The 110,575-nt window shown below is 72.9% G+C and carries 119 protein-coding genes, 2 tRNA genes, 1 pseudogene and 2 riboswitches (2 of these 124 cut by a window edge); of the genes and pseudogenes, 79 read left to right on the top strand and 43 right to left on the bottom strand.

The annotated features are described in order from the left end of the window. Positions 1–1,039, bottom strand: the 5' portion of a protein-coding gene (locus HNR21_RS33035; RefSeq protein ID WP_182708201.1) for an activator-dependent family glycosyltransferase. It extends 245 nt beyond the left edge of the window; the window shows 1,039 of its 1,284 coding nt (coding positions 1–1,039); it begins with the start codon at positions 1,037–1,039; its stop codon lies off the left edge, out of view. Between the two features lie 164 nt (positions 1,040–1,203). Here HNR21_RS33035 and HNR21_RS33030 point away from each other — a divergent pair, with 164 nt between their 5' ends. The 7 genes and pseudogenes from HNR21_RS33030 (at position 1,204) to HNR21_RS33005 (ending at position 7,679) form a co-directional block, all read left to right on the top strand. Next, positions 1,204–2,295 carry a glucose-1-phosphate thymidylyltransferase gene (locus HNR21_RS33030; RefSeq protein ID WP_312881490.1) on the top strand — a complete coding sequence of 364 codons (1,092 nt, stop codon included), beginning with the start codon at positions 1,204–1,206 and terminating at the stop codon, positions 2,293–2,295. 75 nt (positions 2,296–2,370) lie between these two features. Continuing rightward, positions 2,371–3,699, top strand: a complete 1,329-nt coding sequence (locus HNR21_RS33025) for an RNA polymerase sigma factor (RefSeq protein WP_246442418.1) — start codon at positions 2,371–2,373, stop codon at positions 3,697–3,699. 86 nt (positions 3,700–3,785) lie between these two features. Continuing rightward, positions 3,786–4,187: pseudogene (locus HNR21_RS36705) on the top strand (maleylpyruvate isomerase N-terminal domain-containing protein); the annotation flags it as partial. Between the two features lie 2 nt (positions 4,188–4,189). Next, entirely contained in the window at positions 4,190–4,567 is a 378-nt protein-coding gene (locus HNR21_RS35735) for a hypothetical protein (RefSeq protein WP_246442416.1), read from the top strand. A gap of 148 nt (positions 4,568–4,715) precedes the next feature. Continuing rightward, on the top strand, positions 4,716–5,171 hold the full coding sequence (locus tag HNR21_RS33015; RefSeq protein WP_182708199.1) for a hypothetical protein: 456 nt from the start codon (positions 4,716–4,718) through the stop codon (positions 5,169–5,171). Positions 5,172–5,554: 383 nt separating this feature from the next. Further along, positions 5,555–6,733 (top strand): NAD(P)/FAD-dependent oxidoreductase, encoded by a 1,179-nt coding sequence (locus tag HNR21_RS33010; protein WP_182708198.1) that lies wholly within the window; start codon positions 5,555–5,557, stop codon positions 6,731–6,733. A 10-nt stretch (positions 6,734–6,743) separates the two neighbouring features. After that, positions 6,744–7,679 (top strand): sigma-70 family RNA polymerase sigma factor, encoded by a 936-nt coding sequence (locus HNR21_RS33005; protein WP_182708197.1) that lies wholly within the window; start codon positions 6,744–6,746, stop codon positions 7,677–7,679. A 235-nt stretch (positions 7,680–7,914) separates the two neighbouring features. Here HNR21_RS33005 and HNR21_RS33000 read toward each other — a convergent pair. Then, positions 7,915–7,986 (bottom strand) — tRNA-Arg (locus tag HNR21_RS33000). 156 nt (positions 7,987–8,142) lie between these two features. Here HNR21_RS33000 and HNR21_RS32995 point away from each other — a divergent pair. The 8 genes from HNR21_RS32995 to HNR21_RS32960 all read left to right on the top strand — a co-directional run bounded on the left by HNR21_RS32995 (position 8,143) and on the right by HNR21_RS32960 (position 18,306). After that, entirely contained in the window at positions 8,143–8,550 is a 408-nt protein-coding gene (locus HNR21_RS32995; protein ID WP_182708965.1) for a response regulator transcription factor, read from the top strand. 47 nt (positions 8,551–8,597) lie between these two features. Beyond that, positions 8,598–9,353 (top strand): DALR anticodon-binding domain-containing protein, encoded by a 756-nt coding sequence (locus HNR21_RS32990; RefSeq protein ID WP_182708196.1) that lies wholly within the window; start codon positions 8,598–8,600, stop codon positions 9,351–9,353. A 16-nt stretch (positions 9,354–9,369) separates the two neighbouring features. Continuing rightward, the gene (gene lysA, locus HNR21_RS32985) at positions 9,370–10,755 is read left to right on the top strand and encodes a diaminopimelate decarboxylase (RefSeq protein WP_182708195.1); all 1,386 of its coding nucleotides are present in this window, start codon (positions 9,370–9,372) and stop codon (positions 10,753–10,755) included. Positions 10,756–10,758: 3 nt separating this feature from the next. Beyond that, the gene (locus HNR21_RS32980) at positions 10,759–12,066 is read left to right on the top strand and encodes a homoserine dehydrogenase (protein WP_312881489.1); all 1,308 of its coding nucleotides are present in this window, start codon (positions 10,759–10,761) and stop codon (positions 12,064–12,066) included. A 61-nt stretch (positions 12,067–12,127) separates the two neighbouring features. Then, the gene (thrC, locus tag HNR21_RS32975; RefSeq protein ID WP_182708194.1) at positions 12,128–13,186 is read left to right on the top strand and encodes a threonine synthase; all 1,059 of its coding nucleotides are present in this window, start codon (positions 12,128–12,130) and stop codon (positions 13,184–13,186) included. Between the two features lie 11 nt (positions 13,187–13,197). Continuing rightward, positions 13,198–14,163: a homoserine kinase gene (gene thrB, locus HNR21_RS32970; protein ID WP_446697338.1), complete on the top strand. Its 966-nt coding sequence runs from the start codon at positions 13,198–13,200 to the stop codon at positions 14,161–14,163. 379 nt (positions 14,164–14,542) lie between these two features. After that, complete coding sequence (gene rho / locus HNR21_RS32965) at positions 14,543–16,486, top strand: transcription termination factor Rho (RefSeq protein WP_182708193.1); 1,944 nt, start codon at positions 14,543–14,545, stop codon at positions 16,484–16,486. Between the two features lie 491 nt (positions 16,487–16,977). Continuing rightward, complete coding sequence (locus HNR21_RS32960; protein ID WP_312881488.1) at positions 16,978–18,306, top strand: sensor histidine kinase; 1,329 nt, start codon at positions 16,978–16,980, stop codon at positions 18,304–18,306. Between the two features lie 87 nt (positions 18,307–18,393). On the opposite strand, the gene HNR21_RS32955 is transcribed toward HNR21_RS32960, so the two are convergent. Further along, positions 18,394–19,041 (bottom strand): response regulator transcription factor, encoded by a 648-nt coding sequence (locus HNR21_RS32955; RefSeq protein WP_119728843.1) that lies wholly within the window; start codon positions 19,039–19,041, stop codon positions 18,394–18,396. Positions 19,042–19,456: 415 nt separating this feature from the next. On the opposite strand from HNR21_RS32955, the gene rpmE reads away from it, so the two are divergent. The 17 genes from rpmE to HNR21_RS32870 all read left to right on the top strand — a co-directional run bounded on the left by rpmE (position 19,457) and on the right by HNR21_RS32870 (position 33,929). Then, a complete protein-coding gene (rpmE, locus tag HNR21_RS32950) occupies positions 19,457–19,675 on the top strand; it encodes a 50S ribosomal protein L31 (RefSeq protein ID WP_119728844.1) in 219 nt (72 codons plus the stop codon). A gap of 103 nt (positions 19,676–19,778) precedes the next feature. Continuing rightward, complete coding sequence (prfA, locus tag HNR21_RS32945; RefSeq protein ID WP_119728845.1) at positions 19,779–20,852, top strand: peptide chain release factor 1; 1,074 nt, start codon at positions 19,779–19,781, stop codon at positions 20,850–20,852. After that, positions 20,849–21,709 (top strand): peptide chain release factor N(5)-glutamine methyltransferase, encoded by an 861-nt coding sequence (gene prmC, locus HNR21_RS32940; RefSeq protein WP_119728846.1) that lies wholly within the window; start codon positions 20,849–20,851, stop codon positions 21,707–21,709. The genes prfA and prmC overlap by 4 nt, the downstream gene beginning before the upstream one ends. Before the next feature lie 221 nt (positions 21,710–21,930). After that, positions 21,931–22,707, top strand: coding sequence for an L-threonylcarbamoyladenylate synthase (locus HNR21_RS32935; protein ID WP_182708192.1), 777 nt, complete (start codon positions 21,931–21,933; stop codon positions 22,705–22,707). Between the two features lie 100 nt (positions 22,708–22,807). Beyond that, positions 22,808–23,875, top strand: coding sequence for a DUF2207 domain-containing protein (locus HNR21_RS32930; RefSeq protein ID WP_182708191.1), 1,068 nt, complete (start codon positions 22,808–22,810; stop codon positions 23,873–23,875). Positions 23,876–24,115: 240 nt separating this feature from the next. After that, a complete protein-coding gene (locus HNR21_RS32925) occupies positions 24,116–25,264 on the top strand; it encodes an MraY family glycosyltransferase (protein ID WP_182708190.1) in 1,149 nt (382 codons plus the stop codon). Between the two features lie 183 nt (positions 25,265–25,447). Then, positions 25,448–25,921, top strand: coding sequence for a Cg1360 family ATP-synthase-associated protein (locus HNR21_RS32920; protein ID WP_182708189.1), 474 nt, complete (start codon positions 25,448–25,450; stop codon positions 25,919–25,921). A gap of 81 nt (positions 25,922–26,002) precedes the next feature. Then, positions 26,003–26,260 (top strand): AtpZ/AtpI family protein, encoded by a 258-nt coding sequence (locus HNR21_RS32915; RefSeq protein WP_119728850.1) that lies wholly within the window; start codon positions 26,003–26,005, stop codon positions 26,258–26,260. A gap of 103 nt (positions 26,261–26,363) precedes the next feature. Next, positions 26,364–27,167 carry a F0F1 ATP synthase subunit A gene (gene atpB, locus HNR21_RS32910; RefSeq protein ID WP_119728851.1) on the top strand — a complete coding sequence of 268 codons (804 nt, stop codon included), beginning with the start codon at positions 26,364–26,366 and terminating at the stop codon, positions 27,165–27,167. A 68-nt stretch (positions 27,168–27,235) separates the two neighbouring features. Further along, positions 27,236–27,457, top strand: coding sequence for an ATP synthase F0 subunit C (atpE, locus tag HNR21_RS32905; protein ID WP_119728852.1), 222 nt, complete (start codon positions 27,236–27,238; stop codon positions 27,455–27,457). A gap of 46 nt (positions 27,458–27,503) precedes the next feature. Beyond that, the gene (locus tag HNR21_RS32900) at positions 27,504–28,049 is read left to right on the top strand and encodes a F0F1 ATP synthase subunit B (RefSeq protein ID WP_119728853.1); all 546 of its coding nucleotides are present in this window, start codon (positions 27,504–27,506) and stop codon (positions 28,047–28,049) included. Beyond that, on the top strand, positions 28,046–28,873 hold the full coding sequence (locus tag HNR21_RS32895; protein WP_182708188.1) for a F0F1 ATP synthase subunit delta: 828 nt from the start codon (positions 28,046–28,048) through the stop codon (positions 28,871–28,873). Before HNR21_RS32900 ends, HNR21_RS32895 begins: the two co-directional genes overlap by 4 nt. Before the next feature lie 95 nt (positions 28,874–28,968). Further along, the gene (gene atpA, locus HNR21_RS32890) at positions 28,969–30,609 is read left to right on the top strand and encodes a F0F1 ATP synthase subunit alpha (protein ID WP_182708187.1); all 1,641 of its coding nucleotides are present in this window, start codon (positions 28,969–28,971) and stop codon (positions 30,607–30,609) included. A gap of 6 nt (positions 30,610–30,615) precedes the next feature. Next, a complete protein-coding gene (locus tag HNR21_RS32885; protein WP_182708186.1) occupies positions 30,616–31,542 on the top strand; it encodes a F0F1 ATP synthase subunit gamma in 927 nt (308 codons plus the stop codon). Continuing rightward, the gene (gene atpD / locus HNR21_RS32880) at positions 31,543–32,973 is read left to right on the top strand and encodes a F0F1 ATP synthase subunit beta (RefSeq protein ID WP_182708185.1); all 1,431 of its coding nucleotides are present in this window, start codon (positions 31,543–31,545) and stop codon (positions 32,971–32,973) included. Positions 32,974–33,050: 77 nt separating this feature from the next. After that, positions 33,051–33,446 carry a F0F1 ATP synthase subunit epsilon gene (locus HNR21_RS32875; RefSeq protein ID WP_119728857.1) on the top strand — a complete coding sequence of 132 codons (396 nt, stop codon included), beginning with the start codon at positions 33,051–33,053 and terminating at the stop codon, positions 33,444–33,446. A 30-nt stretch (positions 33,447–33,476) separates the two neighbouring features. Then, a complete protein-coding gene (locus HNR21_RS32870) occupies positions 33,477–33,929 on the top strand; it encodes a DUF2550 domain-containing protein (protein ID WP_182708184.1) in 453 nt (150 codons plus the stop codon). 60 nt (positions 33,930–33,989) lie between these two features. Here the strand turns inward: HNR21_RS32870 and HNR21_RS32865 are convergent, their stop codons facing one another. Both HNR21_RS32865 and HNR21_RS32860 read right to left on the bottom strand, forming a co-directional pair. Beyond that, a complete protein-coding gene (locus HNR21_RS32865; protein ID WP_182708183.1) occupies positions 33,990–34,832 on the bottom strand; it encodes a DUF4097 family beta strand repeat-containing protein in 843 nt (280 codons plus the stop codon). 142 nt (positions 34,833–34,974) lie between these two features. After that, entirely contained in the window at positions 34,975–35,586 is a 612-nt protein-coding gene (locus HNR21_RS32860; RefSeq protein WP_182708182.1) for a cob(I)yrinic acid a,c-diamide adenosyltransferase, read from the bottom strand. 99 nt (positions 35,587–35,685) lie between these two features. Here HNR21_RS32860 and HNR21_RS32855 point away from each other — a divergent pair, with 99 nt between their 5' ends. Beyond that, positions 35,686–37,311, top strand: a complete 1,626-nt coding sequence (locus HNR21_RS32855) for a GMC family oxidoreductase (protein WP_220500387.1) — start codon at positions 35,686–35,688, stop codon at positions 37,309–37,311. A gap of 362 nt (positions 37,312–37,673) precedes the next feature. On the opposite strand, the gene HNR21_RS32850 is transcribed toward HNR21_RS32855, so the two are convergent. The 5 genes from HNR21_RS32850 to HNR21_RS32830 all read right to left on the bottom strand — a co-directional run bounded on the left by HNR21_RS32850 (position 37,674) and on the right by HNR21_RS32830 (position 42,764). Further along, positions 37,674–39,167 carry an aldehyde dehydrogenase family protein gene (locus HNR21_RS32850; RefSeq protein WP_182708181.1) on the bottom strand — a complete coding sequence of 498 codons (1,494 nt, stop codon included), beginning with the start codon at positions 39,165–39,167 and terminating at the stop codon, positions 37,674–37,676. Positions 39,168–39,228: 61 nt separating this feature from the next. Continuing rightward, a complete protein-coding gene (locus tag HNR21_RS32845) occupies positions 39,229–39,858 on the bottom strand; it encodes a response regulator (protein ID WP_182708180.1) in 630 nt (209 codons plus the stop codon). 16 nt (positions 39,859–39,874) lie between these two features. Then, positions 39,875–41,077 (bottom strand): sensor histidine kinase, encoded by a 1,203-nt coding sequence (locus HNR21_RS32840; RefSeq protein ID WP_182708179.1) that lies wholly within the window; start codon positions 41,075–41,077, stop codon positions 39,875–39,877. Next, positions 41,074–41,871: an ABC transporter permease gene (locus HNR21_RS32835; protein WP_182708178.1), complete on the bottom strand. Its 798-nt coding sequence runs from the start codon at positions 41,869–41,871 to the stop codon at positions 41,074–41,076. Before HNR21_RS32835 ends, HNR21_RS32840 begins: the two co-directional genes overlap by 4 nt. Then, positions 41,868–42,764, bottom strand: coding sequence for an ABC transporter ATP-binding protein (locus HNR21_RS32830; protein WP_182708177.1), 897 nt, complete (start codon positions 42,762–42,764; stop codon positions 41,868–41,870). The genes HNR21_RS32835 and HNR21_RS32830 overlap by 4 nt, the downstream gene beginning before the upstream one ends. Positions 42,765–43,003: 239 nt before the next feature. Here HNR21_RS32830 and HNR21_RS32825 point away from each other — a divergent pair, with 239 nt between their 5' ends. Further along, positions 43,004–43,627: a hypothetical protein gene (locus HNR21_RS32825; protein WP_182708176.1), complete on the top strand. Its 624-nt coding sequence runs from the start codon at positions 43,004–43,006 to the stop codon at positions 43,625–43,627. Positions 43,628–43,634: 7 nt separating this feature from the next. On the opposite strand, the gene HNR21_RS32820 is transcribed toward HNR21_RS32825, so the two are convergent. The 6 genes from HNR21_RS32820 to HNR21_RS32795 all read right to left on the bottom strand — a co-directional run bounded on the left by HNR21_RS32820 (position 43,635) and on the right by HNR21_RS32795 (position 48,831). After that, a complete protein-coding gene (locus HNR21_RS32820; protein WP_119728865.1) occupies positions 43,635–44,429 on the bottom strand; it encodes a site-2 protease family protein in 795 nt (264 codons plus the stop codon). Between the two features lie 38 nt (positions 44,430–44,467). Continuing rightward, positions 44,468–45,052, bottom strand: a complete 585-nt coding sequence (locus HNR21_RS32815; protein WP_182708175.1) for a TetR/AcrR family transcriptional regulator — start codon at positions 45,050–45,052, stop codon at positions 44,468–44,470. A gap of 108 nt (positions 45,053–45,160) precedes the next feature. Next, positions 45,161–45,559 (bottom strand): DUF3224 domain-containing protein, encoded by a 399-nt coding sequence (locus tag HNR21_RS32810; protein WP_182708174.1) that lies wholly within the window; start codon positions 45,557–45,559, stop codon positions 45,161–45,163. A 45-nt stretch (positions 45,560–45,604) separates the two neighbouring features. Next, positions 45,605–46,282 carry an endonuclease NucS gene (gene nucS / locus HNR21_RS32805; RefSeq protein WP_119728869.1) on the bottom strand — a complete coding sequence of 226 codons (678 nt, stop codon included), beginning with the start codon at positions 46,280–46,282 and terminating at the stop codon, positions 45,605–45,607. 58 nt (positions 46,283–46,340) lie between these two features. After that, entirely contained in the window at positions 46,341–47,585 is a 1,245-nt protein-coding gene (locus HNR21_RS32800) for a HEAT repeat domain-containing protein (RefSeq protein WP_182708173.1), read from the bottom strand. A gap of 40 nt (positions 47,586–47,625) precedes the next feature. Beyond that, positions 47,626–48,831 carry a HEAT repeat domain-containing protein gene (locus HNR21_RS32795; RefSeq protein ID WP_182708172.1) on the bottom strand — a complete coding sequence of 402 codons (1,206 nt, stop codon included), beginning with the start codon at positions 48,829–48,831 and terminating at the stop codon, positions 47,626–47,628. 39 nt (positions 48,832–48,870) lie between these two features. Between HNR21_RS32795 and HNR21_RS32790 the strand changes: the two genes are divergently transcribed. Both HNR21_RS32790 and HNR21_RS32785 read left to right on the top strand, forming a co-directional pair. Further along, a complete protein-coding gene (locus HNR21_RS32790; protein WP_182708171.1) occupies positions 48,871–49,359 on the top strand; it encodes a GNAT family N-acetyltransferase in 489 nt (162 codons plus the stop codon). Between the two features lie 370 nt (positions 49,360–49,729). Next, entirely contained in the window at positions 49,730–50,116 is a 387-nt protein-coding gene (locus tag HNR21_RS32785; RefSeq protein WP_119728873.1) for an SCO5389 family protein, read from the top strand. A gap of 76 nt (positions 50,117–50,192) precedes the next feature. Here the strand turns inward: HNR21_RS32785 and HNR21_RS32780 are convergent, their stop codons facing one another. Beyond that, complete coding sequence (locus tag HNR21_RS32780; protein ID WP_182708170.1) at positions 50,193–51,203, bottom strand: LLM class flavin-dependent oxidoreductase; 1,011 nt, start codon at positions 51,201–51,203, stop codon at positions 50,193–50,195. 56 nt (positions 51,204–51,259) lie between these two features. On the opposite strand from HNR21_RS32780, the gene HNR21_RS35730 reads away from it, so the two are divergent. The 5 genes from HNR21_RS35730 (at position 51,260) to HNR21_RS32755 (ending at position 55,782) form a co-directional block, all read left to right on the top strand. Then, entirely contained in the window at positions 51,260–52,936 is a 1,677-nt protein-coding gene (locus HNR21_RS35730) for a 3-hydroxyacyl-CoA dehydrogenase family protein (protein ID WP_182708169.1), read from the top strand. A 144-nt stretch (positions 52,937–53,080) separates the two neighbouring features. Continuing rightward, positions 53,081–53,401: a hypothetical protein gene (locus HNR21_RS32770; RefSeq protein WP_182708168.1), complete on the top strand. Its 321-nt coding sequence runs from the start codon at positions 53,081–53,083 to the stop codon at positions 53,399–53,401. A gap of 114 nt (positions 53,402–53,515) precedes the next feature. After that, positions 53,516–53,836, top strand: coding sequence for an Rv1322 family protein (locus HNR21_RS32765; protein WP_119728877.1), 321 nt, complete (start codon positions 53,516–53,518; stop codon positions 53,834–53,836). 175 nt (positions 53,837–54,011) lie between these two features. After that, positions 54,012–54,728, top strand: coding sequence for an alpha/beta hydrolase (locus HNR21_RS32760; protein WP_182708167.1), 717 nt, complete (start codon positions 54,012–54,014; stop codon positions 54,726–54,728). A 262-nt stretch (positions 54,729–54,990) separates the two neighbouring features. Further along, positions 54,991–55,782: an alpha/beta fold hydrolase gene (locus tag HNR21_RS32755; protein WP_182708166.1), complete on the top strand. Its 792-nt coding sequence runs from the start codon at positions 54,991–54,993 to the stop codon at positions 55,780–55,782. Between the two features lie 184 nt (positions 55,783–55,966). Here the strand turns inward: HNR21_RS32755 and HNR21_RS35725 are convergent, their stop codons facing one another. Both HNR21_RS35725 and HNR21_RS32745 read right to left on the bottom strand, forming a co-directional pair. Next, positions 55,967–57,700: an AI-2E family transporter gene (locus tag HNR21_RS35725; RefSeq protein WP_182708165.1), complete on the bottom strand. Its 1,734-nt coding sequence runs from the start codon at positions 57,698–57,700 to the stop codon at positions 55,967–55,969. Between the two features lie 130 nt (positions 57,701–57,830). Then, entirely contained in the window at positions 57,831–59,129 is a 1,299-nt protein-coding gene (locus HNR21_RS32745) for a DivIVA domain-containing protein (RefSeq protein ID WP_119728881.1), read from the bottom strand. Between the two features lie 814 nt (positions 59,130–59,943). On the opposite strand from HNR21_RS32745, the gene HNR21_RS32740 reads away from it, so the two are divergent. After that, positions 59,944–60,765: an OmpA family protein gene (locus tag HNR21_RS32740; protein ID WP_182708164.1), complete on the top strand. Its 822-nt coding sequence runs from the start codon at positions 59,944–59,946 to the stop codon at positions 60,763–60,765. Positions 60,766–60,876: 111 nt separating this feature from the next. Here the strand turns inward: HNR21_RS32740 and mce are convergent, their stop codons facing one another. Further along, the gene (gene mce, locus HNR21_RS32735) at positions 60,877–61,317 is read right to left on the bottom strand and encodes a methylmalonyl-CoA epimerase (protein ID WP_182708163.1); all 441 of its coding nucleotides are present in this window, start codon (positions 61,315–61,317) and stop codon (positions 60,877–60,879) included. A gap of 169 nt (positions 61,318–61,486) precedes the next feature. Here mce and mmgA point away from each other — a divergent pair, with 169 nt between their 5' ends. Next, positions 61,487–62,677 (top strand): acetyl-CoA C-acetyltransferase, encoded by a 1,191-nt coding sequence (mmgA, locus tag HNR21_RS32730; protein WP_182708162.1) that lies wholly within the window; start codon positions 61,487–61,489, stop codon positions 62,675–62,677. Positions 62,678–62,685: 8 nt separating this feature from the next. Next, a complete protein-coding gene (locus HNR21_RS32725; RefSeq protein WP_182708161.1) occupies positions 62,686–63,093 on the top strand; it encodes an Imm10 family immunity protein in 408 nt (135 codons plus the stop codon). A gap of 130 nt (positions 63,094–63,223) precedes the next feature. On the opposite strand, the gene HNR21_RS32720 is transcribed toward HNR21_RS32725, so the two are convergent. After that, the gene (locus HNR21_RS32720; protein WP_119728886.1) at positions 63,224–63,934 is read right to left on the bottom strand and encodes a DUF4230 domain-containing protein; all 711 of its coding nucleotides are present in this window, start codon (positions 63,932–63,934) and stop codon (positions 63,224–63,226) included. Between the two features lie 111 nt (positions 63,935–64,045). Here HNR21_RS32720 and HNR21_RS32715 point away from each other — a divergent pair, with 111 nt between their 5' ends. Next, positions 64,046–64,348, top strand: a complete 303-nt coding sequence (locus HNR21_RS32715; protein ID WP_312881484.1) for a DUF3817 domain-containing protein — start codon at positions 64,046–64,048, stop codon at positions 64,346–64,348. Positions 64,349–64,355: 7 nt separating this feature from the next. Here the strand turns inward: HNR21_RS32715 and HNR21_RS32710 are convergent, their stop codons facing one another. Together HNR21_RS32710 and HNR21_RS32705 are read right to left on the bottom strand one after the other, a co-directional pair. After that, on the bottom strand, positions 64,356–65,690 hold the full coding sequence (locus HNR21_RS32710; RefSeq protein WP_312881483.1) for a hypothetical protein: 1,335 nt from the start codon (positions 65,688–65,690) through the stop codon (positions 64,356–64,358). Further along, a complete protein-coding gene (locus tag HNR21_RS32705) occupies positions 65,674–66,408 on the bottom strand; it encodes an ATP-binding cassette domain-containing protein (RefSeq protein WP_119728889.1) in 735 nt (244 codons plus the stop codon). Before HNR21_RS32705 ends, HNR21_RS32710 begins: the two co-directional genes overlap by 17 nt. A 330-nt stretch (positions 66,409–66,738) precedes the next feature. Between HNR21_RS32705 and HNR21_RS32700 the strand changes: the two genes are divergently transcribed. The 3 genes from HNR21_RS32700 to HNR21_RS32690 all read left to right on the top strand — a co-directional run bounded on the left by HNR21_RS32700 (position 66,739) and on the right by HNR21_RS32690 (position 69,951). Beyond that, complete coding sequence (locus HNR21_RS32700) at positions 66,739–67,656, top strand: tetratricopeptide repeat protein (protein ID WP_233359116.1); 918 nt, start codon at positions 66,739–66,741, stop codon at positions 67,654–67,656. Between the two features lie 36 nt (positions 67,657–67,692). After that, positions 67,693–68,349, top strand: coding sequence for a cytidylate kinase-like family protein (locus HNR21_RS32695; protein WP_119728891.1), 657 nt, complete (start codon positions 67,693–67,695; stop codon positions 68,347–68,349). A 198-nt stretch (positions 68,350–68,547) separates the two neighbouring features. Further along, positions 68,548–69,951 (top strand): NAD-dependent malic enzyme, encoded by a 1,404-nt coding sequence (locus HNR21_RS32690; RefSeq protein WP_182708159.1) that lies wholly within the window; start codon positions 68,548–68,550, stop codon positions 69,949–69,951. A gap of 4 nt (positions 69,952–69,955) precedes the next feature. Here the strand turns inward: HNR21_RS32690 and HNR21_RS32685 are convergent, their stop codons facing one another. After that, entirely contained in the window at positions 69,956–70,360 is a 405-nt protein-coding gene (locus HNR21_RS32685; RefSeq protein ID WP_157995932.1) for a hypothetical protein, read from the bottom strand. Here HNR21_RS32685 and HNR21_RS32680 point away from each other — a divergent pair. The 5 genes from HNR21_RS32680 to HNR21_RS32660 all read left to right on the top strand — a co-directional run bounded on the left by HNR21_RS32680 (position 70,329) and on the right by HNR21_RS32660 (position 74,697). Then, on the top strand, positions 70,329–70,715 hold the full coding sequence (locus HNR21_RS32680; protein ID WP_157995933.1) for a hypothetical protein: 387 nt from the start codon (positions 70,329–70,331) through the stop codon (positions 70,713–70,715). The genes HNR21_RS32685 and HNR21_RS32680 overlap by 32 nt on opposite strands. Positions 70,716–70,829: 114 nt before the next feature. Next, positions 70,830–71,405 (top strand): YqgE/AlgH family protein, encoded by a 576-nt coding sequence (locus HNR21_RS32675; RefSeq protein WP_119728895.1) that lies wholly within the window; start codon positions 70,830–70,832, stop codon positions 71,403–71,405. Between the two features lie 10 nt (positions 71,406–71,415). Next, positions 71,416–71,667: a DUF3039 domain-containing protein gene (locus tag HNR21_RS32670; RefSeq protein WP_119731861.1), complete on the top strand. Its 252-nt coding sequence runs from the start codon at positions 71,416–71,418 to the stop codon at positions 71,665–71,667. 126 nt (positions 71,668–71,793) lie between these two features. Beyond that, positions 71,794–72,861: a zinc metalloprotease gene (locus tag HNR21_RS32665; protein WP_246442414.1), complete on the top strand. Its 1,068-nt coding sequence runs from the start codon at positions 71,794–71,796 to the stop codon at positions 72,859–72,861. A gap of 81 nt (positions 72,862–72,942) precedes the next feature. Continuing rightward, positions 72,943–74,697, top strand: coding sequence for a DEAD/DEAH box helicase (locus HNR21_RS32660; protein ID WP_182708959.1), 1,755 nt, complete (start codon positions 72,943–72,945; stop codon positions 74,695–74,697). Positions 74,698–74,801: 104 nt separating this feature from the next. Here the strand turns inward: HNR21_RS32660 and HNR21_RS32655 are convergent, their stop codons facing one another. From HNR21_RS32655 to HNR21_RS32645, 3 genes are all read right to left on the bottom strand, one after another. Next, positions 74,802–75,326: a gluconokinase gene (locus HNR21_RS32655; RefSeq protein ID WP_182708158.1), complete on the bottom strand. Its 525-nt coding sequence runs from the start codon at positions 75,324–75,326 to the stop codon at positions 74,802–74,804. Then, the gene (locus HNR21_RS32650; protein ID WP_119728898.1) at positions 75,323–75,901 is read right to left on the bottom strand and encodes a nicotinamidase; all 579 of its coding nucleotides are present in this window, start codon (positions 75,899–75,901) and stop codon (positions 75,323–75,325) included. The genes HNR21_RS32655 and HNR21_RS32650 overlap by 4 nt, the downstream gene beginning before the upstream one ends. Before the next feature lie 72 nt (positions 75,902–75,973). Next, a complete protein-coding gene (locus HNR21_RS32645) occupies positions 75,974–77,326 on the bottom strand; it encodes a nicotinate phosphoribosyltransferase (protein WP_220500386.1) in 1,353 nt (450 codons plus the stop codon). 49 nt (positions 77,327–77,375) lie between these two features. Between HNR21_RS32645 and clpS the strand changes: the two genes are divergently transcribed. The 6 genes from clpS (at position 77,376) to HNR21_RS32615 (ending at position 81,149) form a co-directional block, all read left to right on the top strand. Further along, a complete protein-coding gene (clpS, locus tag HNR21_RS32640) occupies positions 77,376–77,669 on the top strand; it encodes an ATP-dependent Clp protease adapter ClpS (RefSeq protein ID WP_119728900.1) in 294 nt (97 codons plus the stop codon). A 218-nt stretch (positions 77,670–77,887) separates the two neighbouring features. Further along, a complete protein-coding gene (locus HNR21_RS32635; protein WP_182708157.1) occupies positions 77,888–78,412 on the top strand; it encodes a DUF2017 domain-containing protein in 525 nt (174 codons plus the stop codon). A gap of 21 nt (positions 78,413–78,433) precedes the next feature. Beyond that, entirely contained in the window at positions 78,434–78,847 is a 414-nt protein-coding gene (locus HNR21_RS32630) for a M67 family metallopeptidase (RefSeq protein ID WP_182708156.1), read from the top strand. 276 nt (positions 78,848–79,123) lie between these two features. After that, complete coding sequence (locus HNR21_RS32625; RefSeq protein ID WP_119728903.1) at positions 79,124–79,402, top strand: MoaD/ThiS family protein; 279 nt, start codon at positions 79,124–79,126, stop codon at positions 79,400–79,402. Further along, positions 79,402–80,349, top strand: coding sequence for a PLP-dependent cysteine synthase family protein (locus tag HNR21_RS32620; protein ID WP_182708155.1), 948 nt, complete (start codon positions 79,402–79,404; stop codon positions 80,347–80,349). The genes HNR21_RS32625 and HNR21_RS32620 overlap by 1 nt, the downstream gene beginning before the upstream one ends. A 113-nt stretch (positions 80,350–80,462) precedes the next feature. Continuing rightward, complete coding sequence (locus tag HNR21_RS32615) at positions 80,463–81,149, top strand: nucleotidyl transferase AbiEii/AbiGii toxin family protein (protein ID WP_119728905.1); 687 nt, start codon at positions 80,463–80,465, stop codon at positions 81,147–81,149. A 3-nt stretch (positions 81,150–81,152) separates the two neighbouring features. Here HNR21_RS32615 and HNR21_RS32610 read toward each other — a convergent pair whose 3' ends face one another. Next, on the bottom strand, positions 81,153–82,250 hold the full coding sequence (locus HNR21_RS32610; protein ID WP_182708154.1) for a DUF3825 domain-containing protein: 1,098 nt from the start codon (positions 82,248–82,250) through the stop codon (positions 81,153–81,155). Positions 82,251–82,453: 203 nt separating this feature from the next. Between HNR21_RS32610 and HNR21_RS32605 the strand changes: the two genes are divergently transcribed. The 6 genes from HNR21_RS32605 (at position 82,454) to HNR21_RS32580 (ending at position 86,858) form a co-directional block, all read left to right on the top strand. Further along, on the top strand, positions 82,454–83,254 hold the full coding sequence (locus HNR21_RS32605) for a thioesterase family protein (protein WP_119728907.1): 801 nt from the start codon (positions 82,454–82,456) through the stop codon (positions 83,252–83,254). A gap of 96 nt (positions 83,255–83,350) precedes the next feature. Further along, the gene (murI, locus tag HNR21_RS32600) at positions 83,351–84,244 is read left to right on the top strand and encodes a glutamate racemase (RefSeq protein WP_119728908.1); all 894 of its coding nucleotides are present in this window, start codon (positions 83,351–83,353) and stop codon (positions 84,242–84,244) included. Between the two features lie 35 nt (positions 84,245–84,279). Further along, positions 84,280–85,029 carry an MBL fold metallo-hydrolase gene (locus tag HNR21_RS32595; RefSeq protein WP_119728909.1) on the top strand — a complete coding sequence of 250 codons (750 nt, stop codon included), beginning with the start codon at positions 84,280–84,282 and terminating at the stop codon, positions 85,027–85,029. 65 nt (positions 85,030–85,094) lie between these two features. Then, positions 85,095–85,814, top strand: coding sequence for a ribonuclease PH (gene rph / locus HNR21_RS32590; RefSeq protein WP_119728910.1), 720 nt, complete (start codon positions 85,095–85,097; stop codon positions 85,812–85,814). Then, positions 85,811–86,428, top strand: coding sequence for an RdgB/HAM1 family non-canonical purine NTP pyrophosphatase (gene rdgB, locus HNR21_RS32585; RefSeq protein WP_182708153.1), 618 nt, complete (start codon positions 85,811–85,813; stop codon positions 86,426–86,428). Before rph ends, rdgB begins: the two co-directional genes overlap by 4 nt. 10 nt (positions 86,429–86,438) lie before the next feature. Then, on the top strand, positions 86,439–86,858 hold the full coding sequence (locus HNR21_RS32580) for a 50S ribosomal protein L7/L12 (protein WP_182708152.1): 420 nt from the start codon (positions 86,439–86,441) through the stop codon (positions 86,856–86,858). 216 nt (positions 86,859–87,074) lie between these two features. Here the strand turns inward: HNR21_RS32580 and HNR21_RS32575 are convergent, their stop codons facing one another. The 5 genes from HNR21_RS32575 to bcp form a co-directional block, all read right to left on the bottom strand. Continuing rightward, positions 87,075–87,878: an STAS domain-containing protein gene (locus HNR21_RS32575; protein WP_182708151.1), complete on the bottom strand. Its 804-nt coding sequence runs from the start codon at positions 87,876–87,878 to the stop codon at positions 87,075–87,077. 118 nt (positions 87,879–87,996) lie between these two features. Further along, positions 87,997–88,917 carry an anti-sigma factor RsbA family regulatory protein gene (locus HNR21_RS32570; protein ID WP_182708150.1) on the bottom strand — a complete coding sequence of 307 codons (921 nt, stop codon included), beginning with the start codon at positions 88,915–88,917 and terminating at the stop codon, positions 87,997–87,999. After that, entirely contained in the window at positions 88,914–89,858 is a 945-nt protein-coding gene (locus HNR21_RS32565) for an MEDS and STAS domain-containing protein (RefSeq protein ID WP_182708149.1), read from the bottom strand. The genes HNR21_RS32570 and HNR21_RS32565 overlap by 4 nt, the downstream gene beginning before the upstream one ends. A gap of 257 nt (positions 89,859–90,115) precedes the next feature. Then, positions 90,116–90,190, bottom strand: a tRNA-Leu gene (locus HNR21_RS32560). A gap of 538 nt (positions 90,191–90,728) precedes the next feature. Further along, entirely contained in the window at positions 90,729–91,196 is a 468-nt protein-coding gene (gene bcp / locus HNR21_RS32550) for a thioredoxin-dependent thiol peroxidase (RefSeq protein ID WP_182708148.1), read from the bottom strand. Positions 91,197–91,478: 282 nt separating this feature from the next. Between bcp and HNR21_RS32545 the strand changes: the two genes are divergently transcribed. Further along, positions 91,479–91,793, top strand: coding sequence for a DUF3618 domain-containing protein (locus HNR21_RS32545; protein WP_119728916.1), 315 nt, complete (start codon positions 91,479–91,481; stop codon positions 91,791–91,793). Between the two features lie 194 nt (positions 91,794–91,987). Here HNR21_RS32545 and HNR21_RS36505 read toward each other — a convergent pair whose 3' ends face one another. From HNR21_RS36505 to HNR21_RS32520, 5 genes are all read right to left on the bottom strand, one after another. After that, complete coding sequence (locus tag HNR21_RS36505; RefSeq protein WP_312881482.1) at positions 91,988–93,271, bottom strand: family 4 glycosyl hydrolase; 1,284 nt, start codon at positions 93,269–93,271, stop codon at positions 91,988–91,990. Positions 93,272–93,280: 9 nt separating this feature from the next. Beyond that, on the bottom strand, positions 93,281–94,363 hold the full coding sequence (locus HNR21_RS32535; protein WP_119731866.1) for a carbohydrate kinase family protein: 1,083 nt from the start codon (positions 94,361–94,363) through the stop codon (positions 93,281–93,283). Positions 94,364–94,449: 86 nt separating this feature from the next. Further along, positions 94,450–95,124 carry an SIMPL domain-containing protein gene (locus HNR21_RS32530; RefSeq protein ID WP_182708147.1) on the bottom strand — a complete coding sequence of 225 codons (675 nt, stop codon included), beginning with the start codon at positions 95,122–95,124 and terminating at the stop codon, positions 94,450–94,452. Between the two features lie 20 nt (positions 95,125–95,144). After that, positions 95,145–96,338, bottom strand: a complete 1,194-nt coding sequence (locus tag HNR21_RS32525) for an amino acid deaminase/aldolase (RefSeq protein WP_182708146.1) — start codon at positions 96,336–96,338, stop codon at positions 95,145–95,147. A 48-nt stretch (positions 96,339–96,386) separates the two neighbouring features. After that, on the bottom strand, positions 96,387–97,328 hold the full coding sequence (locus HNR21_RS32520; RefSeq protein WP_182708145.1) for a CE1 family esterase: 942 nt from the start codon (positions 97,326–97,328) through the stop codon (positions 96,387–96,389). A gap of 161 nt (positions 97,329–97,489) precedes the next feature. Between HNR21_RS32520 and purU the strand changes: the two genes are divergently transcribed. The 11 genes from purU (at position 97,490) to HNR21_RS32465 (ending at position 103,458) form a co-directional block, all read left to right on the top strand. After that, entirely contained in the window at positions 97,490–98,338 is an 849-nt protein-coding gene (gene purU / locus HNR21_RS32515) for a formyltetrahydrofolate deformylase (RefSeq protein ID WP_182708144.1), read from the top strand. Between the two features lie 190 nt (positions 98,339–98,528). Then, complete coding sequence (locus HNR21_RS32510) at positions 98,529–98,723, top strand: hypothetical protein (protein ID WP_182708143.1); 195 nt, start codon at positions 98,529–98,531, stop codon at positions 98,721–98,723. A 163-nt stretch (positions 98,724–98,886) separates the two neighbouring features. Beyond that, positions 98,887–99,420 carry an Asp23/Gls24 family envelope stress response protein gene (locus tag HNR21_RS32505; RefSeq protein ID WP_182708142.1) on the top strand — a complete coding sequence of 178 codons (534 nt, stop codon included), beginning with the start codon at positions 98,887–98,889 and terminating at the stop codon, positions 99,418–99,420. Continuing rightward, positions 99,417–99,749: a hypothetical protein gene (locus HNR21_RS32500; RefSeq protein WP_246442411.1), complete on the top strand. Its 333-nt coding sequence runs from the start codon at positions 99,417–99,419 to the stop codon at positions 99,747–99,749. Before HNR21_RS32505 ends, HNR21_RS32500 begins: the two co-directional genes overlap by 4 nt. Further along, entirely contained in the window at positions 99,746–99,973 is a 228-nt protein-coding gene (locus tag HNR21_RS32495) for a hypothetical protein (RefSeq protein WP_182708141.1), read from the top strand. The genes HNR21_RS32500 and HNR21_RS32495 overlap by 4 nt, the downstream gene beginning before the upstream one ends. Positions 99,974–99,996: 23 nt before the next feature. Continuing rightward, a complete protein-coding gene (locus HNR21_RS32490; RefSeq protein ID WP_182708955.1) occupies positions 99,997–100,188 on the top strand; it encodes a hypothetical protein in 192 nt (63 codons plus the stop codon). Further along, positions 100,185–100,553, top strand: a complete 369-nt coding sequence (locus HNR21_RS32485; RefSeq protein WP_119728924.1) for an Asp23/Gls24 family envelope stress response protein — start codon at positions 100,185–100,187, stop codon at positions 100,551–100,553. The genes HNR21_RS32490 and HNR21_RS32485 overlap by 4 nt, the downstream gene beginning before the upstream one ends. Next, complete coding sequence (locus tag HNR21_RS32480) at positions 100,550–101,176, top strand: DUF6286 domain-containing protein (protein WP_182708140.1); 627 nt, start codon at positions 100,550–100,552, stop codon at positions 101,174–101,176. Before HNR21_RS32485 ends, HNR21_RS32480 begins: the two co-directional genes overlap by 4 nt. Continuing rightward, positions 101,173–101,748, top strand: a complete 576-nt coding sequence (gene amaP, locus HNR21_RS32475) for an alkaline shock response membrane anchor protein AmaP (protein ID WP_182708139.1) — start codon at positions 101,173–101,175, stop codon at positions 101,746–101,748. Before HNR21_RS32480 ends, amaP begins: the two co-directional genes overlap by 4 nt. 145 nt (positions 101,749–101,893) lie before the next feature. Beyond that, a complete protein-coding gene (pgeF, locus tag HNR21_RS32470; protein WP_182708138.1) occupies positions 101,894–102,607 on the top strand; it encodes a peptidoglycan editing factor PgeF in 714 nt (237 codons plus the stop codon). 41 nt (positions 102,608–102,648) lie between these two features. Beyond that, on the top strand, positions 102,649–103,458 hold the full coding sequence (locus tag HNR21_RS32465; RefSeq protein WP_182708137.1) for a maleylpyruvate isomerase family mycothiol-dependent enzyme: 810 nt from the start codon (positions 102,649–102,651) through the stop codon (positions 103,456–103,458). A 9-nt stretch (positions 103,459–103,467) separates the two neighbouring features. Here the strand turns inward: HNR21_RS32465 and HNR21_RS32460 are convergent, their stop codons facing one another. The 5 genes from HNR21_RS32460 to HNR21_RS32440 form a co-directional block, all read right to left on the bottom strand. Then, a complete protein-coding gene (locus HNR21_RS32460) occupies positions 103,468–104,841 on the bottom strand; it encodes an L-serine ammonia-lyase (RefSeq protein ID WP_182708136.1) in 1,374 nt (457 codons plus the stop codon). A gap of 79 nt (positions 104,842–104,920) precedes the next feature. Further along, positions 104,921–106,183, bottom strand: a complete 1,263-nt coding sequence (gene glyA / locus HNR21_RS32455) for a serine hydroxymethyltransferase (RefSeq protein ID WP_182708135.1) — start codon at positions 106,181–106,183, stop codon at positions 104,921–104,923. Then, on the bottom strand, positions 106,183–106,572 hold the full coding sequence (gcvH, locus tag HNR21_RS32450; protein ID WP_119728931.1) for a glycine cleavage system protein GcvH: 390 nt from the start codon (positions 106,570–106,572) through the stop codon (positions 106,183–106,185). The genes glyA and gcvH overlap by 1 nt, the downstream gene beginning before the upstream one ends. Positions 106,573–106,603: 31 nt before the next feature. Then, positions 106,604–107,704 carry a glycine cleavage system aminomethyltransferase GcvT gene (gene gcvT / locus HNR21_RS32445; protein WP_182708134.1) on the bottom strand — a complete coding sequence of 367 codons (1,101 nt, stop codon included), beginning with the start codon at positions 107,702–107,704 and terminating at the stop codon, positions 106,604–106,606. Positions 107,705–107,772: 68 nt separating this feature from the next. Beyond that, a riboswitch (glycine riboswitch) is annotated at positions 107,773–107,864 on the bottom strand. A 4-nt stretch (positions 107,865–107,868) separates the two neighbouring features. Further along, a riboswitch (glycine riboswitch) is annotated at positions 107,869–107,965 on the bottom strand. Positions 107,966–108,017: 52 nt separating this feature from the next. Then, positions 108,018–108,485, bottom strand: a complete 468-nt coding sequence (locus tag HNR21_RS32440) for a TIGR00725 family protein (protein WP_182708133.1) — start codon at positions 108,483–108,485, stop codon at positions 108,018–108,020. 117 nt (positions 108,486–108,602) lie between these two features. Here HNR21_RS32440 and HNR21_RS32435 point away from each other — a divergent pair, with 117 nt between their 5' ends. Both HNR21_RS32435 and HNR21_RS32430 read left to right on the top strand, forming a co-directional pair. Continuing rightward, positions 108,603–109,367, top strand: coding sequence for a FadR/GntR family transcriptional regulator (locus HNR21_RS32435; protein WP_119728933.1), 765 nt, complete (start codon positions 108,603–108,605; stop codon positions 109,365–109,367). A 112-nt stretch (positions 109,368–109,479) separates the two neighbouring features. Beyond that, positions 109,480–110,575, top strand: partial view of a M50 family metallopeptidase gene (locus tag HNR21_RS32430; protein ID WP_182708132.1) — the 5' portion only. 215 nt of this gene lie beyond the right edge of the window; only the first 1,096 of its 1,311 coding nucleotides appear in the window; its start codon is at positions 109,480–109,482; its stop codon lies beyond the right edge, outside the window.

Here is a 110,575-nt window from a genome sequence, read left to right as displayed (position 1 = left end):
TCTCGACCTTGGAGTCGTGCGGGACGATGATCTGCGGAACGGCGTTCTCCAACGCTGTGGCGAAGCTCCCCACCCCGCCGTCGTGGACGATCGCCGAGCACGTGGGCAGCAGCGAGGTGAAGGGGACGAAGTCGACGACGCGCACGTTGTCCGGTATCGCCGACGTCGATCCGAGCTGCTGGGCGTTGAAGGTCGCGATCACCTCGATGTCGAGGTCGGCCACCGCCTTGAAGAGGTCGCCGACCGAGGCCACCCCGCCGATGCCGGCGTCCCGGTGCGAGATGCCCTGCGTGATGCAGACGCGCTTGCGGGCGGGCGGCTCGTACACCCACCTCGGCGTCGTCGCCGGGCCGTTGAACGGCACACTGCGCATCGGGAGGTAGTGCACGCCGTCCGGCTGCCAGATCCACCGCGGCGTCGGGGCGATCGTCCACTGCCCGAGCACCGTCGTCTCGTCGAAGTCACGGCCGTACCGCTGCAGGATGGGCTGCAGCCAGTCCCGCAGCGGGTCGCCGACGGAGTCGAACCCGGCCGCCCGGCAGGCCGAGCGCACCTGCGCCACCCTGTCCACGCTGAGGATGAACCGGGCGTGCGCCGCGCCGACGACCTGCGCCGCCACCGCGCCGGGGAAGGCGCTGGAGTCCCAGATCACCAGGTCGGGGAGCCAGCTGCGGGCGAAGCCCACCAGATCATCGGTCATGGCGTCCGGAAAGAAGACCTGGTGCACGCCCAGGGTGAAGTCCCTGAGCTCGATGTGCGGATCGCCCCAGCCGTAGTCGCTCTGCACCGACTTCCCGGTGCGGTCCCCTCTCGGGTCGCAGGGGCCCTCCGGCGCCTCGAAGCCCGCCACCCGCTCCTGGAGCGGAGGCATTTCCGCGCCGATCGACACGCCGGGCAGCCCACAGTGCGCGATCGCCTCGGCCACCTCCGGAGGGCCGGCGACGCACACCTCATGCCCTGCGGCACGGAACGCCCACGCCAACGGCACCTGTGCATAGAGGTGGGCTTTGAAAGGATTGGTCACGAAGAGAACGCGCATGGCGCCAGTATGGTTCCGGCGCCTGTCACGGGCATCTCCAGGATTGCGCGCCCGGAGAATCGCCGGAAGGCGCGGTTCCCGCTCGGATTTCGGGCGCACCGGATGGACCTGGGCAACGGCGGAGAAGGGATCACCGCCCACCTGGCGCATGATTGTTCACGCCCATGTCGTGGCCGGAGGCGAAGGCGATGAAAGCATTGGTCTTGTCGGGCGGGTCGGGCACCCGATTGCGTCCGTTCAGCTATTCCATGCCGAAACAGCTCATTCCGATCGCCAACAAGCCGGTCCTGGAACACGTGCTGGACAACATCCGGGCGTTACGGGTGACCGAGATCGGCCTCGTCGTCGGCGACGGCGCCCCGGCGATCACCGAGGCCATCGGTGACGGCTCCCGATTCGGCGCGCGCATCACCTACATAAGACAGGATCGGCCGCGCGGCCTGGCGGACTGCGTGCGGATCGCGCGCGGTTTCCTCGGCGACGACGACTTCGTCATGTATCTCGGGGACAACGTGCTCCCCGAAGGCGTCGCGGAGGCGGCCGCCCGTTTCCGGGCCGGCCGCCCGGCGGCGCAGCTCGTGGTGCAGCGGGTGGCCGATCCGCGTCCGTTCGGGGTCGCCGAGCTGGGCGAGGACGGCACCGTACGGCGGCTGGTGGAAAAGCCCCGGCGCCCGCGCAGCGACCTGGCGCTGATCGGGGTCTACTTCTTCACCGCCGCGATCCACGAGGCGGTGGCCGCGATCGCCCCCAGCGCGCGCGGCGAACTGGAGATCACCGACGCCATCCAGTGGCTGCTCTCACACGGCGCCGAGGTCCGGGCCGACGAATACCGGGGTTACTGGAAGGACGCCGGGCGGGCCGAGGACATCCTGGAATGCAACCGGCGGCTGCTCGGCGGGCTGGCCACGGACGTCGCGGGACAGGTCGACGCCGCGAGCACGGTGGGCGACCAGGTCGTCATCGGGGAGGGCGCCCGGCTGGTGGGCTCCCGGGTGGAGGGACCGGCGATCATCGGTGCCGGCACCGTGATCGAGGACAGCCATGTGGGGCCGAACGTCGCGATCGGCCGGGACTGCGTGGTGCGCGCCGCCCGGCTGTCCGACTCGATCGTCCTGGACGGCGCCTCCATCTCGCGGGTGTCGGGGCTGTACGGCTCGATCGTCGGCCGCTGCGCCGTCATCGGACCGAGTGACCACGACGCCGCGTACCACCGCCTGGTCGTCGGGGACCACACCCGGATGGAGATAGCCGGATAGGCCGCCTGGACCGAACCTCCCCTTGACGGCGCGGCGTGACCGGAAGCTACGGTAATCACGACACAGCAATCACTCATGCCCCGGACGCTCATGCACAAGCCCGTCCCCGACGACGTGAACAGGGATGAAGACGGTTCGGTGATCGGCTCCCACTCGGCCGAGGTCCGGCACGCCGTGGCCGTCGCGCACCGGCGGGAGTGGGGCGCCCTCCTCGCCTCGACGGCGCGGGTGCTGCGTGATCTCGATCTGGCCGAGGAGTGCGTCCAGGAAGCCTACGTCTCCGCGCTCGACGCCTGGGAGCGGCACGGCGTCCCGGACAACCCCGGCGCCTGGCTGTCCACCGCGGCCCGCCGCAACGCGCTGGACGCGCTGCGGCGGGCCAAGACCCTGAAGTCCAAGCTGCACCTGCTCGTGGAGCCCGAGATGGAGTCCGACGCGCCGCAGACCGGGTCGACGCCAGGCCCGCTGATGTACGACGACCGGCTCCGGCTCATCTTCATGTGCTGTCACCCGGCACTGTCCCGGGAGGCGCAGATCGCGCTCACGATGCGACTGGTCTGCGGGGTGAGCACCGCCGACATCGCCAAGACGTTCCTGGTCACCATGCCCACGATGGCGGCCCGGATCACCAGGGCCAAGAAGAAGATCGTCGGCGCCCGCATCCCGTTCGGCGTCCCCGAGCCCGACGAGCTGCCGGAGCGGCTCAACTCCGTGCTCACCGTCATCCACCTGCTGTTCACCACCGGCCACACCGCACCGTCCGGCCGGACGCTGACCCGCGCCGATCCCGCCGAGCGCGCGCTGGACCTGGCCCGCATGCTGCACGAGCTGATGCCCGGTGAACGCGAGGTGAAGGGGCTGCTCGCGCTGCTGCTGATCACCCACGCCCGCCGGGCCACGCGGACCGACGCCCAGGGGCGCCTGCTGCTGCTGGAGGAGCAGGACCGGTCCGCCTGGGACCGGGCCGCCATCGAGGAGGGACGCCGGCTCCTCGCCGAGGCGTTGGACGGCGGGGCGGCCGGCAGGTTCACGCTGCAGGCGGCCATCGCGTCGGTGCACGCCACGGCACCGGCCTACGCCGACACCGACTGGGGACGGGTGCTCGTCCTGTACGACGAGCTGCTGAAGGTGTGGCCGTCGCCGGTGGTCGCGCTGAACCGGGCCGTGGCGATGGCGATGGCCGCCGGGCCGACGGCCGCGCTCTCGGAGGTGGAGAAGCTGGAGCGCACCGGTGAGCTGGCCGGCTACCACTATCTGCCGGCGGTCAAGGCCGACCTGCTGCGCCGTCTGGACCGGCGCCCGGAGGCCGCGGCGGCCTACCGGCAGGCGCTCGACCTGGCCGACAACGAGGCGGAGCGCGCGTTCCTGGCCTCCCGGCTCACCGAGACCGCCGGCCGCGGCTGAGCCGTCCGCCCGGCCCCTGACGGGCGCTCCACGATCGCTCATGGCGGAAACCCGAGAGCAATCGCGGAGAAGACACCCGGCTCCGGATGGTCCATGCTGCGGCACGAACGCACGTCGCCGCCACGACACAAGCGCCCCGCTGTGCGGAAGGGAGCCGCCCCGTGGACAGCCGGCAGTGGGAACGGGTGCCCGACCATGTCCTTTACCGCCTGGTCCGGCACAACATCCAGAAGCTGGTGGAGGACCACCCGGGTGCGGCCGACGACATCGTGCCCGCGTGCCCGGACTGGCGGGTTCGGGACCTGGTGGCGCACCTGCTCCACATCTGCGAGCAGGCGATCGAACTGCTGACCGGCCGGGCCACGGGACCCGTGCAGATGAGCGGCGCTCCGGCCGCCGGCCGCGGACTGCCCGAGCTGCTGTCGACCTGGCGCGAGCGCGGAGAGGAGCTGGACCGCCTGGTCGCCCGCGGCGACGACCCGAGGGCGGCATGCTGGTGCACGACGCGTTCACCCACGAACTCGACCTGCGCGTCGCCGTGGGGGCGCCGGTGCCCGAGGATCACCCGGGTTATACGAGCGTGCTCGACCTGCCCGTCCGGGGCTTTTTCGACCGGATGGCCGAGCTGGGCCTGCCCGACCTGCGGATCGAGACACCGGGACGAGAATGGGCATCGGGCCGATCGGCCGCGGCGGTTCTCACCGCCGATCGCCACGACCTGTACCGTTCGCTCACCGGGCGGCGGACGCACGAGCAGATCGCCGCACTGGCGTGGAGCGCCGATCCGACGCCGTGGCTGCCCGCGTTCACCCGGGGACCGTTCCGTCCGCCCACGCGCCCGGCCGAGGGGATTCTCGCCCGCTCCTGAGCCGCCCGTTCCCCGGCGCGCCCGATCGGCGAAACGCGGCGGAGATCGGACCCGGCGTCGTCGGCCGGGCCGGATCCGGCCACGTTCAGGGGAGGGCATATCCCGTCGGCGCAACTAGCGTGTGGGGCACCGACTCCGAGGGACGGACATGAGCAGACGACCACTGGGCCCGCGCCCCGGGATCGGGTACGGGCATCTGGTGTCCACCACTCCCGGTGCCTTCGTCACCAAACGCGAGTGGATCATCCATCCCATCCCGGTCGAGCGACCGGAGCAGGGGCGGCTGGACCGGAAGGTGGAATGCGCGACCTGCGGCAGAGAACTGTCCATGCGGGTGTCCTCCCTGGAGGCGGCGAGGCGACGGCGGCAGATCTGGCAGGTGCTGGCGGCATCGGGGGCCGCGGTGGCGGTGCTCTGCGGGCTGCTGGCCCTCGTCGCCGGCGACGGACCGGGCGCCGCCTTGTCGCTTCTCGGAGCGGCGGTCGGCGCCGTCTTCGCCCTCAACGTCTTCATGCGCTCGCGCCTGGAAGACGGGGTGGTCATGCGCCGACCGACCCTGACCCGCATGCACGGCCACATGCTCCGATGGCCTCCCCAAAACTGAGCGCCGGAACAGACGCGACGTATCACACGGTGTGGCAAGCGGCCGACTCCTCGTCGGGAGCACCCGCGGGCCATGGGGTTGTCCTCCCAGAGGGAAGCGGGCCAACGCGATTCAACTCCGGCTGCAGAATGCGCCATTCGACGGTGATCAGCCGTCCGTGGCTCCGGAGCAGTTCGAAGCCCTCGGACACCTGATCGACCCGAAAGCAGCCGACGAGTCGTCTTCACACCGCGGCAGGCGTCCGGCGTCTGGAAGAGACGGTTCGTGTGGTGGCCGAGCTCGCTCTTCGCCGGAAGGTGTGTGACCCGCTTCACAGTGGAGTTCTGTCATGGATCGGCCCGCTGTCTCGCTCAGGTGGCAGGCGAACAGACAGGAGCAAGACCATGAAGCACCGCATCGTCGTCCTCGGTGCCGGCTACGCCGGGGCCTACTCGGCCGGGAACCTGGCCCGCCGCCTCCACCCCGCCGACACCGAGATCACCGTCGTCAACGCCGAACCCGACTTCGTCGAGCGGCTGCGCCTCCACCAGCTCGCGGCCGGCCAGGACCTCAAGAAGCGCCCGCTGGCCGACATGTTCGCCGGCACCGGGGTGCGGCTGCGCCTGGCGCGCGTCGAGGCGGTCGACGTCGAACGCAAGACCATCGCCTTGGACGACGGCGAACTCGCCTACGACACCCTCCTCTACGCGCTCGGCAGCACCGTCGCCGACCACGGCGTCCCCGGTGTCACCGAGCACGCCTTCCACGTCACCGCCCGGCCGGCGGCGCTGCGGCTGCGCGACCGCCTGGACGGCCTGGGCGAAGGCGGGCGCGTGCTGGTCGTGGGCGAGGGCCTGACCGGCATCGAGACCGCCACCGAGATCGCCGAGTCGCGGCCCGGGCTGAAGGTGGCGCTGGCCGCCCGCGGCGAACCGGGCGCCTGGCTCTCTCCCGGCGCCCGCCGCCACCTGCGCCGTGCCTTCGACCGCCTCGGCATCACCGTCCACGAGCACACGTCCATCGAACGCGTCGAGCCGACGCGGGCGATCGGCGCCGACGGCACCGTCTTCGCGTCCGAGGCGACCGTGTGGTGCGGCGGGTTCGCCGTTCACCCCATCGCGGCCGACAGCGGTCTCGAAGTCGCCGGCACCGGCCAGATCGTCGTCGACGACACCATGCGCTCGGTCTCGCACCCCGACGTCTACGCCGCCGGCGACACCGTCTACGTCATCGGCGAGAACGGCCGGCCGCTGCCGATGTCGTGCGCCTCGGCCGGTTACACGAGCATGCAGGCGATCGACGCGATCGTCGGACGCCTGACCGGCCGCAAGATCTCGTCCACCGCGCTGAAGTACTACGGCAACCACATCAGCCTCGGGCGGCGCGACGCGATCTTCCAGATGGTCGACAACGACGTCCGGGCCAAGTCCTGGTACCTGCGGGGCCGCACCGCCGCGCGCCTCAAGAACGGCATCCTCAAGACCGCCGCCTGGGGCACGGGCCACCCGACCTTCGGCATGCCGACCCGAAGGCACCGCCTGGCCGCCGCGCCCGAACGTTCCACTGAGGCGGCCGTCGCCTAGGGTCGGCCGCATGGACGCCCTCGCCACCGAGCGGTTCGAGGCCAGCCGGAACCGGCTGGCCTCGCTCGCGTACCGCCTGCTCGGCTCGGCCGCCGACGCCGAGGACGCCGTGCAGGACGCGTTCCTGCGCTGGCAGGCGGCCGACCGCGACCGGATCGAGGTGCCGGAGGCGTGGCTGACCAAGATCGTCACCAACCTGTGCCTCGACCGGCTCCGCTCCGCGCAGGCCAGGCGCGAGCGCGCGGCCGGCGCGTGGCTGCCCGAGCCGCTCCTCGAGGGCGACCCGATGCTCGGCCCGGCCGACACCTTCGAACAGCGCGAGTCGGTGTCCCTGGCCGTGCTGATCCTCATGGAACGCCTGTCTCCCAACGAGCGCGCCGTCTACGTGCTGCGCGAGGCGTTCTCGTACAGCCACGCCGAGATCGCCGACATCCTCGACATCACCGAGTCCGCCAGCCAGCAGCACCTCCACCGGGCCCGGCGACGCGTCGCCGCCGCGCGCCGCGCCGACGTCCTCGACGCCGCCGGCACCCGCCGGATCGTCGAGGCGTTCCTCGACGCCGCCGCCTCGGGACGGACCGAGCGGCTGATCGCGCTGCTCACCGAGGACGCGACCGCGATCTCGGACGGCGCCGGACTCGCCGGGAAACTGCTGCTGCTCCCCACCCCGGAGCGGGTGGCCGCCGCCGCACGGGGCGCGCTCAAGCCGAGCGAAGGCAAGCGGCGGCGGGTCGGCGGCTCCCCGGCGCTGCACGCCTGCGTGGTCAACGGCTCTCCCGCCATGATCGCCGTGCTCGACGACCGGGTGGTGGGCCTCGTGGTGTTCGAGATGCGCGAGGGCAAGATCGCGTCCGCGTACGGCATGGCCTCCCCGAAGCGGCTCGGCCGTCTCACCGCGGTGTGGTCGAAGCAGGAGCACGACGCACCGATCCTCGAGTCCTGGTGACCGCCGCCACGTAAGACCCGCCGGAGGACGGCGCCCGGACGAGGAACGACACACTCGATGAGCGACCGCACCATGATCGGGCCGCTCCCAGCCCCCATGGACAACCGACATCACGCGCTGAGGACCACCAACCCGACGAGCAATACCGCCCGCACGGCCCATGGCCGCACACACACGAAACCCCGGTGACCGCTGTCTCAGCAGGTCGACCGGGGTTCGATCTGATCTTCGAAGGTGCCCCCTGCAGGATTCGAACCTGCGCACACGGCTCCGGAGGCCGTTGCTCTATCCCCTGAGCTAAGGGGGCGTGCTCCCGGGGTGTTCTCCGGGTGCGGGAAAGAGGCTACCAGGGTTGGAGGGGTGCCGTGCACTCGGTTTCGGTGGGCGGGGGAGGGGCGGGTGGACTAGTCTCGCCGCCGTGAGCGTGGCGGAGGGGCGTGCCGGAGGGCGGTCGCTGGGCCGCGTGCTGGTGGTGGACGACGACGAGGTCATCCGGCAGCTCATCGCGGTGAACCTCCAGTTGGAGGGGTTCGAGGTGGCCACCGCGGTGGACGGGCAGGACTGCCTGGACAAGGTGGCCGAGGTGGCGCCGGACGTGATCACGCTGGACGTGATGATGCCGCGGCTGGACGGGTGGGTGACCGCGGTGCGGCTGCGGGAGAACCCGGCGACGCGGAACATCGGAGTGGTGATGATCACCGCGCGGGCGCAGGACCACGATGTGCGGCGGGGGCACGAGATCGGGGTGGACGCCTACATCACCAAGCCGTTCGACCCCAACGACCTCATCCGGACGGTGCGGGAGCTGGCCGCTTCGAGCGGGCCGTCCCCGGAGTCCAGGCCGTCCCCGGAATCCGGGGAGTCCACATAGTGGTCAACGAGGGCCTGTCCACATAGTGGTCGGATAATCTCACCCAGGTGACTCCAACCGAGGTGAGCGGGGCCGTCGCGGCCGCGGTCCGGGACGCCGTGCGCGACGGCGATCTGGCCGCCGGCGTGCCGGACGAGGTGCCGCTGACCGCGTTCGGGCCGGGGTCGTACGGGACGCCGGTGGCGTTGCGGCTGGCGGCGGCGCAGCGCAGGCCCGCGCTGCAGGTCGCGAACGCGATCGCCGGACGGCTGGCGGGCCGGCCGCGGATAGCCGAGGCCCGGGTCAGCGGGCCCGGGTTCCTGACCGTCGTGGTGGAACGGCCGGGAACGCTGGCCGCCGGGATCCTCGCCGAGGGACGTTCGTACGGGCGCGTCGACGGCGTCACGCTGGGCGGAGGCTGGCCGGACCGGCCGAGGACGTTCGACAACCCGGGGTTCTCGGTGCGGTACGCCTACGCCCGCGCCGCGGCGGTCCAGCGCCGCGCCGAGGCGCTGGGAATCCCGCTGGGCGATCCCGGGTTGCTCCAACAGGCGGACGAAGGCGTCCTGCTGGCGGCGCTGGCGGAGCTGCCCAGCCGCGCGGCCCAGGCCGCGCGCGAGCGGGACCCCGTTCCGCTCCGGCGGCATCTGGAACGGGTGGCCGACGCGTTCCACCAGGTGTACGAGCACTGCCCGGCGCTGCCCGTCGGCGACGAGAAACCCGGGGCGATGCACGCCGCCCGCCGCACGCTGGCGGAGGCGGTGCGCATCGTCCTCGCCAACGGCCTGAACATGATCGGCGAGAGTCCTAGAGAGCGGATATGAACAACGGAGCGGGCGAATGAGCCGGGTGCATCCGGCGGGGTCGCGTTACGCGGACGTACTGCCGGAGGAGCACCCGCTGCCGCCCCCGGCGGACCTGAACCACCTCGACCCCCAGATCTGGCCACGTTCGGCCAGGCGCGAGGACGGCGTCCTGACGATCGGCGGGGTCGACGTACGGGACCTGGCGGCCGAGTACGGCACGCCGCTGTACGTGTACGACGAGGACGACGTGCGCCAGCGGGCCCGTGAGTACGCGGCGGCGTTCCACGACGGCAGCGTCCACTACGCCGGCAAGGCGTTCCTGTGCAAGGCCCTGGTCCGGTGGCTGGACGAGGAGGGCCTCGGCCTGGACGTGTGCACCGGCGGGGAGCTGGCGGTGGCGCTGGCCGCCGGGTTCCCCACCGAGAAGATCACGATGCACGGCAGCAACAAGTCCGTCGCCGAGCTGGCCAGGGGGCTGGACGCCGGCGTCGGCCGGATCGTGGTCGACAGCTTCGAGGAGATCGCCCGCCTCGGCTACCTGGCCCAGGAGAAGGGCGTCCGCCCCAAGGTGATGATCCGGGTCACCACCGGGGTCGAGGCGCACACCCACGAGTTCATCGCCACCGCGCACGACGACCAGAAGTTCGGCTTCTCCCGGACCAGCGGGGCGGCGCTGGAGGCCGTCCGCCGGGTCCTGGACCTGAAGCAGCTGGAGCTGGTGGGCCTGCACTCGCACATCGGGTCGCAGATCTTCGACACCGACGGGTTCGAGGTGGCCGCGCACCGGCTGGCCGAGCTGCTGGTGGCGATCCGCGACGAGCACGGCGTGCAGCTGCCCGAGCTGGACCTGGGCGGCGGCTACGGCATCGCGTACGTGCCCGGCGACGAGCCGCACGACCCCAAGGCGATCGCCGACAGCCTGCGCCAGATCGTGAGCCGGGAGTGCCGCGCCTACGAGCTGGCGGTGCCGCGCATCACGGTCGAGCCGGGACGGGCGATCGTCGGCCCCGGCGGGGTTACCCTGTACGAGGTCGGCACCGTCAAGGACGTCGAGGGCCTGCGCACGTACGTCTCGGTGGACGGCGGGATGAGCGACAACCTGCGCACCGCCCTGTACGGAGCGGAGTACACCGCTGTGCTGGCCAGCCGTACCTCGGCGGCGGACCCCATGCTGAGCAGGCTGGTCGGCAAGCACTGCGAGAGCGGCGACATCGTCGTGCGCGACCTGTGGCTGCCACAGGACCTGGCCCCCGGCGACGTCGTGGCGGTGGCCGCGACCGGTGCGTACTGTCGATCGATGTCCAGTAACTACAACTTCGTCCCGCGGCCGGCGGTGGTGGCGGTGCGGGACGGCCGGGCGCGGGTCCTCATCCGGCGGGAGACCGAGGACGACCTGCTCCGGCTCGATGCGGAGGTATAGAGGGTGAAACCCCTGCGGGTGGCCCTGCTGGGCTGCGGAACCGTCGGTTCCGAGGTGGTCAGGCTGCTGCACGAGCAGGCCGCCGACCTGACGGCGCGGGTCGGCGCTCCGCTGGAGCTGGCCGGCGTGGCGGTGCGGCGGATCGACAAGGCCCGTGCGCACGTGACGCCGGACCTGCTGACCACCGACGCCATGAGCCTGGTCACCCGCGAGGACGTGGACATCGTGGTCGAGGTGATCGGCGGCATCGAGCCGGCCCGCTCGCTGCTGCTGGCCGCCATGAAGGCCGGCAAGTCGGTGGTCACCGCCAACAAGGCGCTGCTGGCCGAGGACGGCGAGACGATCTTCGGTGCGGCCCGCGAGTACGGCGCCGACTTGTACTACGAGGCCTCCGTGGCGGGCGCCATCCCGCTGCTGCGCCCGCTGCGCGAGTCGCTGGTCGGCGACCACGTCAAACGGGTCATCGGCATCGTCAACGGCACCACCAACTACATCCTCGACCAGATGGACGCGCACGGCGCCTCGTTCATCGACGCGCTGGAGGAGGCGCAGAGCCTCGGGTACGCCGAGGCCGACCCGACCGCCGACGTGGAGGGCTTCGACGCGGCGGCCAAGGCGGCGATCCTGGCGCAGCTGGCGTTCCACACCCCGGTCACCGCCGCCGACGTGCACCGCGAGGGCATCACCGAGGTCACCGCCGCCGACGTGGCCGGGGCCAAGGCGATGGACAGCGTGGTCAAGCTGCTGGCGATCTGCGAGCGGGTGCCCGACCCCGACGGCGGCAACGGCGGCCGGGGCGTGTCGGTGCGGGTGTACCCGGCGATGATCCCGCGGTCGCATCCGCTGGCCAGCGTCCGCGAGGCCTACAACGCGGTGTTCGTGGAGGCCGAGTCGGCCGGGTCGCTGATGTTCTACGGCGCCGGGGCCGGGGGCGCGCCGACCGCGTCGGCCGTGCTGGGCGACCTGGTGGCGGTGGCCCGCAACCGGGTCGGCGGAACGCGCGGCCCGGTCGAGGTGACCTACGCCGAGCTGCCGGTCCTGCCGATGGGCGAGACCGTCACCCGGTACTACATCCAGCTCGACGTGGCCGACCGTTCCGGCGTGCTGGCGCAGGTCGCCGAGCTGTTCGCCCGGCACGACGTGTCCATCCAGGCCGTCCAGCAGGACGGCCGGGGCGAGGACGCCCAGCTCGTCATCGTCACGCACCGGGCTCCGGACGCGGCGCTGGCGGCGACCGTGGAGGAGCTGCGCCGCCTGGACATCGTCCGCGAGGTGGCCAGCGTGATGCGCGTCGAGGCCGACGACGCCTGACGCCCGACCGGCACTAGACTGCGGCGCGACACCGCAGGTCATCACCACCGTGGGGGATCTCATGAACAGGGCTTGGCGCGGCCTCATCAACGAGTACCGCGACCGGCTCCCGGTGACCGACGCCACGCCCGTGGTCACCCTGCTCGAGGGCGGCACCCCGCTGCTGCCCGCCAACCGGATCTCCCAGCTCACCGGCTGCGAGGTCCATCTGAAGGTGGAGGGCGCCAACCCCACCGGCTCGTTCAAGGACCGCGGCATGACGGTCGCGATCAGCAAGGCCGCCGAGGAGGGGGCCAAGGCCGTCATCTGCGCCTCCACCGGCAACACCTCGGCGTCGGCCGCCGCCTACGCGGTGCGCGCCGGGATGACCTGCGCGGTGCTGGTGCCGCAGGGCAAGATCGCGATGGGCAAGCTGGCCCAGGCCCTGGTGCACGGCGCCAGGCTGCTGCAGGTCGACGGCAACTTCGACGACTGCCTGGAGCTGGCCCGCAAGCTCGCCGTGGACTATCCGGTGGCGCTGGTCAACTCGGTGAACAAGTTCCGCCTGCAGGGCCAGAAGACCGCCGCGTTCGAGATCGTCGACGCCCTCGGCGACGCCCCCGACGTGCACTGCCTGCCCGTGGGGAACGCCGGCAACATCTCCGCCTACTGGATGGGCTACACCGAGTACGCCGCCGACGGGGTCGCCTCGAGGACCCCGCGGATGCTGGGCTTCCAGGCCAGTGGCGCCGCCCCGTTCGTCAGGGGGGAGCCGGTGCGCAAGCCGCAGACCATCGCCACCGCGATCCGGATCGGCAATCCGGCCTCCTGGGACCTGGCGATCGCCGCCCGCGACGAGTCCGGCGGCGCCATCTCCTCGGTCACCGACCGCCAGATCCTGGCCGCCTACCGGCTGCTGGCCCGCGAGGAGGGCGTCTTCGTCGAGCCCGCCTCCGCCGCCAGCGTCGCCGGCGTCCTGCAGGCCTGCGAGCAGGGCCTCATCGAGCCCGGCAGCCGCGTGGTCTGCACGGTCACCGGGAACGGTCTCAAGGACCCCGACTGGGCCATCTCCGGCGCCCCCGCCCCCATCACCGTCAAGGTCGACGCCCACGCCGCGGCCTCCTCCCTCGGCCTGGCGTGAACGAGCCGCGGGTGAACGACGTGAGCGCGCCGGAGGCGCGCGGGCAGGGCGCGTGGGGCCGGCGGGCCGTGGTCCGGGTGCCGGCGACCAGCGCGAACCTGGGGCCGGGGTTCGACTCGCTGGGGCTGGCGCTGACGCTGTACGACGAGGTGACCGTGGAGGTCACCGAGGGCGGGCTGGTCATCGAGGTGGACGGCGAGGGCGCCGACGACCTGGCCGGGCGGGGCGAGCGGCATCTGGTCGTGCGGGTGCTGCGGCGGACCTTCGAGGTGATCGACGAACTGGCCGGATCCGGTCTCGGCCAGCCTCCGGGGCTGCGGCTGTCGTGCGTCAACCGGATCCCGCACAGCCGCGGGCTGGGCTCGTCCTCGGCGGCCATCATCGCCGGGATCGTCGCGGGCCGGGCGCTGCACCCGCACGGCGGCCTGCTGGACGACGCGGCGGCGCTGGCGCTGGCCACGGAGATCGAGGGGCATCCCGACAACGTCGCGCCGTGCCTGTACGGCGGCCTCACCATCGCCTGGAGCGGTCCCGGCGGGCCGCGGGCGGTGCGGCTGGACCTGGACCGCGAGGTCGTCGCGTTCGTGCCCGGCCACACCCTGGCCACCGAACGGGCCCGCGGGCTGCTGCCGCAGGTCGTGCCCCATGCGGACGCGGCGGCCAACGCGGGCCGGGCGGCGCTGCTGATCGCGGCGCTGACCGGCGGTGCGGACGACGCCGAGGTGCTGCTGGCCGCCACCGAGGACCGGCTGCACCAGGGCTACCGCGCCCCGGCCATGCCGGAGTCGGCGGCGCTGGTGGACCGGCTGCGCGCGGCGGGGATCCCGGCCGTGATCTCCGGCGCCGGACCCACTGTCCTTGCGTTCACAACCACCTCACGCGTTGATTCGATCCGCTCGGAAGTGGGTAATGGGTGGCTCAAACGCCCGCTGAACGTCGACCCCCATGGCGCATGCGTTCAGCCGCCTGCGTCGTGACACGTCAAGGACTTCGAACGCTGGGGAATAGCAGTGCGCTCGGGTGATGTTAGGCTGAATACCGCACCAGATGCCCCGCTCGGGGCCGGGTGCTCGTCAGCCACGCATCGTCAGGTCGGCCCTCGTGCCACGCCTGCTCCGCGCACGTGGCTCCCCGACACCGTGAGTTCCCGTTGTCCGGCGTCTCGGCAGAGCCTCGGACGAGGCAGGATCGGGGATGGCGCGAGAACCGTCCCGACCATCATCTGGCTGTGTCCAGACATCGCCGATGGCGACCCCATCGTGATCGGCAGAGCTCGATCTGGCGCCCCCGCCGGATCGCATCATCGGGTTGCCTGGCCGACGAGGGCCAACACCCGCTCCCTGGGAAGGACCCTTAGTGAGCGAATCCAGCGAACTCCTTACGGACGCTGCTAGCCCCGCAGCGCAGACCCCGGCGGGCCGTCCGGAGCAGACGGCCGCCCCGCGGCGCCGGCGTTCCGGCACCGGTCTGTCGGCGTTGGTGCTGCCCGAGCTGAGGGCGCTGGCGTCCCAGCTCGGCATCACCGGCATCGCCGGCATGCGCAAGAGCCAGCTCATCGCGGCCATCGAGGCCAAGCAGGGCGGCCCCGTCACCGCCGACAAGCCCGTCGCCAAGCCCGCCGACAACGGCGCCCCGGCCGAGCAGCCGAAGGCCGAGCAGCCCGCCGCGCAGGCCGAGGAGACGGCGACCCGCTCCGAGGAGCCCAAGGCCGACACCGAGTCCCGCCCGGCGCGGACCCGCCGTACCCGTTCCGCCAGGCGCGAGGAGGGCGGCGAGGAGCAGCAGCCGGCCGCCGAGGACAAGCCGGACAAGTCCGACAGGCAGTCCGCCGACAGGGGCGGCGAGCGCGCCGAGACCGCCGACCGGCAGGCCGAACGGGGCGAGCGCGCCCGGGCCGCGAGCGAGGACGGCGAGGGCGGCGGCCGGGAGGGCCGCAACCGCAACCGCAACCGGGACCGCGGTGAGCGCGGCGAGCGCGGTGACCGTGGCGAGCGCAATGAGCGCGGCGAGCAGGGCGGCCAGCGCAACCGCGGCCAGCAGGGCGGCGGCGCCGCCGAGGAGGACGGCGAGGGCGGCCGCGGCCGCCGGGGCCGCCGGTTCCGCGAGCGCAACCGCGGCCGGGGCGGCCGCGGCGACCGCTACGAGGAGCCGGTGATCAACGAGGACGACGTGCTGATCCCGGTCGCCGGGATCCTGGACATCCTCGACAACTACGCGTTCGTGCGCACCACCGGCTACCTGCCCGGCCCCAACGACGTGTACGTCTCGCTGGCCCAGGTCCGCAAGAACGGCCTGCGCAAGGGCGACGTGATCACCGGCGCGGTGCGCCAGCCGCGCGAGGGCGAGCGCCGCGAGAAGTTCAACGCGCTGGTCCGCCTCGACACCGTCAACGGGATGGAGCCCGAGCAGGCCCGCAACCGCGTCGAGTTCTCCAAGCTCACCCCGCTGTACCCGCAGGAGCGGCTGCGCCTGGAGACCGACCCGGGCGTGCTGACCACGCGGATCATCGACCTGGTCTCCCCGATCGGCAAGGGCCAGCGCGGACTGATCGTCTCCCCGCCCAAGGCCGGCAAGACCATGGTGCTCCAGGCGATCGCCAACGCGATCACCAAGAACAACCCCGAGTGCCACCTGATGGTCGTGCTGGTCGACGAGCGGCCCGAAGAGGTCACCGACATGCAGCGGTCGGTCAAGGGCGAGGTCATCCACTCGACCTTCGACCGTCCCGCCGAGGACCACACCACGGTCGCCGAGCTGGCCATCGAGCGCGCCAAGCGGCTGGTGGAGCTGGGCCACGACGTGGTCGTGCTGCTGGACTCCATCACCCGTCTGGGCCGCGCCTACAACCTGGCCGCCCCGGCGTCCGGCCGGATCCTGTCCGGTGGTGTGGACTCCACCGCGCTGTACCCGCCCAAGCGGTTCTTCGGCGCGGCCCGCAACATCGAGAACGGCGGCTCGCTGACCATCCTCGCCACCGCCCTGGTGGAGACCGGATCCCGCATGGACGAGGTCATCTTCGAGGAGTTCAAGGGCACCGGCAACATGGAGCTGAAGCTCAACCGCCAGCTCGCCGACAAGCGGATCTTCCCCGCCGTGGACGTGGACGCCTCCGGCACCCGCAAGGAGGAGATCCTCATGGCCCCCGAGGAGCTGCGCATCGTCTGGCAGCTCCGCCGGGTGCTGCACGCCCTGGACACCCAGCAGGCCCTGGAGCTCCTCATCGAGAAGATGAAGGAGACCAAGTCCAACGCCGAGTTCCTCCTCCAGGTCCAGAAGACCACCGTCGCCGACCGCGACTAGCTCATTGCCGCGGCTCCGCCGCGGCGGCTCGCGGGCCTGGGAACGCACGGCCGTTCGTCGTCGCGGGTCAAGATCGCTCGTTCCTCGCGATCTTGACCCGCTCCTCCTCACGACCGCGCGGGCCCGCTCGCGGTGGTCTTGAGGAACGAGGGGTGCAGGCTCTCGAAGACCCGCGTGGTTCCGACCACGCGGGTCTTCTGCTGTCCGGTGAAGTAGTGCCTTGGGCCCTGCACCCGAGGGTCTTGAAGGCCACCGCGAGCGGGCCCGCGTGGCCGTGAGGGAGGAGGCTTTCAAGATCGCGAGGAACGAGCGATCTTGAAAACGACGACCGCACGGCCACGCGCCCCAAGGCCCGCTCGCCGCGCGAGCGGAGCGAGCGCCATAAGCAGGTGGGGCTAGCCCTACCGGGGGGAGGGCGGTCGGCCGTATGGTCGGGGGCTCGGTCGTCCAGCAGGCTTGAGGGGTACGCGAGGACGGCTGGGAGGGCTGGCGTGAGCGAGACGGCGGTGGCGGCGGTGCCTGGGATCAGGCGCCTGGTGATGGGGCCGTGGAACCCGTGGGCGATGGTGCGGTCGTCGCTGACGTGGCGGGCCGCGGTGTATCTGGTGACCAGCCTGGCGTTCGGGCTGGCCTGGTTCGTCGGGCTGACGGTCGGGCTGACGCTGTCGGTGGCCCTGACGGTCATCTGGGTCGGGATTCCGCTGCTGGCGCTGGTGATGCTGCTGTGGCGGGGCGGGGCGATGCTCGAACGGCGGCTGCTGAAGGCGGCGTTCGGCGTGACGGTGCCCGATCCGTACCGGCCGATGCCGCCGTCGGCGGGGCTGCTGGGCAAGTGGCGGGCGATGGCGGTCGACCCGGCGACCTGGAAGGACCTGCTGTACCTGGGGCTGCGGTTCCCGGTGGCGCTGGTGGAGTTCACGGTGTCGGTGACCGTGTGGTCGGCGGCGGGCGTGTTCCTGGCCGCCCCGGTGATCGTGGTCGTCGAGGACACCGTGGTGGTCAACTTCGGGGACCTGCTGTTCTACTCGGCCGGCGATCCGGTGACCGCGCTGCCGCTGACCGCCGTGGGCGTGGTGCTGCTGCTGGCGGCGCTGTACGTGACGCGCGCGATGGCGGTCCTGCACGCCGGATACGGCGTTCTGCTGCTCGGCCCCAGCCGCGCCCAGGCCGAACAAACCAGGCTGCAGGCCCGCGCCGACCGGCTGCAGGCCAGCCGGGCCCGCGGGGTGGACGCCGCCGAGGCCGAACGCCGCCGGATCGAACGCGACCTGCACGACGGCGCCCAGCAGCGGCTGCTGGCCGTCGCCATGGACATCGGCCGGGCCCGCGCCAAGCTGGAGGAGGACCCCGAGGCCGCCCGCGCCCTCATCGAGCAGGCCCACGCCGGCACCAAGGAGGCCATCGCCGAACTCCGCGACCTGGCCCGCGGCATCTACCCGGCGATCCTCACCGACCGGGGCCTGGACCCGGCCATCTCCGGCCTGGCCGCCCGCGCCGCGGTGCCCGTCGAGGTCGAGGTGGACCTGCCGGAACGGCCCCCGGCCGCGGTGGAGAGCATCGCCTACTTCATCGTCGCCGAGTCCCTGGCCAACATCGCCAAGTACGCCCGGGCCACCCGAGCCTCGGTCCGCGTGACCCGCGAGTCCCACTGGGTCGTCGTCGAGGTCACCGACAACGGGGTGGGCGGCGCCCGCGCGGTCCCGGAGGGCGGCCTGGCCGGCCTGGCCGACCGCGCCGCCACCATCGACGGCATCCTCACCATCGACAGCCCGCCGGGCGGCCCCACCGTCATCCGGGCGGACCTGCCCTGCACCTGGTGAGGGGGCGGGCGACCTTGGCTCCGCAGAGCCCCGCCGCGGTCGCCCGGCCCCTTCCGGGGAGTCCGAGGGCCGCCCCGGGCGGACGGGTCAGCCCGCTCCCAGGTACGCCAGGACGGCCATCACGCGGCGATGGTCGTCCTGGGTGGGCGGCAGGTCCAGCTTGAGGAAGATGTTGGAGATGTGCTTCTCCACCGCCCCCTCGGTGACCACCAGATCCCGCGCGATCGCCGCGTTCGAACGCCCCTGGGCCATCAGCCCCAGCACCTCGCGTTCCCGGGGGGTCAGCGCCTCCAGCCGGTCCCCGCGCCGCCGCCGTCCCAGCAACTGCCCGATCACCTCCGGGTCGATCACCGTGCCCCCGGCGGCGATCCGCCGCACCGCGTCGATGAACTCCCCGACGTCCGACACCCGCTCCTTGAGCAGGTAGCCGACCCCCTGGGCGCCGCCCCCGATCAGATCGGTGGCGTACCGCTCCTCCACGTACTGCGACAGCACCAGGATCGGCTGCTCGGGCCGCGCCCGCCGCACCTCCAGCGCCGCCCGCAGCCCCTCGTCGGTGAACGAGGGCGGCATCCGCACGTCCACGATCGCCAGATCCGGCCCGTGCTCCTCCACCACCCGCGCCAGCCCGGGCCCGTCCCCGACCACCCCCACCGTCTCGATGCCGGCATCGGCCAGCAGCCGGACCAGTCCCTCCCGCAACAACACCGAGTCTTCCGCAATCACAACCCTCACCCGACGATTCTCCCGACCCGCACAACCTCCCGAAGGAGGACCGGGACCCCGCGCCCCCACGGACACGGGGAACTGGAAGGCGTGATCTCCTCCGTGGGAGAACCGAGACCCTGCACCCGAGGGTCCTGAAGGCCACCGCGAGCGCGCCCGCGTGGCCGTGAGGGAGGAGGCTTCAAGATCGCGAGGAACGAGCGATCTTGAAGGTGACGACCGAACGGCCGCGCGTCCAAAGGCGCGCTCGCTGCGCGAGCGGAGCGAGCGCGGAATAGGTCATGGCCGGGGCGTGTTCTTCGATCTGGCACACTTGATGTGCGAACGCCGCGGTACCGGTTCACGCCGCCCCGCAGGGAGCGTCCCGTCGAGGGCGCGGGGGTGCGAGGCGACCCGGCGACCGCCCCGATGCGAGGAGATATCCGTGAAGCCTGGTATTCACCCCGACTACGTCGTCACGACCGTGACGTGCACCTGCGGGAACACCTTCGAGACCCGCAGCACCGCCGCCAACGGCGTGATCCACGCGGACGTGTGCTCCAACTGCCACCCGTTCTACACGGGCAAGCAGAAGATCCTGGACACCGGCGGCCGGGTGGCGCGCTTCGAGCAGCGCTTCGGCAAGCGCGGCGGCAAGAAGTAGGACGAACCTCTCCAGGCAGACGGCACGAGCGGCCCGGGGACCGCGTGTCCCCGGGCCGCTCGGGGTCCGCGTTCGGCGCGGGCCCTGACCGGGGACCCACACCGTGAACCTCGACGAGCTGATCGGCGAATACGCCGACATCGAAGGCAGGCTGGCCGACCCGGCCGTGCACGCCGACCAGAACACGGCGCGCCGGCTGGGCAAGCGCTATGCGCAGCTGCGCCCGATCGTCGAGACCGCCCGGCAGGTGCGCTCGGTGGAGGAGGACCTGGCCGCCGCGCGCGAGCTGGCGGCCGAGGACGCCGCGTTCGCCGTCGAGGCGGACGAGCTGGCCGAGCGCAAGGCCGAACTCGAGGACCGGCTGCGCAAGCTGCTGATCCCGCGCGATCCCAACGACGACAAGGACGTCATCCTGGAGATCAAGGCGGGCGAGGGCGGCGAGGAGTCGGCGTTGTTCGCCGGCGACCTGCTGCGCATGTACCTGCGGTACGCCGAGCGTCTCGGCTGGAAGACCGAGATCATCGCCTCCCAGCCCTCGGACCTGGGCGGCTACAAGGACGTCACCGTGGCGGTGAAGGCCCGGCCCGGCGCCGACGGCGAGCCGGCCGGGGCCTGGGCGCTGCTGAAGTTCGAGGGCGGGGTGCACCGCGTGCAGCGGGTGCCCGTCACCGAGTCGCAGGGCCGCATCCACACCAGCGCGGTCGGGGTGCTGGTCACCCCGGAGGCCGAGGAGGTCGACGTCCAGATCGACCCGAACGACCTGCGCATCGACGTCTTCCGGTCCTCGGGACCGGGCGGGCAGAGCGTCAACACCACCGACTCGGCGGTGCGGATCACCCACCTGCCGACCGGCGTGGTGGTCTCCTGCCAGAACGAGAAGAGCCAGCTGCAGAACAAGGAGCAGGCGCTGCGCATCCTGCGTTCGCGGCTGCTGGCGATGGCGCAGGAGGAGGCCGAGGCGGCGGCCGCGGCCGAGCGCCGCAGCCAGGTCCGCACCGTGGACCGGTCCGAGCGGGTGCGCACCTACAACTATCCCGAGAACCGGATCTCCGACCACCGTGTCGGCTACAAGGCCTACAACCTGGACCAGGTGCTCGACGGCGACCTGCACAACGTGATCCAGGCGCTGGTCGACGCCGACACCGAACGCAGGCTGGCCGAAGCCCAGGGAACATGAACCTGCTGCTCGACGAGGTGGCGCGGGCGACGGTCCGGCTGGCGGAGGCCGGGGTCGCCTCGCCCCGCGCCGACGCCGAAGAGCTGGCCGCCGCCGTGCACGGGGTCAAGCGCTCCGAACTGCACACCGTCCCCGACTCGGCGTTCGACGCCCGCTTCTGGGAGGGCGTGGCCCGCCGGGAGGCGGGGGAGCCGCTGCAGCACATCACCGGCCGGGCCTTCTTCCGCTACCTGGAGCTGAAGGTGGGCCCCGGGGTGTTCGTCCCCCGCCCGGAGACCGAGGTGATGGTCGGCTGGGCGCTGGACACCCTGCGCGACATGGACGTGCGCGACCCGCTGGTGGTCGATCTGGGCACCGGCTCGGGCGCCATCGCGCTCAGCATCGCCCAGGAGGCCCCCAGAGCCCGCGTGCACGCGGTGGAGAAGGACCCCAAGGCCTTCGTCTACGCCACCCGCAACATCGAGGCTCTGGACGAACGAGGACGCGTCAGGCTGCATCTGGGCGACTTCGCCGACGCCCTCTCGGAGCTGGACGGCACCGTCGACCTGGTCATCAGCAACCCCCCGTACATCCCGATGACCGAGTGGGAGTACGTCCCGCCGGACGTGCGCGACCACGACCCCGCCGACGCGCTGTGGGGCGGCGGCGACGACGGCCTCGACGCGATCCGCGCCATCGAGCGCACCGCCCGCCGCCTGCTGCGCCCCGGCGGCCACGTCGCCGTCGAGCACAGCGACCGCCAGGGCAACGCCGTCTACTGGGTCTTCGCCGAGGAGCACGGCTGGCGCGACGTCCGCAACCGCCGCGACCTCACCAACCGCGACCGCTTCGTCACCGCCCGCCTGTCAACGGACTAACGACCTCCCAACCCGTTCCCCGCCCGACCCCTGCACCCGAAGGCGCCGAAGACCCTGCACCCGAGGGTCCTGAAGGCCACCGCGAGCGGGCCCGCGTGGCCGTGAGGGAGGAGGCTTCAAGATCGCGAGGAACGAGCGATCTTGAAAACGACGACCGCACGGCCGCGCGTCCCAAGGCGCGCGAGCCGCGCGAGCGAAGCGAGCGCAATAAGGTAGGCCTCGTGAGCCGACGTTACGACTGTCTGGAGCCGATGGAGCGGACTCGGGGGATCGCCGAGTCCGTGTCGGCGGTCCGCCGCGGCGAGCTGATCGTGCTGCCCACCGACACGGTGTACGGGATCGGCTGCGACGCCTTCACCCCCTCGGCCGTGCAGGCGCTGCTGGACGCCAAGGGACGCGGCCGGGACATGCCCCCGCCGGTGCTGGTCGGCTCGGTGCGGGCGGCGACCGCGCTGGTGGAGGACCTGGGGACGTACGGGCAGGACCTCATCGACGAGTTCTGGCCGGGAGCGCTGACGCTGGTGTGCCGGGCCAACCGGAACCTGTCGTGGGACCTGGGGGAGACCAAGGGCACGGTGGCGGTGCGGATGCCGCTGCACGACCTGGCCCTGGAGCTGCTCAAGGAGACCGGCCCGCTGGCGGTCAGCAGCGCCAACCTGTCGGGCCGCCCGGCCGCCCGCAGCGCCGAGGAGGCCGAGCAGCAGCTCGGCGAGAAGGTGTCGATCTACCTGGACGGCGGGCCGGCGGGGCTGGGCGAGGCCTCCACCATCGTCGACCTGACCGGGCCGGTGCCCCGGCTGCTGCGCGCCGGCGCGATCTCCGCGGAGAAGATCCGCTCGATCGTGGGCGTGCTGCTCACCCCCGAGGACGAGGCCGCGGACGAGGACAAGGGCGAGGACAAGGACGAGAACGCCGAGGCCGGCGCCGGGGTCTCCCTGGACAAGCCGGCCGCCGAGGACACCGGCGAATCCGCGGGCGGGCCCGCCAAGGACGGCTGACCGCGGGCGCGTTCCCCCGGGCGCTACGGTGGGGACCGGTCAATCCGGGTAAGCGTCTCGTGACGGACCGTCGATGCCTTCGGTGGGAACAATGCGCAGTATGCGTCGCGTGCTCTGGGCGATGGCGGTCGCGGTGGGGGTGTCGTCCGTGGTCGCCCCCTTCGGCCTGCCCGCGTCCGCGGCCGTGACGGGACGCGTGACGGGACAGGGCCAGGCCACCGCGGGCCCGGCGCCGCACGCGGGGGAGAGCATCCCCACCTACGACGTGGTGCTGCGGATCCGGTCGGACGGGGTGGTGCGCGTTCGCGAGACCATCACGTACGACTTCCAGGGCCGCAAGGAGCACGGCATCGTGCGCCGGGTGCCGTACCGGATCGACAACCGGCTGTACGGCATCCGCAACGTGCGCACCAGCAGTTCCACCGGTGCGCCCGCGCGGGCCGAGGCCTCCCGGATGCTGCACGAGGTGCGGATCAGGGTGGGCGGCCGGCACCGCATGGTCAGCGGCCGCCAGGCGTACGTGATCGAGTACGACGTCACGGGGGCGATGACGCCGCTGCCCGGGCGGGTGGAGTTCCGCTGGGACGCCATCGGGACGGGCTGGGACGTGCCGATCGGCGAGGTCTCGGTGCGGGTCGAGCTTCCGGGACCGGCCCCCCTCAAGGTGACCTGCCGGGCGGGCGCGGCCGGCCACGGCGGGTACACCCGGTGCGGCGGCAGGCGGGAGGACGGGCCCTCGGCGATCGACTTCACCCAGAGCGGGCTGCGCCCCCACGAGAGCGTCCTGATCCGCGCGGTGCTGCCGCAGGGCGCCGTGCAGGCCCCGCCCCCGAGGTACGCCCGGCCGCACTTCGACGCCTCCTGGCCGGGCCGCCTGCTGTTCGTCGCCGGCGTCGTCGCGGCCCTGGCGGTCGCCTCGGCGGGCCGGACGGTCCGCGCGTCGCGCCTGCCGGCCCGCTGGACGGGGATGTTCCTGGCCGTCACCGGCACCCTGGCGGTCGGCGTGGACATCGCCGACGACGTGCTGGCGCACGACATGTGGGCGGTCTCGATCGGCGACCCGGCGCTGGCCGGGCTGGGGGCGCTGGGCGCGGGGGCGGCCCTGCTGATCACGATTCGGCGGCGGCGCACCGCCGAACGTGAGACGGTGGAGGATCAACGGGCATAGAGTTGGTCACACCGAACCTTTTCCAGCGTCGGCGCCGTCCCGTCTCGGCCACCATGACGGTGGGCGCGTCCGTCCCTGACGGGGGCCGCCGGAGCCCGTCGCAGGAGGTTCGTTCCGCGCCCGGCGAACCGCCCGGTCACGGGCGGCATCTGTATGAAGACGGCGAAACTCCGGAGGGCGGCGCGTACGGCGCCGCCGGCCGGCCCGCCGGGGACGCGAACGGTGAGGAGGAGATCGGGCATGCGGGAGTACCTGCTCATCATCCTCGTCGCCATGGTGATCACGTACCTCACCGTTCCGCTGGTGCGGGCCTTCTCGGTGCGCTTCGGGGCGATGACCGCGGTCCGCGACCGCGACGTGCACGCCATCCCCACCCCGCGGATGGGCGGGCTGGCGATGTACTTCGGGATGCTGGGCGCGATGGTGGCGGCCAGCGGGCTGCCGGTGATGCGGCGGGTGTTCGACGACGGCGACGTCGACCGCGGGCTGCTGCTGGCCGCGACGCTGATCGTGCTGCTGGGCATGGCCGACGACCGGTTCGAGATCGACCCGCTGACCAAGTTCGCCGGGCAGGTCGCCGCGGGCGGGCTGTTCATCATGAACGGCATCCAGCTTTTCACCATCCCGCTGCCCAATGGCCAGCCGCTGGTGCTGCCGCCGGAATACAGCGTGCCGCTGACCATCTTCCTGGTGGTGGCCACCATCAACGCGGTGAACTTCGTGGACGGCCTGGACGGGCTGGCCGCCGGAGTCGTCGGGATCGCCGCGATCGCCCTTTTCGCCTACGCCTCGCTGCTGTCGTTCGAGGAGGGGCTGTCCCGGATCCAGCCCGCCACGCTGACCACCGCGGTGCTCATCGGGATGTGCGCCGGATTCCTGCCGCACAATTTCAACCCCGCCCGGATCTTCATGGGGGACACCGGCTCCATGCTGATCGGGCTGCTGCTCAGCGCGGCGATGATCCTGCTGACCGGCCAGTTCGACACCGCCGTGATCGGCTCGGTGACGCAGATCCCGTTCTTCCTGCCGATTCTTCTGGTGCCGCTGGTGGTGGCGGTTCCCTACATCGACATGCTGCTGGCGGTATGGCGCCGGACCAATCAGGGAAGGTCGCCGTTCGCGCCCGACAAACTGCACCTGCACCACCGGCTGCTGGAGCTCGGGCATTCGCATCGCCGGGCCGTTCTGGTGATGTATTTCTGGGTCGGCCTGCTGGCCTCCTGCGTGGTCGCCCTGTCGCTGGTGAAGTCCATTCCGCTGGTGCTGTCGGTGACCGGTCTGGTGGCGGTGGCCGGGGTGGTCGGCCTGATCGCCGAACCGTGGCGGCGGCGCCGGCCGAGGCCCTCGCCGGAGCCGGTGACCGCGCCCCGCGCCCGCGAGCACGTCTAGCGTCCGGAGCCGACCGCAACCGTTCGGTCACAAGGGTTGAACCATGCTGTGAACGGCTGGGACTCTTGTGGCGCATGGTGACGCAGAGCCATGACGTGATGGGTCATTGTGGGCGATCCAAGAGCTTGTGATACCTTTCACGAGCAAGCGCCGAACACTCACCGTGACCAGCCGGAGTCTTTCATGCACGCTTCCGACGCCCGGATCCTCCGTGGCGCCGCGCTCCCGACTGGCGTCGCCGGTGTCGTCGCCATCGTGGTCGGCACGCTGATCAGCGGGGTCGAGGGCGCCCTCGGGGCGGCCCTGGGCACCGTGGTGGCCATCGCGTTCTTCGGAATCAGCGTGGTCGCCGTGGGTTATGCCGCCAAGATCTCGCCGCAGCTGATGTTCACCGCCGCGATGGCCAGCTATCTGGTCAAGATCCTGGCGATGTTCGTGCTGATCGCGCTGTTCCAGGACGCCACGGCGTTCGACCCGCAGGTGTTCGGCTATTCGATTCTCGCGCTGACCGTGGTCTGGATCGCGGCGGAGATCCGCGTCACCCTCCGGGCGAAGACGACCTACGTCGACGACCCCGCCGAGTCCTCGGGCGCCCCGCGTTCGCAGGACGCCGGCGCCTCCGCCCCGATCGGGCCCTCGGCCGGCCGGAGCCCGTGATGACGCACCCGCTCGGTCGCTCCGCCCCGGCCCGCCGGCGTGCTGACTACTCCGATATGACCATGGGGGGAGTGGCCTGCTATGGTCCGTCCTGCGATGAGCGGGGAGGGGCACCAGCCCGACCAGCAGCCCGGGGACTCGGATCCGCACGCCGATCACCAGCGCTTCGCCAATGCGGCGTGGTCGATCCCGAGCTACCTGCTGTCCGGCATGGCCGTGTACGGCGGGCTCGGCTGGCTGCTGGATCGCTGGCTGGGCACCTCGGCTTTGCTCCCGATCGGGATCCTGGTCGGCCTCGGTCTCGCGCTCTACTCGGTCTACCTCCGCTTCGGCCGCTGACGGCGAACGCCCCGGCGGCGAGGCGGCGGCGGGCCGCCCTGACCATCGAGCCCCCCGGGCACGCACCTGAGCACCGCACTAGCTACGACGAAGGGACTGCCGCGTGAGCGCGCCGCACTACCTCGCCTCTCCCGGCGGTGGGGAGGAGTTCCAGGCCCCCGGGCTGGAGATCTTCGAGTTCGCCCCGCTGTGGCACGGTGCCCCGAGCTGGCTGACCAAGCCCGTGCTCATCGCCGCGCTGAGCGTGATCATCGTGTGCGCCTTCTTCTGGGCGGCGTTCAACAAGCCCAAGCTGGTGCCGCGCGGGGTGCAGAACCTCGGCGAGATCGGCTACCTGTTCGTGCGCGACCAGGTGGCCCGGCCGATGATCGGCAAGGACGGGGACAAGTGGATGCCGTTCCTGGTGTCCGTCTTCTTCTTCATCCTGATCATCAACTGGATGGGCGTCATCCCGGTGATGCAGATGCCCATCGCCTCGCACATCGCCTTCCCGATCGTGCTGGCCCTGGTGGTCTACCTGATGATGTGGTTCCTGAGCATCAAGCACCAGGGCCTCGTCGGGTGGTTCAAGAACATGATGTTCCCGCCGGGCCTGCCCAAGCCGCTGTACCTGCTGTACGCGCCGATCGAGCTGCTGTCGGTGATCATTCTCCGTCCGTTCACCCACTCGGTCCGGTTGTTCGCGAACATGTTCGCCGGGCACCTGCTGCTGGCCTTCTTCGCCACCGTGGCCTACTGGTTCCTGTTCGAGAAGCTGACCGCGCTGGGCGCCGGCCTGGGCGTGGTGGGCTTCCTGATGACCATCGTGATGACCGGCTTCGAGATGTTCGTGCAGGCGCTGCAGGCGTTCATCTTCGCCCTGCTGGCCGCCTCCTACATCGCCGGCGCCATCCACCCCGAGCACTGACCGACCACCAACCCGCCAACCCGAGCTCCGGTGGGCAGAGCCCACCGGCCGACTGAGAAGGAAAACGCATGTTCCTCGCTGAAGTGACCGGCAACCTCGGCTCCATCGCGTACGGTCTGGCCGCCATCGGCCCCGGCATCGGCGTGGGCATCATCTTCGGCCAGGGTGTGCAGGCCATCGCCCGCCAGCCGGAGCTGACCAACGTCATCCGCACCAACATGCTGCTGGGCTTCGCGCTCACCGAGGCGCTGGCGCTGATCGGTTTCGTCGTGCCGTTCGTGCACAGCTGATCGCCACGCCTTCCCACCACCCATCTGACCGGAAGGTGGACCCCTGATGTTCTTCCTGGCTCAAGAGGGCGAGGCGCACAACCCGCTGCTGCCCGCTCCCGCTGAGCTCGTCGTCGGCACGATCTCGTTCGCGATCGTGCTGCTGCTGGTGGGCTGGAAGCTCGTCCCGCAGATCCAGAAGACCCTCGCCGAGCGCACCGACGCCATCGAGGGCGGGCTGAAGCGGGCCGAGGAGGCCCAGCGCAAGGCCCAGGAGACGCTGGAGCAGTACCAGGCCCAGCTCGCCGAGGCGCGTACCGAGGCGGCGCGGCTGCGCGAGAAGGCCCGCGAGGAGGGCGCGCAGATCGTCGCCGAGATGCGCGAGCAGGCGCAGGCCGAGGCCCGCCGGATCGTGGAGTCCGCGCAGGCCACCATCGAGGCCGAGCGGCAGCAGGCGCTGCAGCAGCTGCGCGCCGAGGTGGGCGCCCTGTCGGTCGAGCTGGCGGGCCGGATCGTCGGTGAGGCGCTGACCGACCAGGCGACCCAGAGCCGGGTGGTCGACCGGTTCCTGGCCGAGCTGGAGGACCGCACCCGCACCCAGGAGCCCGCATGACCTCTGCCGTGATCGGAGCGGTCGCCCGCGCCTCGCTGGCCGAGGCGCGGGAGCGGCTGGAGTCCGTGCTGGCCACCGCCGACAAGGCGGTGCTGGGCGGGGAGCTGTTCGCGGTGCTGCACCTGGTGGACCGCGAGCACGGGCTGCGCCGGGCCATCTCCGACCCGGCGGCCAACCCCCAGGCCAAGGCCGACCTGGTGGCGGGACTGCTGCAGGGCAAGGTCTCGGCCGCCGCGGTGTCGGTGGTGCAGGACCTGGTCCGGCTGCGCTGGACCCGTCCCTCCGAGCTGGCCGACGCCCTGGAGACCCTGGCGGTGACCGCCGAGGCGGCCCGCGCGGAGTCCGAGGGCGTGCTGGACGACCTGGAGGACGAGCTGTTCCGGTTCTCCCGGATCCTGGAGTCCGAGCCGCAGCTGCGGTCGGCGCTGACCAACCCGGCGCTGCCCGACGAGCGCAAGGTCCAGGTGCTCAGGGCCCTCCTGGAGGGCAAGGCCACCGCGTCGACCCTGCTGCTGGTCACCGAGCTCGTCGTGCATCCGCGGGGACGTAGCCTGGAGAGCGGGTTGGCGCACACCGGCCGCCTCGTCGCCCAGCGGCGGGAACGCCTGGTGGCGCTGGTGCGCTCCGCGGTGGATCTCACCGAGCAGCAGCGGACCAGGCTGGCGGCCGTGCTCTCGGCGGCCTACGGCCACGACGTACACCTGAACATCGAGCTCGACCCGAGCGTGCTGGGCGGCCTGTCCATCCAGATCGGGGACGAGGTCATCGACGGCACGATCGCCGGCCGGCTGGACGAGGTCCGGCGCCGGCTGGGCGGCTCGTGACGAGCTGACGAGCTGACGAGCGCGTGGCCGAGACGAGTCGGCGCGGGCTGATCAATGCAGACTGAGCTGACCCTTAAGGGAGCAAGAGAGGAATCATGGCGGAGCTGACGATCCGTCCGGACGAGATCCGGAACGCGCTGGAGCGCTTCGTCCAGTCGTACGAGCCGGAGGCGGCCGCGCGCGAAGAGGTCGGCACCGTTGTCGATTCCGGCGACGGTATCGCCCACATCGAGGGACTGCCCTCGGCCATGGCGAACGAGCTCCTCGAGTTCGAGGACGGGACCCGTGGCCTGGCTCTGAACCTGGACGTCCGTGAGATCGGCGCCGTTGTGCTGGGCGACTTCAGCGGCATCGAGGAGGGCCAGAAGGTCCGCCGCACCGGTGAGGTCCTGTCGGTGCCGGTGGGCGACGCCTACCTGGGCCGTGTGGTGGACGCCCTGGGCAACCCGCTGGACGGCAAGGGCGCCCTGGAGCTGACCGAGCGCCGCGCGCTGGAACTGCAGGCGCCGACCGTCGTGCAGCGCCAGTCGGTGAACGAGCCGCTGCAGACCGGCATCAAGGCGATCGACGCGATGACGCCGATCGGCCGCGGCCAGCGGCAGCTGATCATCGGTGACCGGCAGACCGGCAAGACCACGGTCTGCATCGACACCATCATCAACCAGAAGGAGAACTGGCTCTCCGGGGACGAGAAGAAGCAGGTCCGCTGCATCTACGTCGCCATCGGCCAGAAGGGCTCCACGATCGCCAACGTGCGCCGCACCCTCGAGGAGGCCGGCGCCATGGAGTACACCACGATCGTGGCCGCCCCCGCCTCCGACCCGGCCGGCTACAAGTACATCGCCCCCTACACCGGCTCGGCGATCGGCCAGCACTGGATGTACCAGGGCAAGCACGTCCTGATCGTCTTCGACGACCTGTCCAAGCAGGCCGAGGCCTACCGCGCGATCTCGCTGCTGCTGCGCCGCCCGCCGGGCCGTGAGGCCTACCCGGGCGACGTGTTCTACCTGCACTCCCGGCTGCTGGAGCGGTGCGCCAAGCTGAGCGACGAGATGGGCGGCGGCTCGCTGACCGGTCTGCCGATCATCGAGACCAAGGGCAACGACGTCTCGGCGTTCATCCCCACCAACGTCATCTCGATCACCGACGGCCAGTGCTTCCTGGAGACCGACCTGTTCAACCAGGGCGTCCGGCCGGCCATCAACGTCGGCATCTCGGTCTCCCGGGTCGGCGGCTCGGCGCAGATCAAGGCCATGCGCAAGGTCGCCGGCACGCTCCGGCTGGCCCTGTCGAAGTACCGCGACCTGGAGGCCTTCGCCGCCTTCGCCTCCGACCTGGACGCCGCCTCCCGCGCCCAGCTCGACCGCGGCGCCCGGCTGGTGGAGCTGCTCAAGCAGCCGCAGTACAGCCCGATCCCGGCGGAGAAGCAGGTCGTGTCGGTGTGGTCCGGCACCTCCGGCGAGCTCGACGACGTCCCGGTGGAGGACATCCGCCGGTTCGAGGCCGAGTTCCTGGACTACGTCGAGCGCAACCACGGCGGCGTGCTGGTCGAGATCCGCGACACCGGCCAGCTCTCCGATGACGCCCTGACCACGCTCAAGGCGGCCATCGACGAGTTCAAGAAGGAATTCCAGACCAGCGCGGGCACGCTGCTGGTCGTCGAGGAACCCGCTGAGCCGATCAAGGACGAGGCCATCGGCCAGGAGAAGGTCCAGCGCGTCGTCAAGAAGGACTGATCCGCCATGGGTGCACAGCTTCGGCAACTGCGGCGGCAGATCCGCTCCGTCAAGTCGACCGCGAAGATCACTCGTGCCCAGGAGATGATCGCCACCTCGCGGATCGTCAAGGCGCAGCAGGCGGTGGAGAGCTCCAAGCCGTACGCCGACCAGATCACCCGGGCGCTGACCGCGCTGGTCAGCCACAACGTGGGGATCGACCATCCGCTGCTGCGCGAGCAGCCGGAGGACAGGCGGTCGGCGGTGCTGGTGATCACCAGCGACCGCGGGTTCTGCGGCGCCTACAACGCCAACGTGATCCGTGAGGCCGAGGCCCTGATGGCCCGGCTGCGCGAGCGGGGCCGCGAGCCGGTCCCGTACGTGATCGGCAACAAGGGCATCACCTGGTACCGGTTCCGCGACCGGGAGCTGGCGGCCGAGTGGAGCGGCATCTCCGACCGGCCGGACTTCGCCAGCGCCGAGCAGATCGGTCGGCGGCTGACGGCGGACTTCATCAAGACCGAGGCAGGTTCGGGCGGTGGAGACAAGCACGCGGGCGGCGTGGGCGAGATCCACGTGGTCTACACCGAGTTCGTCTCGATGCTGACCCAGCAGGTGCAGGTGCGCCGGCTGCTGCCGCTGGAGATCGAGGAGACGACCTCCGGGCAGGTGCTGCCGGCCTACGAGTTCGAGCCGAGCGCGCAGGCGGCGCTGGACCTGCTGCTGCCGAACTACGTGGAGAGCCGCGTCTTCCACATGCTGCTCCAGTCGGCGGCGTCGTTCCACGCGGCGGTGCGCCGGGCGATGAAGTCGGCGACGGACAACGCGAACGAACTGATCGGGGTCTACACGCGCATGGCCAACCAGGCGCGGCAGGCCGAGATCACCCAGGAAATCAGCGAGATCGTCGGTGGCGCTGATGCGCTCGCCGAGTCGAGCGCGGGGAGTGAATAAGTGACCGCACAGGTAGAGACGGCGACCGCGACCGGGCGCGTCGCCCGAGTCATCGGCCCGGTCGTCGACGTGGAGTTCCCCGCCGACGCCATGCCGGACATTTACAACGCGCTGCACGTCGAGGTGACCCTCGGCACCGAGACCCGGACGCTGACCCTCGAGGTCGCCCAGCACCTGGGCGACAACGTGGTCCGGGCGATCTCGATGCAGCCGACCGACGGCCTGGTGCGCGGCGCGACCGTGACCGACACCGGCAACCCGATCTCGGTGCCGGTCGGCGACGTGACCAAGGGGCACGTGTGGAACGCCCTGGGCGAGACCCTGGACGTGCCCACCTCCTCGCTGGAGATCAACGAGCGGTGGAGCATCCACCGCAAGGCCCCGGCCTTCGACCAGCTGGAGTCCAAGACCGAGATGCTGGTCACCGGCATCAAGGTCATCGACCTGCTCACCCCGTACGTCAAGGGCGGCAAGATCGGCCTGTTCGGCGGCGCGGGCGTGGGCAAGACCGTGCTGATCCAGGAGATGATCCGCCGGGTCGCCAAGAACTTCGGCGGCACCTCCTGCTTCGCCGGCGTGGGCGAGCGCACCCGTGAGGGCAACGACCTGTGGGTGGAGATGGCCGAGGCGGACGTCCTCAAGGACACCGCCCTGGTCTTCGGCCAGATGGACGAGCCGCCGGGCACCCGACTGCGGGTGGCGCTGTCGGCGCTGACCATGGCCGAGTACTTCCGGGACGTCCAGAAGCAGGACGTGCTGCTGTTCATCGACAACATCTTCCGGTTCACCCAGGCGGGTTCGGAGGTGTCCACCCTGCTCGGCCGCATGCCGTCGGCGGTGGGCTACCAGCCGACCCTGGCCGACGAGATGGGCGTGCTGCAGGAGCGGATCACCTCGACGCGCGGTCACTCGATCACCTCGATGCAGGCGATCTACGTGCCCGCCGACGACATCACCGACCCGGCGCCGCACACCACGTTCGCCCACCTGGACGCCACCACGGTGCTCTCGCGGGCCATCACCGAGAAGGGCATCTACCCGGCGGTGGACCCGCTGGACTCCACCTCCCGGATCATGGACCCGCAGGTGATCGGGCAGGAGCACTACGAGGTGGCCCAGGAGGTCAAGCGGATCCTGCAGAAGTACAAGGAGCTGCAGGACATCATCGCCATCCTGGGCATCGACGAGCTGTCCGAGGAGGACAAGGTCACGGTCAACCGGGCGCGGCGGATCGAGCGGTTCCTGTCGCACCCGATGTTCGTGGCGGAGGCGTTCACCGGCCAGCCCGGCGTGTTCGTCGAGCTGGACGAGACCATCGCCTCGTTCAAGGCGATCGCCGAGGGCAAGTACGACCACGTGCCCGAGCAGGCGTTCTTCATGTGCGGCGGCATCGACGACGTCGAGAAGAAGTACAAGGAACTGTCCAAGTGAGGTCCGCCCGCCGGCGGGACGTCTCCGGGCGTCCCGCCGGCGGCGGCCGACGGTTCCGTTGAGCGCGAGGAGTGCAAGTGGCAACCCTGAAGGTGGGCCTGGTCTCACCGGAGCGTGAGATCTGGTCCGGCGAGGCCACCCAGGTGGTCGCGCAGACCGTCGAGGGCCAGCTCGGCATCCTGCCCGGCCACGCCCCGGTGCTCGGCGTGCTGCTGGACGGCAGCGTGGTGAAGGTGACGCCGGCCGACGGATCGCCGGAGGTCGTGGCGATGGTCGGCAGCGGCTTCTTCTCGGTGGCGTTCGACGAGGTCTCGGTGCTGGCCGAGCAGGCGGTGCTGGGCCGTGACGTCGACGTGGACGCCGCGCAGGGCGAGCTGGCCGAGGCCCAGGCCCGCGGCCTGGGCGACGAGGAGGCCCCGGTGCTCGAACGGCGGGCCCGCGCCAAGCTGCGCGCCGCCGAGCTCGAGGCCTAGCGGAGCGACGGACCGGGGCGGGGGCGGCGCTTGGCAGAGCACCTGACGGACGTGGGCGTGGTGCTCGCCGTGCTGCTGGGCGCGGTGGTGGTGCTGCCGCTCGCCGCGGTGCTGCTGCGGCGGTGGGTGTTCCAGCGCCGTGGCGGCGTGGTGGAGTGCAGCCTGCGGACGCTGCCCCTGGACGGCGCTCCGGGCCCCTGGCGGCTGGGCATCGGCCGCTACAAGGGCGACGAGCTGCACTGGCATCGGGCCTTCGGACTGCGTGTACGGCCCCGGCAGGTGATCCACCGCCGGGGCCTCGTCGTGTCCAACCGGCGGTCGCCCGACCCGGCCGAGGCGCCGGGCCTGCCGCCGGAGGCCGGGATCGTGGAGGTCCGCAACGGGGACCAGCGGGTGGAGCTGGCGATGAGCTCCGCCGCCCTGACCGGGTTCCTGGCCTGGCTGGAGGCCGCTCCGCCGGGCTTCCCGGTCGACCTGTCCTGACGCCTCCCGGTCCGGGACGGGGAGGCGGCCCCTGCGACCGCCGGCCCTCGGTCGCAGGGGTCACACGGCGGCGAGGCTGATGTCCCCCCAGCTCGTGGTGACCGTGATCCGGTGCTCGGAGGCCGAGTCGACGCGGATCCCGGTGATGTCGGGCCGGTCGTTGTCCTTCTCGGTGCGGGACTCGAAGGCGTACCCGACGGTGGCGGGGACCGTGATGTGCACGTCGCCGGTGTCGGCGGTGGCGGTGACGGAGTCGGGGACGCGGTCGGCGCGGTAGCCGATCCGGATGTTGCCGGTGTTGGTGACGGCGGTCACCGAACGCCCCTGGGTCGCGTCGAGGGTCACGTTGCCGACGTCGGTGCGCGCCTGCACCGAGCCGGCCCCGGTCAGCCGGATGTCGCCGGTGTTGGTGGCGGCGTTGACGTTCCCGCCGCGCAGGTCGGTGGCGGTGACGTTGCCGGTGTCGGTGGTGACGTGCAGGGGACCGGCCAGGGCCCGTACGCGGATGTCGCCGGTGTCGGCGTGGATCCGGGCGGCCATGGCGCGCGGCACCTCGATCCGGTAGTCGACCGAGCAGGAGTTGAAGCCGATGGTGAACCCGTCCGGGCAGGTGTAGTCCAGCACCAGGGTGTCGCCCTCGCGGCGGTGGCCGGGGGTCGGCTTGCGCCCCTTGCTCCACGACAGCCGCTCGTGGACGCTGATCGTCGTGGCGTCGCCGCCGACGATCTCCACGTCGGCGGCGTCGAGCCGGAGGTTGAGGCTCGTGACCGAGCCGGGCAGCTGGTAGCGGCGGTCCTCGTGGTAGGTCGTGGCGCCGAGGGTGCCGCAGCCCCCGAGCGCCACGGTCATGCCGGTCAGTCCCGCGGCCAGTGCCGCCACGGTGCCCGTACGCCTGTTCGCCATCGTTCCCGCCTTCTCCCCCGGGGTGCGTCGGATCCCAGCATCGGGTATCGGCGGCCGGCGGGGACAGGTGGCTCCCCAGCCTCTTCGAGGTGGGGATAGCCCCACCGTTCCCGGGAACCGGGCAGGACCGTCGTGGCCGGGGCTACCTCTCCCCTCCGGGCTTCCACAGGACGTCGCCGTGGGCGGCGTTGGCCACCCGGCAGAGGATGAACAGCAGGTCGGACAGGCGGTTGAGGTAGCGGGCGGTGAGGGGGTTGACGGTGCCCTCGGGGGCGGCGCCGTGGTGTTCGATGGCGGCCCAGACGGAGCGTTCGGCGCGGCGGGCGACGGTGCGGGCGACGTGCAGGAGGGCGGCGCCGGGGGTGCCGCCGGGGAGGATGAAGCTGCGCAGCGGCCGCAGGTCGGCGTTGTACCGGTCGCAGGCCTCCTCGAGCCGGGTGACGTAGGACTCCTCGACGCGGAGCGGGGGGTACTCGGCGGCGGAGTCGTCGGTCATCGGGTTGCACAGGTCGGCGCCCACGTCGAACAGGTCGTTCTGGACGCGGACCAGGAGGGCGCGCAGGTCGTCGGGGAGGGAGCCGAGGGCGAGGGCGACCCCGATGGCGGCGTTGGCCTCCTCCACGTCGGCGTAGGCGGCCAGGCGGGGGTCGGTCTTGCGGGTCCGTGACATGTCGCCCAGGGCGGTGGTGCCGTCGTCCCCGGTGCGGGTGTAGATCCGGGACAGGACGACGGGGGTGTCCTCGTTCTTCGGCATACCGAACACCCTAGGACCCGCGGGCCGCGTCCGAGCGGTCCGGGCGCTGACGTTTCGCCCTGGTGAGTGCCATGATGTCAGCTCGGTACCCTGTCGCTCTTGTCGCTTACGTCTGGGCACTCGGAGGCGGTCGTGTACGACTTCATCATCGTCGGGGCGGGCAGCGCGGGCTGCGTGCTGGCCGCCCGGCTGAGCGAGGACCCGCAGACGAGGGTGCTGGTGCTGGAGGCCGGGCCGCCGGACGACGCCCCCGAGATCCGCATCCCGGCGGGCATCGCCTCGCTGATGCAGGGCCCGTACGACTGGAACTACGCCACCACCCCGCAGGAGCACGCGGCCGGGCGCAGCGTGTACTGGCCGCGCGGGCGCACCCTCGGCGGGTCGTCGTCGACCAACGCGATGATCTACATCCGGGGGCACCGGTACGACTTCGACACCTGGCGCGACGTCTACGGCTGCGCGGGCTGGGGGTACGCCGACCTGCTGCCGTACTTCAAGAAGGCCGAGGACCAGCAGCGCGGCGAGTCGGAGTACCACGGGGTGGGCGGGCCGCTGCGGGTGGAGGACCTGCGGTTCAAGCATCCGCTGACCCGGGCGTGGGTGGAGTCGGCGCGGGCGTACGGGCTGCCGGCCAACAACGACTTCAACGGCGCCGAGATGGACGGGGTCGGGCACTACCAGGTCACCCAGCGGCGCGGCCGGCGCTGGTCGGCCGCCGACGCCTACCTGCGCCCGGCGATGGACCGGCCCAACCTGACCGTGCGGACCGACGCGCTGGTCACCGGCGTGGTCATCGAGAACGGGCGGGCCGTGGGCGTCCGCTACGAGCTGCACGGCGAGCAGGTCGAGGCGCGCGCCGAGGCCGAGGTGGTGCTGTCGGGCGGCGCGATCAACAGCCCGCAGCTGCTCATGCTGTCCGGCGTCGGCCCCGCCGACCGGCTCCGCGAGCACGGCATCGACGTGCTGGTCGACCTGCCGGGCGTGGGGGAGGGGCTGCAGGACCACCTGATCGCCCCGGCGCTGTGGGCGACCCCGAACACCAAGGCGATCTGGGAGACCTCCGGCGGGCGGTACTTCGCGATGTGGGCGGCGCTGGGCCGGGGGCCGCTGGCCTCCAACATCGCCGAGGCGGGCGGCTTCACCCGTACGGTCGACGGGCTGCCCGCCCCCGACCTGCAGTACCACGTGCTGCCCACCCCGTACGTCAACCAGGGCCTCACCGATGTGGCGCAGCGGCAGTTCACCGTGTTCGTCACCGCGGTCGCCATCGCCAGCCGGGGCCGGATCACGCTGCGCTCGGCCAGCCCGCACGCCAAGCCGCTGATCGACCCGGCGTACATGACCGAGAAGGCCGACGTGGACATCATGGTCGCCGGGCTGCGGCAGGCCCGGCAGATCGCCGCGACGGGTCCGCTGGCCCGGATGGTGCAGGGGGAGCGGTCCCCGGGCGAGCAGGTCGACGGCGACGAGGAGCTGCGCGAGTGGGTGCGGCGGGAGGCCGTCACCGTCTACCACCCGACCAGCACGTGCGCCATGGGCGGCGGCGAGGGCTCGGTCGTCGACCCCGAGCTGCGGGTGCGCGGGGTGGAGGGGCTGCGGGTGGTGGACGCCTCGGTGATGCCGGCGGTGCCGCGCGGCAACACCAACGCCCCCACCATCGCCATCGCCGAACGCGCCGCCGACCTCATCAGGGGCCGCGCACCGCTGCCCCCGGCGACGGTCTGAGGCGCCACGGCGAAGACCCCCTCGCCTCCGAGGAGGACGAGGGGGTCCTGGCTCCCATGCGACAGCCGGGCAGGGCGGGCGGCCGCTGCCGCCGGGTCACTTCCGGCGGCCCTTCGCCTTGGCGGCCTTCGCGGCGGCCTTGGCCTCCTCCCGCATCCGGCGTACCCGGTCGTTGATGATCGCCTTCGACATGTCGGGGTGCATCGCGTCTCTCCTCTCGGCCGGACCGGCCAGTCCGGCCCGACACTTAGAGGTTCGCGCTAAGACGGCACCCGCCACATCGGGACGACGCCCTATCTCGAGGGTCTTAGGAGGTCTTAGGCGGGGCCGGGGGTCTTAGGCCGCGGCCCCGCCCGGGACGGTCACTTGTAGCGCTTGCCGTGCAGCATGTTGATCATCTGCAGCAGCCGGGCCATGTCCTTGTCCGTGCGGGAGAACGAGGCCACGTTGGTGGGCAGGTTGAACCGCTGCCGGGTGATGGCCTTGGCGCGGGCGAACTCGCGCAGCCCGTCCGCCCCGTGGATCCGGCCGAACCCGGACTCGCCGACCCCGCCGAACGGCAGCGCCGGCACCGAGGCGAACGCGATGACCGCGTTGATCGAGGTCATCCCGGACCGCATCCGGCGGGCCAGGTCCATCGCCCGGGACCTGCTGCCGGAGAAGATCGTCCCGGCCAGCCCGTAGGAGGTGCGGTTGGCCTTCTCCAGCGCCTCCTCGGCGTCCCTGACCCTGTGCACGGTGATGGTCGGGCCGAACGTCTCCTCGCAGACCGCCGCCGAGTCGTCGGGCACGTCGGTGATGATGACCGGCTCGACGTACGGCTCGCGGACCGACTCGGGGCCGCCGACCACGGCCTTGCCGCCCTTGCCCAGCGCGTCCTTGATGTGCCGTTCGATGATCGGGAGCTGGCCGGGCATGGTGACCGGGCCGTAGTCGGCCTCCCGGTCGAACCCGGGCCGCAGCCCCTTGGCCTTGTCGGCCAGCTTGCCGAGGAACTCGTCGTAGACGCTCTCCACCACGTAGATCCGCTCGACGCCCACGCAGGTCTGCCCGGCGTTGGACATGGCGCCGAACACCGCGGCGTCGGCCGCCGCCTCGAGGTCGGCGTCGGCGTCGACGATGAACGCGTCCTTGCCGCCGCACTCGGCGACCATGGGGGTGAGGTTCTCCGCGCAGGCCGCCATCACCTTGCGGGCGGTGGGACCGGAGCCGGTGAAGGCGATCTTGTCGACGCCGCTGCGGGCCAGCGCCGCGCCGGTCGCCCCGAGCCCGGTCACCACCTGGAACACCGGCTTCTCGGTGACCACGGTGCCGAACAGCTCGGCCAGCAGCAGGCCCACGCCCGGGGTGTACTCCGACGGCTTGAACACCACCGCGTTCCCGGCGGCCAGCGCGTACGCGATCGAGCCCATCGGGGTGAAGACCGGGTAGTTCCACGGGCCGATCACGCCGACCACGCCGAGCGGCTGGTACTCCAGCACGCACTTCTGGTTGATGGCGGCCAGCCCCGGGTAGACGTTGCGCGGCCCGAGCACCTTGCGGGCGTTGCGGGCGGCCCAGTCCAGGTGGGTGATGGCCAGCACCATCTCCAGCTGGGCGTCGATCAGCGGCTTGCCGGTCTCCTGGTGGACCAGCTCGGCGACCCGGTTGAGGTTGCGGGTCAGCGCGCCCTTGTAGTTGAGCAGCCGCAGCCGCCGTTCCTTCCAGCCCAGCTCGCGCCACCACTCGGCGGCCTCGCGGGCGCGGGCGACGGCCGCGGCGACGGCCGCCTCGTCGTGGATCGGATGCTCCCCGACGACCTCACCGGTGGCCGGGTTCAGCGATGTGAAGGTGGTGCTCTCCGTCGCCACGGACATGAGACCTCCCGGGAGAGCTCAGTAAGCAATCGCTTTCAGACGTTGGGTCCAGTAAAGCACTCTAGGGCCGTCCCGGGGAGCCGAGGATCCCCCGTTCCATGGCCGCGGTGACGGCCGCGGTCCGGTCGCTCACCCCGAGCTTGCCGAACGCCCGCAGCAGATGGGTCTTGACGGTGGCCTCGCTGATGAACAGCTCCCGGCCGATCTCGGCGTTCGTCCGGCCCCGCGCCACCAGCGCCAGCACCTCGATCTCGCGCGGCGACAGGTCCACCGGGGCACGCATCCGCGACACCAGCTTGGCCGCCACCGACGGGGCCAGCACCGTCTCGCCGCGCGCCGCCGCCCGGACCGCCTGCGCCAGGTCCCGCCGGCCGACGTCCTTGAGCAGGTAGCCGGCCGCCCCCGCCTCCACCGCCCGCAGGATGTCGGCGTCGGTCTCGTACGTGGTCAGCACCACCACCCGGGTCCGCGGGCGGCGGGCCAGCACCCGCGCGGTGGCCTCCACCCCGTCGCCGCCGGGCATCCGCAGGTCCATCAGCACCACGTCGGGCTCGTGCCGGCCCACCGCCGCCACCGCCTCGGCCGCGCCGCCCGCCTCGCCGACCACCTCCAGGTCCGGCTCGGCGGCCAGCATCCCGCGCAGCCCCTCGCGCACCACCGGATGGTCGTCGACCAGCAGCACCTTGATCATGCGTTCCGTCTCCCGGTCAGGCGGTGGCCGGCCACATCGACGCGCACGGCACCGTCACGGTCAGCGCGGTGCCGTCCCCGGGGGCGCTGGCGACCTCGACCGTCCCGCCGATCTGCTCCACCCGCCGCCGCATCCCGGCCAGCCCGAACCCGCCGTCCGCCCCCGGCGCGGTCGCCCGCGGGTCGAAGCCCCGGCCGTCGTCGCTCACCAGCAGCCGCACCTCGTCGGCCCGGTAGGACAGGCGGACGCGCACGTCGCTCGCGGCGGCGTGCTTGCGGACGTTGGCCAGGGCCTCCTGCGCGGCCCGCAGCAGCACCACCTCCAGGCTGGGCTCCAGGGTGCGGGGCGTCCCCTCGGTCTCGAACCGCGGAACGGCGCCGGTGTCCTGGGCGAACCTGTCGACCAGCCGGCCGATCGCGTCCGCCAGCGCCGCCTCCTGCAACGGGGCCGGCGGCAGGGCGGCCACCAGCGCCCGCGCCTCGGCCAGGTTCTCCCGCGCGGTACGGGCGGCCAGCTCGACCGGGCGGCGGGCGGGATGACCGTCGTCCAGCCGCGCCTCGGCCCCCTGCAGCAGCATCAGGATCGTGGTGAACCCCTGGGCCAGGGTGTCGTGGATCTCCCCGGCCAGCCGTTCCCGCTCGGCCGCCACGCCCGCCTCCCGCGACAGCCGGGCCACCTCGGCGCGGCTGGCGGTGAGCTGCTCGATCAGCTCGGCGCGCTCCTGGCTCTGCCGGATGATCCGTTCGATCCAGTGCCCGAACGCCGCGGAGAACGTCACGATCAGCAGCGTGTTGGCCAGCAGCCCGCCCGCCACCCGGCCCGGATCCTCGGCGGTCAGCAACTGCGGCACCGCCGGGCCGACGCTCAGCACCACCACCGAGGCGATCGCCCAGCCCACCGGCAGCACCATGAACAGATGGGTGATCACGGCGAACGCCGAACACCAGGCGGCCGGCGCCAGCGCGGTCGCGGCGGCGAACAGCCCGATGGCGCCCGCCGTGTAGGCGAACCCCCGCGGCCCGCCCGGGCGGCCGGAGCGCACCACCGGGCGGGCCAGCACCGCGTACAGCGGGGGGATGGCCAGCAGGAACGCGATCGACCACACCCGGTCGGCCCGCGGCTCGTCGTCGAACCACACGACCGCGGCGGCCGCCGCCAGGATCACCCCGGACAGCAGGTCCCAGGTCAGCAGACCGCGTTCCCACTCGTGGCGGTTCACCCGTCCGCCTTGCCCTTCCACCGGAACGTCAGCGCACACAGCGCCAGACCCGCCACGCACCATGCGCCCAGTATCAGGGCGATGCGCCCGTGTTCCCACGCCCCGGCCGGTTCCGCCGCCAGCAGGGCGTCCGGCAGCAGCGCCGACCGCAGCCCCTGACACATCCACTTCAGCGGGAACAGGGCCGCGATCTGCTGCAGCCAGCCGGGCAGCTGGCCGAAGGCGAAGAACACCCCGGAGATGAACTGCAACGCCAGGAACGGCAGGTTGAGCACACCGGACGCGCTGCGGCCGCTGCGCGGCAGGCTGCTCATCGCGATCCCCAGCAGCGCGCAGGAGGCCACCCCGAGCACGAACACCCAGGCGAACGTCAGCCAGCGGCCCGGATCGGCCGGCGGCTCCAGCCCGAACAGCGCGATCCCCACCCCCAGCAGCACCGCCGTCTCCAGCACCGCCAGGATCAGCGCCAGCACCGTCTTGCCGACGAAGTACGACGCCCGCGGCATCGGCGTGCCGTACAGCCGCTTGAGGGTGCCGTCGTCGCGTTCCACCGCGATCGCCACGCCGAGGTTGACGAAGGTGACCGACATGATGCCGGTGGCGATCATCCCGGCGGTGAAGTACTGCCGGAAGCTCACCCCGGTCTCGCCCAGCTCGTAGTCGAAGATCGACCCGAAGATCGCCAGCAGCATCACCGGGAGCAGGAAGGTGAACACCACCGCGTCCCGCTCCCGCAGGAACATCCTCGTCTCCAGCAGACCCCGGCTCACGCCGACGGACAGCGCCCTGGTCATCGCCGTTCTCCGAGCATCCGCAGGTACACGTCCTCCAGCGTCGGGCGGGTCACGGTCAGCTCCGGGACCTCGCCGCCGAACCGCTCCGCCAGCTCGCCGACCACCTGCGTCGGGCTCGCCGTCCGCAGGGACCGCCGGCCCTCGCCGGGGTCCAGCCAGCTCACCTCGGCCTCGGCGGTGGCCCTTCCGCCCAGTTCGCGAGGGGTGCCGGTGGCCAGGATCCGGCCGTCGGAGATCACCCCCACCCGGTCGGCCAGGGCCTCGGCCTCCTCCATGTAGTGGGTGGTCAGCAGGATCGTCGTCCCGCCGTCCGCCAGCCCCCGGATCAGCTCCCAGAACGCCCGCCGCGCCTCCGGGTCGAACCCGGTCGTCGGCTCGTCCAGGAACAGCAGCTCCGGATCGCCCACGATCCCCAGCGCCACGTCCACCCGCCGCCGCTGCCCGCCCGACAGCCTCCGCAGCCTCGTGCCCGCGCTGCCGGTCAGCCCGACCGCCTCGATCACCTCGTCGGGGTCGCGGGGCCCGGGGTAGTAGCCCGCGAAGTGCCGCACGATCTCCCGGACGGTCAGCTCGGGAGCCTCCCTGGTCGTCTGCGCCACGATCCCCAGCCGGGCCCGCCAGTCCAGCGTCGCCCGCGCCGGATCGACCCCCAGCACCTCGACCTCGCCGGCGTCCCGGCTCCGGAACCCCTCCAGGATCTCGACCGTGGTCGACTTCCCGGCCCCGTTCGGCCCCAGGAGCGCGAAGACCTCCCCGCGCTCGATCTCCAGATCCACTCCGTCGACGGCCCGCACGTCGCCGTACCGCTTGGCGAGCCCCTGCACCCGTATCGCGCTGCTCACACTCCGAGAGTCCCGCCCGTTCCCGCGCCCGGCGATCGACCGCCCGGTCATCCCTGCGTCCACCGTTCGGTGGACACCGCCCGCAGGGCGCGCCGCCCGGCGCGGCCCGTGCGCCGCGGCGGCCGTTCCGGCCGGCAGGGGCACCCGTCCTGATCGGGGACGCCGCCGATCCGGATACGCTCCTCAGCGCGATGCACCGCGTGACGCCGCCCCCGGGTGATGCTTTGGCGTGCATGGCCGCAGACGAAGTGTCATCTGTGTTCTTCCGAACGTGAAGTCGATGGAGTGCCGTGAACGAATCCCCCGATCCCGTCGTCAAGAGGCGCGCGAAGGCGGTCGGGTTCGGCTGCCTGGGCTGCCTGGGGTTGTTCGTCCTGATGCTGATCGGCGGCGCTCTGATGGGCGATCCGAAGCCGCGGGCCGGGGTCGCGGGCCGGACCGCCGCTCCCACCGCCACGGCCTCCCGGAGCACCGCCCCCTCGCCGGAGGTCGATGACGCGGCCCGTTCCATGTGCGCCGACATCGTGCGGGTCGCCGAGCTGCGCCGCGCCGGCCGGAGCGGCGCCGCCGCCGAGGCGCTCACCGAGGCGCGGATCCACGCCGCCGCCTCCGGGGTCCGCGAGGTCGAACGGCTGGCCGACGGCCCGGAGGCGAGGTTCGCCGACGCGGCCGCGGCGTGGTGCCGCGAGAACCTCCCCGAGGTCACCGCCACCCCGGTCGGCCCGACGCCCACGCCCAGCACGACGCCCGCGGTCACCCGTTCCGCCGCGCCGGAGCCCGAGCCCGAGGACGGCGGGCCCTCCCCGCGCACCATCAAGCCGGGCGCGAGCTGCTCCCCGCGCGGCGCCACGGGCACGTACTACGGCCGCACCTACACCTGCAAGGGCCCGGGCCGCCTCCGCTGGCGGCGGTGAGCCGGGGTCACATGCCGATGGCGGCGCGGAACCAGGTCAGGCCGTCGCTGATGGCCTCGGTCTGGACGCCCAGCAGGCCGGTGACGTGGAAGACGGCGTCGAAGAACAGCTCGTTCACCGGCGGGATCCACAGCACCACCAGCAGGATCAGGAACGCGTAGCCGCCGACCTCATCGGCCTTGGCGACCCAGCGGCGGGGCAGGTAGGGCTCCACGATGCCGAAGCCGTCCAGGCCGGGGACCGGGAGCAGGTTCAGCAGGGCGGCGGTGACCTGGAGGAACGTCAGGAACGCCAGGGCCGACCAGAACACCAGGTGCTCGGGGGAGCGCAGGTTGGTGACGGCGACCGCCAGGGCGACCGCGAACGCCAGGTTGGCCAGGGGACCGGCCGCCGAGATGAGGCTGTGGCGGAGCCGGCCGGAGATGCGGCCCCGGTCGATCCACACCGCGCCGCCGGGCAGGCCGATGCCGCCCATCAGGATGAACAGCACCGGCAGCAGGAACGACAGGGTGACGTCGCCGTACTTGAGCGGGTTCAGCGTCAGGTAGCCCTTGGTGGCGACGCCGTGGTCGCCCGACCGGTAGGCGAGGTACGCGTGGCCGAACTCGTGCAGGCACAGCGACAGGACCCAGCCCGCCAGCACGAACCCGAACACCGCGACCTGGGAGAGCTTGTCGTCGAAGTAGAAGCCCTGCCGCCAGGCGGCGACCCCGCAGAGCACGGTGAGGCCGACGATCCCCAGGAACACCGGACTCGGCCTGACCGCCGACCGGCCGCCCGCCAGCTCGTGCACCGTACCCATGCCCGTCCCTTCGAAAGAGTCCGTTCCGCCGTGGCGGCTCATCCGCCCACGATGACCGGGACGACATAAGAACGCAGGAAGTTCCTGGTGTCGTCCGGGTCACGGTCCCGCTCCAGCACGATCAGCGAGGTGATGATCCGGAACAGGAACTCCACCGTTCCCTCCACCTCGATGCCGGCCCGGATCCGGCCGTCCCGCTGCGCCGCCGCGAAGTACGGGCGGACGTAGTCGCGGCACAGCCCGAGGATCCGCTCCGCCGACCCGGTCAGCACCGCGTGCGCGTGCCCGGCCGCCTCCGGCACCAGGAACTGCATCATGTGCGGCTGTCCCCGGATGTGGGAGACGGCGTCCACGATGCCCTCGACCACCGCGTCCGGCACCGACCTCTCCCGCCGCAGCCGGTCCGCCAGCCGGTCCAGGAACCGCTGCACCTCCCGCAGCATGACCGCGAGGATCAGCTCGTCCCGGCCGCCGCTGACGCTGCGGTACACGGTGGCGCGGGACAGGCCGGCCGCCGCCGCGATGTCCTCCACCGTGGTCTTGGCGACCCCGTACCGCGCGAAGCAGCTCTCGGCGGCGTCGATGATCCGCTCTCGGGTGCTGTCCGTGCTGACCGGCGGCATGCACCGAAGGCTACCGTTCGCGCCGACGCGCCGTGATCCGCCGCGATCCGCCGCGATCCGCCGGGCCGGAGCCGGTCTCCGGCCCGGCGGGTGCCCCCGCGGAACGGATCAGGGCAGCTCGTAGTCGAGGGTGTAGGAGTGGCCGCCGTCCTCGTCCACGATGATCTGGCCCTCACCGCTCAGTCCGGCCAGTTCGCCGGTGCCGGACGTGGACACGATCCGCCAGGTCAGCCACTGGCCGTCGGCGCCCCCTCCGGCGCTGTGCTGGAGGACGAACGTGCCCTTGCGGCCGTGCACCGAGCCCTCGAAGCGCTCGATCCCCACGTACGCCGCCGGACCCGACTCGGTGTGCACGGTCTGGATCTCGGTGACGCTGGTGCCCTCCAGGTCCCCGTGGAACGCCTTGGTCACCCGCACCCGGCCCAGCGTGATGCCGCCGGGCCTGGCGTCGGTGGCGTACTCGTCCCACCCGGTGATGTCGAAGGTGCCGCTCGCTCGCTGTGTCATGCCGGTCATCGTTCCGGGAGAAGCTGACACCTTCTGTCAGTCACCTCAGAACAGCGTGCCCTCGTGCTCGATGCCGCGCAGGGCGTCGTAGTCCAGCGTCACGCAGTCGATGCCGCGGTCGGTGGCCAGCACCCGCGCCTGCGGCCTGATCTCCTGGGCGGCGAACACCCCGCGGACGGGCGCCAGCAGCGGATCGCGGTTGAGCAGCTCCAGGTAGCGGGTGAGCTGCTCCACCCCGTCGATCTCGCCGCGCCGCTTGATCTCCACCGCCACGGTCATGTTGTCGGCGTCCCGGCACAGGATGTCCACCGGCCCGATCGCGGTCGGGTACTCGCGGCGGATCAGCGTCCAGCCCTCGCCGAGCGTGGTGATGTGCTCGGCCAGCAGCTCCTGCAGGTGCGCCTCCACCCCGTCCTTGCGCAGGCCGGGGTCGACGCCCAGCTCGTGGCTGGAGTCGTGCAGGAACTCGGTGATCGTCAGGATCAGCCGCTCGCCCGACTTGCCGTGCGTGACCGTCCACCTGGCCGCCGCACCGTCGTCACCCGGCTCCTCGCGCAGGGTGCACGGCGGGTTCATCCAGTTCAGCGGCTTGTAGGCACGGTCGTCGGCATGCACGCTGACCGAGCCGTCGGCCTTGATCATGATGAGCCGGGGAGCGAGCGGCAGATGGGCGTTGAGCCGCCCCACGTAGTCGACACTGCAACGAGCGATAACCAGACGCACGGTGCCCCACCCTAGTGAACCCGCCCGCTCCCGGTCGGCCGCTCCGCCATCTCCCGGATCAGTCCTCCGACGGCACCCGGGCGTAGGCGCGCAGCTCCGCACGGTCCGACGGGAGGCCCCAGGCGCGCAGGATGCCCATGAAGTTGCCCCACCGCCAGGTCTCGGGGCCCATCTCGGCCAGCGTCCGGACGGCCTTGCGCTGCAGGTCGGTCAGCTCCTCCAGCGGCGGCAACGGCTGCCGCGGCTCTCCGAAGACCAGTTGCAGGACGGCCGCCGCCGTGTTGAACGAGCCCGTCTGCGAGGTGCGCGCCAGCCCCTCGATCATGGCCTCGGCCGCCCGTGCGCCGACCTCGCCGTCCAGCGCCGCCAGCGTCGCCGCCGCGTACCCGCGCAGGTCGCCCTCCATGAACAGGAACGGTGCGCCGGACTCCTCCCCGTCGTCCTGCGCGCCGGGCGGCTCGGCGGCGACGGCGGCCAGTTCGCCGATCACCGCCTCGTCGGCCGCGCCCAGCCTGGCCAGCGCCAGCGCCGCCGCGCACCGCCGGAGCGGGTCCTCGTCGCCCAGGTACGGGCGCAGCCGCTCGGCGCAGGACGCGTCGCCCACCAGCCCGGCCGAAACGATCGCGTGCGGATCGGTCCGCGCCGCCCGCAGCAGGCCGGGCAGCGTCCGCGGGGCCTCCTCCGGAAAGAAGCCGAGCAGGTACGCGGTCGTGGCCCGGACCCGTGGATCCTCGTCCTCCAGCAGGCCCGTCAACTCCGGCACGCCCGCCCGGACGGCGTCATAACAGGCCAGCTCCCAGACGGCGGCCCGGACGTTCGCCTCGTGGTCGTGGATGGTCAGCCGGAACTCGCGCGACCGCCGTTCGTTCTCGTCGGCCGCCTCCTGCACCCAGGCCTCCAGATCCCGCCGCACCTGCTCCGGGTCGGTGGCCTGGAGCCGTTCCACCTCCTCCCGCCACCGTCCCGGATCCGCGCCCCGGGGCAGCCACGCCTCGTCGTAGCCGATGGCGATGGCGGACAGCAGCATCACGCAGCCCTCGCGTTCCGGAGTGCCCGGGTCGCGCGCCATCCGGATCAGGAACGGCACCGCGTGCGGCGTCGCCTCGTACCGGCTGCCCTGGTGGAAGATGTTGCCGTACAGCTCCCACCGCGCCTTCTCCCGGACCTTCTCATCCGGTGACCGCAGTGCCCGCAGCTGCCCGGGCACGTCCTCCGCGCTGCCGTAGGCGTGCTGGAGCCCCGCCCAGTCGATGTCGTCCAGCCCCGCCAGCGGATCGCCGGACACCTGCTCGATGCCGTTCATGCCGCGGATTCTTCCGGACGGGTACGACAGTCCGGGTGTCCTAGCGGGCCGCCGGCAGCTCCGCGTAGGCGCGGAGTTCCTCGAGGTCGTCCGGCAGGTTCCAGTAGCGGATCACCTCGGTGAAGTTCACCCACCGCCAGAGCCGCGGGTCGAGGTCCGCCAGGATCCGCACCGCCCGCCGCTGCCGCACGGTCAGCTCCGGGAACGGCGGGAGCGGGTCGGCCGGGCGGCCGAAGACCAGTTGCAGCACGGCGGCCACGACGGTGAACGTGCCCAGGTCGTCCATCCGCGACATCGTCGAGAGCACCGTGTCGACCGCCTCCACGCCGACCCGGTCGTGCCGTGCCGCCAGCGACAGCCAGGCGTACCCGCGCAGGTCGCCGCTCAGGAACAGCAGGCCCTTCGCCGGGGCGGCGGCCAGTTCCATGACGACCCGGGGCTCCGTCACGCCGAGCCGGATCAGCGCGAGCGCCGCCGCGCAGCGCGTCGTCGGATCCTGCGCCTCCAGGTACGGGCGCAGGTGGTCGATGTGGGGCGGGCCGCCGAGCAGCCCCACGGAGACGATCGCGTTCGGCTCCCTTCCGGTCGCGCGCAGGAGCCGCGGCAGGGCGGTGTCGGCTTCCTCGGGGAACCAGCCGAGCAGGTGGGCGGCGGCCGCCCGGACCGCCGGATCCGGGTCCTCCAGCAGCCCGCACAACGCCGGTACGCCGGCGCGCACGGCGTCGTAGGAGGCCAGGCCGCAGACGGCCTCGCTCAGGTGCCTGTCGAAGTCGTAGCAGGTGCGCTGCCAGTCGCGGCGGTTGCGTTCGGCGTCGTCGGGCGCGGCCTCGACCCAGGCGTCCAGTTGACGCCTCATCCCCTCGGCCCCGGTGGCCTGGAGTTCTGCGACCTCCGTGCGCCACTCGGCGGGGTTCACCCCCCAGGGCAGCCGGCTCTGGTCGTAGCCGATGGCGATCCTGGCGAGCAGGCGGAGGACCTGGTCGCGGTCCGGGGTGTCCGGTGCGGCGGCCAGGCGGATCAGGAACGGCACCGCGTGCGGCGTGGCCTCGTAGCGGCTGCCCTGGTGGAAGATGGTGGCGGACAGCTCCCGGTGGGCCGCCTCACGTGCCTTCGCGTCCGCCGAGCGCAGTGTGCGGAGCAGGCCGGGCACGTCCTCGGCCTCCCCGTAGGCGTGCTCCAGCTCCGCCCAGTCGATCCGGTCCAGTCCCTCCAGCGGATCCTCATGGCCGATGGCGATGCTGCTCATACGGTGGGATTGTGCCAGGAGTGAAAGGGGTGGACGATCATGAACGTCCGGATCCGCCGGGCCGCCATGGCCGACGAGGCGGCGATCGCCGACCTCGACCTGCGCACCTGGTCACCGGACAACGCGGTGATACCCCGGCCCGGTCCGGAGACCGTGCTCTTCGACGAGGTCCACGCGCCCGAGCACTACCTGGTCGCCGAACGCGACGGCCGCGTCGTGGGCTACGTCCGCCTGGTCCGGCCCACCCCGCTGCCGTGCAACGCCCACGTGCGCCAGATCCAGGGCCTGGCCGTCGACCCCTCCGAACAGGGCCGCGGACTGGGCCGCCTCCTGGTCGACGCCGCCTGCCAACGCGCCCGTCAAGAAGGCGCCAGCCGCATCACCCTGCGCGTCCTGTCCACCAACCCGCGCGCCCGGCGTCTGTACGAACGCGCGGGCTTCACCGTCGAGGGCGTCCTCCGGGGCGAGTTCTACCTGGCGGGCCGCTACGTCGACGACATCCTCATGGGCCGTTCCCTCCACGACTGAGGCGGCGCCTGTCCTGACCGCTGCCGGGTGCCACGCTCGCCACATGGCTGTAACCGGCGGGTGGCGGCAACGTGGCCGTGCTGTTCAGCCCGATGTGGGTCACCGCCGTCCCTCCATGCGCGCCGGGGAGCGCCGGCCGGGTGATCCGACAGGGGACCGGGTGCGGATGCGCCGGTTCCGTCGTACGGCGGATCTCCGCGGTGCCGATTCGAGAGGGGAGCATGACCGGAGCGGCCGGCATTCCCGATGGGCGCGGACCGCCGATCGCCGGTGCTGTCAAGGCTGGAATTCGCGGGGCCCGCTGGTTAGCGTCACGAGGGTTGCGGGCTCATCGCCTGGTGTGCTCATCTCGCCTACGGAAGGGAAACCCATGTCCCTCGACGTGTCCCCCGAATTGCTCGAGAAGGCGCAGCACGGAGAGATCGACGACGCGGCGTTCGTGGACTGCATCCGCACCTCGCTGCCGTACGCCTGGGAGACGATCAGCGGCCTGGTCGCGCGGTACCAGGTGGACGGCGGGGACTTCGCCGACAACCAGGTGCCGCCGCCCGACGAGCAGGCCCGCGGCCAGTTGCTGCGGGTGCTGGCCAGCGACGCGATGCGCGGCGCCCTGGAACGGTACTTCGGCATGAAACTGGCGTTCCAGAATTGCCATCGGGTGGCCGTGTTCCCCAGCGGCGAGACCGCGGCGTACCGGCGCTTCATCACCGCCCGCGAGCAAATTCTCAACCAGTCGCCGGAACTGCGCGACTGCTGATCCGCCGTCACGCGCCGGCCATTTCCGGAGCGCCGTTCCCGGGTCGGCGGCCGCCTCGCCGGTGGCCGCCGGCCGGTCAGGCGGGCTCCACCGACGCCGTGTCGTCCGCAACGGCCGCCCGGACCCGGGGGAGGACCTGCTCACCGAGACGGGCGATGTTCTCCAGGGTGGCCGCACGGGAGCCCGCGGCCTCCACCATCAACAGGACGTGGCGGATTCCGGTGCGCTCCACCGTGGTGAGGATCGCGTCCACACAGTCGTCGGGCGTCCCCACCGGATGCAGGTCGCACAGCTCGCGCGCATAGGCGTACGGGTCGCGCCGCTGTCGTGGCCGGTCGTCCACCGGGACGTAGCCGTCCAGACCCGGGCCGAGCCAACGCGGCATCTCCTCCGTCACCAGGCGTACGGCGGCCTCCCGTGCATCGGCGACCTGGGCGAGGGCCGTGGAGATGTGCGGCGCGGGCCGGCCGTAACGCGCGACCGCCCCGGCCTTGTCCTCGTCGCCGACGTGCATGCCGAGCAGCATGGGCAGCCCTCGATCCGCCGCCAGCGCCTCCGTGGCCGGTGACGTACAGGCGACGGCCACCGGAACGGGGTGGGCGGTACGCGGCACCACCGGCACCTCACGGAACGCGAAGTGCTCTCCCGACCAGCCCACCCGTTCCGACCCCAGCCAGGTCAGCAGCAGGTCCAGCGACTCGGCGAACCCACGCTCGTAGCGGTCCAGCCCCGTGCCGAACACCTCCAGGTCCCGCCACGGCCCGCCACGCCCCACGCCCAGCCTGAAACGGCCCCCGGACACCGCCGCCAACATCGCCGCCTGCTCGCCCAGGGCCACCGGGTGCTGGGTGGACAGCACGCTCACGGCCGTGCCCACATGCACGCGGGAAGTCGCCCCCAGCAGGAAACCGGCGAGAGTGGCCGCCGACGGGCACACCCCGTACGACATGAAGTGGTGCTCTGCCACCCACACCTCGTCGAACCCCGCCCGTTCCGCCGCGACGGCGGCCTCGACCGTACGCGCGAGGGCGTCGTCGTCGGACTGACCGGGGAAACGGGTGGCCAACAGGAAGGCTCCGAAGCGCACCCTCGTACACCTACCCGAAGACCGGCCCCGGCGGGCGCTCTGGGAGACTGCCGAGCATGAGTGGTGGTTCGTTCAGCAAGGTGGGAGTCGTCGGCCTGGGCACCATGGGCGCGGGCATCGCCGAGGTGCTCGCCCGGGGAGGCCTGGCCGTCGTCGGCATCGAGATCAACGACGAGGCGTTGGAGCGGGGACGCGGCCATCTCGACCGGTCCACCGGCCGTGCCGTCAAGCGCGGCAAGCTCACCGAGGCCGAACAGCGGGAGATCCTCGACCGCATCACCCTGTCCACGGCGTTCGCCGACCTCGCCGACTGCGACCTGGTCATCGAGGCCGTGCCGGAACGGCTGGACCTCAAGCGGCGGGTCTTCGCCGAACTGGACCAGGTCTGCCGCAAGGACGCGGTGCTCGCCACCAACACCTCGTCCCTGTCGGTCACCGAGATCGCCACCTCCACCGCGCGCCCCTCCCAGATCGTCGGGGTGCACTTCTTCAACCCCGCGCCGGTGATGAAGCTGGTGGAGGTCATCGGGACCGTCCTCACCGAGCCCGCCGCCATCGCCCGGGTGGCGGACCTGGTGCGCTCCCTGGGCAAGACCCCGGTGACCGTGGGGGACCGCGCGGGGTTCGTGGCCAACCGCCTGTTGTTCGGGTACCTGAACCAGGCCGCCGCCATGTACGAGTCGGGTCACGCCACCCTGGCGGACATCGACACCGCCATGAAGGTGGGGGCGGGCCTGCCGATGGGGCCGTTCACCCTCATGGACCTGATCGGGCTGGACACCTGCCTGGAGGTGCTGGAGGCCATCTACCGCGAGTCGCGGGACCGCCGCCACGCACCCGCCCCCGTACTGCGTGAGCTGGTCACCGCGGGGCTGCTGGGGCGTAAGACGGGGCGGGGCTTCTACCCGTACGACTCCGCCACGGAAGAGGCGGCCCCTGAGCCTTCGGCGGAGGTGCCGCAGCCGTTGGTGGGCGTGGTGGGCTCCGGTCCGCTCGCCATGGCGATCGTCGCCTGCTGTGCCCGTGCGGGGTCCCAGGTTCGCTATGTGGCCGGTACGGAGAACAAGACCGAGTCGGCCCACGCCGTTCTGGAGGGCTCGCTCGGCGCCGACGAGCTGGCCCGCGTCACCGGCGGCTCGGAGCTGGGCAGCCTCGCCGACTGCGACCTGGTCATCGAGGCGGTGGCCGAGGACGTGTCCATGAAGCGCTCCGTCCTGGCGGCCCTGGACGACGTGGCCCGGTCCGGCGCGGTGCTGGCCACCACCACCTCCACCGTTCCCGTCATCGAACTGGCCATGGCCACCGACCGGCCCGCCGACGTGGTGGGGCTGCACTTCCCCGAGACGGAGGGCGCCCTGGTCGAGGTGGTCTCCACCGTCGCCACCGCCCCCCAGACCGTGGAACGCGCCGTCGCCCTGGCCGCCAGGCTCGGCCTGACCACCGTGCGGTGCCGCGATCGGGCCGGGTTCATCGTGGACGCGCTGCGCTTCCCGTACCTGAACGACGCCGTCCGGATGCTGGAGGCCGGGTACGCCGACGCCGACTCCATCGACGCCGCCATGATGCTCGGCTGCGGCTACCCCACGGGCCCGATCGCCGACCTGGACCGCTTGGGCCTGGACCGCGCCGTGGCCGTCCTGCGCGCCCTCTACACCGAGAGCCGTGAATCCGCCCTGGCCCCGGCCCCTCTCCTGGAGGAGTACCGCACCGCGGGCCGCTCGTTCCGTTCCTGACCGCACGCGCCGCTCGGCCGGGCCGGTCGGTTTCCGCCGGCCCGGCCGAGCCGTGCTCCGGGCCGGAACGCGCACGCGCCGGACGGTTGTCCACAGAACGCCGTTCCACTGTGAACGGGGCGGACGAGCGCGCACCCTGGGCGCATGGCTCCTCCCGCTCTCCCCGACACACCGCTGACCGCGCGAGTCCTGGATCTGGCGCGCGTCCTGCCCGCCCACGCGGTGATCGCCGAGCGCACCGCGGCCTGGCTGTGGGGCGTCGACGTGCTGCCGCGCGGCGCCGACGAGACGACCTGGCCCATCGAGCTGGCCGTCCCGCCGGGACCGGCGCCGCCCGAGATCCCCGGAACGTTCCTCACCGCCCTGGCCACCACCCTCATGGACCGAGGCTGGACCCCCGCCCCGGCCCGGATGCAACGCCTCGACCGCCACCTCACCGCCCTCCGCCGCAACCGCTCTCCCTGACCCCGCCTGGGGGAGGAGCGCGGCTCGCCGGTCGCCTCGACCGGTACCTCGCCCCTGACCCTCACCTGGGAGGGGTGAGCCGGGCGCCGACCGGGCGGCTTTAGGCTGAACGCCATGAGCCCCCGCAAGAACAGGCGGCGTTCCGAGGACGCCCGCCGATCGTCCGGCGCCGTTTCGTTCTTCGGGTTCGAGGGCCGGGAGGAGGGGCCGGACGGCGAATGGATCGTCCGGACGATCGCTCCGGCGAACGCCGTCAAGACGTACCGGTGTCCGGGGTGCGATCACGAGATCGCGCCGGGCGTCGGGCACGTGGTGGCCTGGCCCGCGGACCGGGGCGGGACCGACGACCGCCGGCACTGGCACACGCCGTGCTGGCGCTCCCGCCTCCACCGCGGACCCAAGATCCAAAGGTCCCGCAACGGTCCCCGCTACTAGGCCGTGTCGCGAAGCGCGCTCTGAGAGCGGCGGCGGCTCCGACCGCCGTCCGCGGTCGACCCGGAAGCGGGACGACGCCGTGCGCGCGAGCGGGCGCCGGGGCCTCGCACGGTCGATCGATGGACGTCCGGAATACGGGCGTTACGGTGGGATTCGAGTTCATCGAGGGAGGGTGATGGGGGAGATCAGGGCGAGCACGGTGCTGCCCGCGACGCGTACGGACATCACGCTGCACACCGCCGACGGGCTGGAACTGGTCGGCGAACTGGCCGTGCCGGTGGACCGCCCGCCGGTGGCGACGCTGGTGTGCCTGCATCCGCTGCCCACCCACGGCGGCATGATGGACAGCCACGTGCTCCGCAAGGCCTCGTACCGGCTGCCCGCGCTGGCCGGCCTGGCCGTGCTCCGCTTCAACACGCGGGGCACCGAGTCCGAACGCGGACGCAGCCAGGGCGAGTTCGGCGAGGGGGAGACCGAGCGGTACGACGTGGCCGCCGCGCTGGAGTACGCCGAGTACCACGATCTGCCGCATCCGTGGCTGCTCGGCTGGTCGTTCGGCACCGAACTGGCCCTCAAGTGGGGCCGGGACCCGCTCGTCGAGGGCCTGATCCTGCTGAGCCCCCCGCTCCACCGGGCCACCGACGCCGATCTCGACGCCTGGGCCGCCGACGGCCGCCCGGTGGTCGCGCTCGTTCCCGAACACGACGACTATCTGCGCCCCCCGGAGGCGCGCGAACGGTTCAAGCGCATCCCGCAGGCCGAGGTCGTCGGTGTGGACGGCGCCAAGCATCTGTGGGTGGGCGAACCGTACGTCCGCATCGTGCTGAACGAGATCGTCCGCCGGGTCGCCCCCGGCGCGCACCCCCTCCCCGAACACTGGCCCACCGGCTGACGGCCGCCGCCGTTCGCACGGATGCGCCGTCGCCCACGTTCGTGAGCGCGGTGCCGACGTCGGTGTGAGCACATCGCCGGCCGGTGCGACATGGCGGCGGGCGGTGCCTCGGGACGGCCGGTGGTGGTCAGGTTCTTGGGGGTCCGCGGGATTCGGGTGACGATTGGCTAACCGTCCCGAGGGGCGGGGATTGCCGCGGACACCGACCGGGGAGGACTCGCGCCGATATGAACCAGTGGGTTTGCCGTGCCGGGGAGTCCCCATGATCGTGCAGCTCTATGCCAGGGACGTCGGCGCGGGAACCCCGCTGGTGCTGTTGCACGCGTTCCCACTGTCGTCGGCGATGTGGCTGGCGCAGCGCGAGGACCTCGGCCGCAGGTTCCGCGTGATCACCCCCGACCTGCGCGGCTTCGGCGGCTCGGTGCTCGGCGAGGACGAGCCCTCCGTCGACCTCATGGCCGACGACGTGGCGGCGCTGCTGCGCCGCAAGGGCATCGACCGCGCGGTGGTCTGCGGCGTGTCGATGGGCGGGTACGTCGCGATGGCCCTGTGCCGCCGGCATCCCGAGCGCCTGCTGGGGCTGGTCCTGGCCGACACCAAGGCGAGCGCCGACCCCGAGCAGGCCCGGCGGACCCGCCTGCGCCAGGCCGAACGGCTCGAACGCGACGGCGACACCCGTGTGCTGCTGGAGGAGGTGCTCCCGTTCCTCCTCGGTCCCACCACCATGCGGCAGCGCGCGCTCGTCCACGGCCGGGTGCGCGGCCTCGTCCAGGCCGCCCCGGCGCGCGCGGCGGCCTGGGCGCAACGGGCCATGGCCGCGCGCGGCGACTCGTTCGACACCCTCCGCGGCGTACGGGCACCGGCCCTGGTCCTGCGCGGGGAGGAGGACGGCCTGTCCACCGAGGCCGACGCCCGGGCCATGGCCGACGCCCTCCCCAACGCCGAGCTCCAGACCATCCCCCGCGCCGGTCACCTCCCCCCGGTCGAACAACCCGACCTGTTCAACCAGACCGTCACCGAGTTCGCCACAGCCCTCTCCCGCACCACCACCTGACCTCGCCGCGTTCGGGCCGCCGAGATCCACCGGACAGGCCCCAGAGCACGTCTGACAGATCACGACGGCCGTACCGGGGAGGGACGGCCGCCGCGCTCTCAGCGGCCATATGCGGCTCGCGTTCGCCGCTCAGCTCCCCCCGGAAGGCCCGCAGGCGGCCCGTCCGAGGATCGCCGGACACGAGCTAGAGGGTGTTCTGGCGGGGGATGACGACCTCACGGACGATCAGGGCGAGGGCGGCGGCGGTGGGGATGGCCAGGAGGGCGCCCACGATGCCGAGGAGGGCGCCGCCGATGAGGGCGGCGATGATGGTGACGGCGGGCTGGACGTCGACCGCGCGCTTCATGACGCGCGGGTGGATCAGGTAGTTCTCGATCTGCTGGTAGACGACGAAGAAGATCACGCAGATGATGCCGGTCCACAGCCCGTCGAAGAACGCCACCGTGCAGGCCAGGACCGCGCCGATGGTGGCGCCGACCAGCGGGATGAGGGCGGTCAGCCCGACGAACAGCGCCAGCGGCAGCGCGAACGGCACCTCCATGATCGACAGGAAGACGTACGCGGCGGTGGCCGCGATCAGCGCCACGGTCGCACTGCCCGCCACGTACCCGCCGATGCGCAGCAGGATCTCGTCGCCGAGCAGGGCGACCCGGGCGCGGCGGGAACGGGGGACCAGCCGGTAGAAGAACGTCTTGATGGTGGGCAGCGAGCTGAGGAAGTACAGGGTCAGGATCAGCACCGTGAGCGTGTTGAACAGCCCGCCCGCCACCGCCCGGCCGAACCCCACCACCCCGCCGATGGCGGTCTGGCCGAAGTTGGGGTCGGTGACGGCGTCCTGCGCCTTGCGCAGCAACTGGTACTCGCGGTCGAGCTCCTGGATGCGCTCGTTCTCCCCGAGCTGCTCGATGTAGGCGGGCAGGTGGTCGATGAATCTGGTGACCTGCTCGGTGAGCGGCGGGATGACCGCGAAGCCCACCCCCACGAAGCCGAGCACCAGCCCCAGGAACACCACCGCGACCGCCCCGCTGCGCGGCAGCCGGGCCCGCTGGAGGCGTTCCACCGCCGGGTTCAGCCCGATCGCCAGGAACATCGACACCACGATCAGCACGATCACGTTCCGGGCGTCGAGGATCGCCTGCACCAGCATCCACGCCGTGATCACGCCGAGCGCCGCCACGAACCCGAACACGAACGGGTGCGCCTTCCCCAGCGGCTGCCCCGGCCGCCCGAACGGCGCCAGCTTGTCCGCCCCCGCCTCGCGTTTGCGCTGCTCCAGATCCACCAGCGGATCCGGCGTCAGGTCCTGCTCTCCCTCCAGTTCCCGCACATGGTCGGGAACGCGGGGCACCGCCCCCTTCCCCGTCGTCGCGTCGGTGTGCGCCGTGATCGGCCCATCGTCGTGTCCGCCCGCGGCCGTGATCCCGTCCACGTCCTCCAGCCGCGAGGTCTCATGCGGCGCGGACCCGCTCGGCATGCCCCCCGCGCCCCCCGGCTCACGCTCCGATGCCGCCCCGCCGGCCCCGGCCGCGTCCGTATCGTCCACGGCGCCCGCCTGACCTGACGATGCGCCGCCGGCCCCGGCGTCGGTGACCCCGGGGGCCGCCTCACCCGTCCCGACCTCGTCCGCCTCCTCGGCGGTGCCTGCCCGCCCTGAGACCGCACCATCGCCGGGTGCGCCGCCTGTCTTGGGCGTCGCGTCGTTCGCATCGTCGGCGGTGTCGCTGCCTGCCGGGAGGTGCCTGGTGTCCGGCGCGCCGTGGTCCGGTGGGGAGTCGGTCGCTCCGGCCGGGGTGGGCCGGCCGCCGGTGTCGCCGTGCTCGCCGGAGGGCGCGTCGTCGCCGGGGGGCGTGGGGGCGGGGACGTGGGGGGCGGGAGAGGGCGTGGCCTTGGGATCGTTGCGGGAGGTGTCGTCGGGCACGCCTTCTCCTTGGTGCGGTGGTGCGATCTGGGCGGCGGGTGCGATTGTCGGCCTTAGACGACGAGAAGCCTAGAGGGGCGTACCCCTCCAGGCCTCTCATCGTGCGGTGCGGCGGCTCAGGGCCGGTGGGTCACTCCTGCCACCAGTCCTCGTCGTCGTCCTGCTGGGCCTTGGCCGCGCTCGCCTTGGCGGCGGCGGGCTGCTTGGCCGCGGGCTTGGGCTCGGGGGCCGGGGCCGAGATGGCCTTCTCCTGCGGGGCGGGGGCCTCCTCGACGGCCGGCGGCATCATGCCGCCGCCGCCCAGCAGCTGGCGCAGCTGGTTGAGGTGGCTGGTGATGCTGTCGCGCTGGCGGGTGAGCTCGTCGACCTGGCGCTGGGCGGCGGTGCGGATCCGCTCGGCCTCGGCCTTGGTCTCCGCCAGCAGCTGCTCGGCCTGGGCCTTGGCCTCGGCGATGATCTGGTCGGAGTTCTTGCGGGCGTTGGCCATCAGCTGCTTGGCGTGCTGGTCGGCCTCGCGCCGGGTCTGCTCGGCCTGCTGGGTGGCCTTGGCCGCGCGCTGCTCCGCGGAGGCGGCGCGCTGCTCGGCCTCGGCGACCAGCTTCTGGGTGGCGGCCTGGGCGGCGGCGTGCCGCTCGGCGTCCTGCCGGTCGGCCTCCTCGCGGCGGGCAGCCAGCTGGATCTCGAACTCGGCCTCGGCCTGGGCCCGCTGCGCCTCGCTCTCCTCCAGGATGCGCTGGGCCTGGGCGCGCATCTCGTCGGCCTGCCGCTTGGCGGTGGTGAGGATCTCGTCGCGCTCGCGCTTGGTGGAGGCGCGCAGCTGGGCGACCTCGCGCTCGGTGGTGGTGCGGAGCTTGGCGATCTCCCGCTCGGCGGCGGCGCGCTTCTCGGCGACCTCGTGGTCGGCGGTGGCGCGCAGCTTGGCGACCTCGCGCTCGGTCGTGGAGGTCAGCTCGTCGGCCTCGCGGCGGGCCGAGGTGCGCACCTCCTCGGCCTCCCGCTCGGCGGCCTGGCGCATGTCCTCGCCCTCGCGCTGGGCGGCGGCGCGCAGCTCGGCGGCCTCGTTCTCGGCGGTGGCGCGCAGCTCGGCGGCGTCCACCTTGGCGGCGGCCTTGATCTCGTTGGCCTCGGATCGGGCGGCCTGGACCAGCTCGGTGGCCTGCTCCTCGGCCAGCCGCAGCAGCTGCTCGATGCGGGCGCCGAGGCCGGAGTAGGTGGGCCGTTCCTGCTCCTGGAGCTGGCGGTGCGCGTCGGACAGCTCGCGCTGCAGCGCCTGGTTCTGCTCCCGGGCCTGGCGGACCTCGTTCTGGAGCTTCTCGATGTGCTGGTCGACTTGGTGCCGGTCGTAGCCGCGGAGCACCACGTCGAACTCGCGTGGGGAGGACGTGTCTTCGAAGAAGTTGCTGAGCTGGGCGTCGATGTCGGACTGCATGTGGCTCAATCCTGGGCTGTGACGGGGCTACGGGGTCCTGGGGCCGGTTGATCGCCTGGACGTGCGGTTCGGCCTACGGGCGGCCCCAGACCTCTTCCGGCGAAAGGCAGCGTACTCCCGCTGGTGCCGTGTTGGGGGCTCATCTGAACGCGCTGCGTGGAATGTCCGATTTGTCAGATCGGCGGGACCGTTCCGGGAGTGCCCGGGAGCAGGGGGCAAAGAACGCACACCGGTCCGAACCGCCACACTGTGACCGTTCACAACCACGCTCCGCAACATGTGATTTCGATCACGTCACAATCAGGTCATCGATCGGAATCGGCCCGCCGGGCATCTCGAGCCGGTGATCGCCGGGGTGCCGGCGATCGGGCTTCCACAGGCTCTGTGCACGCATTCCAACCCCTCGGAGGCATCCCCCATGCGTCGTGCTGGCGGGGCTCCTGGCGACCGGCTGCTCCCTCTTCGACGGCGGCGACGGACCCCCGCCGACCCAGGTCCCCAAGGCGGAGATCGGGACCGACAACCACGTCAAGGGCGCCGTCGCCAAGGCCGTGCAGCCCTACCACGGCCGTGACGTCTACGTTGACATTCTCTCGCTGCGGCGCTACGGAAAGGTGGCGCGGCTGGTATATGCCGTCACGCCGCGCGCCAAGACCAGCTGCGAGAAACCGCCCAGGCAGACCTTCGGGGGCACGTACCTCAGCCCCGACGCGGGCGCCCCAACCCGGGCACCGTCCAGCAGAACCGCAAGCCCTACACGCCGATCGAGGAGACCACCGAGAGCGGGCGGCGGTCGTTCACCCTCCAGGCCGACGTGCTGTTCAAGACCGGCAGCGCGGACCTGACCCCGGCGGCCGAGAAGTACCTGGCCGAGGTCGTCGGCAAGCTCAAGGCGGCCGGCGTCACCGGCGAGGTCGAGGTGGTCGGCCACACCGACGACGTGGGCGAGCCCGACGCCAACATGACGCTGTCCAGGCAGCGCGCCGACTCCGTCGTCCAGGCCATGCAGCCGCAACTGGTCAACACCGGCATCACGCTGGTCGCCGAGGGCAAGGGCGAGACCCAGCCGCGCGACAAGGGCACCACCCCCGAGGCGCGCCGGCGCAACCGCCGGGTGTCGGTCCTGTACGGCGAGGCGTCCGACCGGCCCGCGCAGCCCGACCCCCGCCACATCGGCGTGCCGGTCACCGAGCCCGCCCCCAACCCCGGGCTGCGGCCGCTGCCGGGCGAGCCCACCCCCATCGCCTCCACCCAGCGCACCATCAACAACACCTGGACGGTGCGGCTGGACGTGGTGGAGCTGCGCGCCGTGGGGCCGTTCGTGCAGGCCGGCTACCGGGTGCGGCTGGTCAACCAGACCCCGGGCAGCAGCAACCTGTACTACGCCTCCCTGTTCAACGGCGACGTCCACAACGACGACGGCTACGGGGCCGAACTGATCGACAAGGCCCACGGCGAGGTCCTGGGCGTGGCGATCACCGGCCAGGGCCGCCCGCTGCGGGACTGGGAGGAGGGCGAGCACGTCGGCGCCGTCAAGTACGGCTGGGCGCTGTTCCCCCGCCCCAGCCAGAAGACCGACCGGCTGTCGTTCTACGTTCCGGCGTTCGGCGTCCTGGACAACCTGCCGGTGAGGTGACGCCGGAGCCCGGACCCCGACGCCCCCGGGCGGGACGGCGCATCCCGTCCCGCCCGGTCTCCGGCCACCGTCCCCGTGCCGATGCGGCGATGCCGGGGGCGGTCCCGAGACTCAGTGCTCGGCGGGCTTGGCGGCGGCCTGGACCAGCTCGGTCAGCACCCCGCCGCAGTCCTTGGGGTGCAGGAACGTGATCCGCGAGCCCATCGAGCCGCGCCGGGGCCGGTCGTACAGCACCCGCACGCCCTTGGCGGCGATGCCGTCGGCCTCCTCCTGCACGTCGCCGTCGGTGCCGAACGCGATGTGGTGCACGCCCTCGCCGTTCTTGGCCAGGAACTTGGCGATCGGCGAGTCGTCCCGGATCGGCTCCAGCAGCTGCAGGTAGGTGGCCCCGCCGTCACCGGCGTCGTTGATCTTGAGCATCGCCTCCCGGACGCCCTGCTCCTCGTTGACCTCGGTGTGGACGTCGGTGAACCCGTACGTCCGGCGGTAGAACTCCACGGTGGCGTCCAGGTCGCGGCAGGCGATCCCGATGTGGTCGATCCGGGTCAGCATGGACGGGTCCTCTCGTCTGGCGGCCGGCGCGGCGGCCGGGCGGCCGTCCCGGGCGGCGGGAACATCGGCCGGGCGGCCGGCGTTCCGGCCGGGGCGGCCGGATCCGGTTCGGTTCGTCCTGGGTATCGTGACAAACGTCGCAGCCCGACATTGTTGGAGGCCCCCAGTCATGCCCGTGAACTCGGTGATCGTCGCCGGAGCCCGTACCCCGATCGGCCGGCTGTCAGGCTCGCTGAAGGACTTCTCCGCTCCGGAACTCGGCGGCATCGCCATCAAGGCCGCCCTGGAGCGCGCCGGCATCACCGGCGACCAGGTGCAGTACGTGATCATGGGACAGGTGCTGCAGGCCGGCGCCGGGCAGATCCCGTCCCGCCAGGCGGCGGTCAAGGCGGGCATCCCGATGAACGTCCCGTCGATCACCGTCAACAAGGTCTGCCTGTCCGGACTGGACGCCATCGCGCTGGCCGACCAGCTGATCCGGGCCGGCGAGTTCGACATCGTGGTGGCCGGCGGCATGGAGTCGATGACCAACGCCCCGCACCTGCTGCCCAAGTCCCGCCAGGGCTACAAGTACGGGTCGATCGAGGTGCTCGACCACATGGCCTACGACGGCCTGACCGACGTCTTCGACGGCTGCTCGATGGGCGAGTCCACCGAGCGGCACAACGCCAGGCTGGGGCTGACCCGCGCCGAGCAGGACGAGTTCGCCGCCCGTTCGCACCAGCGCGCCGCCGCGGCGATCAAGAACGGGATCTTCGACGACGAGATCGTCCCGGTGCCGGTGCCGCAGCGCAAGGGCGAGCCGGTGCTGTTCACCACCGACGAGGGCGTGCGCGCCGACACCACGGTGGAGACCCTGGGCCGGCTGCGCCCGTCCTTCACCAAGGACGGCACCATCACCGCCGGATCCGCCTCGCAGATCTCCGACGGCGCCTGCGCCGTGGTGGTCATGTCGGCGGCCAAGGCGGCCGAGCTGGGGCTGACCCCGCTGGCCGAGATCGGCGCGCACGGCAACGTGGCCGGCCCGGACAACTCGCTGCAGTCCCAGCCGTCCAACGCCATCAGGCACGCCCTGTCCAAGGAGGGCATCGGCGTGGACGACCTGGACCTGATCGAGATCAACGAGGCGTTCGCCGCGGTCGCCGTGCAGTCCATGCGCGACCTGGGCGTCGACGCCGAGAAGGTCAACGTCAACGGCGGCGCGATCTCGCTGGGCCACCCGATCGGCATGTCCGGCGCCCGCATCGTGCTGCACCTGGCGCACGAGCTCAGGCGGCGCGGCGGCGGGGTCGGCGCGGCCGCCCTGTGCGGCGGCGGCGGCCAGGGCGACGCCCTGATCATCCGCGTCCCCAGGAGCTGAGACCGCCGGTGGTGACCCCGGTCGAGGTCCTCTTCCACGCCGAAGAGGTCCACGTGCCGCCCGAGGGCGACGACGACGAGATCTACGTGGTGGCGTTCGGGGTGTCGGCGGAGACCGCGCCGCCGGAGGGCCTGTGCCTGCAGATCCAGCGGGACGAGGAAGAGGAGGTCGAGGACGGGCCGGAGACGCTCACCGGCCCGTGCCTGGTCCTCGACCCCGGCCAGCGCTGCCACTACCAGGGCGTGACCGACGTGCGGGTAAACCCGGGCGGCGTGCTGATCGGGCTGACCCCGGAGGCGGCGCGCGCCCTCGAGGTGCCCGAGCACTTCGCCATCACCTACGACCCGCGGACCGTCGACTCCGCGGCGCTGCGGGCCGGGCTGGCCCGGGCACTGTCGCCCCTGCCGATCGGCTGACGACCCGCGCCCCGGGCGGGCGGACGGCGACCTCGCCGTCCGCCCGCCCGGTCGCGGCCTCGGCATCCGCCTGACGTGCCGGCGCGGCGGCACCGCTCGGGGAGGCTCGTGCGCCGCCCGCCCGGCGGGCTCACTGGGTGTCGGTGATGGTCACCGTGACGGTGGTGAAGCCGAGGGACTTCAGCAGGCTCTCCAGCATCAGCTTGGTGTTCTGGTCGGCGCGCTCGCGCAGGCCGCTCTCGGCGGCGGCCTGCTGGATGCGCTGCGCGGCCAGCACGTAGAGCTGCTGCTGGTCGTTCGGGTTGCCGCTGAACACGTCCCCCACCCGGTCCAGCAGCCCGCGCTGGGTGGCGAACACGTAGCTGCGCTTGGGGTCGAGGTTGGCCGGCTCCAGCTGGGCGCGCGGCAGCCGGATCGTGGCGGCGGTGCGGTCCTCGTTCACCGTGACCGCGCCCGACGAGAGCCTGGAGAAGTCCACGTAGGCGTCCACCGAGCCGGTGCCGATGAACAGGGTCCGCTTGCCGCGCACCGCGCTGGGCAGGAACCTGGCGTCCTTCTCCAGGTCCACGATGACCTGGAAGTTGCCGCTGGCGGCCTCGTAGCGGGACAGGTCGCGGATCGACTTGAGCACCGCCGGTCCGGTGCGGTCCTTGGTCTCGACGCCGAAGGGGTTGAGCCAGTCCGGCATCAGGTCCAGGCGGCCCAGCGCGAGGACCACCGCGACGGCCGCGACGACCGCCACCAGGGCGGTGCGCAGCCCGCTCCGCCGGGGGGCCGTGGCCTCCGCCGTCTTCGACCCGGGCTCGACCCGCTCATTGCCGTCCGTTTGCGAGCGTGTCATGGCACAGGCAGTACCCCGCAGGGGCACCGGTGAACGGGGGTGGCCGAGGGTGCCCATAACCTGGTGGCTGCAATCTCCTGTCGCCGCAGAAAGCCGGGTTCCGTGGACATCGTGCGCGTCTTCCGTGTCGTCTCGCTGCTGGAGGCGACGTCGTTCCTGCTCCTGCTGGTCTCCTCGGTGGTCAAGCGGACCCACGAGTTCGAGCTGGGCGTGACGGTGCTGGGCCCGATCCACGGGGTGCTGTTCCTGGCGTACGTCGGGCTGGCGTTCCTGGCCCGCCCGCAGACCCGCTGGACCAACGGCCGCATGGTGCTCGGGCTGATCGCCGCCGTGCTGCCGGTCGCCCCCTACTTCGTGGAACGCAGGTGGCTGCGTCCCGTGGAGGGCGGCAGGCCCGCGGCGCAGGAGGTCTAGCCCCCGTTCAGCGGAAGTGCCGGTGGTCCAGCGCGCAGTCGCGGTAGTCGTCGAAGTGGGCCGCCAGCCAGGCCCGGCGGCGGGTCTCGTCCCAGCCGGCGAACCGCCGCGACGCCAGCGCGAACCCGCCGACCACCGGCGCCCGCACGCTCGCCGCCACCGACGCCGGCTCCATGCCGCCGGTGGCCGGCCGCGGTGACGACGACGCCGTGGCGGGCGTCTCCTCGCCACGCAGCCAGGCGTCCACCATGGCCCGGTACGCGCGGCCCCGGGCGTACCGGGGGGCGGCGCACAGGCGGGGATCGGCCAGCGAGCCCAGGATCTCCCGCACCACCCGCCGCTCGAAGCCGGGGGTCAGCGCCCGCAGGTGGACGTACGCCACGCCCTGCCGGACGCCGCCGGGCTCGCCGTCGGGGCGCTGCATCACCCGGGTGAACGCGGCCGGCGTGGCGGCGAGCCGGGCCGCCAGCGGGGTCAGCGCGGTCTCCAGCGCGGGCAGCCCGGAGTCCAGCGCCGGATGCACGCAGATCGTCAGCGGCCACTGCCGGCACACGTGCCCGACGTGCGCGGGCACCGCCGCCGACCCGCCCGCCGACAGCCGCTGGGTGCCGAGCGCGGTCACCGCCAGCGCGCACGCCAGCGGCAGCACCAGCCGGCGGCGCCGGGTCAGCGCCCAGACGTGCCCCACCACCAGCGCGGCGGCCAGCCCCGCCGACCACAGCAACTGGTCGGCCGGCACCTCGGTGCGCAGGGTGGTGAACGGCTCCAGCCGGTCCAGGGCCGCCGGGGGCAGCAGGTTCAGCCAGGACGAGCCGGTGCCGCGCAGCGCCGCCCACAGCCCGGTCAGCCCGAACGCCACCGCCGCGGTCAGCGTGTGCGGGACCGCCCGCCCGGCCAGATACCCCACCACCACGTGCAGCGTCACCGCCGCCGCCCCGGCCAGCAGGCCGAGCGCGTGCGCCGCGCCCGGCCGGTCGGTCAGCACCGTCTGGGCGATCACCACCATGGCCGCCAGCCCGTACGCCAGCAGCGCGGCATGGGTGAGCAGCAGCAGGTCCAGCAGCGGCCCGGTGGCGGGGGAGCGGGCGGTCAGGTCGCGCAGGTAGCCCAGCCGGTGCTCGCGGACGGCGGGCCAGGCCGCCAGCGCCGCCGCCGGAGGCCCCATCCAGCGGGCCGACCCGGTGAGGCCGACCACCGCGTTGTCCCAGCCGTCCACCCCCGGCGTCATCGTGCGCCAGGCGGCGGCGACCCCCACCACCGTCAGGGCCGGCACCGCCACCAGCGGGGCGGCGCGGCGGGCGTCCAGACGGAGGACCCGGCCCAGGTCAGACACAGACGGCACGGCCCAGGACGAGCCGCGGTCGCCCGGGCTGCGCGGCGGGTTCGGCCGCGGGGACGGCGGCCGGGTCGAGCTCGGCGGCGGGTTCGGCCAGCCGGCCCCGGCCGAGCACGAACAGCCGGTCGCACCAGCCGGTCAGGTCCTCGATCCGGCGGGCGGTCACCACCACGGTCGGCGCCAGCGAGCCGAGCAGCGGGATCAGCGCCCCGGCCTCCGCCTCGCCCAGCCCGGTCAGCGGCTCGTCCAGCAGCACCAGATCGGGATCGTGCACGCAGCTGGCCGCCAGCCCGGCGCGCAGCCGCACGTCCGCCGGCAGCAGCGCCAGCTCGGTGGCCGCGACCTCGCCGAGCTCCAGCCGGTCCAGCATCGCCCGGGCGGTGCCGGCCGGCACCCGCTTGTAATAGGCGGAATAGGTCACCAGCTCGGCCACGGTGAATCCATGCGCCCGGCAGAACCGGTGCGGCAGATAACCGATCCGGGCCCGGACGGCGCGCAGACCGTGCGCGTCCGTGATGTCACGGCCGAGAATTCCCAAGCTGCCGACATGCGGCCGGCGCAGCGTCGCGAACGTGGCCAGCAGGGTGGATTTTCCCGTGCCCGGCGGACCGGCCACGCCGATCACACCCCCGGTGACGTCGAGGTCTGCCGGGCGCAGCAGCCACCGTCCCGCGCGGCGGACACCCATCCCGCGGGCCACGATCGCGGAGTGATCCGCGATCATTGAACCCCCTGAATAATGTCATGCACCCACGACGGACATCGCCCGGCCGGGCATTTTTGCCGTCGCAACACGCATCGACCGCAGCACTATAACCGCGCTTGGCGCAAGCTGTCAGCTCCCTTTTGTGAATGCCGCATCGCCGGGTCAATTCTTTACTCTCCGGAAAATGCCGCTATTCGGCAGATGGCGGATTCGCCCCGGGCGTGCCGGTCGGTCCCCCGCCCGCGGCGGCCCGCGCGGCGGGGGCCGGGCGATCGCCATGGGCGGACAGCCGCACGACCGCCCGCCGCGATGGGGCAGGATGGAGCCATGCCTTCTCGGGACTTTTCGTTGCACGGAGCCATCGATCTCGGGGCCCGCGCCGCCGCCGCCAAGAAGCAGGCCGAGCGCAGGGCGCAGGCGCAGGGCGGCGGCGCTGCGCCGGCGGGCGGCGAGCCCGCCGTGGTGGACGTCACCGACCAGACCTTCAACACCGAGGTGGTCGAGCGGTCCCACCGGGTCCCGGTGCTGGTGGACTTCTGGGCCGAGTGGTGCGGGCCGTGCAAGCAGCTCGGGCCGATCCTGGAGAGGCTGGCGACCGAGTCCGCCGGCCAGTGGGTGCTGGCCAAGGTCGACATCGACGCCAACCCCCAGCTGGCGGCCTACATGCAGCAGATGGGCGTGCGCGGGATCCCGTTCGTGGCCGCGGTGGTCAGCGGCCAGCTGCTGCCGTTCCTGAACGGGGCCGCCCCCGAGCCGCAGGTGCGGCAGGCGATCGACCAGCTGTTCGCGGCGCTCCGGCAGGAGGGCCTGCTGCCGGAGGGCGGCCAGGCCGGTCCGGGCGGCGAGCCCGAGCCCGACCCGCGCTACGCCAGGGCGCACGAGGCGCTGCAGCGCGGCGACCTGCCCGCCGCCAAGAGCGCGTTCCAGGAGATCCTGGCCGTCGCCCCGGACGACGCCGAGGCCAAGAGCGGGCTGGCGCTGGTCGAGCTGAGCATGCGGGTGGGCGACCTGGACGCCGCCCAGGTGCTGGCCGACGCCGACGCCAAGCCCGCCGACGTCGCCCTGCAGACCCGGGCCGCCGACGTGGAGATGGTCTCCGGCCGGGTCGAGGAGGCGTTCGAACGGCTGGTGGCCACCGTGCGCCGGACCGCCGGGGACGACCGCGACACCGCCCGCAGGCACCTGCTGTCGCTGTTCGAGGTGCTGCCCCCGGAGGACCCGCGGCTGGCCAAGGGCCGCCGGTCGCTGCAGTCGGCGCTGTTCTGAGGTTCACGGGCCGCGGCGCGGCGGCATCATGAGGGTGTGCCCGCGCATGTGGTGACCGTCTCCGCCACGTTCGGCGCCGGGGGCAGCGTGATCGGGCCCGCCGTCGCCGAACGGCTCGGCGTGCCGTTCGTGGACCGGGCCATCCCGGTGGCGGTGGCCGTGGAGATCGGCTGCACCCTGGAGGAGGTGCTGGCGCACGACGACCGGGCCGAGCACGGCCTGGCCCGGCTGCTGGCCGGCGCCTCCCGGCTGCCGAACGTCACGCTCGGCGGCATGGACGTCTACCTGCCCGACCGGGACCTGCGGCCCGAGGAGGAGTTCGTCGCCCGCACCGAGCAGGTGATCAGGCAGACCGCCGACGCCACCGGCGGGGTGTTCCTCGGCCGGGCCGCCGCGGTGGTGCTGCGCGACCGCCCGCACGCCCTGCACGTACGGCTGGACGGCCCGGCCGACCGGCGGCTGGACCACGCGCTGCGTTCGGCCGTCCCCGAGCCGGGCCGCGACCCGGCCGAGTGGCGGCGCCAGATGCGGCGGACGATGGAGGGCAACGACCGCGCCCGCGCCGCGTACGTCAAGCACTTCTACCGGGTGGACCCGGCCTCGCCGGCGCTGTACCACATGGTGCTCGACAGCACCCGGCTGCCGGAGGAGACGGTCGCCGACCTCATCGTCGCCGCGGCCCGCGCGATCTGAGGACCCGCCGGCGACCCGCGGCGCGCACCCGGGGCGGCGGGGCAATCCCGGGCAACGGCCGCGCAAAAACCGGATGACATGGGACGATGTATCCGGGACATCGCCGTTCCCCTCCTGGCGAGCGCCGGGGGCACCGGGGGGTCGCACAGGGTCAGCGCCCGCCCGGCTGATGCGAGAACGCCTAAGGGAGCAGTCGTCGTGGCCAGCGTGCCGAGCGTGTCGTACTCGATCACCGTCCGCCTGGAGGTCCCCGCGGGGGGCCGGGCGGTCAGCCAGATCACCCACGTGGTGGAGAACGCCGGGGGCATCGTCACCGCCCTCGACGTCAACACCGCGGCGCACACCTCGCTGCGCATCGACGTGACCATCGCCACCCGCGACACCGAGCACGCCGAGTCCATCGTGGCCGCCGTCGGGGCGATCGAGGGCGTGCGCATCCACAAGGTCAGCGACCGCACGTTCCTGATGCATCTCGGCGGCAAGATCGAGATGCGCTCCAAGGTGCCGCTGCGCACCCGCGACGAGCTGTCCATGGCCTACACGCCGGGGGTGGCGCGGGTCAGCCTGGCCATCGCCCGCAACCCCGAGGACGTGCGGCGGCTGACCGTCAAGCGCAACAGCGTCGCGGTGGTCACCGACGGCTCGGCGGTGCTGGGGCTGGGCAACATCGGCCCGGAGGCGGCGCTGCCGGTGATGGAGGGCAAGGCGGCGCTGTTCAAGCGGTTCGCCGACATCGACGCCTGGCCGATCTGCCTGGACACCCAGGACACCGACGAGATCGTCCGGACCGTGCAGATCATCGCGCCCGCGTTCGGCGGCATCAACCTGGAGGACATCTCCGCCCCGCGCTGCTTCGAGGTGGAGGCCCGGCTGCGCGAGCTGCTGGACATCCCGGTCTTCCACGACGACCAGCACGGCACCGCGATCTGCGTGCTGGCCGCGCTGACCAACGCGCTGCGGGTGGTCGGCAAGAACCTGGCGGAGGTCAGGATCGCGATGGCCGGGGCGGGCGCGGCCGGCAGCGCCATCCTGCGGCTGCTGCTGCACGCCGGGGCCCGCAACGTGGTCGTCTGCGACTACCACGGGGCGGTGCACCGCGGCCGCGACGACCTGGACGACTCGCTGCGCTGGATCGCCGACCACACCAACGCCGAGGGGTACGCCGGGGACCTGCGCGGCGCGGTCAAGGGCGCCGACGTGTTCATCGGGGTGTCCGCGCCCGGCATCCTGACCGGCGACGACATCGCCGCCATGAACGACGACGCGATCGTGTTCGCGCTGGCCAACCCGGAGCCGGAGGTGTCCCCGGACGCCGCCCGCGAGCACGCCGCGGTGGTCGCCACCGGCCGCAGCGACTACCCCAACCAGATCAACAACGTGCTGGCCTTCCCCGGGGTGTTCCGCGGGCTGCTGGACGCGCAGGCCGACGGGGTGTCGCAGGGCATGCTGCTGGCCGCCGCGCAGGCGCTGGCGGCCGTGGTCACCGACGACGAGCTGGGGCCCAACTACATCGTGCCGAGCGTGTTCCACCCGGACGTGACGCACGCGGTCGCCGCCGCCGTCCGGGAGGCCGCCGGCGGCCGTCCCCGCACCGAGGCCTGACCGGTCAGCCCTTGTCGAAGACCCGGTCGCGGCGGCGCGGCCAGATCCCGCCGTACCAGAAGATGATCGCGCCGGTGACCATTGCCGCCGCGCCGGTGGCGGCGCGGGCCCACAGCACCCCGTCGCCCGGCCCGGTGTGCGGCAGCTCGTCGTCGGGGGTGGGGCTCGACGTGGCCGCCCGGCGGCAGTTCGCGGTCCGGGAGACCTGCTCGACGGGCTCGTTCCGCCAGGTGACGGTGATCCGGGTGCGCCGGTCCTCGCGCAGGGTCAGCCGGGTGGTGCGGCTCTGCCCGGCGCCGATCCGGTCGCCCTTGGGCGCGGCGCCGTCGTCGGTCTCCACCGTGTAGTCCTGCGTGGCGCCGCCCGGGTTGCGCACGGTGACCACGACGGTGCGGCCGGGGCAGTCCACCCGGCCGACCGTCACCCGCAGCGGCTCGGCCGCCGGCCGGGTGGTGGGCGGCGCGGCCGGCGGCCTGCTGGTGGGCGTGCGGCTCGGGGTGCGCGACGGCGACGGGCTGCGGCCGGCCGTCCGCGACGGCGACGCGGTGCCGCCCGGGCCCGTGGCGGTGGCGGACGGGGTGGAGCCGCCGGTGGGCGACGGGCTCTCCGCGGCGTCCGAGCTGTCGCTCATGGTGCGCAGCAGCGCCGGCACCGCGATCAACAACCCGATGACGAAGAACACCCCGGCGATGATGAACCTGGGCAACTGCATCGCGCTCTCCCGCCCCGCCGCCCCGCGTAAAGCCCGCGGCCGCTGGTGCTAGATCGTCTTGCGTCCGGTCAATATTCTCCCGATACCCCGGTGGGCGTGAATTCATAACAGCGCAACGCGGTGGGGCGTGTGCGGAGGCGGCCCGGCGGCACGCATCATGGAACACATGGACGACGGCATCGCGGTGGGCCGCCTGCTGGTGGCCACCCCCAGTCTCGAGGACCCCAACTTCCGGCGCACTGTCGTCCTGGTGGTCGAGCACGACGACGCCGAGGGCACCCTCGGGGTGGTGCTGAACCGGCCGACCGAGGTGCCGGTGGACCGGGTGCTGCCGCCGTGGGCGGAGCTGGTGACCGGCCCGGGGGTGGTGTTCCAGGGCGGTCCGGTGGCGCTGGACAGCGCGCTGGCGCTGGCCCGGGTGCCGGGCGAGGACGAGCCGCTGGGCTGGCGGGCGCTGGACGGGGACACCGAGGTGGGCCGGGTGGGGCTGGTGGACCTGGACGCCCCGCCCGGGCTGATCGCGGCCGAGGTCATCCAGCTGCGGGTGTTCGCCGGGTACGCCGGCTGGGGCGCGGGCCAGCTCCGGTCGGAGATCGAGGAGGGCGCCTGGTACGTGGTCAACGGGGAGGCCGGCGACGTGTTCGCGGCCGATCCCGAGCGGCTGTGGCAGGCGGTGCTGCGGCGGCAGCCGGGCGACCTGGCGTTCGTCGCGACGTTCCCGGACGATCCCAGCCTGAACTAACCTGGTGCGGGTGAGCACGAGGATCCTTCCCGACAGCGATGTCCGGCCCGACCTCTCCCATGGGGACGGCGATCACGAGCGCTTCGCGCACTATGTGCAGAAGTCCAAGATCACCGAGAGCGCGGTGACCGGAACGCCGGTCGTCGCCCTGTGCGGCAAGGTCTGGGTGCCCAACCGGGACCCCAAGAAGTACCCGGTCTGCCCGGAGTGCAAGGAGATCTACGAGGGACTGCGTCCGGGCGGGGACGACTCCGGCGACTGACGCGCGGGCGGTGCTCGCTGCGGGCACCGCCGTCGTCATGCCATAGTTACCGACTGTCACTGCACGTAAGCGACGGTCGGGGGACACATGGCACGGTGCGGCGTCCAGGTCGGGGTCTGCGCTCTGTTGATCACTTCGGGTGCGCTGGCGGGCACCGCCGGTGACCTGAGCGCTCCCGGATCCCCGCCGCGGCCCGCCCCCCTCCAGGCGGCCCCCGCGCACGCCGCCCGCCCCGACTGCCCGCCCGGACCGCCCACGGCGCACGGCCACGGCCACAGTCACGGCCACCACCACGGCCCGCTCGACCGGCCGGCGCGGGCGTTGCGCACCCGTCCCGCCCCCGCCGAACGGTCGCCCGCCGTCCTGCCGGGCTTCGCCCAGGGACGCGCCCTGTGGCGCGACCGCGCCGCGCTCGCCCCCGCCCAGGTCGCGGAGATGCTCGCCGAGCTGCGACGGGAGCTGCTGGTCCGGTACGGCACCGCCGACGAGGCCGCCGTGAACCGCGCCCAGCGCCGGACCGGCATCGTGGTCCCGGTCCGCTTCCACGTCATCGCCGACGGCCGCGACGGCCGGCTGTCGCGCGCCACCGCGCTGCGCCAGATCGACGTCCTCAACGCCGCCTACTCCGGTGAGGGCGGCGGCACGGACACCGGGGTGCGGTTCCGGCTGGCGGGCTACGACGTCACCCAGAACGCCTCCTGGTTCCGCAACCCCCAGGCCCACGAACGCCGGATGAAGGCGGCCCTCAACCGGGGCGGCGCGGGCACCCTCAACCTCTACACCGCGGCGGTGGGCGTCGAGGTCCTGGGCTTCTCCACGTACCCGCAGAACTACCGGAGCCGGCCGGAGGAGGACGGCGTGGTCGTCGACTACCGCAGCGTCCCCGGCGGCGCGTACCGGCAGTACGACCACGGCTACACGGCCGTGCACGAGGTCGGGCACTGGCTGGGGCTGTTCCACACGTTCGAGAACGGCTGCAACGCGCCCGGCGACGGGGTGGACGACACGCCGTACGAGGCGGTGCCCACCGAGGGCTGCCCGATCTCCAAGGACACCTGCCCGGCGGCCGGGAACGACCCGATCCACAACTTCATGGACTACGCCTGGGACGCCTGCATGCAGGAGTTCACCCCCGGTCAGGCCGTGCGGATCCGCGCGGCCTGGGCGGCGTTCCGCTCCTCCGGCGATCGGTAGCGCCCGCCGCGCGCCCCGCCGCTGCCTGTCGGCGCCTCTCGGTACGCTCTCAGGACCGTGAGCACCTTCGCTGCCTCGAGCATGCCCCCCGCCTTCCCCGAGCGAGCAGCCTGGGGGACCGCGTCGTCATTGCGCGCCTGGCAGCAACAGGCGCTGGAGACGTACTTCGCCCCGCCGCACGAGAGCGGCCCGCGCGACTTCCTCACCGTCGCCACGCCCGGCGCCGGTAAGACCACGTTCGCGCTGCGGCTGGCCAGGGAACTGCTGGACCGCAAGGAGGTGTTCGCGGTCACCGTGGTGTGCCCCACCGAGCACCTCAAGCGGCAGTGGGCCGAGTCGGCCGCCCGCGTCGGCATCAGGCTCGACCCGGAGTTCAGCAACGGCCAGGGCAAGCTGGGCAAGGAATTCCACGGCATCGCGGCCACCTACGCCACCATCGCCGCCCGCCCGGCCCTGCACCGCAACCGCACCGAGATGCGCAAGACCCTGGTGATCCTGGACGAGATCCACCACGCCGGGGACGGCCTGTCGTGGGGCGACGCGGTCCGTGAGGCGTTCGAGCCCGCCCACCGCCGGCTCGGCCTGTCCGGCACCCCGTTCCGCACCGACATCAACCCCATCCCGTTCGTGCAGTACGAGGAGGGGCCGGACGGCATCCGGCGCAGCCGCGCCGACTACACCTACGGGTACGGGCCCGCGCTGGCCGACGGGGTGGTCCGGCCGGTGATCTTCCTGGCGTACGCGGGGGAGATGCGCTGGCGCACCCGGGCCGGCGACGAACTGGCCGCCACCCTCGGCGAGCCGCTCACCCAGGATCAGATGGCGCAGGCGTGGCGGGCGGCGCTGGACCCCAAGGGCGACTGGATCAGGCAGGTCCTCGCCGCCGCCGACAAACGGCTCACCGAGGTGCGGCGCGGGGTGCCCGACGCGGGCGGGCTGGTGATCGCCACCGACCACGAGGCGGCCCGCGCGTACGCCAGGATGCTCCGGTCGATCACCGGGCAGGGCGCCACCGTGGTGCTGTCCGACGACCCCACCGCCAGCAAGAAGATCAAGCAGTTCAACGACTCCGAGGACCGCTGGATGGTCGCGGTGCGGATGGTGTCCGAGGGCGTGGACATCCCCCGGCTGTCGGTCGGCGTCTACGCCACCAGCACCTCCACTCCGCTGTTCTTCGCCCAGGCGGTCGGCCGGTTCGTGCGGTCGCGGCGGCGGGGGGAGACCGCGTCGGTGTTCCTGCCGTCGGTGCCCGTCCTGATGGAGCACGCGGCGCAGATGGAGGCCGAACGCGACCACGTGCTCGACCGGCCCCGCCGCGAGGGCGACGGCCTCGACGACGACCTGCTCAAGGAGGCCAACCGGAAGCAGGACTCCCCGGACGTGGGGGAGGAGTTGCCGTTCGAGACGGTCGAGGCGTCCGCCACGTTCGACCGGGTGCTGTACGACGGCGGCGAGTTCGGCACGCACGCCGCCCCCGGGTCGGCCGAGGAGGAGGAGTACCTGGGCATCCCGGGGCTGCTGGAGCCCGACCAGGTGGCGCAGCTGCTGCGCCGCCGCCAGGCCGAGCAGCTCGCCGCCCAGCGCCGCCGCAGGAAGACCGGCGACCCCGAGCAGGACCGCCGGGAGCAGCGCACCGCCGCCGAGAACCTGCACGAGCTGCGCACCCAGCTGCACGGGCTGGTCGGCGCGTGGAGCCACCGCACCGGCAAGCCGCACGGCGTCATCTACAACGAGCTGCGCGCCGCCTGCGGCGGCCCCCCGGTCCCGCAGGCCAGCGCCGAGGACCTGACCAAGCGGATCGCCAAGATCCGCGAGTGGGCGACCAGGCGCCGCTGACCGCACCGCCCGGCGGACCCTGCACGGCGCGGCCCGGGATCGCGCGGCACGAGTTCCGGGAAGGCCGGGTGACCGCCGTCCCGGAGGCGTCCGGGAGAACGGCCTCAGCCGTCGGCGTCGAGCGCCTCGACGATCCGCCGCACGACCTCCTCGGCCGGGTCCACGGCGTCCACCGTGATCGGGTCCTCGTCGGGGCCCGGCGGCTCCAGGTCCCGGAACTGGCTGTCCAGCAGATCCGGCTTGAAGAAGTGCCCCCTGCGGGCCGCCATCCGGCGGGCGATCAGGTCGCGGTCGCCCTTCAGGTAGACCAGCCGCACCTCGTGCGGCCGGGGGATCAGAAGCCGCCGGTACTCGCGTCTGAGCGCCGAGCACGCCATCACGGCGGGGACGTTCGCGGCCACGCGGTCCTCGATCCAGCGGGCGACCTCGCGCAGCCACGGCCACCGGTCCTCGTCGGTCAGCGGGACGCCCCGGCCCATCTTGTCCACGTTGCCCGGCGAGTGCAGGTCGTCGGCGTCGCCGAACTCCCGGCCGAGCCGCTGGGCCAGCATCCGGCCGACGGTGGACTTGCCGCTGCCCGACACCCCCATCACCACGATGACCGGCGGGTTCCCGGCGGGGGCCGTCATGCCCGCACGACCGGCGTCCCGGTCAGCTCGACCCCCTCGCCGCGCATCTGCTCCAGCGCCCGCTCGGTGGTCGCCCGCGCCACCCCGGCCGTCAGGTCCAGCAGCACCTTCGTGCCGAACCCGGCGCGGGCCGCGTCGATCGCGGTGGCCCGCACGCAGTGGTCGGTGGCGATGCCGACCACGTCCACGTCGGTCACCTCGTGCCGGCGCAGCCAGTCCGCCAGGGACGTCCCGTCGTCGGCGGTCCCCTCGAACCCGCTGTAGGCCGCCGCCTCGCGGCCCTTGCTGAACACCGCCTCGATCGGCCCGAGCGCCAGGTCCGGATGGAAGTCGGCCCCCGGCGTGCCGATCACGCAGTGCGGCGGCCAGCTGTCGACGTAGTCGGGCTCGTCGGAGAAGTGCGCGCCGGGGTCCAGGTGGAAGTCCCGGGTCGCCACGATGTGCGCGTACCGCCCGCCCTGTTCGGCCAGGTGCGCCGAGATGGCCGCGGCCACCTCGGAGCCCCCGGCGACCGCCAGCGAGCCGCCCTCACAGAAGTCGTTCTGCACGTCGACGATGACCAGTGCCCTGCCCATGACCGCTCCCTCGCATGTCGATCGCTCCGGACGCTACCCGACCGGGGCCGTCCGACGCCCGTCCCGGGACGATCACGGACGCGGGCCCGCGTTGACGAACTCGGTGGGGATCGCCGGGTCGCCGGCCGACAGCTGCAGGGCGGTCGGGGGCAGCTCGCGGACCGCCGCCGCGTGGCGTTCCCGGGCGGCCGTCAGGGGCTCGCGGCCCACCACCTCGCCGTCGCGCACCAGCGGCACCAGCAGGGGGCGTTCGCGGGGGCCGAGCACGGGCTCGCCGATCGAGACGACCTCGGCGCAGGCGACGCCGTGGCCGTCCAGGCGGCGCAGCGCCGACTTGCGCCCGCCGCGGGTGGGCTTGCCCGCCGAACGCTTGGCGACCGGGCGCATCGGGGCGTCCGGCTCGGCCGAGTCCGCCCGCGCCACCAGCTTGTAGACCAGCGACGCGGTGGGCGCGCCCGACCCGGTGACCAGCTTGGTGCCGACCCCGTACACGTCGACGGGCGCGGCGGCCAGTGCGGCGATGCCGTACTCGTCCAGGTCGCCGGTCACCACGATCCGGGTGTCCGTCGCGCCGAGGGAGTCCAGCAGCTCCCGGGTCCGCCGGGCCACCGCCCCCAGGTCGCCGCTGTCGATCCGCACCGCCCCCAGCGACGGACCCGCCAGCTCCACCGCGGTGCGCACGGCCCGTTCCACGTCGTAGGTGTCGACCAGCAGGGTGGTGCCCTCGCCGAGCGAGGCCAGCTGCGCCCGGAACGCGTGCCGTTCGCTGTCGTGCAGCAGGGTGAACGCGTGCGCGGCGGTCCCCGCGGTGGGGACCCCGTACCGGCGGCCCGCCTCCAGGTCGGAGGTGGTCGCGAAGCCCGCCAGGTAGGCGGCGCGGGCGGCGGCGACGGCCGCGCCCTCGTGGGTGCGCCGCGCCCCCATCTCGATCAGCGGGCGGCCGGCCGCGGCGTTGACCATCCGGGAGGCGGCCGAGGCGATGGCGCAGTCGTGGTTGAGGATCGACAGCACCACCGTCTCCAGCAGGACGGCCTCGGCGAACGGGGCCTCCACCACCATGATCGGCGATTCCGGGAAATAGCACTCGCCCTCGGGGTAGCCCCAGATGTCGCCGGAGAACCGGAACCCGGCCAGCCATTCGGCGGTGGGAGCGTCCACGACGCCGTTTCCGGTCAGCCATTCCAGCTCCGCGTCGCCGAACCGGAACCGCTCGATCGCGTCCAGCACACGGCCTGTCCCGGCCACCACCCCGTACCGGCGGCCCTCCGGCAGCCGCCGCGCGAACACCTCGAACACCGCACGCCGGCCCGCCGTGCCGCTGCGCAGGGCGGCCTGCACCATCGTCAGTTCGTAGTGGTCGGTGAGCAGCGCCGTACTGTTGTCAAGGTCCACGGGTGGAAGACTACGGACCGGTGCGTGCACCATGGATGGGCAGGCCGACACATCCAGGACACATCCGGGAGGGGGACCCGCGATGACCGCGCCCGCGCCGGTCGAGCTGGACCGGCCCAGGTCCGAGGAGGACCAGCGGCCCGACCTGCCGTGGCTGGCGATCGTCTGGAACGACCCGATCAACCTGATGTCGTACGTGACCTACGTGTTCCAGACCGTCTTCGGATATCCCAAGGCCAAGGCCGAGAAGCTGATGCTCGACGTGCACCACAAGGGCAGGGCCGTGGTGGCCAGCGGCACCCGCGAGGAGATGGAGCGGGACGTGGAGATCCTGCACTCGTACGGGCTGTGGGCGACCGTCAAGCGCGATGACTGACCCCCGGCCGTCGCGTCGGGGGACGGTTCCCCCGCGAGGAAGGACATGAGCGAGCCGGAGGCGCGCGGCGCCGGTCCGACGAGGAGCGCGCGACGAGGGAGGCCGCCGCGCTCGACGGGCTGCGAGCCGCCGCGCGCAACGCGGCCGTGGGCGCGAGTGAGCGCGCGACGAGGAGGACCGGCGCCTTCGGGCGCGCCGGAGGCTCACGGGGGGCGCGCATGAGCGAGGTCCGGCGGGAGGGCGAGGGAATCCGGCTGCGGCTGGAGGTCGAGGAGGCGGCGCTGGTCCGCGCGCTGACCGAGCAGATGCTGATGCTGCTCGAGGGGCCGGACGAGGCGGCCGACCCGCTGGCCGCCGCGCTGGGCATCTCCGAGAACGCCGCCAGGCCCGACGACCCGGTGCTGGCCCGGCTGTTCCCCGACGCGTACGCCGACGACGAGGCGGCCCGCGAGTTCCGCCGCTACACCGAGGCGGGGCTGCGCGACGGCAAGCGGGAGGCCGCCGGGATCGTGCTGTCCACCCTGCGCCCCGGCGAGGACGTGCTGCTGGACGACGAGCAGGCGCAGGCGTGGCTGCGCGCCCTCAACGACGTGCGGCTGGCGCTCGGCACCCGCCTGGACATCACCGAGGAGTGGTACGACGAGGTCGCCGAGATGGACCCCGACGACCCCCGGTTCCCCCTCTACACCGCCTACGACTGGCTGACCATGCTCCAGGAGCACCTGGTCCGCGCACTGTGGTGAGGTGCGGGTAGCCTTCGGGGCATGCTGACGATCGAGCGGGCCCTGTATGACAAGATCGTTGCGCATGCGCGCGCCGACCACCCCGACGAGGCGTGCGGGGTGGTGGCCGGTCCGGCGGGCAGCGACCGGCCCACCCGGTTCATCGCGATGACGAACGCCGAACGCTCCCCGACGTTCTACCGCTTCGACTCCATGGAGCAGTTGCGGGTGTGGAACGAGATGGACGACAACGACGAGGAGCCGGTCGTCATCTACCACTCGCACACCGCCACCGAGGCCTACCCCTCCCGCACCGACATCTCCTACGCCTCCGAGCCCAACGCCCACTACGTCCTGGTCTCCACCCGCGACCCGGAGGTGGCGGAGTTCCGCTCGTTCCGCATCGTCGACGGCGTCGTGACCGAGGAAGAGGTCAAGATCGTCGATTCTTACTGAGCACTGAAGACCCTGCACCCGAAGGGACTCGAGGCCAACGCGAGCGGGCCCGCGCGGCCGCGCGTCCCGGGGCCCGTGAGCCGCGCGAGCGGAGCGAGCGCCTAAGATATGGCCCATGTTCGTCCCGCCTGTGCAGAGTTTCCTGTTCGGGCACAGCCGTGCCGAGGTCGTCTACGACTGTTCCTGAAGGCGTTGCCCCAGCCTTGGAATCCCCCCGTGGGCTCCGCGTGTTGAGCACCACGGGTCTGCCGTATGACGCTTAAGGAGTGCATCGCGATGGCGATCGAGGTCCGGATCCCGACGATCCTGCGCAACCTCACCGACGGGGCCAAGTCCGTCGAAGGCAAGGGCAGCTCGCTCGACGAGCTCATCAGCGACCTGGACTCGCGGCACCCCGGGCTGCGCGACCGGCTGGTGGACGACAAGGGGCTGCGCAAGTTCGTCAACGTGTACCTCAACGACGAGGACGTGCGGTTCCTCGGCGGGCTGGAGACCGAGGTCTCCGACGGTGACACGGTGACGGTGCTGCCCGCGGTGGCCGGCGGCCGACGGTAATGCGCTTCGACTCGCTGCTGGACTCCCTCGGCCGCACCCCGCTGGTCGGGCTGCCCCGGCTGTCGCCCTCCCCGCAGGTGCGGCTGTGGGCCAAGCTGGAGGACCGCAACCCGACCGGCTCGGTCAAGGACCGTCCCGCGATGTGGATGGTCGCCAAGGCCGAGAAGGAGGGCCTGCTCACCCCGGGCTGCACGATCCTGGAGCCGACCTCCGGCAACACCGGGATCTCGCTGGCCATGGTGGCCCGGCTGCGCGGCTACGACATCGTCTGCGTGATGCCGGAGAACACCTCGGCCGAGCGGCGGCAGCTGCTGGAGATGTGGGGCGCGAAGATCATCTTCTCGCCCGCGGCGGGCGGCTCCAACGAGGCGGTCCGGGTGGCCAAGAAGCTGGCCGCCGAGCACCCCGACTGGGTGATGCTCTACCAGTACGGCAACGAGGCCAACGCGCTGGCGCACTACGAGACCACCGGGCCGGAGATCCTGGCGGACCTGCCGACCGTCACCCACTTCGTGGCGGGCCTGGGCACCACCGGGACGCTGATGGGGGTCGGCCGCTACCTGCGCGAGCAGGTGCCGGACGTCAAGATCGTGGCGGCCGAGCCCCGGTACGGCGAGCTGGTGTACGGGCTGCGCAACATCGACGAGGGCTTCGTTCCCGAGCTGTACGACGAGTCGGTGCTGACCACCCGGTTCTCGGTCGGCGCCCGGGACGCGCTGCGCCGCACCCGCGAACTGCTGGAGCAGGAGGGCATCTTCGCCGGCATCTCCACCGGCGGCGCCCTGCACGCCGCGCTCGGCATGGCCGCCAAGGCGGTCAAGGCCGGGGAGCGCGCCGACATCGTGTTCATCGTCGCCGACGGCGGCTGGAAGTACCTGTCCACCGGGGCCTACGAGGGCACCCTGGAGGAGGCCGAGGAGCGGCTGGAAGGCCAGCTCTGGGCCTAGGCCGCCGGCCGGCCCGCGCCGGCCGTGGCGGGCGGAGGCCGTCCGCCGGCGCCGTTCGGAGCGGTCGTCATCGGTGACACTGGTCCCATGACGACCGCTCAGGGGCCCGCCCCGTGACCGATTCCCTGCACCGCAAGGTGATCGAGGCCGGTGCGGCCGTGTGCGCCGAGTTCTGCCTGGCGCTGGCCGGCGGGCACGCGCTGCGCGCGCACGGCCTGATCGACCGGCCCAGCGAGAACGTCGACCTGGTCGCCACCGAGCCGCTGCCGCTGCACGAGGTCGCCGAGGCCGTCGCCGCCGCCTACCGCGGCCAGGGCCTGCTGGCGCGGGTCGGGGAGCCGGACGGCGACGCCTACGTCGGCATGGTCGTCGCCGACCCCGCGACCGGCGAGGAGTGCGAGGTCAACCTGCTCAAGGTCCCGCTGCGGATGCGGCCCACCCGGATCGGCGCCTGCCCGGTGGTCGCCTACGAGGACGCGATCGGGCTGAAGGTGGGCGCGCTGGCCGGGCGCCTGGTCGCCCGCGACCTCATCGACGTCGCCGCCGTGGCCGGCGACTACGGCTACGAACGGCTGGAGTGGCTGGGCCGCTGCAACGCCCCCGACTTCTCCCTGGAACGGCTCGCCGACCGGCTGACCTGCCACGAGCTGATGCCCGAGGCCGAGTTCGAGCGGTACGGGCTCGACCACGACGGGATCCGCCGGGTGAAGCGGTTCGCGGCCGAGTGGGCGCACGACATCAACATGCGGCTGTACGAGGACGCCGCGTTCGAGAAGGACGGCACCGACCCCGACCTGTGACGGTCAGGAGCGGGGACGCAGCCAGTCGTGCGGCCGGGCGAGCTGCCGCGCGCGGGCGTAGGCGGTGTCCAGGGCCAGCAGCGCCTGCCCGCGGTAGACGTTCTGCCCCTCCTCGCGGGTCACCACCAGGGCGGTGTCGACCGTCTCCGGGGTGGTCAGCGACAGCGGCACCAGCAGCCTGACCTCCTCGGCGGCCGGATCCCAGCAGGGCACGGCCGCGCGGTAGTCGCGCCGCACCCGCGCCTCGGCCCGGCGCACCGCGCCCTCCAGCACCAGGCCCGCCTGGTACGGGTTGGAGTTGAGCGGCGCGGGCAGGACCGCCAGGTTCTCCGGGGACTCCAGCAGGTGGCGCGGGGTGACGACCAGGTCGCGCCGCCAGTCGTACACCAGCTCGGCGGGGTCGTCGGCGTAGGTCGCCGCCCGCGGCAGCTCCGAGAAGCGGTCCTGCAGCTCGCGTTCGGACTCGGGGTACCAGCCCTGCAGCTGCCAGGGCGCGCCGTCGGGGTCGCGGCTCGGGACGAACAGGCCGTAGATCGCCTCCTGCTGCGGGGTGACCAGGCCGGTGTTGAAGACGCTGTGCGTGCCGCCGGCCGCGGTGACGATCTGCCGCTGCTGGTAGAGCCGTTCGAAGGCGCACTCGACGTACTCGCGCAGCACCCAGGTGCCGTCGCCGCCCCGGCCGCCCCAGTCCTCCGGCTCGGCGAGCCTGGCCAGCAGGTCGAAGAAGTCGTCCCCGGCGGCCCCGGCCGGGTCGTCGGAGCGCAGCGGCCCGAGGGAGGCGTGCTTGTGGAGGGCGCGCAGGGCCCGCCGCGACGCCACGGGACCGGCCGGGGCCTGCGGGATCGTGGTCGGCGCCTCGCCCAGGTAGCCGTGCTTGCCGCCGGTCGCGGGCAGCGGTCCGGCACCGCCGGGCGGCGACCCCGTCGGGCCGGCCGGGATCCGGGTGTCGGTCCCGCCCGGCGCGGCGGACGCCTCCTCCGTGGCGGGGCGGGCGCCGGGGGCCTGCGCGGAGGTGCCCGTGCCGGTGCCGCCGAACGGGGGCCGGCCGCCGGCGCGGCCGAAGTCGGGGTAGGCGGTCGGCTTGGATTCGTGCAGGGTCACGGCGTCTTCTCCGGCGTCGGTGGGGGTTCACCAGGTTAGTGAACCCGTCGCGACGAGCTCGGACGGGCCCCGCCGAGGACGGACGATCCCGTCGCCACGGGCGCCGGGGGACGGCCCGGGCGTTTCCTCCCACCGCATGCGACCTCGGCGTGCCGGGGAGGGTAGGGTGCCCTACCAGAACGAGATTCTAGAAAGGTGCGCCGATGAGCCGGTTCCGGGACGCCACGACGGTCGAGAAGCTGGCCGAGGGACGCTACGCCGCCGAACTGGACGCCGGATACGACATCTCCGGCGCCCTCAACGGGGGCTATGTGATGGCCGTGCTGCTGCGCGCCGCCGTCGACGCCGATCCCGTGCACCTGCACCCGGTCGCCACCAGCGCGGCGTTCCTGCGGGTCAGCAAGCCCGGACCGGCCGAGATCACCGTGGAGGTCCGCAAGACCGGCCGGACCGCCACCGCCTCCCGGGTCACCCTGCTGCAGGAGGGCCGCCCGGTGGTGGACGCCCAGGTGACCACCGCCACACTGGCCGCCGACGCCGAACCGGACTGGCTGGGGGAGGCCCCGCCGCCGCTGCCGCCGATCGAGCAGTGCGTCGGCCCGCAGCCCTCCGACACCGACCGGGGGTTCACCGACAGGGTGGACATGCGTTTCGACCCGGCCACCATGGGATGGCTCGACGGACAGCCCAGCGGGCGGCCGGAGATGCGCGGCTACTTCCGGCTCCGCGACGACGACTACGAGCCCGACGCGTTCCTGCTGGCGATGGCGGTCGACGCGCTGCCGCCGATCGTGCTCAACACCGGCGCCCTCGGCTGGGCCCCCACCGTCGAGCTGACCTGGCACATGAGGGCGCTGCCCGCCCCCGGGCCGATCGGCCTGTTCGGCAGCGGGCGGATGGTGCGTGACGGCTGGTTCGACGAGGAGGTGGAGGCGTGGGACTCGGCCGGCCGGCTGGTGGCCCAGTGCCGCCAGATCGCCCGGGTGGGCCGCAAGAACGGCTGAGGCGCACGGGGTCCGCCTGCGTAACACGCAGGTGAACCTGTGATGTGCGACGCAACACGCGCTTTGCGCAGGCGCGGTCGCCTAGCCTAATGGACCATGTCCAACGCGCCGATCGGGATCTTCGACAGCGGCTACGGCGGCCTCACCGTGGCCCGCGCGATTTTCGATCAGCTGCCGGACGAGCCGATCCTGTACCTCGGCGACTCGGCCCGTCAGCCGTACGGGCCGCGGCCGATCGCCGAGGTCCGCGCGTTCGCCCTGGAGATGCTGGACCGGCTGGTGGCCGAGGGCGTCAAGATGCTGGTCATCGCCTGCAACAGCGCCAGCGCCGCGATGCTGCGCGACGCCCGCGAGCGGTACGACGTGCCGATCGTGGAGGTGATCATGCCGGCGGCCCGGCGGGCCGTCCGGGCCACCGCCAACAACCGGGTGGGGCTGATCGCCACCCACGCCACCGTCACCAGCCGCGCCTACGACGACGCGTTCGCCGCCGCCCCGCACATCGAGCTGACCAGCGTGGCCTGCCCGCGCTTCGTGGAGTTCGTGGAGGCGGGCGTCACCCAGGGCCCCGAACTGCTCGCGGCGGCCCGTTCCTACCTCCGGCCGATCATGGACGCGGGCTGCGACACCCTCATCCTCGGGTGCACCCACTACCCGCTCTTGACGGGTGTCATCTCGTACGTCGTCGGAGACGGGGTCACACTGGTCTCAAGTGCCGAAGAGACCGCCAAGGACGTGTACCGGGTGCTGCAGGACGAGGGGCTGGCCCGCACCGACACCGGATCCCCGCCGGTGCACCGGTTCCGTGCGACCGGTGACCCGGAGGTCTTCGCGAGCCTGGGGCGCCGGTTCCTGGGTCCGGAGATCGGCCGGGTGGAGGCCGTCGTGGACGCCGCCGCCCTGACCTGTTCGCCCGGGGGGCGACCCCCGGACCCCCGCGAGCGCAGGTCGGACGACCCCCGCTCCGCAGGCTCCGCCGCGGTCGTCTGACCTGAGGAATTCCTCGGACTGGAGGAGGAGTCAACGTGCGGGTCACCGTGATCGGCTGCTCCGGCAGCTTTCCCGGGCCGGAGAGTCCCGCCTCGGGCTACCTGGTCGAGGCCGAGGGCTTCTCGCTGCTGCTCGACATCGGCAACGGCACGGTCGGCTCGCTGCAGCGCTTCCACGACGTGCTCGACATCGACGCGATCTGCATCACCCACCTGCATCCCGACCACTGCCTGGACCTGACGGTGTACTGGATCGCGCGCGTGTACTGCCCGTTCGGGCGGGCGCCGCAGATCCCGGTGTACGGGCCGAACGGGACCGCCGAGCACATGGCCAAGGCGTACGAGCTGGAGCCCAACCCGGACATGGGCGTGGCGTTCGACTTCCGGACGTTCCCGCCCGACCCCTTCCGGCTCGGCCCGTTCCGGATCACCACCGCGCTGATGAACCACCCGGTCGAGGCGTACGGGCTGCGGATCGAGCACGGCGGGCGGGTGCTGGCCTACTCCGGCGACACCGGGGAGAGCGACGCCCTGGTCGAGCTGGCCCGCGGCGCGGACCTGTTCCTGTGCGAGGCGGCGTTCGTGGAGGGCCGCGAGAACCCCCCCGACATGCACCTGACCGGCCGGACGGCCGGCGAGCACGCCGCCCGCGCCGGCGCCGGGCACCTCGTGCTGACCCACCTGCTGCCGTGGAACGACCCCGCCGTCACCCTCGCCGAGGCCAAGATGAGCGGCTTCACCGGCACCATCGAACTGGCCCAGGTCGGCACCGTCTACGACCTCTAGCCCGCCCGTGGCCCGCCCGCGCCGGCCGGTCCGGGGCGGGGCCGGACGGTACTAGGGTGAGCCCTATGGCCCGTCCTGACGATCGTGCTCCCGACCAGCTCCGGCCCGTGCGCATCCAGCGCGGCTGGCTCGACCACGCCGAGGGCTCCGTGCTCATCGAGTTCGGCGCGACCCGCGTGCTGTGCGCGGCCTCGGTGCAGGACTCGGTGCCCCGCTGGCGCCGCGACAGCGGGCTGGGCTGGGTGACCGCCGAGTACGCCATGCTGCCGCGCGCCACCAACACCCGCGGCGACCGCGAGTCGGTCAAGGGGCGGCTGGGCGGGCGCACCCAGGAGATCTCCCGGCTGATCGGGCGGTCCATCCGGGCCTGCGTGGACTTCAAGGCGCTCGGCGAGAACACCGTGGTCCTCGACTGCGACGTGCTGCAGGCCGACGGCGGCACCCGCACCGCCGCCATCACCGGGGCGTACGTGGCGCTGGCCGACGCGGTCGCCTGGATGCGCGAGCGCAGGATGCTCAAGGGCGACCCGCTGATCTCCTCGATCGCCGCGGTCAGCGTCGGCGTCATCGACGGCGAGCCCCGCCTGGACCTGTGCTACGAGGAGGACGTCAAGGCCGGCACCGACATGAACGTGGTGTGCACCGGCGACGGCCGGTTCGTGGAGGTGCAGGGCACCGCCGAGGGCCGCCCGTTCGACCGCGCCGAGCTGGACGCCCTGCTGGACCTGGCGCTGGGCGGCTGCCTGGAGCTGACCCGGCTGCAGCAGGAGGCGCTGGCCCGATGAGCCGGATCGTGCTGGCCACCCGCAACGCGGGCAAGATCGCCGAGCTGCACCGGATCCTCGACGGGTTCGAGGTGGTCGGGCTGGGGGAGTACCCCGACGCCCCCGAGGTCCCGGAGACCGAGTCCACCTTCGCCGGCAACGCGCTGCTCAAGGCCCGCGCCATCGCCGCGCACACCGGCCTGCCGGCGGTGGCCGACGACTCGGGCCTGTGCGTGGACGCGCTCAACGGCATGCCCGGAGTGCTGTCGGCCCGCTGGTCGGGACGGCTCGGCGACGCCACCGGCGACAAGGACCGCGCCAACCTGGACCTGGTGCTCGACCAGCTCGCCGACGTGGCCCCCGACCGGCGCGGCGCCCACTTCGCCTGCGCGGCCGCGCTGGTGCTGCCGGACGGCACCGAACGGGTCGTGGAGGGCCGGATGCACGGGCGGCTCGTCGACGCGCCGCGCGGCACCGGCGGGTTCGGCTACGACCCGATCTTCGTCCCGGAGGGTGAGACGCGCACCGCGGCGGAGCTGGCCCCGCAGGAGAAGGACGCCATCAGCCACCGGGGCAAGGCGTTCCGCGCGCTGGCCGAGATCATCGACGGGCTGCTGACCGGAGGGCGCGCCTAGCATGTCCGACATGGACTCCCTGTGGATCGTCGCGGTCGTGGTCGGCGGCCCCCTGGTGCTGGTGATGGCGCTGGTCCTGGTGGCCGCCCCGGCGGGCATGGCGATGGCCAAGGCGTCCCGGCCGCCCCGCGAGGTCACGCCCGCGGTCTGGGACGAGGCCAGGGCGCTGGTCGACAAGGGGCAGCTGATCCACGCCGTCAAGGTCGTCCGGCAGCACACCGGGATGTCCCTCAAGGACGCCAAGGACTACGTCGACGCCGTCAAGGACGGCCGCGCGCCGCGCCCGCTCGAGCCCAGGACCGGCCGCCTGTCCGACCGGGTCCGCGCGTTCCGCGACTCCGGCGACCGCGACTCGGCGCTCGCCCTGGTCCAGGCCGAGACCGGCATGACCCGCGAAGAGGCCGCCCGCTTCGTCGACGCCCTCGACTGAACGACGCCCTCCGGCGTGCCCGCACGCGCCGCCGACCGTCTCGGTGACCGGCGGATCGCAGGGCGGAGAGCAGGTGCCGCCCGGCCCGTCTCAAGGATCGCGCACAGCTCTGCCCGCCGGGTCGCGGGATGCCCGTCTCGATGACCGTGCACGGGCGCGTCAGCCGGGAACGGGACGTCTGGTCGCAGGGTGGCCGTTTCGGTGACCGGGCGCGGGTCAGCGGCCGGGGTGCGGGGCGCCGGGCTCCAGGCCGGGGAACATGTCCCAGCCGACCGTCTCGATGATCGTGCGCAGGCGTTCGGGCACGCGGTCCAGGACCAGTGGGCCGCGGCGCGGATGGCGGGCGGCCGCCGCGGTCAGCAGCTCCAGGGCGCCGAGGTCGATGAACTCCAGGTCGGCCAGGTCCAGATGCACCGGATCGCCGCCGGCGTGCGCCAGCAGGCCGGACAGCGCCCGGCGGAACTCCGCGTGCCGGGACGCGTCCAGCTCCCCGCCGAGCGCCAGGCCCGCCGGATGGGACGTCCGGTCGATGCGCAGCACCGGCTCGGGGACGACCGACACCGCGTGCTCGGCCCGCAGCGCCGCGAGCTGATCCGGCGCACCGGCCCGCCGGTCGAACTGGCAGACCGCGATGACGGCGGCGCTCGCGCCCACGACCCGTGCGATGACGCGTTCGCACTCCAGGACCAGCGGCAGCCCGCCCGGACGCCGCAGCGTCCCGGTCAGGTCGGCGAGCAGCCGCACGCCCCGCTCCGCCGCCGCGATCTCCGCGGTCAGCGCCCGCTCCAGCGCGGACGGGCCGGCGTCCCACGGCAGCACCGCCACCCGGTCGCCCGCGGGAGCCCCGCCGTCCGCGGCACCGCCCAGCAGAACGATCCGGTCCGCACCACCCGCCGGGCCCGTGCCGACGAACGCCTCCACCACCTGACGCCGCTCGTCCTCACCCTGGTACGCCAGCCAGGCATGGTCGCCGGGCCGCAGCTCGTTCACCGGCCGGCAGAGCGGCCACCGGGAATCCATCGCGCCCTTCACCGCCATCTCACCCGAAGTGAAAACCAGCGTACGCGGGGTCGTCTCACCGGAAGTAGCCGCTCGACGACGAGGTTTTACGGCTATCTGAATGCACATGCAGCGGCGTTCAGCCGCGCATCACGAGACGGACGAACGTGCCGTCCCGGTCCGCGTACAGCCGGACGGCGTCCACCAGCAGCCGCACCGTCCACAGCCCGAACCCGCTGTCCAGCGCCGAGCCGGGCGGGGCGAAACCGGCCGGCGCGCCCGCCCGCCAGCGGCCGTGGTCGCCGACCTCGCAGACGAACTCGCCGCCCTGCGACCACACCCGCACCCCCATCGGGGCGGCGCCGTGCTTGAGGGCGTTCGTGGCCACCTCGGTCACCGCGGTCTCCAGCGCCGCCAGCCGGCCCGCGTCCAGCCCGTGCGCGCTCGCCCGCGCCGTCACGAACCGCCGCACCTGGTACAGCTCGAACGCCGACCCGAACGGCAGATGGCAGGCGTCGGCCGGGGGCGCCGGCCGGTCGCGGTCCGGACCGGGCACCGGCGAGTCCTCGTACCCCCCGTTGGCCCGCCGGTCCCCGCCGACGATCATCCACGGATGGGCCCGCCGGGCCTCCTCGACGATCCCCGCGTCCACCGCGTTGCGGTCGTACGCGCACACCACCCGGGCGCCCGACCGGGCGAACACCGTGTTGACCAGCGTCTCGTAGCGGATCCACTCGGCCGTCTCCCAGCGGGCGTCCGCCGACCAGTTCCGCTCGCCCGCCACCCGCACCCGGCGCGGCGCGTGCGCCCGCACCAGCCGGTCGTAGTCCTGCAGGGCCCGCACCGGATGCCGGTAGAACGTTCCCGCCTCGACGTAGGTGATCTGCCCGCCCGCACGGCCCAGCACGTCGCGCAGCGCCTCCAGCCGGGGACCGGGCAGCACGGCGAACACCGCGTCCCCCGCCTCCAGCCCGTCCCGCAGGAACGGCACCACCGTGGCCAGGTACTCGGCGACGCCGTCGTACACCAGCGCGTTGTGCTCCAGGGCCGTTCCCGTCATCCGCGGCCCCGCCCCGGCACCAGGCCGGGCAGTCGCGCCCAGCCCACCGCCTCGATCATCTGCGCCAGTTGCGGGGGCATCCGGTCCAGCACCAGCCGGCCGCCGCGCGGCAGCCGCATCGCCTGGCGGACCAGCACGTTCAGCGCGGCCGGATCCACGAACCGCAGCCGCGCGCAGTCCAGGTGCACCCGGTGGCGGCCCGCCGCGGCCAGCGCCAGCCGCTCGGCGAACACCGCGTGCCGGGCCGCGTCCAGCTCGCCCTCCAGCCGCAGCCCGGGCGGGTCGAACGTGCGGACCAGCCGCAGCACCCCGTCGTCGAACTCCGGATCGGGCCGCACCAGCACCTCGTGCTCGTCGCGCAGCGCCGCCAGCCGGTCCGCCGCCACCAGCCGCCGGTCCACCTGGCAGATCGCCATCGCCATGGTGCTCGGCGACACCGTCGCGGCCAGCCCGTGCTCGCACCCGGCGACCTCCTCGGGCGCGTACGCCACCGCCCAGGTGAGGTCCAGGGTGATCCGCACCGCCCGGAAGCCCTCGCCGAACGCCCGCGACACCTCGTCGCCCAGCACGTCCAGCAGCCGCCCCGGATCGAACCGGTCCCCGCTCAGGCACGCCCGTTCCCGTGGCAGCACCCGCAGCGCCCCGCTGCGCACGTGGGCGTCCGGGTCCGCCCCGCCCGCCCAGCGCACTCCGGGCAGGTCCAGCGGATCGGCGTCGGTGACGTAAACGACCTTCTCCTCGGTGGCCAGCCCGTCGGTCACGAACCTGCCCACGACGCGTTCCCGCTCCTCGCCCCCGCCGAACGCCAGCCAGGCATGGTCCCCCGGCCGCATCTGCCCCACCGGCCGCTCGGCGAAGAACGCCTCCCCGGGCGACGGCGAACCGTCGTCGCGGACCAGCCCAGCGTACGCCTCACCCGCCGCACCGGCAGACCAGTTCATCAAGCCGTCACCTCGACCCCGCCCGGCCCCGCCCACCGTCCGGCGGAACGCCCCGGCCACCCCCCGATCCGGCCAGCGTAAACCCACCCTCCACCCCCCTCGAACCCCCCCTTTTTCACATGCCCACAACACCCGGATCGAGGCCGGCTCGGTCGTGCCGCCCGGTGACCGGGGCTTTAGGGGTCCCGGCACACCGGACGGCCGGCGGGCGTCAGGGAACGCGGAAGGGGGCGGCCGCCTGGCCGCCCCCTTCGGTGTGGGGCCGGTGAGATTCGAACTCACTCTGCTACGGACCTAAACCGCATGCCTCCTACCGGTTGGGCTACGGCCCCGCTGCTTTCGGTTCTTAATCCTACCAGCGTAGGTGGGGGTCTGGGTGTGACAGTTCGGGCACAGGAATCGGAGATTCTCCCGGCGGTTGTCGCAGTGGTCCCCGTTGATATGGTCCACGTGGAGGATGAGCGGGCGGCCCCGCCACTCACTGATACCGCATTCCCGGCAACAGTGCGGTACGCCTATCTCCAGCAGTGCGCGGCGCAGCCTTTCGGTCTTGGGACGCCCGGAGCCGGGTGGGCTGCGGACCAGGATCTCCGCCGCGCTCTTGCGCGGCCCCGGCCGGCCTCTGGCGTGCGCCTGACCCAGGAAGTGGGAGGTGTCGACGCCGAGCGCGCGCAGGCGCCGGCTGATGTGGGCGTGTGCGCCACCGGAGGGCGGAATGCCCAAGTAGCGCAGCACGCCCGCCACGCTGACCGAATGGGCGGCCGCCTCGCCCAGCAGTTCCTCGGTGTACTTCTCGCCGTATCTGCGATTCCCCATGCGGGGATCGTAGGGCGGCGGTCTGACATTTCCCGGGCGCCGGCGACCGGCCGATCAAAGGCCGAGGTCTTTGCGGAGGCGGTTGACGTGGCCGGTGGCCTTCACGTTGTAGTAGGCCTTTTCGATTTTGCCTTCGGGGTCGATGATGAAGGTGGAGCGGATGACGCCGACCACGACCTTGCCGTAGAGCTTCTTCTCGCCGTAGGCGCCGTAGGCCTGCAGGGTGGCGGTGTCGGGGTCGGACAGCAGGGGGAAGGTCAGGCCGTCGCGGTCGCGGAACTTGGCGAGCTTGGCGGGCGGGTCGGGGGAGATGCCGACGACGGTGACGCCGGCGGCCTGCAGGTCGGGGAGGGCGTCGCGGAAGTCGACGGCCTCCTTGGTGCAGCCGGGGGTCATGGCGGCCGGGTAGAAGTACAGGATCACGCGCTTGCCGCGCAGCGACGCCAGGGACACCGGGTCGCCGTCGGCGTCGAGGAGTTCGAAGTCGGGGGCGACGTCGCCGGGCTGCAGCCGCTGGGACACCAGTTCCGCCTTTCGGGGTGGCGGTCAGGCGGCCGCGGACGGGCCGCGGGCGTCGTTCGCCTGACCGGTCGTCGGGTGGGGTCGTGCCAGGGATGATCCCCGGTACGACAGGTCATCTCAACCGTACCGGGGACAGGGGCGGACAGGGGCGGGAGCGCCGGGCGGGAAGGGGCCGGGAGGGCCCGCGACGATAGGGGCGGGGGGAACGGAGCACCCGCCCGTCATACCTGCAACACTGAACGGATCATCTGCCGCAGGATGCTCGGACGATAAGGACACGGCATGGCTGACAGAGCCCGCGATCCGGAGGCGCTGGAGAAGGAGATCGAGGCGACCCGGAAGGAACTCGCGCGGACCATCGACGCGATCGCGGACCGGGTCAACCCGCGCAATGTCGCGCAGCGCGGCGTGACCCGCCTGAAGGAGGAGGCCGGTCAGGTCGCGGCGGCCGTGGGCGCGCTGGTGGTCCCGTCGGCCCCGGGCGAGGACGGCGAGCCGGGCGGGGTCGATCGCCGGGTCGTCGCGGCGGGCGTGGGCGCCGTGGTCGCGGTGACGGTGTTCGTCCTGTGGCGTCGCGGCCGCCGGCGCCGCGGCTGACCGGATTCCCGGACGGCGCCGGTCCCTCTACGGGGCCGGCGCTTTCTTGTGCCCTTGGACCTCACATCACCGATGCGGGCCTTCGAGCGCGCCCAGACCGTGCCGGACGGACGCAGCCGCCGGGCCCGGTGACCTCGGCCGTTCGCGTTGACGGCTCGGGGCGGCTCCTGCGGAGGCCGGTGGAGCGGGGCGCGTCAGGGCGTGAACTGGGGGAGGTGGGCTCGGTGGGCGGCCAGCCCCTCGTCCAGGATGCGTTCGGCGGTGTGCTTGCCGCGGATGAACGGGTGGGCCATCAGGGCCTGCAGGGCGGTGCGGCGGTCGCCGGTGGCGGCGGCGTCGGCGGCCAGGCGTTCGTAGGCGTGGATGGCCTGGGTCAGGCCGCGCACGGGGGCGGGCAGGGGGCCCATGGTCAGCGGCACGGGGCCGCCGCGGCCGACGACGGCGGGGACCTCCACCACGGCGTCGTCGTCCAGGGAGGAGACGGCGCCGTTGTTGCGGGTGTTGACGATGACGCGGCGGCCCTCGTCGCGGTGCAGGGCGCAGATGACGTCGACCGCGAACTCGCCGTGCTCGCCGCCGCCGCGTTCCCGGCTGGGATCGGGGTCGGGCTTGGCGGCCTCGGCGGCGACGGACTCGTAGTAGGCGGGCAGCATGGCCATGATGTCCTGCGCCCGGGTGGTGCCCTTGGCGCGCAGCTCCTCGACCACCTCGTCGTGGAAGAAGTAGTACTTGGCGTAGGAGTTCGGCAGGAAGCCGAGCGCCTTGGCCAGCTCCGCCATCCGGGACGGGTCCCGCCAGGGGGTCGCGCCGCCGCCGGGGATCTCCAGGTCCGCCAGCCGGGCGGGCAGGTCCAGCGGCTCGCCGTGCAGGCGGACCCGTTCGGCCCAGGTGGCGTGGTTGAGGCCGATCCAGTCGGCCTCCAGCCCGTCGAACGGCAGCCCCAGCAGCTCGGCCCACATCTCGGTGTCGCCGACGTGCTGGTCGCACAGCCCGATGACGCGGGTGCCGGGCCGGTGCCGCAGCACCGCGTCGGTGACGATGTTGGTGGGGTTGGTGTAGTTGACGATCCAGGCCCCCGGGTCGGCCAGGTCGGCGATCTCCAGCAGCACCGGCACCGAACGGCAGGCCATCAGGAACCCGCCCGGCCCGGCCGTCTCCTGCCCCACCACGCCGTGCCGCAGCGGGATCGACTCGTCCAGGTGCCGTGCCGCCATCCCGCCCGGCCGGAACGTGGTGAACACGTACGAGGCGCCGTCCAGCGCGGGCTTGAGCTCGGTGTGCGCGGTCACGGTGAAGCCGGCGCCGCGGGCGGAGAACATGGCGGTGGCCAGCCGGGTCATCAGCCCCAGATGGCCGGCGTCGACGTCGTGGAACGCCAGCTCGGCCCCGGCCAGGTCGCCGGCGCGGTGCAGCAGCCCGCGGATCACCCCCGGCATGTAGCCGCTGCCGGCCCCCACGATGGCGATCTTCACGCTCACAGGACTCTCCTAGCGCAGCGTCGGCTCGGCGCGGGTCACCGAGCCGAGCCCGCTGTCGGGGATGTACGGAACGACGAACTCGTAGTCGGCCAGCACCTCGGGCGGCACCTCGGAGGTCTCCCCGAACGCGGCGATGTCCCCCCAGCAGGGCGCGCCCAGCGACCCGCTGTAGTGGCGCACCGACAGCCCCGCGCACAGGTTGGCGAACCGCAGCCGCTGCAGCAGCGGCCATCCGGCCAGGGTGCCGAACACGAACCCGGCGGCGAACACGTCCCCGGCCCCGGTGGTGTCCAGCGGCTCCACCGGCAGCGCGGGCGCCCAGGCGCGTTCCCCGGTGGTGGAGTCGACGGCGATGGCGCCCTGCGCCCCCTGCTTGACCACCACGACCGGGACGCGCGGCGCCAGCGCCTCCAGCGCGTCGGCGGGCCGCCGGGTGCGGGTGTAGGCCATCGCCTCGACCGCGTTCGGCAGGAACACGTCGACCGCGGCGAGCCGGTCCAGCACGTCGGTGGACCAGGTCTCGGTCGGGTCCCAGCCGACGTCGGCGAACACCAGCGTCCCGGCCCGGCGCATCTCCAGCGCCCACGCCGGGACCGGCCGGTCGATGTCGACGAAGCAGGTCGCGGCGCTCGGCGGGGCGGTGACCAGCTCGCCGGCGGAGGGCATGGGCCGGGCGTAGGTGACCATGCTGCGGTCGGAGTCGTAGGCCATCGACACCGTGACCGGGGTGGGCCAGCCGGCCGGCCGGTGCGACCAGGTCAGGTCGACGCCCTCCTGCTCGGACAGGGTCCGCCACAGGTAGGCGCCGAACATGTCGTCGCCGATCGCGGTGGCCAGCCCGGTGCGCAGCCCGAGCCGGCTCATCGCCACCGCGATGTTGGCGATGCCGCCGGGCGCCGAGCCGAGCCCGTCGGTGACCAGCTCGGTGCCGGGCGGCGGCAGGCCGGGCAGCCCGGTGAAGATCATGTCCATGAACACCCGGCCGGTCAGGAACACGTCCAGCCCGCCGTCCCCGCCGAAGCGCAGCCGCCGCTCGGCGCAGGGGTCGTCGAACGACGCCGCAGGCGGTGCCGTCGCGTTCGGTGCGCCCATCGGAACCTCCCGTCCGAGGCTCTCGAAAACCCGGTCACGATCCCGGCCGATGCCACCGACCATACTCGGCGGCTACGACGGAATCGTCAGCCGAACGAGGGCCTGCTGACGGTGAACCGGGCCTCCACCGTGGCGCTGACCGTCTGCGTCCGCGGCTCCAGGTCCAGCGGAGGGGGCTCCTCGGCGGCGGCGACGGGCGCGGCGGCGGCGTACGCCGCCATCGGCTCCGCCCGGAACGTCTCGGCGGCGCGCGAGGTCAGCCCCTCGTCGGCCAGCTCCACCAGCCCGGTCAGCTCGCTGCCCAGCGCCTCGGCGTAGCTGCGGGCCCGCTGCACCGCCTGGTGCACGGCCTGCCGGGCGGCCTCGGCGTACACCTCGCTGTCGCGGCGCAGCGCCCAGTACGGCCCGTCCACCCGGGTGCGCTCGGTGTCGGCGAGCCGGGTGACCAGCTCCCCGAGGACCGACAGGTCCTGCACCGTCACCTTGATCCACACGGTGCCCTGGTAGTAGTTGATGTCGCCCTCACGGCGCCGGTACTTGAGCACCGGGGTGACGGTGAGCGCGCCGGTCTCCAGCTTCTCGACCGCGTCCCCGTACGACCGGATCAGCTCCAGGCAGTGGCGGTTGTTGGCGACGAGCCGGTCGAGGGCCTTGCGGCGGTCGTCGTCCTTGGACTGGACGTATACCGACAGGTGGGCGATCTCCGGGTCGACCTCCAGGAGGGCCTCCCCGCGAACGCTGATGACGGGCTCTTGAGTCATGTCCCCAATCTAGGGACCGGCTACAGGAATGTGCGGCCCTCTCCGCGGTACGTCGGCACGCTCTTCACCACCGTGTCGCCCTCCACCAGGTGCAGGGTGTCGAACCGTTCGCACAGCTCGCCCGCCTTGGTGTGGCGGAACCAGACGCGGTCCCCGATGGCCAGCTCGTCGGCCGCGGCCCCCAGCAGCGGGGTCTGCACCTCGCCCGCGCCCTCGTTGGCGTCGTACGACAGTCCCCTGGGCAGGTACGGCTGGGGCAGCCGCAGCCGGTCGGCGGGGCCGGAGGCCAGGTAGCCGCCGCCCAGGCAGGTCACCACGCCGGGGCCGGGGCGCCGCACCACCGGGAGGGCGAACAGCGCGGCGGGGCGCCCGGTGAAGTTGCTGTAGTAGTCGAACAGGTGCGGCTGGTAGAGCCCGGAGCCCGCGGCGATCTCGGTGACGGCCCGTTCGGCGGCGGTCTTCTCCACGCTGCCGGTGCCGCCGCCGTTGACGAACTCCAGGCCGGGCGTCACCTCGCGGACGGCCCGCACGACGGCGGCGCGGCGGCGGGCCAGCTCCAGCCGGGAACGGGCCTGCATCGCCTTGATCACCTTGGCCCGGGCGGGGTTGCCGGGGGGCTCGTCGCCGACCCCGGCGATCTGCGACTCGTAGGCCATCAGCCCGACCAGCGTCACCGTCGGGTGCCGTGCGATGCGGGCGGCGAACGCGGCGGCCTGCGCGGGGTCGTGGATCGAGGAGCGCCGCGCCCCGATCCGGATCCGGCCGCCCAGCAGCCGGTATCCGGCGTCGATGTCCATGCACACCCGGATCGGGCCGGGGGCGTGGCCGGCGGCGCGTTCGATCATCGCCAGGTGGTCGGGGGAGTCGACCAGCACGGTGACCACGGACCGCGCGTGGTCGTCGGCCGCCAGCCGGGCCAGGGCGGTCTCGTCGGCGGTCGGGTAGGCGACCAGGATGTCGTCGCTCATCCGCTCGGCGGCCAGCCACAGCGCCTCGGGGAGCGTGAACGCCATGATCCCGGCGAAGCCGTCCATGGCCAGCACCTCGGCCAGCAGCGCCCGGCACCGCACCGACTTGCTGGCCACCCGGATCGGCTTGCCCGCCGCCCGGCGGACCAGATCGGCGGCGTTGGCGCGGAAGGCGTCCATGTCGACGATCGCCAGCGGGGCGGGCAGCGCGGCGGTGGCGGTGTCGTACCGCTTGCGGAGGTTCATGGGGTCATCCTGCCCGAGGAACGGAGTAACGTGAGAAGTCCTCACATTCTAGTCCCGGCGCGGATGGTCCTCGAAGAACGTCCACAGGGTGTTGTGCGCGCCCTCCGGCCAGGCGTGGCCGCCGCCCTCGATCCGGCACAGCGCCACCTCGGTCCCGGCCCCGCCCCGCCCGGTGGTGCGGCAGTCCGGCCCGTCGCCGACCTCGAGGGTACGGCCGAGGGGCGGCAGGCCGTTCTCCTTGCGCCAGTAGTCGACGGCGTGCGAGACCGGCGGGAAGGAGCGCGGGTCGTTCCAGTCGATCCGCCCGCCGCCGTCGTAGGGCACGTTGCCGTCGCGGGTGCCGTGCATGACCAGCACCGAGGTCGGCGCCGGGTCGCAGCGCGGCATCGCCATCGCGGCCGACACCGCCCCGATCGCGGCGAACGTCCCGGGCGCCTCGCACGCCAGCCGGTAGGCCATGGCCGCCCCGTTGGAGAAGCCCGTCGCGTACACCCGGTCGGGGTCGGCGAGCCCGGCGTCGGTGAGCCTGCCGACGAGCTCGGTGATGAACCCGATGTCGTCGGTCTTGGCGAGCTTGGCCGGGCCGCAGCAGAACCCGGCGTTCCAGCTCATCAGCCAGCCCTCGGGATAGGCCACCAGGACGCCCTCCCGGTCGGCCGTCTCGTCGAGGCCGCTGATCCGCTCCATGCGCTCGGCGTTGGCGGCGCCGCCGTGCATGGCGACGACCAGGGGCAGCGGTTCGGCGGGCCGGCCGTCGCGCCACCGCCGGTCGGCGAGCTGCGGCGGGACCCGCAGCCGGTACTCCCGCTTGTTGACGCCCCCGGCGTCCAGCTTCAGCCGGTGGGTGCCCGCGGCGGTGGGGACGCCCGCGACCTCGGCGGGAGGGCGCTCGCGCCCGGCCGCGCCGCCGGGACGGTCCGGCGCGTCGCCGGGGGAGCATCCGGCCAGCAGCAGGAGCAATGCCGGTGCCAATGACGCGACCCGTCGCATGCGGGGCAATCTAACCGCGGGACGAACCGGACAAACGGTCCCCGCCCGCCGCCGGGTCCGGTGAAAGACCGCCAAAGGCCGGAGTCGTGCCTGGATATCGTGGGAGTGGGCGCCGCGGACCAGGGGCGGCGCACATCCTGAAATCGTCAGAAGGCCGTGCCGTGACTTCCTACATCCTGACCCTGTCGTGCCCGGACCGGCCCGGCATCGTCGCCGCCGTCTCGGGGCTGCTGGCCGAGCGCGACTGCAACATCCTGGAGAGCCAGCAGTACGGCGACGCCGACACCGGACGGTTCTTCATGCGGGTGCAGTTCAGCGCCCCGGAGGGGGTCGCGGCGGACGAACTGCGGGCCGCCCTGCACCTGCAGGCCGGGCGCTTCGCGCTGGACTGGCGGCTGCACGAGCCCGGCAGCCGCACCCGCGTGCTGATCATGGTGTCCAAGGCCGGGCACTGCCTGAACGACCTGCTGTACCGGACCCGTTCGGGGCTGCTGGACATCGACATCGTGGCGGTCGCCTCCAACCATCCGGACCTGCGCCCGCTCACCCAGTCGTACGGGGTCGACTACCACCACCTGCCGATCGGGCCGGGCGGCAAGGCCGCGCAGGAGGCGGAGATCCTGGCGCTGGTGGAGCACTACCAGGTGGACCTGGTGGTGCTGGCCCGCTACATGCAGGTGCTGTCGGACGAGTTCTGCGCCAAGCTGCCGGGCCGGATCATCAACATCCACCACTCGTTCCTGCCGAGCTTCAAGGGCGCCCGGCCCTACCACCAGGCGCACGCCCGGGGGGTCAAGCTGATCGGCGCCACCGCGCACTACGTGACGCCCGCCCTCGACGAGGGGCCGATCATCGAGCAGGAGGTCGCGCGGGTCGACCACACCCACAGCCCGGCGGACCTCATGGCGGTGGGGCGGGACATGGAGTGCCTGGCGCTGGCCCGCGCCGTCCGCTGGCACAGCGAGCACCGGATCCTGCTGGACGGCGACAAGACGGTCGTCTTCCGCTGAGACCGGCCCTCCCCGGCCCGTCGAATTGCGCCGCGAATTTCCCGGGAAATGTCCGGTCCGTCCGGGAACACGCCGCTTGGAGACGATTTCCGGACGGTCCGGAACGATCTGAAGATTCGGTGCATGATTTCCGGCTGCCGGGTTATATACGGGGCGCAAGGCCACGCCGTACGCAATGGGGGGAATTGTCGTGGCTGACACCAGCAGCAAGATGCAGCAGGCCAGGTCGCAGGACGAGGACGCGGCGCGGGCGCTCGACGAGCTCCGGCCCGACCAGCGGGCCGACCGCGCCGAGCGGGCCGCCGAGCGGGCCATGGAGCAGACCGAGGGCAGGGTGCGCGGCAAGGCGCAGCGGGCCCGGGACAAGGCGCGCAAGGCCAAGTGACCTAGCGTCCGGGCGGCGGGGCCGGTGGCGCGACAGGGCGCCACCGGCCCCGTCTCTTACCGGCAAGGACGATCTACCCAAACATCGCTTTTCGGAGTTGTTTAGCGACCGGGGCATTGAGCATCAACCGCACGTCACGCATTCGTCATCGGGGGGTGCAATCGTGACGCAGGAGAGCGGGAAGACGGCGACCAGGGAACGGGCCGGGACGGCGCCGGGCACGGCGACGGCCGGCACGCAGAGCCCCGTCAGGGCCGGCCAGGGCAAGGGCGAGCTGGTCACCTCCAGCGGGCGCACCACCATCGTCGGCGGCGTCGTCTCCAAGGTGGCCGGGATGGCGGCCCGGGAGATCGGCGGCGTGTACGCCATGGGTTCCGGGGTGGGCCGCACGCTCGGCTCGGTCAGGGAACGGCTGCCCGGCATGACCAGGAACGTCGCCCAGGGGGTGGCCGTCGAGGTCGGCGAACGCCAGGCGGCCGTCGACATCGACCTGGTGGTCGACTACGGGGTGTCCATCCCCGACCTGGCCAACGCCGTACGGGAGAACGTCATCCGGTCCGTCGAGCACATGTGCGGGCTGGAGGTCGTCGAGGTCAACGTCACCGTCGACGACATCCACCTGCCCGACGAGGACGGGGAGCAGCAGCAGGGCGGCGGGCAGCAGCGCGCCGAGCACGAGGAGCCCAGGGTCCGATGACCGCCCCGGCGCCGCCCGCGCCGTCCACGGCGGAGCTCGCCGGGCGGATCGCCGAGCGGGCCCGCGCCGTGGCCGGTGTCGTCCGCCTGACCGCCGGCCCCAGGGCGGAGGTGGTCACCTACCGTCCAGGTCCGCCGCTGCCGGGGGTGGCGGTGCGCGCCGACGAGGTGCGGGTGTCGGTGGTCGTGCTGCCGGACCGGCCCGTGACCGAGACGGCCGAGGCGGTCCGGGCGGCGGTCGCGCCGCTGGCGGGGGAGCGGGCGGTGCACGTCATCGTCGCCGACCTGGCCGATCCCGCCGAGACGACCGCCGGAGACGCGGCCAGGTGAACGACGCCCGCGAGCGGCGCGCGGCCTTCCGCGCCTGGGTGCGGGCCAACCATCCGGACGCGGGCGGCGACCCGGCCGCCTTCGCCGCCGGGCTGGAACGGCGCCGCCGCGCCCGGGCGGCCGAGGACGCGCCGGTGGTCGTGGTCCGGCGGCGGCCCGGGCTCGGGCCGCTGCACCGCTGGCTGGAACGCCGCAGGAGGCGGCGGGACCGCACGGTCGAATGAAGGGAAGCACGATGGAGCACACGATCTGGCCGATCGTCGGGTTGGTCTACGGGACCGTCCTCGGCATCGCCGCGGCCGCCGGCGGGTTCGCCGCGTTCGTCGCCGTGCTGGTGTTCGGGGTCCTCGGCTATCTGGGCGGGCGCGCGATCGCGGGCGACCTGGACCTCGGCGAGGTCTTCGGCACCGCCCGGACGCGCCGGGGGCCGACCTCATGAGCGCCGGCCGGCTGCGCTCGGAGCGCGGCGTCACCACCATCGCCGACCGGGTGGTGAGCAAGATCGTCTCACGGGCCGCCGCCGAGGCGGAGCGGGCCGGCGGCCTGGAACGCAGCGTGCTGGGCGTCCGGCTGGGCGAGGACCGCCGGGTCCGCGCCCGCGCCTCGGCCAGCGGCGGCAAGGTCGTCGCCCGGGTCGAGCTGTCGGTGGAGTACCCCGCGTCGATCCTGTCGGTGACCAGCCAGGCCCGCGAGCGCGTCCGGGAGCGGGTGGAGTCGCTGACCGGGCTGACGGTGGACCACGTCGACATCGACGTCACCGACCTGACGTCCCGGCGGCCGGGGAAGGCGGTGCGGGTCCGATGACCACGCACGCCGGACAGCTGCGGCCCGCCCGGCCCCGGCCCGCCCGCGGGGCCGTCGACCGCACCGCCCGGCGGGCCGCCCACCGGGTGTTCCGCCCGCGCCGGATGTGGCCCGCGCTGCTGGTGTCGGCGCTGCTGACCGTGGTGGGCGTGGTGGTCGCGACCGAGGTGATCGCCGCGCTGGCGGGGGCGTCCGCCGGGCTGATCGACCACGACCGGATCACGTCCTGGCTGTCGCGCACCTCCTGGAACGACGCGGTGACCATCGCCGCCGCCTCCGTGGCGGCCCTGCTCGGCCTGGCCTGCCTGGCCGCCGGGCTCAACCCCGGCCACACCTCCCTGGTCGAATTGCACAGCGACGACCCCGACCTGGTCGTCGGGGTGATGCCGCGCGGGCTGCGCCATGCCGTGGCCGCCGCGGCCGGCGACGTGGAGGCGGTCACCGCCGTCCGCAAGGTCAGGCTGCGGCGCCACCGGGTGCGCGTGGTGGTGGAGACCGCCCTGCGCGACCCGGCGGGTCTGGACGAACGGGTGGCCGAGGCGGTCGCCGGGCGGCTGGAACGGCTCGGCACCCGCCCCGCGCGGAAGGTGTCCGTACGGGTGCGTACCACGGAGGCGGTGTGAATCGCAGTGCGGCCGGGCTGAACCGGATCGGGCTCACCATCGTCGGGCTCCTGCTGCTGGCGGGGGGCGGCGCGGCGCTTGCCCGCGCGCTGGGCGTCTGGGGGCAGGGCGCGGCCCGCGAGCCCCTGCTGACCGACGGCCTGCGGACCCTGCCCGACACCTACGGGTGGTTCTGGTACGCGGTCGCCGTGGGCGCGGTGCTGGTCACCCTGCTGGCCCTGGCGTGGCTGCTCGCCCAGAGCCGCTCGGAGAAGCTCGGCGGGCTGTCGCTGGACGACCGCTCCGGAGGCTCCACCAAGGTCTCGGCGGCGGCGCTGACCTCCGCCGTCGAGGAGGACGTCGCCGCCCACCCCGGCGTGGAGAAGGCCCGCGCCAGGCTGCTGGGCAGCAGGAGGCATCCGCGGCTGGTCATGACCGTCGCCTACGGGGTCCGCGCCGACCCCGCGGAACTGCGCGGCGAGGTCGTGCCCGCGGCGGTCGCACGGCTGCGGAACGCGCTGGACCGGGAGACGCTGCCCACGGTGGTGCGGCTGCGCCTGGTCGACGCCCCCGAACACCGGACGCCCGTCTGAGCGCGCTTCCTCCGGGGCGGGCCCCTCGGGAACGGTCCTCGCTCCGCTGCGGCCGTCCTGATGAAGGGCGACCCCCGGACCCCCGGGGAGTCCCCGCCGATAGCCTTGCGTCCCGACGGGATCCCCGGGACTGGAGGCGTTGCGGATGCGGCTGGCCGGGCGGGCACAGGTGGCCATCACGGACCGTTCGGGCGGGGTGAGCGCCCCGCCGTTCGATGAGCGCAATCTCGGCGGCGCGGTCGGCGACGACCCGGAGGCGGTCCGCCGCAACCGCGAGCTGACCGCCCGCGAACTGGGGCTGGACCCGTCCCGGGTGGTCTACATGCGGCAGGTGCACAGCGCCGAGGTCCGGTACGTGACCGGGCCGTTCGGCGACGACCCGCCGGGCGTCGACGCGATCTTCACCGACCGGCCCGGCCTGGGGCTGGCCGTGCTGGTGGCCGACTGCGCGCCGGTGCTGGTGGCCGACCCCGACGCCGGGCTGGTGGGCGCCGCCCACTCCGGCCGGGTGGGCACCGCCGCGGGCGTGGTCCCGGCGCTGGTGGCGGCGATGGCCGAACGCGGCGCGGACCCCGCCCGGATGACCGCGCTGATCGGCCCGTGCGCCTGCGGCCTCTGCTACGAGGTGTCCGCCGGGATCCGCGACGAGGTGGCCGCGCTGATCCCCGAGACCCGCGCCACCACCCGGCGGGGCACCCCGGCGCTGGACGTGCGGGCCGGGGTGGAGGCCCAGCTCAAGCGGGCGGGCGTCGCCGACATCCGGCACGACGCCCGCTGCACCCTGGAGTCGCCGGAGCTGTACTCCTACCGGCGCTCGAACCGTACCGGCCGGTTCGCTGGGTACATCTGGCTGACCTGAGGGGTTGCGTCAAGAAACCCGGGCATGGCAGCCTCGCCCGCATGAGAGACGACATGGCCCGGGCGGTGGCGGCCTACGAGCAGACCGTGCGGTCGACGATCGCGCTCGCCCAGGACTTCTCCGACGCCGACTACGACCTGCCGACCGACCTGCCGGGCTGGACCGTCAAGGACGTCCTGTCCCACCTGATCGGCATCGAGCGGATGCTGCTCGGCGACCCCGTCCCGCAGCACACCCTGCCCGAGGACCTGCCCCACATTCGCAACGACTTCGCCCGCATGCTCGAGGTCGACGTGGACGTGCGCCGCCCGGTGCCCGGCCCCGAGGTCCTCGCCGAGCTCACCGAGACCCTCGAGCGCCGCCTCGTCCAGCTCCCCGGCATCGACCCCGACCAGGAGACCATCGCCCCCACCGGCAGGACGGTCCCCTACGTCGAGTTCATGACCTTCCGCGCGTTCGACTGCTACGTCCACGAACAGGACGTGCGCCGCGCCGTGGGCCGCCCCGGCAACCTCGACGCCCCCGCCGCCGAGTACACCCGCTACCGCCTCGGCTTCGGCCTGCCGTTCGTCGTGGGCAAGAAGGCCGGCGCCGAGCCCGGCCAGACCGTCAGGTTCGAGGTCACCGGCCCCGCCGCGTTCACCCGCCACATCGCCGTCGGCGACGACCGCCGGGCCCGCGACACCGACCCCGTCGACGCCCCCACCGCCACCCTGACCATGGACTGGGAGACCTTCATGCTCCTGTCCACCGGCCGCCGCACCCCCGACACCGTTCCCGTCCCCGCCACCGTCGCCGGCGACCAGGACCTGGCCACGAGGGTCCTCGCCAACATGAACACCACCCCCTGAGCCGGGGGCTCAGCACTCGATGACGTTGACGGCCAGGCCGCCGCGGCTGGTCTCCTTGTACTTGTCGAGCATGTCGCGGCCGGTGTCGCGCATGGTCTTGATGGCCTTGTCGAGGGAGACGAAGTGGCGGCCGTCGCCGCGCAGGGCCATGCGGGCGGCGGTGATGGCCTTGACGGCGCCCACGGCGTTGCGCTCGATGCAGGGGACCTGGACCAGGCCGCCCACGGGGTCGCAGGTCAGGCCCAGGTTGTGCTCGATGCCGATCTCGGCGGCGTTCTCCACCTGCTCGGGGGTGCCGCCGAGGACCTCGGCCAGGCCGGCGGCGGCCATCGAGCAGGCCGAGCCCACCTCGCCCTGGCAGCCGACCTCGGCGCCGGAGATGGAGGCGTTCTGCTTGAACAGCACGCCGATGGCGCCGGCGGCGAGCAGGAAGCGCACCACGCCGCCCTCGTCGGCGCCGGGGACGAAACGGTCGTAGTAGTGCAGGACGGCGGGGACGATGCCCGCCGCGCCGTTGGTGGGGGCGGTGACGATACGGCCGCCTGCGGCGTTCTCCTCGTTGACCGCCAGGGCGAACAGGGTGACCCAGTCCATGGCGTGCATCGGGTCGGCCGAGCCCTCGGTGCGCAGGCGGCGGTGCAGCTGCGGGGCGCGGCGACGGACCTTCAGGCCGCCGGGCAGCAGTCCCTCGGTGGTGCAGCCGCGCCGCACGCAGGCGCGCATCACCTGCCACAGCTCCAGCAGGCCGGTCCTGATCTCCGCCTCGGTACGGCCGAACGCCTGCTCGTTGGCCAGCATCAGGGCCGAGACCGACAGGCCGGTCTCGGCGCAGCGGGCCAGCAGCTCGGCGGCCGACTCGAACGGGTGGGGCAGAACGGTGTCGTCGGGCTTGATCCGGTCGGCCCCGGTGGCGTTCTCGTCCACCACGAACCCGCCGCCCACCGAGTAGTAGACCCGGGAGCGCAGCTCGGAACCGTCCGCGTCGTAGGCGGTGAAGCGCATCCCGTTCGGATGGCCCGGCAGGGACTCCTTGCGTTCGAAGATCAGGTGCTCGCCGACCACGAACGGGATCTCCACCTGGCCGAACAGGCGCAGCGTGCCCCGGTCGCGGATGGCGGCCAGACGCCCGGGAACGGCGTCGACGTCGACGAGTTCCGGTTTGTCGCCCTCCAGGCCCAGCATGACTGCCTTGTCGCTGCCGTGGCCCTTGCCGGTCAGGCCGAGCGAGCCGTACAGCACGGCCCGCACCGACGCGGTCTTCTCCAGCAGGCCGTCACGGCGCAGGCCGCGGGCGAAGCGGTGCGCGGCGGCCATCGGACCGCCGGTGTGCGAACTGGACGGGCCGATGCCCACCTTGAACAGGTCGAAGACGCTGATGGCCATGGCTACCTCGTTGTAGGCCAAGGCCCGGCGAGCCCCGCCGCGACCCCGCGGCACCGGGTCACGGGGTCACGGCGGCGGATCACAGGCCGGGGTAGAGGGGGTGCTTGTCGGCCAGGGCGCGCACCCGGGCCGACAGCGCGGCGATGTCGGGGTCGGGCTGCAGGGCCAGCGCGATCACGTCGGAGACCTCGGTGAAGTCCTCGGCCGTGAAGCCCCGGGTGGCCAGCGCGGGCGTGCCGATCCGCAGGCCGGAGGTCACCATCGGCGGGCGCGGGTCGTTGGGCACCGCGTTGCGGTTGACCGTGATCCCCACCGAGTGCAGCAGGTCCTCGGCGTCCCGCCCGGTGAGCTGGGAGTTGACCAGGTCGACCAGCACCAGGTGCACGTCGGTGCCGCCGGTCAGCACCTGCACCCCGGCCTTGGCGCAGTCCTCGGCCAGCAGCCGCTCGGCCAGGATCTTCGCGCCCTCCACGGTGCGGGCCTGCCGCTCGCGGAACTCCTCGGACGCGGCGATCTTCAGCGCCACCGCCTTGGCCGCGATCACGTGCTCCAGCGGGCCGCCCTGCATGCCCGGGAACACCGCCGAGTTGATCTTCTTGGCGTACTCGGCGCGGCACAGGATCAGCCCGCCGCGCGGGCCGCCCAGCGTCTTGTGGGTGGTGGTGGTGACGATGTCGGCGTACGGCACCGGCGAGGGGTGCAGCCCGGCCGCCACCAGCCCGGCGAAGTGCGCCATGTCCACCATCAGCAGCGCGCCCACCGAGTCGGCGATCCGCCGGAACTCGGCGAAGTCCAGCTGCCGGGGGTACGCCGACCAGCCCGCCACGATCATCTTCGGCCGGTGCTCGGCCGCCAGCGCCGCCACCTCGTCCATGTCGACGCGGCCGTCCTCGGCGCGCACGTGGTACGGCACCACGTTCAGCGTCTTGCCCGAGTAGTTGATCCGCATCCCGTGGGTGAGGTGACCGCCGTGCGCCAGGTCCAGGCCCAGGATGGTGTCGCCGTGCTCCAGCAGCGCGAAGTACACCGCCGTGTTGGCCTGCGCGCCCGAGTGCGGCTGCACGTTGGCGTGCTCGGCCCCGAACAGCTCCTTGGCCCGGTCGATCGCCAGCTGCTCGGCCACGTCCACGAACTCGCAGCCGCCGTAGTAGCGCCGCCCCGGATAACCCTCGGCGTACTTGTTGGTCAGCACCGAGCCCTGCGCCTGCAGCACCGCCACCGGGGCGAAGTTCTCCGAGGCGATCATCTCCAGGGTGTTCTGCTGGCGGCGCAGCTCCGCGGCCACGGCCTCGGCGATCTCCGGATCGACCGCGGCCAGCGGGTCGTGCAGTCCGAAGCTCATCAGGACTCCTCGATCAGCTTGCCGTAGGACTCGGCGTCCAGCAGGTCGCCGGGCTCCTCGCTGACCCGCACCTTGAGGATCCAGCCCTCCCCGTACGGGTCGTCGTTGATCACCTTGGGCTCGTCGATGACCGCCTGGTTGATCGCGGTGATCTCGCCGGACACCGGCGCGTACAGGTCGCTGACCGACTTGGTCGACTCCACCTCCCCGCACGGCTCGCCGGCCTCGACGGTGTCGCCCTCCCCGGAGTGCAACTCCAGGTAGACGATCTCACCGAGCGCGTCCGCGGCGTGCGCGGTGATGCCGATGGTGACCACGCCGTCCTCGTTGTCGAGACCGGCCACCCACTCGTGCTCTTCGCTGTAACGGAGCTGCTCAGGAACGCTCACGATCGCTTTCTCTCTTCCGGATCCGCACGTTTCACGAACGCTTGTAGAACGGCAGGTCGACCACGTCCACCGGTTCCCGCCTGCCGCGGACGTCGACGGCCAGCTCGCCGCCGGCGGCCCCGCTGTCGACGTAGGCCATGGCGATCGGCCTGCCCAGGGTCGGCGACGGGGCGCCGCTGGTCACCACCCCGCAGGTCGTGCCGTCCGCGGTGACCACCGGGTACCCCTTGCGGGGGGCCCGCCGGCCACGCGCCACCAACCCCACGAGCGTACGGCCCGGAGGGGTCTCGGCGTAGGCCGCCAGCACCTGCCGGCCCACGAAGTCGCCCGGCTTGCCCAGCTTGACCACCCGGCCCAGCCCCGCCTCGTACGGGGTGGTCTCGGCGGTCAGCTCGTTGCCGTACAGCGGCATCCCCGCCTCCAGCCGCAGCGTGTCCCGCGCCGACAGGCCGGCCGGCACCACGCCGTCCACCATGGCCAGCTCGTTCCACAGCGTGACGGCGTCGGCCGCGGCCACGAACAGCTCGAAGCCGTCCTCGCCCGTGTACCCCGTACGCGCGATCAAAGCGTCCACCCCGGCGACCCGCCCGCGCAGCCACGCGTAGTACTTCAGCCCGTCCAGCGGGGCGTCGGTGAACTGGGCCAGGATCGCCTGCGACTGCGGGCCCTGCAGCGCGATCAGCGCGTACTCGTCGCTGCGGTCGTCCACCCGGGCGTCGAACCGCCCGGCGATCCGCTCGGTGAGGGCGTCGCGGACGGTGGCCACGTTGGCGGCGTTGGCGACGACGAGGTACTCCTCCTCGTCCAGCCGGTAGACGATCAGGTCGTCCAGCACCCCGCCGTCCGGGGCGCAGATCATGGTGTAGCGGGCGCGGCCGGCCCTGACCGCCGACAGCTCGCCCACCAGCGCGTAGTCCAGCCCCTCGGCGGCCTGCGGGCCGGTGACGAGGATCTCGCCCATGTGGGACAGGTCGAACAGTCCCGCCCCGGTGCGGACCGCCCGGTGCTCGGCGGTCTCGCTGGTGTACCGCAGGGGCATCTGGAAACCGGCGAAGTCGACGAGGGTCGCGCCGAGTTCACGGTGCACGTCGTACAGCGGAGTCCGCTTGGCGGTGGTGTCATCGGCAGGCACGGGTCGGCTCCTTGTCACGGTGCGCTGGTCTCATGTTCCCATCCGGACCAGGCTGGACGGTGCCTCCCCCTCTGTCATCGGAGCCTGAGAGATTCGCCTCCCGCCGGGCGGGACGCTTTCACCGTCGGCGGGGGACCGGCGGGTCCCCGCTTTCCAGAGGTCGCCTGTCCCGTGCGGTCCTTGTGCCTGAGAGGTTCCGGGGAGGAGTTGCTCCTTCGGCGTCCCCCGCCGGCTGCGAGGGCGCTCTCCCGCGCGGGGTCATCGGCGCGGCCTCAGGCTAGCAGCGCCCCGGGGGCCGGGGCGAGACCGGCGTTCAGTCCAGGGCCAGGCGGACCGCGTCGGCGGGGCCGGCCGCGTGCCGGACGCCCGGCGGCTCCCGGCCGTCGGCGTCCAGCACCCGCCAGCCGCCGAGCTGCACCACCGGCACGTTCCCGCGCCGCATCGCATGCGCCAGCTCCGACAGCGTCCCCCACGAGCCGCCCACCACGATCACCGCGTCGGCCGCGGTCACCAGCAGCACGTTCCGGCCCTGGCCGAGGCCGGTGGGGATGGCGACCGTCAGGTCGGGGCAGGCGCCCGCGCGGTCGCCGCCGGACAGGATGCCCACCACCGTGCCGCCCGCCGCCCGCGCTCCGGCGGCCACCGCCGCCATCACGCCGCCGTAGCCGCCGCACAGCACGATCGCGCCGCGCTCGGCGAGCAGCCGCCCGACCTCCCGGGCGTCCCGTTCCTCCTGGGGCGTGCAGTCCGCGGGGCCGCACACCGCGATCTGCGGGGCCACCCGGCCCACGGTAGTTGCCGCGTCCGCCGAACTGGGTAGGGCGGTTCGCGAGGTCGTGGGCGACGGGTGACGGGCCTGTAACGTTTGCCCCCGGACGACCTCGACCGAAGGGCGGCCATGCTGAGCGAGATCGACGACCACCGGGTGCCGGGCCCGCCGGAGGCGCCGGCCGATCCGCTGGCGGCGGTGCTGCGCCCGGTCCGGGCCGGCAACGCGTTCGAGGAGACCGTGGAACGGCTCCTGCAGATCATCAAGCTCGGCGTGGTGGCGCACGGCGAGCGGCTCCCGCCGGAACGGGAGCTGGCCCCCCGGCTCGGCATCAGCCGGGTCACGCTGCGCGAGGCGATCCGCGCGCTCCAGCAGGAGGGGTACGTGGAGTCGCGGCGCGGCCGGTCCGGCGGCACCTTCGTGACCTACCGGACGCCCCGGCCCCGCTCGGGCGACCTGGCCCGGGTCGCCGAGGGGCAGGTGGGGCGGCTCACCGACGCCCTGACCTACCGGATGGCGGTGGAGACCGGAGCGGCGCAACTGCTGGCCACCATGGAGCTGACCGAGGCCCAGGCCGCCCGGCTGCGGCGCGCCCAGCAGGAGGCCAACGCCGCCGGGGAGGCCGACTACCGGCGGCTGGACGCCCGGTTCCACCTCACCGTCGCCGAGCTGACCGGGTCGACGCTGCTGGCCACGGCGTGCGCCGACGCCCGGATGCGGGTGACCGACCTGCTGAACGCCATCCCGGTGCTGCAGCGCAACATCGAGCACTCGGCCGTGCAGCACGAGGCCATCGTGAACGCCGTCCTGGCGGGCGACCCGGAGGCCGCGCGCCGGGCCGTGGTCGAGCATCTGGAGGGGACCGCCGCGCTGCTGCGCGGATTCCTGGCGTGATGGTCCCGGCATGAGCCGGGACGGCCCGTCCGGAAACCTTGGGGACGGGTTCGTTCGTACCGGATGACATACGCTTGACCCGATCGCGGGGGCGCAGATCATCGGAGGGCTCATGGAATCGCTGATCGTGCTGGGCGGCGCACTGCTGTTCTTCCTGCTGCTCATGCTGTCGATCGCGTTGCACGAGCTGGGGCACTTCAGCTTCGCCAAGCTCTTCGGGGTCCGCGTCCCGCAGTTCATGGTGGGCTTCGGGCCCACCCTGTGGTCCACCCGCCGGGGCGAGACCGAGTACGGGATCAAGTGGCTGCCGTTCGGCGGCTACATCCGGATGATCGGCATGCTGCCGCCCGCCAAGGGCGATCCGGCCGGCCGGGTGCGTTCCATGCGGACCGGCCCGTTCCAGGGGCTGATCGACTCGGCCCGGGGCGCGGCGCTGGAGGAGGTCGGCCCCGGCGACGAGGACCGGGTCTTCTACTCCAAGAAGTGGTGGCAGAAGCTGCTGATCATGGTCGGCGGCCCGGCCATGAACATCCTGCTGGCGGTGGTGTTCTTCGCCGTCCTGATCATGGGCTTCGGGGTGGAGCGCCCGCAGCCGGTGATCAGCACGGTGTCCGAGTGCGTCATCCCCGCCGCCGAGGCGGGCCGCGACGAGTGCCGCCCCGGCGAGAAGCCCACCCCCGCCGCCGCGGTGGGGCTGCGCCCGGGAGACCGCTTCGTCTCCTACAACGGCGTCCGCATCGAGGACTACGCGCAGCTGCAGCGCCTGATCCGCGACTCCGGCGGCAAGACCGTGCAGGTCGTCGTGGCCGACCGCCAGGGCGCCCGGCGCACGCTCGACGTTCCCGTCACCACCAACCAGCTGCGCTCCCTCGACGACCCCGACAAGGTCGAGACCGTCGGCTTCCTGGGCATCAGCCCGCTGGTGGAGCGCGAGCGGCTCGGCCCCGGCGCGGTCGTCGACCACATGACCGAGATGACCCAGCGCACCGTGGTCGCCCTGGTGCAGCTCCCGCAGCGGATGGTCGACGTGTGGCACGCCGCGTTCGGCGGCGCGGAACGCGACCCCGAGGGCCCCATCGGCGTGGTCGGCGCCAGCCGCCGCATCGGCGGCGAGATCATCGCCTCCGAGCACCCCACCACCGACAAGATCGTCTGGTTCGTCTCGGTGCTGGCCGCCGTCAACTTCGGCGTCGGCATGTTCAACCTGA

The sequence above is a fragment of the Thermomonospora cellulosilytica genome, assembly GCF_014138835.1.
GTDB classification, from domain to species: domain Bacteria; phylum Actinomycetota; class Actinomycetes; order Streptosporangiales; family Streptosporangiaceae; genus Thermomonospora; species Thermomonospora amylolytica.
The sequence above is the reverse complement of the archived record's forward strand: the minus strand, read 5'-3'. Positions and strand labels throughout refer to the sequence as shown.

Excerpts from the sequence above, each read along its gene's own strand:
- HNR21_RS32625 (WP_119728903.1), top strand. The coding sequence starts at position 79,124 with ATGGCGATCGAGGTCCGGATCCCGACGATCCTGCGCAACCTCACCGAC.
- HNR21_RS32845 (WP_182708180.1), bottom strand. The coding sequence starts at position 39,858 with ATGATCAAGGTGCTGCTGGTCGACGACCATCCGGTGGTGCGCGAGGGG.
- HNR21_RS32915 (WP_119728850.1), top strand. The coding sequence starts at position 26,003 with ATGGTCCGTCCTGCGATGAGCGGGGAGGGGCACCAGCCCGACCAGCAG.
- HNR21_RS32770 (WP_182708168.1), top strand. The coding sequence starts at position 53,081 with ATGGCTCCTCCCGCTCTCCCCGACACACCGCTGACCGCGCGAGTCCTG.
- clpS (WP_119728900.1), top strand. The coding sequence starts at position 77,376 with ATGACCGCGCCCGCGCCGGTCGAGCTGGACCGGCCCAGGTCCGAGGAG.
- HNR21_RS32835 (WP_182708178.1), bottom strand. The coding sequence starts at position 41,871 with ATGACCAGGGCGCTGTCCGTCGGCGTGAGCCGGGGTCTGCTGGAGACG.
- HNR21_RS32485 (WP_119728924.1), top strand. The coding sequence starts at position 100,185 with ATGAGCGCCGGCCGGCTGCGCTCGGAGCGCGGCGTCACCACCATCGCC.
- HNR21_RS33005 (WP_182708197.1), top strand. The coding sequence starts at position 6,744 with ATGGACGCCCTCGCCACCGAGCGGTTCGAGGCCAGCCGGAACCGGCTG.
- HNR21_RS33025 (WP_246442418.1), top strand. The coding sequence starts at position 2,371 with ATGCCCCGGACGCTCATGCACAAGCCCGTCCCCGACGACGTGAACAGG.
- atpE (WP_119728852.1), top strand. The coding sequence starts at position 27,236 with ATGTTCCTCGCTGAAGTGACCGGCAACCTCGGCTCCATCGCGTACGGT.
- rdgB (WP_182708153.1), top strand. The coding sequence starts at position 85,811 with ATGAGCCGGATCGTGCTGGCCACCCGCAACGCGGGCAAGATCGCCGAG.
- HNR21_RS33015 (WP_182708199.1), top strand. The coding sequence starts at position 4,716 with ATGAGCAGACGACCACTGGGCCCGCGCCCCGGGATCGGGTACGGGCAT.
- HNR21_RS32800 (WP_182708173.1), bottom strand. The coding sequence starts at position 47,585 with ATGAACGGCATCGAGCAGGTGTCCGGCGATCCGCTGGCGGGGCTGGAC.
- HNR21_RS32785 (WP_119728873.1), top strand. The coding sequence starts at position 49,730 with ATGTCCCTCGACGTGTCCCCCGAATTGCTCGAGAAGGCGCAGCACGGA.
- HNR21_RS32565 (WP_182708149.1), bottom strand. The coding sequence starts at position 89,858 with ATGAACTGGTCTGCCGGTGCGGCGGGTGAGGCGTACGCTGGGCTGGTC.
- HNR21_RS35730 (WP_182708169.1), top strand. The coding sequence starts at position 51,260 with ATGAGTGGTGGTTCGTTCAGCAAGGTGGGAGTCGTCGGCCTGGGCACC.
- HNR21_RS32660 (WP_182708959.1), top strand. The coding sequence starts at position 72,943 with ATGCCCCCCGCCTTCCCCGAGCGAGCAGCCTGGGGGACCGCGTCGTCA.
- HNR21_RS32795 (WP_182708172.1), bottom strand. The coding sequence starts at position 48,831 with ATGAGCAGCATCGCCATCGGCCATGAGGATCCGCTGGAGGGACTGGAC.
- HNR21_RS32900 (WP_119728853.1), top strand. The coding sequence starts at position 27,504 with ATGTTCTTCCTGGCTCAAGAGGGCGAGGCGCACAACCCGCTGCTGCCC.
- HNR21_RS32755 (WP_182708166.1), top strand. The coding sequence starts at position 54,991 with ATGATCGTGCAGCTCTATGCCAGGGACGTCGGCGCGGGAACCCCGCTG.
- mmgA (WP_182708162.1), top strand. The coding sequence starts at position 61,487 with ATGCCCGTGAACTCGGTGATCGTCGCCGGAGCCCGTACCCCGATCGGC.
- HNR21_RS32630 (WP_182708156.1), top strand. The coding sequence starts at position 78,434 with ATGCTGACGATCGAGCGGGCCCTGTATGACAAGATCGTTGCGCATGCG.
- HNR21_RS32885 (WP_182708186.1), top strand. The coding sequence starts at position 30,616 with ATGGGTGCACAGCTTCGGCAACTGCGGCGGCAGATCCGCTCCGTCAAG.
- HNR21_RS32500 (WP_246442411.1), top strand. The coding sequence starts at position 99,417 with ATGACCGCCCCGGCGCCGCCCGCGCCGTCCACGGCGGAGCTCGCCGGG.
- HNR21_RS32925 (WP_182708190.1), top strand. The coding sequence starts at position 24,116 with ATGCGGGAGTACCTGCTCATCATCCTCGTCGCCATGGTGATCACGTAC.
- HNR21_RS32535 (WP_119731866.1), bottom strand. The coding sequence starts at position 94,363 with ATGGGCGCACCGAACGCGACGGCACCGCCTGCGGCGTCGTTCGACGAC.
- HNR21_RS32580 (WP_182708152.1), top strand. The coding sequence starts at position 86,439 with ATGGACTCCCTGTGGATCGTCGCGGTCGTGGTCGGCGGCCCCCTGGTG.
- HNR21_RS32860 (WP_182708182.1), bottom strand. The coding sequence starts at position 35,586 with ATGCCGAAGAACGAGGACACCCCCGTCGTCCTGTCCCGGATCTACACC.
- HNR21_RS32765 (WP_119728877.1), top strand. The coding sequence starts at position 53,516 with ATGAGCCCCCGCAAGAACAGGCGGCGTTCCGAGGACGCCCGCCGATCG.
- HNR21_RS32465 (WP_182708137.1), top strand. The coding sequence starts at position 102,649 with ATGAGAGACGACATGGCCCGGGCGGTGGCGGCCTACGAGCAGACCGTG.
- HNR21_RS32760 (WP_182708167.1), top strand. The coding sequence starts at position 54,012 with ATGGGGGAGATCAGGGCGAGCACGGTGCTGCCCGCGACGCGTACGGAC.
- glyA (WP_182708135.1), bottom strand. The coding sequence starts at position 106,183 with ATGAGCTTCGGACTGCACGACCCGCTGGCCGCGGTCGATCCGGAGATC.
- HNR21_RS32830 (WP_182708177.1), bottom strand. The coding sequence starts at position 42,764 with ATGACCGGGCGGTCGATCGCCGGGCGCGGGAACGGGCGGGACTCTCGG.
- HNR21_RS32895 (WP_182708188.1), top strand. The coding sequence starts at position 28,046 with ATGACCTCTGCCGTGATCGGAGCGGTCGCCCGCGCCTCGCTGGCCGAG.
- HNR21_RS32865 (WP_182708183.1), bottom strand. The coding sequence starts at position 34,832 with ATGGCGAACAGGCGTACGGGCACCGTGGCGGCACTGGCCGCGGGACTG.
- HNR21_RS32820 (WP_119728865.1), bottom strand. The coding sequence starts at position 44,429 with ATGGGTACGGTGCACGAGCTGGCGGGCGGCCGGTCGGCGGTCAGGCCG.
- HNR21_RS32605 (WP_119728907.1), top strand. The coding sequence starts at position 82,454 with ATGAGCCGGTTCCGGGACGCCACGACGGTCGAGAAGCTGGCCGAGGGA.
- HNR21_RS32435 (WP_119728933.1), top strand. The coding sequence starts at position 108,603 with ATGCTGAGCGAGATCGACGACCACCGGGTGCCGGGCCCGCCGGAGGCG.
- mce (WP_182708163.1), bottom strand. The coding sequence starts at position 61,317 with ATGCTGACCCGGATCGACCACATCGGGATCGCCTGCCGCGACCTGGAC.
- HNR21_RS32720 (WP_119728886.1), bottom strand. The coding sequence starts at position 63,934 with ATGACACGCTCGCAAACGGACGGCAATGAGCGGGTCGAGCCCGGGTCG.
- HNR21_RS32810 (WP_182708174.1), bottom strand. The coding sequence starts at position 45,559 with ATGACACAGCGAGCGAGCGGCACCTTCGACATCACCGGGTGGGACGAG.
- lysA (WP_182708195.1), top strand. The coding sequence starts at position 9,370 with ATGAGCCGGGTGCATCCGGCGGGGTCGCGTTACGCGGACGTACTGCCG.
- HNR21_RS32460 (WP_182708136.1), bottom strand. The coding sequence starts at position 104,841 with ATGGCCATCAGCGTCTTCGACCTGTTCAAGGTGGGCATCGGCCCGTCC.
- HNR21_RS32850 (WP_182708181.1), bottom strand. The coding sequence starts at position 39,167 with ATGTCCGTGGCGACGGAGAGCACCACCTTCACATCGCTGAACCCGGCC.
- HNR21_RS32650 (WP_119728898.1), bottom strand. The coding sequence starts at position 75,901 with ATGGGCAGGGCACTGGTCATCGTCGACGTGCAGAACGACTTCTGTGAG.
- HNR21_RS32570 (WP_182708150.1), bottom strand. The coding sequence starts at position 88,917 with ATGACGGGAACGGCCCTGGAGCACAACGCGCTGGTGTACGACGGCGTC.
- HNR21_RS32520 (WP_182708145.1), bottom strand. The coding sequence starts at position 97,328 with ATGCGACGGGTCGCGTCATTGGCACCGGCATTGCTCCTGCTGCTGGCC.
- HNR21_RS32675 (WP_119728895.1), top strand. The coding sequence starts at position 70,830 with ATGGACGACGGCATCGCGGTGGGCCGCCTGCTGGTGGCCACCCCCAGT.
- HNR21_RS32545 (WP_119728916.1), top strand. The coding sequence starts at position 91,479 with ATGGCTGACAGAGCCCGCGATCCGGAGGCGCTGGAGAAGGAGATCGAG.
- HNR21_RS33010 (WP_182708198.1), top strand. The coding sequence starts at position 5,555 with ATGAAGCACCGCATCGTCGTCCTCGGTGCCGGCTACGCCGGGGCCTAC.
- murI (WP_119728908.1), top strand. The coding sequence starts at position 83,351 with ATGTCCAACGCGCCGATCGGGATCTTCGACAGCGGCTACGGCGGCCTC.
- HNR21_RS32930 (WP_182708191.1), top strand. The coding sequence starts at position 22,808 with ATGCGTCGCGTGCTCTGGGCGATGGCGGTCGCGGTGGGGGTGTCGTCC.
- HNR21_RS32920 (WP_182708189.1), top strand. The coding sequence starts at position 25,448 with ATGCACGCTTCCGACGCCCGGATCCTCCGTGGCGCCGCGCTCCCGACT.
- HNR21_RS32655 (WP_182708158.1), bottom strand. The coding sequence starts at position 75,326 with ATGACGGCCCCCGCCGGGAACCCGCCGGTCATCGTGGTGATGGGGGTG.
- prmC (WP_119728846.1), top strand. The coding sequence starts at position 20,849 with ATGAACCTGCTGCTCGACGAGGTGGCGCGGGCGACGGTCCGGCTGGCG.
- HNR21_RS33030 (WP_312881490.1), top strand. The coding sequence starts at position 1,204 with ATGTCGTGGCCGGAGGCGAAGGCGATGAAAGCATTGGTCTTGTCGGGC.
- pgeF (WP_182708138.1), top strand. The coding sequence starts at position 101,894 with ATGCGGCTGGCCGGGCGGGCACAGGTGGCCATCACGGACCGTTCGGGC.
- HNR21_RS32620 (WP_182708155.1), top strand. The coding sequence starts at position 79,402 with ATGCGCTTCGACTCGCTGCTGGACTCCCTCGGCCGCACCCCGCTGGTC.
- rph (WP_119728910.1), top strand. The coding sequence starts at position 85,095 with ATGGCCCGTCCTGACGATCGTGCTCCCGACCAGCTCCGGCCCGTGCGC.
- HNR21_RS32815 (WP_182708175.1), bottom strand. The coding sequence starts at position 45,052 with ATGCCGCCGGTCAGCACGGACAGCACCCGAGAGCGGATCATCGACGCC.
- HNR21_RS32745 (WP_119728881.1), bottom strand. The coding sequence starts at position 59,129 with ATGCAGTCCGACATCGACGCCCAGCTCAGCAACTTCTTCGAAGACACG.
- HNR21_RS32645 (WP_220500386.1), bottom strand. The coding sequence starts at position 77,326 with ATGGTGCACGCACCGGTCCGTAGTCTTCCACCCGTGGACCTTGACAAC.
- HNR21_RS32530 (WP_182708147.1), bottom strand. The coding sequence starts at position 95,124 with ATGACTCAAGAGCCCGTCATCAGCGTTCGCGGGGAGGCCCTCCTGGAG.
- HNR21_RS32480 (WP_182708140.1), top strand. The coding sequence starts at position 100,550 with ATGACCACGCACGCCGGACAGCTGCGGCCCGCCCGGCCCCGGCCCGCC.
- HNR21_RS35735 (WP_246442416.1), top strand. The coding sequence starts at position 4,190 with ATGCTGGTGCACGACGCGTTCACCCACGAACTCGACCTGCGCGTCGCC.
- HNR21_RS32790 (WP_182708171.1), top strand. The coding sequence starts at position 48,871 with ATGAACGTCCGGATCCGCCGGGCCGCCATGGCCGACGAGGCGGCGATC.
- HNR21_RS32635 (WP_182708157.1), top strand. The coding sequence starts at position 77,888 with ATGAGCGAGGTCCGGCGGGAGGGCGAGGGAATCCGGCTGCGGCTGGAG.
- thrC (WP_182708194.1), top strand. The coding sequence starts at position 12,128 with ATGAACAGGGCTTGGCGCGGCCTCATCAACGAGTACCGCGACCGGCTC.
- HNR21_RS32705 (WP_119728889.1), bottom strand. The coding sequence starts at position 66,408 with ATGATCGCGGATCACTCCGCGATCGTGGCCCGCGGGATGGGTGTCCGC.
- atpA (WP_182708187.1), top strand. The coding sequence starts at position 28,969 with ATGGCGGAGCTGACGATCCGTCCGGACGAGATCCGGAACGCGCTGGAG.
- HNR21_RS32525 (WP_182708146.1), bottom strand. The coding sequence starts at position 96,338 with ATGAACCTCCGCAAGCGGTACGACACCGCCACCGCCGCGCTGCCCGCC.
- HNR21_RS32575 (WP_182708151.1), bottom strand. The coding sequence starts at position 87,878 with ATGGATTCCCGGTGGCCGCTCTGCCGGCCGGTGAACGAGCTGCGGCCC.